This window comes from Halorubrum salipaludis (assembly GCF_002286985.1).
GTDB lineage: Archaea > Halobacteriota > Halobacteria > Halobacteriales > Haloferacaceae > Halorubrum > Halorubrum salipaludis.
On sequence record NZ_NSKC01000005.1, the window covers coordinates 56,418 to 167,361 of the forward strand.

Genomic DNA, 110,944 nt, shown 5'->3' on the forward strand with positions numbered 1-110,944 from the left:
CGCCGCTGGTCGCCCGGGACTCGACCGCTCATCGCCCGCCAACCCCCGGTTCGGGCGGTGTGCCGCCGGCCTCCGGTGTCGGTTCCCCTCCCGACTCACCGTCCGCGGCCGACGCCCGGAGCTCGTCCACGTCGACGGTCCGCCCCCCGGTCCGGTACCGCGCGCCGTCGCCGTCGGCGATCACCGCCACGTCGGCGTCGTCGACGGCGACATCGCCCGGACCGGTCACCGCGGCCAGTTCGAGGACGGCGCGCCGGCCCTGCGGCCCCGGTCGGACCGACACGCTCCCGGCCGGCAGCGTCAGGTCGACCGGGACCCCGTCGTCGAGGACGGCGAGCGCGAGGCTGGCGGCCGCGCTCGCGAGGGCGTCGGCCCCCTCGCGCTCGCGGGTCGTCTCGCCCGCGATCGACACCCGCCCGCGCCGCGTCTCCGCGGCGAACTCCTTGACCACGATCTCGTCGCGCTTCGCGGTCGTCGGCCAGTGCACGTCGCGGAGCGCGTCGCCGCGCGCGTACTCCCGCAGCCGGTCGAACTCCTCGCGCCGCCGGCTCACGCCGACCGCGTCGGCGGCGTACAGCTCCCGCCGGAACCGCGCCGGAATCGGGTGACAGACCGGATACGCGGTCACCGCGTCCGCGTCGTCGACGACCACCTCGCGGTCGAAGAGCCCGAACACGTCCGTCGCGGTCACCCTCGCCGGCCCCAGCCGGCGCCTTCCCCGCTTGCGGTACCGGACCCGGTACGTCACCGGTCCCTCCCCGATCGACGCGCGGATCGGGGTCTCGGGCCCTTCGAGCCCCTCGTCGGTGTCGTCGGCGACGGCCGCCAGATACGTTCCCGCCGCTCCCGCGGTCGACGGGCGAAGCTCGATCCGGACCTCGCCGCGCTCGCCGACGAACCCGTCCGGCGGCGGGACCCGCCGCACCTCGGGGTCTTCGACCCGCGCCAGTTGGACGTAGCCGGCGACGAGCGCGACGATCCCCGGGAGGACGACCGCGTCGAGCGCCCGCCCGCCCGCCGCCAGCGCCAGCAGGCCGCCGATCACGCAGGCGGCGGCGACGACGCGGCCGCGCCGGGTGAGGGTCGCCTTCGGCATCGGCTCACTCCACGGGGACCCGTTCGAGGGCGTCGGCGACGATCTCCGCGCCGTCGGCGCCGCCGGACTCGGACCGGATCCGATGGGCGAACACCGTCGGCGCCTCGGCCTGCACGTCGTCCGGGATCACGTAGCCGCGGCCGTCGAGCGCGGCCCGCGCCTGCGCGGCCCGCAACAGCGCGAGGCTCCCCCGCGGGCTGACGCCGAGGTGGGCGTGCCGCCGGGTGTGGACCGCCAGCCGCGCCACGTACTCCCGCAGCTCCTCCGTCGCCTCGATCGCGCCCACCGCCGCCCGCGCGCGACGAACGTCCTCGATCGTCGCCACCGGTTCGACCGCCTCGACCGGGTGGCCGGCGGCCATCCGCCCGATGATCTCGGCCTCCTCGTCGGTGTCCGGGTAGCCCAGCCGGATCTTCTTGGTGAACCGGTCGACCTCCGCGACCGGCAGGTCGTAGGTCTGTCCGGGCTCCACGTCGTTTTGCGTCGCGATCACGCAGAACGGGTCCGGGAGCTCGCGGGTCTCGCCGTCCGTCGTCACCTGTCGCTCCTCCATCGCCTCGAGGAGGGCCGACTGCGTCTTGGGGGGCGCGCGGTTGATCTCGTCGCCGAGCACGACGTTCGCGAACACCGGACCCGGCTGGAACTCGAACTCGTCTGTCGACTGGTCGAAGACGTTGACGCCCGTCACGTCGGAGGGAAGGAGGTCCGGCGTGAACTGGACGCGCTTGAAGGAGCCGTCGATCGAGCGCGCGACCGCCTTCGCGAGGGTCGTCTTCCCGACGCCGGGCACGTCCTCGACGAGGAGGTGGCCGCGGGCGAGCAGGGTGACGACGACGTGCTCGACCGCCTCCCGCTTCCCGACGATCACCTCCTCGACGTTGTCGGCGACGCGATCGGCGAGCTCGGCAACCGCCGCGGGCGCCATCGCGGGCCCCTCGGCGGCCGTGCCGTTTTTCTCGCCGTCGCCGTCCACCTCACCGTCGCCGTTTCTCTCGCCGAGGCCCGCACCCAGCGGCCCCGACTCCCCCGGGTCAGTCATGGCGTCGCTCGTCGTCACGGACCGCGGATCGCGGCCCGCCTGTGGCGACCCGGTCCGGTCGCGTACCGCTCCGGTCCGGGCGCGCGCCGACCCGCCGGAGGAAGACCGTGCGAGTGGTACCCATTGTCATCGATATGACTCGGGTTAGGATAGCAGCGGGATATGCGTTCCGCCGAGGCGTCTCCGGCGCACACCCCCGGACGCGACGCTATACGATCGACGGCGGGAGTACGTGAATCACTGCGATGAATCAGTTGTTTATAAGTCGGATTGTGGTGGTGCTGGCGGGTGTTTATAAGGGATCGACGATGCTCACTACCATCGATCTGCGAGACCCACTCCCGCTATCGATCGCCGTTGCGCCAAAACGCGGAGTGAGTCCGGGGAGGAACGCCCGGCCGCTAACCCCTCTCCGGACCCCGTAGCGCCCTAAAAGGGCGCGTCCGGTCCCTCGTCGGGGTCGGCGTCGCCGTCGGGGTCGCCGCCGTCGGCCGCGGTCGGAACGAGCGCTCCCGCGTCGCGCTCCCACGCCTCGATCCCGCCGCGGAGGCTCTCGACGCGCGCGCGATGCGTCCCGGCGTAGCTCCCGATGAGCTGGGCCGCCTGGCGGCTGGCGACCCCGTGGGGACAGACGGTGACGATCCGCGCGGCGCCCTCCAGCTCCGCGACGCGGCTCGTCAGCTCCGGGAAGGGGATACACTCGCTGCCGGGGACGTGTCCGCGGTCGAAGGCGCGCCGGTCGCGGATGTCGACGATCCGGAGGTCCTCTCCCCCGTCGTCACCCTCCCCGTCTCCGGAGTCGCTGTCGGCGTCGTCGAGCAGCGCGGCCAGCTCCTCGGGGTCGATCTCGCCGTCCATCAGGGGAGCGGGCAGAGGCTGGCGGTGATGACGGCGCGCTCGTCGGTGTCGTTCCGGGCGCCGTGGACGGTCCCGCGCTCGTTCAGCACGACCGCGGGCGCCGCGAGCGTCTCCTCCTCGTCCCCGCGAACGACGGTCGGCTCGCCCTCGAGGACGTGGAAGACGTTGGTGGCGTCGCCGTGCTCGTGCGGGTCGACGGTCGCGCCCGGGCCGAGCGCGAACGCCTTGACGAGCACGTCGTCGGTGACGGCCAGCTCCGCGGTCTCCACTGCTCCGTCGTCGGGCGCGAGCCCGTCGACCCCGTCCGCGTATCGATCGAGCGTCATACCGTGTCGTCGCCGGCGTCGGTACAAAAGGCGTTTGGCGGATCGGGGGCGCGGGGCCGGGGAACGCGACGCGGGCGGCCGCGGCCACCGAGCTACTCCCGCGCGCCCGGCGGCAGCGGGTCGGCGTGCTCGGCGATCGCCTCGGCGACCCGGTGGGGCTCCTCGTGGACGACCCAGTGGGTCGCCGCGTCGAGGGTGAGGAGCCGGCCGTCGGCGCAGCGCTCGACGCTCTGGCCGGCCAGCCGCGTGGCGAGGAAGCGGTCCTTCGCGCCCCAGATCACGAGCGTCGGGACCTCGACGGTCTCCGTCTCGGGGGTCGGGCGATCGCGGACGATCGCCCGGTACCAGTTCACCATCGCCTCGAACGCGCCGTCGCGGTTCCACGCGCGGCGGTAGCGCCTGAGGTCCTCGTCGGTGAACGTTCCCGGATCGCTCGACTCGCGGAGCCCCCGGGCGGCGAGGCGCCAGTTCCCGGCGCTGGCGACCGCCTCGGGGAGCTTCGGGAGCTGGAACGCGAGGACGTACCAGCTCTTGAGCCGCTGGTCCCACGAGCTCCGGAGGGCGCGCTCGAAGACGGTCGGGTGCGGCACGTTGACCGCGACGAACTCCGAGAGCCGGTTGGCGTGGTGCAGCGCGAGCCACCAGCCCACCGCGGCGCCCCAGTCGTGGCCGGCCACGGCGGCGGTCTCGCGGTCGTACGCGTCGATCAGGCCGACCACGTCGCGCGCCAGCGCGTCGATCCGGTAGTCGCTCACGGCGGGCGGCTTCTCCGAGAGGTTGTAGCCGCGCTGGTCGGGGACGACGACGCGGTAGCCCGCGTTGGCGAGCGGCGCGACCGTCTCGTGCCAGCCGTACCAGAACTCCGGGAAACCGTGGAGCAGGACCAGCAGCTTCCCGTCTTCGGGCCCGGCCTCGACGACGTGGAGCCGGACGTCGCCGACGTCGACCGCCCGCGACTCTCCCGGCACGTCCTCGGGAATTTCGTCCGACGGCACGGGCTCGTCGAGCGCTTCGAGCCCGAGGCGTCCGGCGCCGGTCGCCTCCCCCCCGTCGGTCGTTTCCCCCTCGCCGCTCGCCGCAGTCGACGCGTCGCTCATGCATCGGTCTCGGGTCGCGAGGGTGAAATAGCTACGTTCGGCGCGAACTCGCCTCCTCGGTCTCCGTCATCCCGGGAACCGAAATCCTCAAGCCGTTGGCAGACCGCTGTCGGGTATACTAGTGATTCTGACGGCCGGCCCGACGGGACGCGGGGTCAGCGACGGCCCCTCGGCTCGACGGACGAGCGCGTTCCGATCCCTCGGGGGGCGGGACCCGGCGCGCTCGGTCGGGCCGGCCCGCGGTTCGGCGGCGTCAGACCACACTCTCGCATAACATGGTATCGGACACGTCGACCTCGGACACAGCGGCATCGACCTCAGCGGCGTCGGATTCGGACGGATCGGATTCGACCGAATCGGACGCGAACGGCTCGGCCTCGACCGAATCGGGCGGAGCGGTATCCAACGTTCTCCTCGTCACGATCGACTCGCTCCGGGCGGACGCGATCGGCCCCTACGACGACGACCGACACTCGCCGGTGCTCTCGGAGCTGGCCGCCGACGGGACCGTCTTCGACCGCTCGTTCGCCACCGGCAACTGGACGCCCTTCTCGTTCCCCTCGATCCTCGCCTCCGAGCCCGTCTTCACCCGGAACGGCGACATCGGCGTGAAGGGGGCCCGAACGCTCGCGTCCGTGCTCTCCGAGGCCGGCATCGCGACCGGCGGCTTCAACGCCGCGAACGGCTTCCTCACCTCCCACTGGGGGTACCCCGAGGGGTTCGACGAGTTCGAACCGTTCGTCACCAGCGTCGGGTCGAGCCGCTACAGCCGGTACCTCGCGGCGCACCCGACGGTCGAGGCGTGGATCCAGCTCGCCACGTCGCCGTTCCGCCGGTTCGGCTCCAAGCTCCGCGGCGAGAGCGACGACCGGCCCTTCCTCGACGCGTCGCGGATGTTCGACGTGGAGGACGCCGCGACCGACTTCGTCGACGACGCCGATGACCCGTTCTTCCTGTGGGTCCACTACATGGACACGCACACGCCGTACGTCCCCGCGCCGCGGTACATCCGCGAGGTCTCGGACGGGCTGGTCGGCACCCACCGAATGCTCCACGCCCACACGCGGACGAGCCTCGGCTGGGAGGTCGGCGAACGCACGCTGCGCGAACTCCGGACCCTGTATCAGGCGACGGTGCGACAGGTCGACGCCAGCGTCGGGCGCCTGCTCGACGAGCTCGAAGCGGCCGGGATCGCCGACGAGACCGCGATCGTCGTCGCCGGCGACCACGGCGAGGAGTTCCAGGAGCACGGCCACCTCGCGCACTACCCGAAGCTGTACGACGAGCTGATTCAGGTGCCCCTCATCGTGAACGTCCCCGGTGAGGACGGCGGCCGGCGCGTCTCCGAGCACGTCGGGCTCGACGCGATCCCGCCGACGGTCGCCGACCTGCTCGGCGTCGAGGCGCCCCCGGAGTGGCGCGGCGAGTCGCTCGCGCCGGCGGTCACCGGCGACGAGTCGCCCGATCAGGACCCGGTCGTCTCCGTCACCGTCCGCGGTGAAGAGGTGACCGAACAGCCGATTCCGCGGTCGCTGTCCGACGGCGACCTGCTCGTGAGCGTCCGCGACCACGAGTGGACGTACATCGAGAACGCGGACACGGGGGAGACGGAGCTGTACCACCGGCCCTCGGACCCGACCCAGCAGGAGGATCTGTCGGCGGACCCGTCCGACGAGGCGCTCGCGGTCGTCGAGCGGTTCGCGCCCATCGCCGCCGAGCACGTCGCGGAGCTCCGCGACGTACAGGCGGACGCGGAGGAGGGCGGCGAGAACGGGAGCGACGAGGACGAGGCGGTCGACGAGGACCTCGAAGCCCGCCTCGAAGCGCTCGGTTACCGGTGATGCTCCGCGCCGTTCTCAGGGACCTCGCGTCCGGGCCGATCGCGGTCCAGATGCGCCGGTTCGTCGTCGTCGGGGCCACCACCGCCGCGATCCAGATGGGCCTGCTGTGGCTGTTCGTCGACACGGCCGGGCTGAACTACCTGATCGGCGCCACCATCGCGATCGAGATCACAATCGTCCTCTCGTACGTGCTCAACAACGCGTGGACCTTCCGCGCGAGACAGAACACAGGGACTTCAGCGTATCTCAGAGGGCTGCTCAAGACGAACCTCGTCCGCGGCACCGCCATCCCGATCCAGCTCGGGGTGCTGGCCGCGCTCGTCGAGTGGGCGGGGGTCATGTACCTCGTCGCCAACGCGGTCGCCATCTTCCTCAGCGGGCTCTACCGGTTCGTGCTCGACCACCAGTGGACGTGGGGGTGACCGGTCGGGGCCGCCGGCCGCCGCGGCCCGCGGCGCTTCGACGACCGTTCAGAACGGAAGCCGCGGCTCCACGCGGGCGACGAGGTCCCTGACCGCCTCCCGTTTGTAGTAGCCGACCGCGGACGCGACGACGACGACGAGGATGAGCGCGACCCCCGAGAGAACCCGCCCGCTCGCCAGCTCGCCGCCGGCGTAGACGGTGAACACGTACGCGGGCAGCCGACCGACGGCGATCACCGCGATGAAGGTCGGGAGCGACCACTTCGTGAGCCCGCTTAGAAAGCACACCGCGTCGTCGGGCAGCCCGGGGATGATCACGAACGCGAACAGCCCGGGGACCCCGACCGTCTCGACGAAGCCGTCGAACCGCGTTATCACGTCCTCGTGGAGCACGTCCTCGACGAACGAGCGACCGTACCGCTTCGCGAGCGAGAAGGCGACCGCGCTGCCGATGAGCACGCCCGTGAGGCTGTAGACGGTGCCCGCGACCGGCCCGAAGAGGTAGCCCGCGACGAGCGCGACGACCTGCCCGGGGATCGGTGCGACGACGACTTGGAGGGCCTGCACGGCGACGAACACAAGCGGGGCGAGGACGCCGAACTGCCGGAGCCACGCGCGCAGCGCCTCGGCGTCCGTGATGAAGCCCGCGTACTCACGAACGAAGAGGTAGAGGCCGACGAACGCGGCCGCAACGACGACGATCGCGAGAATTCCCCGCCGCCGGTCCGACGCCGAAGCGAAGAGTTGCATCCGTGTCACACGCGGCCAGCGTCGGACTTGAAAGTTGGCAACGTCGCAGTTCGGGTGGCGGTGGGTGAGGCGATCGACGAGCGAGTTCGTCTTCGTCGCTGTCTCCCGGAAGTTCGCGAAGCCGCCCGCCTCGTCGATGGCGACCGTAACGAAGTGCTCGATCAGGTCCGCCCCAGTCTCTGTGGGCTCCGGGATCCGGAACACCGGCAAGTAGTCGTCTCTGTGTACCCCCACTGGTCCGTTTCGTAGGCGTCCCCGTTAGTGAGCAGCTCGATGAAATCGATGCTATCTCCCTGATTGGATCTTCCACGTAATCGCCGCCCCTTGCGCCTGCACGGGATGCTGCAGGCCGTCGAACTCCGCAACCCCACACACGTCGACGTCGATATCAAACCAGTACTCGATATCGCGAGCCGTCTTGTCGGCGAGCCGCTCTGCCGTATACTGTCCAGGGAGACAATCGACCGTTTCCGGATCGTCGTCCGACCGCTCGTAGAACAGCCCGAGTAATCCCCCGTCGCGATCGAACTCCGACTCGCTCAGCTTCTGTGCGTCACTCAGCAGGGTGTGCTCGTGAAACGGGCTGAAAACGCGTTTCGGCATCGAGTCTTCCGGATCGCCGTTTGCGCGCCAGTATCGGAGCAGCTTGCACTCGACCGGAGTTCCGTCCGGGAGGACGAGATCGCAGCTCTCGGAGCCATCGGGATAGGGGACCTCCAGCTGCGTCTCTCGATACGTCGAACTGTGTCGTTGTAGCTCCTCGACGAGTAGTTCCACCTGCCGCGGCTCGTCTTCGGAGCCGATCCCGGCTCCGTACTGCCCCTCGGTGTCTCGGTCGACAGTCGGGATGACGGTCGCGATATCGTCCGCCAACCGTGCCAGCGCGTTCTCGCTACTCATGTGATCGAGTGGTTCACCGGGCTGTAGAACAGTTGCCATTGTCCGGTCGACAGTTCAAAACGGGAGCGAGCGCACACCGCACAGGTCGTTTACAAGCTGGACCGGCTGTATCCGGCCGACATCCGGGGTCGGCGCGCTTTTTCACGGCGACGTTCAGCTCCACTCGTTCAGGTTCACGACCGGCGGCAGATCGGTCGGTGTCGTCGGTGACGATCGCGATGAAGACGTTCGAGTCGACAAAAAACGTCATACGTCTTCGCGCGATTCGCGAACGGCATCGACGGGGTCGATCTCCGGCGAATCCTCGACGGCGAGTTCAGCGAGCGCTTCACCGAACTTCAGATCTTCAGAGGGCCGATTGTCGTCGTCGGGACGCCATTCCGAACGTGACATATCCTCTGATAGATGTGGCGACATTATAAATTTCCGCCGAGTACCAGAGTCGGTTACGGCCACCCGAAGGCCGTCGCTCGTCGATCAAAAGTGCGGGAGAAGTGGGCCGGCACGAATTTGAATCGTGGTTACGGCCACCCGAAGGCCGAAGGATACCAAGCTACCCCACCGGCCCGCACTCGACAGAAGGCCGTTCGTTCTTTTAACCTTTCCGAAAGCCGGGGCGATCGGGGAACGCTCCCGGCCGGAGCCGCCCGCCCCGCCCGCATCACGCCTCGAAGTATCGGTCCCGATGCGCCCGGCAGCCGGGGTTGAACGCGGCGTCACACCGGGGGCAGGCGTCGTCGTCGGGCGAAGCCCGACTGCCAGAGGCGCTCCGCGGCTCGCTGTCGTCGGACTGCGTCCGACTGCTAGAGGGACTCCGTCCCTCGCTGTCGCCGGACACAGTCCGGCTGCCAGAGGCGCGTTGCGCCTCACTGTCCCGGTCGAGATACTCACGGGCGGTGAGCGTCGCGCCGCAGGCCCCGCACAGCACCGCGGGCTCGTCGAACCGGTCGCGGGGCCACGGCTCGGCCTCGTGATCGGTCGCGGCGTCGTGGCAGGCGTCGCAGGGGTAGTACGTCTCACAGCAGCCGAACCGGAGCGCGACCACGTCGACGGCGCTGTCCCAGTGGGCGCAGCGCGTCTCGGGGTCGACGGCGACGCCCCGGAGCGGGACCGCGAACCGGTCGTCGGTCGCGGGCGCGGTCGTCGTGCGCCGGTCGTCAGTAGGAGGCGTACCCATCGGTGTCGAGCCAGTTGTGGACGACGGAGACGGTGTGGTCGGCGTGGAGCCGCTTCGGCCCGACGCGCACGCGGCGGTCCGCGCGGTCCGCGAGCAGGTCGCGCTCGGCGGCGGCGAAGTCGTTGTGGTCGGAGAGCACGAACACGGGGTCGGTCGGCGGCGCGGCCTCGACGAGGGGGTCGCCCTCCTCGTGGAGCTGGACGAGGGTCGGGTCGTCGCCGGCAGATCCGCCGGACCCGCCCGAAGCGCCGGACCCGTCGAGCAGCCGGTCGAGCGTCGCGTCGAGCCCCATCCGGCGGAGCTCGACACCGGGCGACACGTCGGCGGGCATGTGCCCGATGGCGTCGTCTTGCGCGTCGAGCGCGTCGCGGATCCGGGCGGCGACGTTGCGCTCGTCGGGGTGGAGGTGCCGGAGGCTGTCCGCGTCGAAGGTGACCGTGAACTCGTCGGCAGCGACGAGGTGGACCCGGACCGCCTCGCGGATCCCGTGCGAGAGGAAGACGCCGGCGCTCACACACCGACAGAGGAGGTCGAGCCGGCCCGCCCCGGGGATGTCCGACAGCGAGATCGCGTCCGGATCGGTGGGCACGTCGTGGCCGATGACGACGAACTGGCGCATACGCGGGGGTCGACCCCGAGGCTCATAAGCGACCCGACCGGAGGGGACCCCATGAGCGTCACCGGGATCTGCCAGGTGTGCGAGGCGGCGCCGGCGCGGCACGCGTGCCCGCGGTGCGGCCGCGCGGTCTGCGAGGACCACTGGAACGACGCCGCCGGGGCCTGTACGGCGTGCACCCAGGGACGCCAGCAGTGAGACGGCCCCGCGCCCGCGGTTCGACCAGCCGTCGACGCCCTACCGATGCCGGTTCAGCCGCTTTTTGAGGCGCTTGGCGGCGTCGCCCGCGGCGCCGAAGTAGGTCGCCTCGTCGCCTGGTCGGCTCGACTCCTCGCCGGCGAAGATGATCCCGCGCGAGGAGTTGACGAGCCCTACGTCGACGGCGGCGTCCGGGCGCTCCGCGAGCCCGTGCTCGACCGCGGCCTCCGCGTCGCCGCCCTGCGCGCCGACGCCGGGGACGAGGAAGGGGATCTCGGGGACGATCTCGCGGACCTCGGCCAGCTCCTCGGGCGCGGTCGCGCCCACGACGAGCCCGACGTTGTCGTTCCCGTTCCACACGTCCGCGAGCGCCGCGACCCGCTCGTAGAGCGGCTCGCCGGAGGCGAGTTCGAGGTCCTGCAGGTCGCTCCCGCCCGGGTTGGAGGTGCGACAGAGGACGAACACGCCACTCTCTTCGCGGTCGAGGAACGGCTGGAGGGAGTCGCGGCCGAGGTACGGGTTCACCGTGATCGCGTCGGCGCCGAGCCCGCCGTCGTCGAGCGCCCCGGCGTAGCGTCGGGTCGTGTTGCCGATGTCGGCGCGCTTGGCGTCCAAGAGGACCGGAACGCCCTTGCCGTGGGCGTATGCGATCGTCTCCTCGAGCGCGCGCCAGCCGTCGGCGTCCTCGTAGAACGCCGCGTTCGGCTTGTAGCAGGCGGCGTGCTCGTGGGTCGCGTCGATGATCCGGCGGTTGAACGCCCACCGCGGAAGGTCGGCGTCGGCGACGAACTCGGGGAGCCGGCTCGGATCCGGGTCGAGCCCGACCGAGACGAGGCTGTCGGTCGACTCGATCCGGGCCGCGAGCGTCTCGAAGAAGCTCATGTGAGGGGGTGCGTCCGGGGGCGCGCTAAACGTTGCTGTTTCGCCCCACCTCACCGCCCTCGCTCGTCCGCGCGTCCGCGGCCGGCGTACGTCGCGATCGTCCCGAACAGGTACCGCTCCTCCGTCAGCGTCGCCGCGTTCTCCGCGAGCGCCCGCCGCGCGGCCGCCGTCCGCCGGTCGAGTCGGTCGAGGGGATCGCCCGCGTCCGCGTCGAACAGCCGTCCGTTCAGGCGGACGAACGCCGAGAGGGCGGCGTTCGCGGGGCGGCTCCCCCGCGGCGCGAAGGCGGCGACGACGACGCTGTCGGCCAGGTCACACCAGCCGCTCACGACCGCGTGCGGGTCCGAGAACAGCGACGTGACGAACGTCGCGAGGACGGCGTCGACCGCTCCCCCGTGGATCGGCGGGTCGGTGGCGTCGCCCCGCACGAACGCGACGTTCTCCCACCCCCGCCGGTCGGCCAGTCGCCGCGCCCGGTCGACCATCGCGCCGGTGACGTCGACGCCGACGACGCGTCCGGTCGGGCCCACGGCCTCGCGCAGCGCCGGGACGTTGACCCCTGGCCCGCAGCCGAACTCGACGACGGTGTCGCCCGGAGCGAGGTCGAGCGCCCGCACGCAGCCCGCCCGAACCCCGCCGACCGAGGCGGTCGCCCGCGCGAACCAGTCGTAGACCCGCGCCCACGCGGCGTAGCCGCGCTGGATCCGGCGTATCGGGTGCGCGTCCTCGTCCTCGGCGGTCGACGACGGCGTGCGGCCCCCCGATCCCCCCGGCGTCGACCGCGGCCGGCTCCGGTCCCGAGTCACGAGAGCGCCCCGAGCTCCGCGGGGGCGGTCTTCGGCCACCACAGCTCCGGGCCGTCGCGCGCGACCGTCGAGTAGCACCGCTCGCCGCTGTCGCAGTCCCGCGGGCGCTGGTAGTCGATCCCCCGTTCCGCGAGGTACGTCACGTACCCGTCGTCGACGCGGTCGAGCTTCTCGTGGCAGACCCACTTCTCGCCGTAGATCCGCGCCCCCACGTTTCGGTACGGACAGGTGAACGTCGTTCGCTCCGCGCCGGCCTCGCTGTCCGTGTCGTCGATGTCGACGCCGACCGACCGGTACGCCAGCCGGAGCCGTCGGACGATTCGCTCGGGAGAGGACGCGCCGAGGAAGAGCCCGTGCGCGAGGACGTAGCCGAAGCCGTGGAGCAGGCGCTCGACGCGGGTCAGGTCCTCGGGGTCGTCGGCGAGCATCGACCGGAGCGTCGCGTACCAGCCGGCGATCTCGGTCACGTCGTTGGCCGCCTCGTCGGCCCTCGCGAGCGCCCGTCGCTTCTCCGGGAGCGGCGCCGCGCCGTCTGAGAGCCGGAACGACGGCACCGCCTCGACGTGTTCGAGCACGTCCTCGCGGAGGATCTCGCGGTCGCCGTACGCTTCTGTCAGCTCCGCGAGCTCCGGGTACCACTCGCGCGTCAGCCTGCCGTACGTCCCGTCGAGGAGGTCGTCGACGCGGTCGGCGTCGTCGTCAAGCGTCGCAGGGAACGCGTCGACGACCCGCCGGAGTTCGGCGGGGTCCGGTCCTGCCATGGGTCGACGTGGCAGGCCACGGGCTTGAATCCGGAGGTCCCCCGGCGACTTCCGCCTTCACGACGACCAGCGCTACCGCAGCCCGACCCGCTCTTTCAGCCGGCGCGCGCCGCGGCGCGCCCGCCGCCCGACCGAGAGCGCCGCGAACGCGCCGCGGACGAACCAGTCGGTCGGGAGTCGGTCCGGAAACCCGAGGGGCCCGACCCGCGAGACGCCGATCGTCCGCGACTCGACGTACCGCCGGATCCCCTCGGGGCCGTGACGGCGGCCCAGCCCGGAGTCGCCGAAGCCCCCCATCGGCGCGTCCGCGGCGCCCCACGTCGCGAGGAAGGCGTCGTTGACGTTGACGGTGCCGCAGTCGATCTCGCGGGCGAGGGCGGCGCCCCGGTCGCGGTCCCGCGTCCACACGCTCGCGTTGAGCCCGTACGGCGAGTCGTTCGCGGCCGCGACCGCGGCGTCGGCGTCGGGCACGGGCGCCACGGCGACCACCGGCCCGAACGTCTCCTCGCACGCGACGGTCGCGTCGGGGTCCACGCCGGTCAGAATCGTCGGCTCGTAGCAGTAGGGCCCCGCGTCGGGGCGGGCCCGGCCCCCCGTCAGCACGGTCGCGCCGCGCTCGCGGGCGTCGGCGACGTGACTCTCAACCCGATCGAGCTGGGCGGCGTCGACGAGCGAGCCCACCTCGGCGTCGTAGTCGTACCCGGTCCCGAGGGTGAGCCGTTCCGTCTCGCGGACGAACGCGTCGAGGAACGCGTCGTACGTCGGCTCCGCGACGTAGATCCGCTCCGCCGACAGGCAGAGCTGTCCCGCGTTCGAGAAGCAGGCCTGGACCGCGCCCCGCGCCGCCTCGTCGACGTCGGCGTCGTCGAGGACGACGAGCGGGTTGTTGCCGCCGAGCTCCAGCGAGCAGTCGACGAGGTTCCGCCCCGCGCGCTCGGCCACGGCGCGGCCGGTCTCGGTGCTCCCGGTGAACGCGACGTGGTCGACCGCGTCGATCAGGGCGGGACCGACCGTCGGCCCCTCGCCCGTGACGACCTGAAACAGCCCGTCGGGGAGCCCGGCGACCTCCAGCAGTTCGCCGAGCGCGAGCGCGCCGTACGGCGTCTTCTCGTCGGGCTTGAGGACCACCGCGTTGCCCGCGGCGAGCGCGGGGAGCGCGTCCGCCATCGACAGCGTCAGCGGGTAGTTCCACGGCGAGATTACGCCGACGACGCCGACCGGCTCGTAGGTGACGGTCGCCGTCGAGATCCCGGGCGCGACGGCGGCCCGCCGCTCGTCCGCGAGGGCGCCGGGCGCGCGCTCGGCGAGGTAGCCGCACCCCGTCGGCACGTCGAACAGCTCCTCGACCGCGGTCCGGCGCGACTTCCCGGTCTCGACTTGGAGGAGATCGAGCAGCTCCCCGCGGCGGTCGAGCACGAGGTCGCCGAACCGGTCGAGCACGGCCGCGCGCTCCGACGCGGGCGTCGCCGCCCACTCGTCCTGTGCCGCCCGGGCGCGCTCGACCGCGGCGTCGACGTCGTCCGCGTCGCAGGCCGGCACCGAGCCGATCCGCTCGGCGGTCGCCGGAGCGAACACCTCGAGGGCGCCGCCGTCGGCCGAGCCGGTCCGGTCACCGCCGCCGTCAGCGGGACTCGCGCATGCCACGCGACCGGCGAGGTCGTCGAGCCGTCGGGCCGCGAGGGTCGGGGCGTCGGCGAGCGCCGCGGGGGGATCGGGCGAAGACATCTGACACCGATCGAACGGTCGGGCGAGGGAAAGCTGTGCCGGCGGATCGGGCGGGTCGAACGAGTGAAAGCTGTGCCGGCGGATCGGGCGGGTCGAACGAGTGAAAGCCGTGCCGGCGGATCGGGCGGGTCGGGGAGCCAGCCGGGAAGGGTCAGTCACTCCTCCGCGTTCCCTGCGCCCCCGAGGGAGTCCGCCGGTGCGCCGCGCTCGGTGAGCATGTCGATCACCTCGAGCAGCAGCGACACGACGAGGGGGCCGACGATGAGCCCGACCGCGCCGAGCGTGAGGACGCCGCCGACGAACCCGACGAAGTAGAGCCCCGGAGAGATCCGGCCGGCCCAGTCGGCGAGCTGCGTCCGGATCACCGCGTCGGGAACGAAGGAGACGACGACGATCCCGAGCACGAACACGGCGATCGCCCGTCCGGTCTCCTGGGCCAAGAGGTCGCCCGCGGTCAGCGCGACGACGAGCACGCTCGGACCGACGACGGGTATGAACTGGAGGACCCCGGCGATGACCGCCAGCAGAGCCGGCGAGTCGTACCCGAGGAGCGCGAACAGCGCGAACGCGAGGCCGAACGTCCCCGCCGCCGTCGCCGCCTGCAGGACGTAGATCGAGTACAGCGTCTCCCGCGTCCGCTCGTGGAGCCGCGTCGGGATGTCTTGGTACTCGGCGGGCACCACGCCGAAGACGGCGGTTTCGACCGCCCTCGGTCGGTAGAGGATTCCGTACACGAGGAACGTGAAGACGACGAGCTCCAAGACGAGCCGCGGCGCCGCGGCCGCGACCCCGATCGCGACCTGGCGGATCCACACCTCGGCGGCCGCGACGTACGGCACCGTCTCGAGGGCGAATTCGAACTCGCCCACGCTGATCGGGACGACGTCGGGGATCTGTCCGAGTATCTCGATCAGCGCCGCTCGCCGCCGATACAGCACGTAAAACAGCGGAACCACGAGGAGCACGGCGGCGACGAAGGCGACGACGGTGGCGGCGACGCACGCGATCCGGCGGGACACCCCCCGTCCGACGAGCCGCTGACGAACCGGGTACAGGACGTACGCGACGGTGACCGCGAAGACGACGGTCCGCAACACCTCCGCCAGCACGACCGCCGCGAGCGCGGCCAGCGCGACGAGCAACGCGCCCAGCAGCCGTCCCCGGTTGAGGATCATGGTCGGGCCTCACGTCCGCCGGTAAAAGTCGTTGCGGGTGCGGTGGGCGCCTCCGGGTCTCCGTACGCCCCTACCCCCGCGAGGGCGCAGCGCCGGCGTCGGCCGCCGCTGGGGACCGTAGCACCTAACCTCGCGCCCGCCCGAGCAGGGGTATGCGCATCGACCCGTTCGGCCTCGAACGCTGGTTCGCGGAGTACGAGCACGAGGCCGACATCATGCTGGCCGAGAGCGGGATCCGGTCGCTGGGCGCGGACCGGTTCGACCTCGATCCGGGGAAGCTCGGCTACGTCATCCCGACGAACGGCGACCCCGAGTTCCGCGCGTCGGTCGGCGACCGGTACGGCCGGAGCGCCGACGAGGTGCTGTTCACCTGCGGGACGCAGGAGGCGAACTTCCTCGCGTTCCTCTCGCTTCTGGGCGACGAGGGCGCCGTTGACGGCGGATCGGAAGCCGGGGGCGACGGGGTCGACGGGGAGGACCCCGACGGCGAGGGAGTCGGCTCCGGCACCCACGCCGTCGTCGTCACGCCGACGTATCAGGCCCTGCACGCCGTCCCCGAGGCCTTCGGCGAGGTGACTCGCGTCGAGCTGGAACCCCCCGAGTGGGAGTTGGACCCGGACGCGGTCGCCGACGCCGCCCGCGACGACACCGCCGTGATCGTCGTGAACAACCCGAACAACCCCACCGGCCGGTACCACGACGAGGCGGCGATGCGGGCGGTCTACGACGTGGCGGTCGACCGCGACGCGTACCTCCTCGCGGACGAGGTGTACCGCCTGCTGGCCGAGGCGCCCCAGCCGCCGGTCGCCAGCTTCGGCTCGCACGGGATCTCGACGACGAGCCTCACCAAGGCGTACGGGCTCGCCGGGCTCCGGTTCGGCTGGATCGCCGGCCCCGAGGCGGTCGTCGAGCGCGCGTGGCGCTGGAAGGACTACACCACCATCTCGCCGAGCCTGTTCGGCCAGCACGTCGCGAAGCAGGCGCTCGGCCGGCGCGAGCCGAGGATCTTGGAGGAGAACCGCGAGCTCGCGGAGACGAACCGCGCGATCGTGGCCGACTGGCTCGACCGCCACGGCCTCGACTGGTACGACCCGGTCGGCGTCAACGGGTTCGTCACGGTCCCCGACGGGTTCGACGACGCCGAATCGTTCTGTCGGACCGTCGTCGAGGCGGAGAGCGTCGTGCTCGCGCCCGGCGGGCTGTTCGGCTTCCCGAACCGGTTCCGGATCGGGTTCGGGCTCCCGACCGAGGAGCTGGAGGAGGGACTCGACCGCGTGAGCCGCATCATCGAGGGCGAGCGTGCGGACGAGATCGGCGCGGAGGGGGGTGCCTGAGATGGGCTTTTTCAGCGAGATCAAAGAGGACGTGGTCGGGTTCGTCCGCGACCCGACCGACGAGCAGAAGGCGCTGTTCGTCGCGGTCGTCGTCATGGCGATCGCCGACCGCGCGCTCTGGTGGATCGACTTCCCGTTCGTCGTCCGGACCACCGCCGCGGTCGGGATCGGCTTCCTCGGCCTGTTCGTCGCCAGCTACCTCCTCACCGGTCAGTTCGTCCCGCCGGACGGCGACGCCGACGAGGAGGAGTACGTCGACGAGATGGACCCGTAGGGGGCCGCCGCCCGAGTCGGTCATCGTCCGCCCCGCACAACGCCGTTCCAAACCGTTTATACCCGCGCCGGGGAAAGTAGCGCCCATGCCGCGAGAGCAGAAGCAGGTTCGCGAACTGCAGGAGGGAAGCTACGTCATGATGGACGACACTCCCTGTAAGATCAACCACTACAGCACAGCGAAGCCGGGGAAACACGGGAGCGCGAAGGCGCGCGTCGAGGGCAAGGGCGTCTTCGACGACAGGAAGCGCTCGCTCTCGCAGCCGGTCGACGCCAAGGTCTGGGTCCCGATAATCGAGCGCAAGCAGGGACAGGTCGTCAACGTCAACGACGACGAGGTCCAGGTGATGGACCTGGACACCTACGACACGTTCACGATGCGCATCCCCGAGGGCGAGGACTTCACCTCGGACGACAACATCGAGTACCTCGATTACGAGGGTCAACGGAAGATCGTCGGGTAATCGGCGATGTTCCCCGGGGCGACGACCGACCGCGAAGCTGCTTCCTACGTGGTCGTCGGCGCCCCGCTCGATGCCACGACCACTTTTCGGCCGGGGACTCGGTTCGGACCGGACCGAGTCCGCCGGTTCGCCGAGACGTACGACGACTACGACCGCAGGACCGATAGCCGCTTCTCAGCGCTCGGCGTCGGCGACGCCGGGGACGTACGCCCGTGGGACGACGCGGAAGCGTACCTCGACCACCTCGCCGCCGAACTGCGGAGCGTCACCTACGACGACGCGGTCCCCCTGCTCCTCGGCGGCGAACACACGGTCACGTACGCGGGCGTCGACGCGGTCGACCCCGACCTCCTCGTCGTCTGCGACGCGCATCTCGACTTACGCGAGGCGTACGACGGGACCCCGTGGAACCACGCCTGCGTCACGCGCCGGTGTCTCGACGACCTCGGCGTCGACCGCGCCGTGATCGTCGGCGCGCGCACCGGCTCCGAGGCGGAGTGGGACCGGGCCGACGGCCCCGACGTGACGGTCGTCCCGCCGGCGGACGCCCGAGCGTGGATCGACGCGCTCGCCGACGACGGCGTCTCCGAGGAGTCCGTCTACTGCTCGGTCGATATCGACGCCCTCGATCCCGCGTACGCCCCCGGAACGGGCACGCCGGAGCCGTTCGGACTCGACCCCCGAGAGGTCCGAGACCTCGTCCGGGCCGTCGCGCCGAGCGCCGACGGGTTCGACGTCGTCGAGGTGAACGACCGCGACGACGGACAGGCGGCCGCGCTGGCCGGAAAGCTGCTGCGGGAGTTCGTCTTCGCCCACGGCGACGGGCGGTAGCCCGGCCGCCGAAATCGGCGCGGCGCGACCGCGGCGGACTCCGCCTCAGCGGTCGACCGACCGCGTCAGGGCGAACACGAACAGCGCCACGAGGAACGCGCCGAGGAAGCCCTGCACGGAGCTGAGCAGGCGGACGGCGAACGTCTCCGCGGGCGCCGGCCCGACGACGAACGTGATGAAGCTCTGGAAGCTGAACAGCAGCAGTTCGCTCGCAGAGTCCGCCGGGTCCCCGAGCGCGGCGTAGCCGCCAGCGAAGGCGACGACGACGGCGAGCGACGACAGCAGGGTCCAGCCCGGTCGCTCCCCGTATCCCGCCGTCGCGTCGAGAACGGCGTTCGCAATCCAGTCGTACGCGGCGACCGCCCGGTCGGTCCCGCGCGTCGACCGGAGGTCTGCGGCGTGGCCCGCACGGCGGTGGCGCATTTCGCGCCTGAAGAACTCCGCCGCCGCGGTCGCGTCCCCGACGGCGTTGGCGCCCGTCTTCGCCTGTTGGTACGTCGTCTCGAGCCGTCGGGGACCCGGGTCCGGCTCCGGGAGGTCGGCGGCCCCCTCGCAGTCGTGGAGGCGCCAGCCGGTCGCCTCGAGCGCCCCGTGGTAGGGGGCGAACCGGAAGCCGTCGAACTCGGTCCCGAGGAACCGGACCGCGGCGAGCGGACCGACCGGCCCGTCGTCCGCGTCGATCCGGATCCGACCGACTCGGGCGTCGGCGAGGTCGTACGTGACGGTCCCGTCGCCGGGATGGGCGATCGCCCCCTCGTCGATCGAGCCCCGGCGGAGGCTCACCGTCGGCCGGTCGTCCCCCGCCTCGGCGGGAGCGACGTCGCTCCGGAGACGACCGATCTCACTCTCGTCGAGTCGGATGTCGTCGCCGGCGCGAACGTCCTCGAAGCCGGCGAGGTGGTCGAAGCGAACCGACCTCGCGTCGAGGCCGCCGTCGAACCGCGCGCCGGTCGCGTCGACGGCGTCGCCGAACGTCGTCCGGCTCTCCGTCTCCGGGTCGTGGAATGCGACCGGTCCCCCGCAGGTCACCCACCGGAGGTCGACGCCCGACCGGCACTCCGCGCCGGCCAGCGACAGTCCCGCCCCGAACCGGGTGGCTTCGCCGCGCTCGCCGCCGTTACAGTCGACTTCGCCGGCGACGACCCCGCCGTCGAGCGCCACCGGCCCGTCGAACTCGCAGGCGACGATCGAGAGCGGGCCGCCGACCCGGACCCCGGTCGCGGAGAGGGGCGCGGTCGTCTCCGTCCGGTCGAGCGTCAGTCCCCGCGCCAGCTCGGCGCCGTCGAGACGCCCCCGACCAGACACCGTCGCGTCCGCGACGTACAGCCGCCCGTCGAAGACGGTCTCGCGGAAGTCGAACCCGGCCTCGAACGTCGCCCGCTCGAAGTCGACCGCGCCGTCGAACCGGGTCTCGGTGCTGTGCTGTTCGGGGTGGAACTGAACCGGCGCTCGGAACGTCGCGTACCGGAAGTCGGTCGGTCCCCTCACGGTGACCCCCTTGAACACGACCGGACCGTCGACGGTCATCCCGTGGTCGGCGCTCGCGTCGTTCCCGTTGAACCCGTCACCGAAGGCGCTCCCGGTGAACGCGAGCGCCCCGCCGACCGACGCGCCCATCGCCCGGACCTCGCCCGCGAACGTCGCGTCGGCCGCGAGGACGGAGCCGCCGACCGCCGCGCTGTTCAGCTCGGTCCGCTCGTCGACGCGAACCAGGTTCGCGCTCAGCGTGCCGTCGATCTCGGCGTCGCTGACCGCTAACCGACCGAGATCCGCCCGCGTGACGCTGAACGACCCGTCGATCGTCGCGAACGCGAAGTCGGCGACGCCGTCGACGGTCGCCTTCGCGAGGTCGACGCTCGCCGCGCGGAGGTCCTGACAGCGGAGGTCGCCGTAACACGTCAGTCCGCCCGCCTCGAAGCCGCCGTCGACGGTCGCACCGTCGAGCCGGAGATCGCTGCCGACGGTCGCGCCGCCGAGCGCGAGCTCCCCGACGCTCGCGTCCGCGAGATCGACGGCGTGAGACCGATCGGGAGCCAGAAGCGTCCCTTCGGGAAGCGCAAGCCGCTCGATCGTCGCCCCGTGGAAGCGTCGGCGGCGCGGGTCCGACTCCCCGGCCGCGACCGCCGCCTCGAACGCCGCGGCGACGCGCTCCGCGCTCGCGTCGCCCGCGGGCCGATGGAACACGCACCGCTCGCCGTCGTCGGTCGGGTGCGGACACTCCCAGCCGGCGGGGGCCGCGTCGGCGCTCTCGTGGACGTACGCGCACCGGCCCTCGGTCTCGCTCATGGCGATGGCAACGCGGAAGGGCCGAATAAGAATTCCCACCCGCGGCGGACGGGGCCGCCGTCAGCGAACGCGGTCGCCCGGGAGGCGACCGATCACGACACCTCGGAGAGCCGCCGCCGTACCGCGGTCACCGCCTCGACGGCGTCGATCCACTCCCGCGGATCCGTACACCAGATGCGGTCTCCCTCGACGCTGACGCAGAACACGGACTCGCTGGATGGCGCGAGGGTGACTCGGTCGACGTCTGAGCGGTCGCCGAGGTAGGAGTCGATCAGGCGTCGAGCGGTCTCCGCCTCCGACCGGAGGCGACTGCCGGCGGCGTACTCGATGGCGATCTCGGCCATACCTCCTCGTTAGATTCTACACGATTAATAACTACTGTATTCTGGCAGCGCTTGCGGGGTTTCAGACTGGAACTGCGCGCGTTCTCGGACCCCCTCACCGCCCGTCGTACACGACCTCGCCGTCGACGACCGTCATCGCGACGCCGATCTCGCGTATCGCCGACGGCTCCTCCCACGGCGAGGCGTCGAGGACGGCGAAGTCGGCGCGCTTGCCGGGTTCGACCGTGCCGAGCCGGTGCTCGTCGAAGCCCGCGTAGGCGGCGCCGCGGGTGTACGCGCGCAGGGCCTCGGTCACGGTGAGCCGCTGCGCCTCCACGGGGGCGTTGACGGCGTGGTGGACGCCGAGTACGGGGTCCATCGGCATCCCGTCGGAGCCGAACGCGAGGCGGACGCCCGCGTCGAGCATGTCGCGGTAGCGGTTCGTCGCGGCGGTGCGTTCGGCCCCGAGACGCGCCTCGTAGAGCCCGTCCTCGGCCGCCCACTTGAGGAAGTTTGGCTGGACGCTGGCGACGACGCCGGTCTCGGCGAGCCGCGCGATCGCCGCGTCGTCGGCGAGCTCGACGTGTTCGATCCGGTGGCGCGCCTCGCCGGGGTCGGTCTCGGCGGCCTCCTCGTAGGCGTCGAGGACGGCGTCGACCGCCTCGTCGCCGATGGCGTGGGCGGTGAACTGGTAGCCGGCCGCGGTCGCGTCCGCGACCGTCTCCGCCAGCTCGTCGGGGTCGACGACCCACTGGCCGGTCTCGTCGGGCGCGTCCGCGTACGGCTCGGAGAGCCGCGCGGTCCGCCCGCCGAGACTCCCGTCGGTGTACGACTTGATCGCGCCGGTCTCGACCCTGTCGCTCCCGGCGTTCGTCGGGAGGCCGACCTCCCGGAGCGCGTCGAGGTGGTCGCTCCAGTAGTTGATCCGGACGCGCGCGGTCAGCTCCCCGGCGGCGTCCAGATCGCGGTAGGCGCGCGGGGCGTGCGAGTTCCGGACCATGTCGTGAAAGCCCGTGATCCCCTTCGCGGCGCAGTCGTCGAGTGCGGCGGCGACCAGCTCCCGGGTCTCGACCGGACCGGGCTCGACCGCGTCGTAGATCGGGTCGATCGCGCTCTCTAAGAGGACGCCCGTGGGCTCGCCGGCGCCGTCGGTCGGCACCGTCTCGTCGGGGACGCTCGCCAGCTCGTCCGCGAACCGGTCGAGGACGACCCCGTTGACCGCGGCGACGTGCATGTCCTCGCGGAACGCCGCGACCGGGCGCTCCGTCGAGACGCGGTCGAGGTCCTCGCGGGTCAGGTAGCGGTCCTCGTCCCACGTCGACTCGTCGTAGCCGTAGCCGAGCACCCAGTCTGTCGGGGAGTCCGAACCGGTCGGGGAGCCCGAACCGGCTAGGGAGTCCAAATCGGGGGTGGAGCCTCCGACCTCGTCGGCCCGCCGCTCCAGCAGGTCGACCGCCTCGTCGGGCGAGCCGGCGGCGGAGAGGTCGACGTGGACGAGGGAACGCCCGACCGTCGTCAGGTGGGTGTGCGCGTCGACGAACCCGGGGAGGAGCACGCGCCCGTCGAGGTCGATAACCTCGGTGTCGACCCCTTCGAGGAACCGCACCTCGCGGCTCGGGCCGAGGCGGACGATCTCGCCGTCCCGCACGGCGACGGCCTCGTGGGTCTCGTCGGGGGTCGCGAGCGTGTGTATCTCCCCGTTCACGAACAGGCGATCCGCGGCGTCGGTCATGGGCGAGACCGGGTGTGGGAGCGTGGTAAGCGTTCGGGAAACGGCGACCGATTTATTCGGTGACGGGACGTATCCTCGGGTATGTACGACCGCATACTGCTCCCCACGGACGGTAGCGAGGGCGTCGACCGCGCGATCGACCACGCGATCGACGCCGCCGAGCGCTACGGCGCGACCCTCCACGTGCTGTTCGTCGTCGATACCGACGTGGTCAACGCCTACTCCGGCGACGAGTTCGTCGACGGCTCGGAGGGCGCCGAGGAGACCCTCGAAGAGCGCGGCCGCGAGGCGCTCGACGAGGTGGCCTCGCACGCGGCCGACGCCGGCGTCGACGCGGTGACCGAGCTGGTGTACGGCGTCCCCCACGAGGAGATCCTCGGCTACATCGACGACGCGGACATCGATCTCACGGTGATGGGATCGAAGACCCGGTCGGGCGACTACCGCCGGATGCTCGGGTCGGTCACCGAGCGCGTCTCGCGGCAGTCGACCGCGCCGGTGAGCATCGTGAAGACGACCGTCTCGGAGTGAGGTTCCGGGAAGTTCGGCGCGAACTGACAGTTCCGGCCGGATTCGCGTTCAATTCGGGAGACTCGAAGCACCCTTCAATCTCTCCGTATTTGTCTCATCACGACAATTTATAGTGGGATGACACTGTAGGGCGTCCATGCAAGGCTCTTCCGGGAGGCGGGACTGGCTCAGACTGAGCGCGCTCGGTATCGCCGGGCTCGGCGGCTGTCTAGGAGAGTTACGAGAGATCGGGGTGCCGTCGGACCCGTCGCCGACGACGGGCGAGGACGCGACCGACGAGTCGGAGGGGGACGCCGACGGGTCGAACGAGACCGCCGCGGAGGACGACGGCGCGGATCCGGAGACGCGGGAGATCTCCGGTCCGTCCTCGGTCGATCACGCCTTCGTCGATTCGCGGAACAGCATGGCGCAGCGGGAGGCGACCGCCCCCGAGTCGGCGCCGATCGTCGACTGGGACGCGGACGTCTCGGACCTGAACACGCGTATTTTCACGACGCCGGTCGCGGGCGAAGAGACGGTCGTCATCTCCCCGTTGACCGACGTGGTCGCGTACGCGCGAGAGACGGGCGAGGTTCGGTGGCGGCTCTCCGAATCGGCCGTTGACAGCTACCGGATCGTGGCGAGCGTCTTCCACCGCGACGGGAACGTGCTGTTCGCCGGCGTGAACGACCGGACGCGCGGTTGGGAGCTCGTCGCCGTCGACGCCGCGACGGGAACGGAATCGTGGACCGTCGAACTCCCGACCGAGGAGGCGGAAGACGTGAGGGCGATGATCGTCGCGGGGGATCGCGCGATCGCGGTGACGAGCAGCGACGACTCAGAGAGCCCGCGGACCGATCTCATCGCCGTCGATCTGTCGGGGCGATCGGTCAGCTGGACGGCGCAACTCGGTCGGTCCCGACTCAACCCCGAGGACCTCGCCGTCTCGGGCGAGACGCTCGTCGTGACGACCGACGAGGCCGCTGCGGACGTGGACAACGTCGTCGCGTTCGATCTCGCCGAGCGCGAGCGGCTGTGGTCGCGGCGGCTCCAGATCGGCGAGGCGATCCCCGTCGTCGGCGACGGCCGGCTGTATCTGCCGACCGACCGCCCGGCCGACGAGTCCGGGTTCGAAGGGATACGCTCGCTCTCGCTGGCCGACGGGTCCGAATCCTGGCGGTTCGAGTCCAGAACCCGCCGCGAACCGGCGTGACCGTCGACGGTGACCGGGTGTTCGCCGTCGGTGGGGGTTCGCTGTACGCGATCGACGCGTCGAGCGGGGAGGCGCTTTGGTCGTACGCTCCGGACGGGGATCCGCGGATCGCCGGTGGATCGAGCACCCTCCCGATCGCGACGCGGAACCACCTCCTGCTGGGGAGTAGATACGGTGACAACGGGCGTATCCGCGCCGTGGAGAAAGCGACGGGCGAACTGGCCTGGTCCGTGGAGCTGTCCGAGGAGACCGCGTACAGTCCGTTCGTCGTCGGCGACCACCTGTACGCGTTCGCGTTCGACCGGGCCGGCGACGACGGGACGCTGTACTCGCTCCACTGAGGGAACCGCTCAGATCGCGCCGAGCGACCGGACGAAGGGCACGCCGACCGCGTCGGTGACGCCCGCGAAGGGGAGCACCGCCAGCACCAGCACCGCCGACGCCCACGCGACGAACCCGATGATCGCCGCGTGGACCCACGAGGCCCCGTAGCGCGCCCGGATGACCCAGACCCACGCGAGGAGCGGGAGGAACTCGCCGATCAGCGGGACCCACGAGAGGAAGAACGCCGTGAGCCCCCAGACGATCGCGCCGACGAGCGCCGTGAACACGGCGTGGCCGTAGTCGCGCACGCCGGTGACGACCGCGGCGGCGATGAAGATCGCCAGCCCGCCCACGAGCAGGCTGACGACGAACGTGACCGCCGATCCGATGACACTCATGCTCGCCCGTTTCGCGGCGAGCCACTTGGTGGCGTCGCCGTCGCCGGCGTCGCGACGGCCTCCGGAGGGACCGCACCCGACGCTCAGAGCCGGTCCCGCACGTCGGTCGCGACCGCCGACAGCGCGGCCTCCGCGGCGCCGACGCGGTCGGCGAGGCTACAGAACCCGTGCGCCATCGCCGGGTAGTGGCGGTGTTCGACTGGGGTCCCCTCGCGCTCGAACCGCTCCGCGAGGGCGACCCCGTCGTCGCGGAGGGGGTCGAAGCCGGCGGTGACGACCGTCGCGGGCGGGAGGTCGCCCAGGTCGTCGGCCCGCAGCGGGACCGCGAACGGGTTGTACGCGTCGACCGGGCTCCGGAGGTAGCTGTCGAAGAACCACCGCATGTCCGCCCGGGTGAGGAGGGGGCCGTCGGCGTTCTCGCGGTACGAGTCGGTGCCGAAGTCGCGGCCCGCGATCGGGTACAGGAGGAACTGGCCGGCGATCTCCGGGGGTTCGGCCCCGGCGGGCTCGGCCCCCGACGGCCCGGCGCCGAACTCGCGGGCGTGCAGCGCCGCCGCGAGCGCGAGCGTCCCGCCGGCGCTGGTGCCGGAGACGCCCAGCCTGCCCGGGTCGCCGCCGAGCGCCGCCGCGTTGCGCGCGACCCACGCGACGGCCGCGGCCGCCTCGTCGACCGCCGCGGGGAAGGGGTGTTCGGGGGCGAGCCGGTAGTCGACGGAGACGACCACCGCGTCCGCGCGGGTCGCCAGTTCGCGACACGGGCCGTCGATCGAGTCGAGCGTGCCGAGGGTCCAGCCGCCGCCGTGGAAGTGGACGAGGGTGCGGGCGCCGGCGTCGGTTTCGGCGTCGATGTCGCCGGCGGTGTCGCCGTCGCCGGCGCGGTCGGTCGTTCCGCCGAGGGCCGCCTCCGGTCGATACACCCGCACCGGAACCTCGCCGTGCGGCCCGTCGAACGCGAGGTCCCGCACGTCGGCGACGGGCGGCTCGGGGTCGCCCGCGAAGACCTCGTCCTCGACGCGCCTCGCGGCGTCGACCGAGAGCGCGTGCCAGTCCGGGAGCCCGAGCGCCTCGATCTCGTCGACGACGGCGGCGATCTCGGGGTCGAGTTCGTCCGCGCGCATGGCGGACGGAGGCGGTGCCCCTTTGTAAGTCGGTCGGCAACGTCCGCCGATGGACGTCCGGCTGACCTACGAGGACGGGACGATCCGGGTCGCCGCCGGCGGAGGGACCCCCGCAGGGGACGCCCTCGAGTCGCTCCCGCCCCTCCCCGGCGTCGAGAGCGATCCGCGGTCGGGGACCGGACGAGCCCCCGCCTACCGCTACGCCGCGATCCGGCGGGCCCTGGAGGTCGCCGGGGTAAGCGTCGAGGACCGCGTGCTGGACGCGAGCGACCGCGCCGCCGAGGCGGTCGGGCTCGCCGACGGCCTCGCGACCGACTACGACCTCCGGGAGTACCAGCGCGAGGCGCTGGACGCGTGGCGCGACGCCGGCGACCGCGGCGTGCTCGAACTCCCGACCGGGGCCGGCAAGACCGTGATCGCGATCCGCGCGATGGTCGAGCTGGGCGTGCCGACGCTCGTCGTGGTCCCCACCGTCGACCTCCTCGAGCAGTGGCAGCGGGAGCTGGAGGCGGAGTTCGACGTCCCGATCGGTCGGTTCGGCGGGGGCGAGCAGCGCCGGGAAGCGATCACGGTGTCGACCTACGACTCGGCGTACCTGAAGGCGGAGGATGTCGGCGACGCCTTCGAGCTCGTCGTCTTCGACGAGGTCCACCACCTCGGCGGCGAGGGGTACCGCGACGTGGCGCGGCTGCTCGCGGCCCCCGCGCGGCTGGGCCTGACGGCGACCTTCGAGCGCCCAGACGGCGCCCACGAGACCGTCGCGGAGCTGATCGGCGACCGCGTGTACTCCCTCGACGCCGACGACCTGGCGGGCGACCACCTCGCGCCCTACGACATCCGGCGGATCGAGGTGGAGCTGACGCCCGACGAGCGGGAGCGCTACGACGAGAAGCAGGGCACCTTCGTCGAGTACGTCCGCGACGCGGGGATCACGTTCACCAGCGGGAGCGACTACCGGGAGCTCGTCAAGCGTTCCGGCAACGATCCGGCCGCCCGCGAGGCCCTCCTCGCGAAGCAGGACGCCCGCGAGATCATGATGAACGCGCGCCGGAAGATCGACCGGCTCGAATCGATCCTCGACCGCCACCGCGACGACCGGGTGATCGTGTTCACCGCCCACACCGACCTCGTCTACCGGCTCTCCGAGCGGTTCCTGCTCCCCGCGATCACCGCGGAGACGGGCGCGAGGGAGCGCCGCGAGATCCTGGAGCGCTTCCGCGAGGGGACGTACGGTCGGGTTGTCGCCGCCAACGTCCTCGACGAGGGCGTCGACGTGCCCGACGCGAACGTCGCGGTCGTGCTCTCGGGCTCGGGCAGCGAGCGCGAGTTCACTCAGCGGCTCGGCCGCGTGCTCCGTCCGAAGGAGGACGGCGGCCGAGCGATCCTCTACGAGGTCGTCAGCGCGGAGACCGCCGAGGAACGGGTGGCGAGCCGGCGGCGGTGAGCGCGATCAGCCGAGTTCGGACGTACACCCTCGGTGCGTCGAAACCCTTCAGAAGTGATAGTTCGTGATCTAGCGACGGTCGATGTGGGTCCCTCATGTGGTACCTGTTCAATTCATTCGGTTCGAAATTATCGAACCTACATCTCATCGGGTATTCATTTTCAGCCGTTGGGAATAATCGCGGTGTTTTGAACGGTACAACACGTACGCTCCACTGGAGGCAAACTATGTCCGTCTCAACCGTCGAGCGCGACATCTTCGGCGACTCGCTGGCGCCGATCGAACGACTCGTGTGCGGACTGATCGTTGCCGTCGGGGCGATCGGACACGCTGCGTTGGGGGCCGCGGCCGTGTTGCTCTTCTACGCAGTCGTCACGACCGCCCTGTGACGGCCGTGAACGGGCGACGAAACCTCAATGCGTCCGGTTTTACTTCCGGACGTATCACCGAGACGGGAAGAAACGGAGCCGCCGGCTGAGAAATGCGGCTCGGAGACGCGTCGGGTCCCGGCGGGTTCGTATCCAGGCGGGGCCGTGTCCGGACGGCTCAGTCGTCGCCGTCCATGTCGAGCGAGCGCTTCTCGCCGAGTTCCTCTTCGAGGCTCCCGCGCTCCCAGCTCCGGACCGCGTCGCCCTCGACCTCGGCGCGGAGCTTCTCTTCGAGGAGGTTCACGGCGACGCTGTTGGCCCCCTCCGGGATGATCACGTCGGCGTGTTTCTTCGAGGGCTCGATGAACTGCTCGTGCATCGGCTTCACGGTCGAGAGGTACTGATCGATGACGCCCTCCAGATCGCGGCCGCGGTCGATCACGTCCCGGCGGATCCGGCGCAGGATGCGCACGTCGGCGTCGGTCTCGACGAACAGCCGGAGGTCCATCATGTCGTTTATCTCCTCGTCGTACAGGGCCAGGATCCCTTCGAGCACGATCACATCCGTCGGTTCGACCTCGATGCGTTCCTCCTTCCGGTTGTGGATCTCGAAGTCGTACTGCGGCATCTGCACGGACTGCCCCTCTAACAGGGACTCGAGGTGCTCTCTGAGCAGCTCCCACTCGAACGCGGAGGGGTGGTCGTAGTTGACGGACTCGCGCTCCTCGAAGTCGAGGTGCGAGAGGTCCTCGTAGTAGTTGTCCAGCGGGATGCGGGTGACGCTGTCGCCGAGGTCGCGGGTGACGAGCCGGGAGACCGTCGTCTTCCCCGCGCCGGTCCCCCCCGCGATCCCGATCACGAACGAGGGAATGGTCATGCTCGCGACTCGGGCGCCGGAGGGTTTGAAGCCTCCTTTTCGTCGCCGTCGTCAGCGCGGATCGAGCGCTGATCGGTGGACTACGCGAGGAATACGTAAAACGATACCGGGGGCACCTTTTAGCCGTTCGCCGCGAAATCCCGTGCCATGCGAACAGACACCACGGTTCGCGACGTGATGCATCGCGAGTTCCTCGGCGTGAGCGAGTCGGACCCGCTGCGCGACGCGGCGGCGCTGTTGGTCGACGAGGGGACGAACTGCCTCGTCGTCCTCCGGGGCGGCGAGGCGGTCGGCCGGTTGGGGTGTCGCGACGCGCTCGGCGCGCTCCTCGACGCGGGGACCGAAGCCGGCGACGGCGGCGATCCCGGTCTCACGGTCGGCTCGGTCATGGGGCCGCCGCTCCCGACGGTATCGCCGGACGACGCGCTGGCGACCGTCGAGGAGCGGCTCGTCGCGGACGGGGTCGACCGCGTCGTCGCGGTCGAGGAGGGGGAGGCGGTCGGCGTCGTCACCGCGAGCGACGTGCTCGCCGCGGGCGCGCCCCGGACCGGTGAGGGCGCCCGCGACCCGCTCGCCGACGAGGGCGCGACGGGGAACCCGCGGCGCGGCGACGAGGCGATGATGGGATCGGACGGCGGCGTCGACCCCGCCGTGGAAGCGTCCTCGACGGACGCCTCCGGCTCTCCGACGCAGGGCGTCTGCGAGAGCTGCGGCGCGCTCGTGCCCGACCTCGTGAGCGCGAACGGACAGGCGGTGTGCCCGGAGTGCCGCGAGGTGTGACGCGATCCCGACCGATTTCTCGCCGGTAGGCTCAAACGCCCGGCGCGCTGAGGACCGAACGAATGGTCGACAGCGACAGCCCGCGCGTCACGCCCGCCACCGTCGACGACGTCGACCCGATAACCGACCTGTGGATCGCGCTCGCGGAGGGCCAGCGGGCGCACGGGTCGACGCTGCTCGCCGAGGGGAACCGAGCCGCGGTCCGCGAGTGGGTCGCGCGCTCGGTGGTCACCGGCGAGCTCTTCGTCGCGCGGGACGGCGGTGCCGACGGAGAACGCGGCGGGGCGGGCGACGACGACCCGATCGGCTTCGTCGGGTTCGCACTCGACCACGGCGGCTACGAGCGCGACCGGACCCGCGGAACGGTGAGCAACCTGTTCGTCGTCCCCGAGCGCCGCGGCGAGGGGATCGGGACCGACCTCTTGGACGCCGCCGAGCGGGCGCTCCGCGAGGCTGGCGCCGAGACCGTCGCGTTAGAGGCGCTCGCCGCGAACGACCGGGCCCGCGAGTTCTACGCGGACCGGGGGTACGAGACGCACCGCGTGGAGCTGACGAAGTCGCTCGCGGCTGGGGACGGGGCGGACGATGACGACGGCGACGACGCCAGCGACTGATCGCGACACGGCGCCGCCGCCGACACGGTCACCTTCGCGGAAAGCGACACGCACTCATAGGTGGGCCGAGTACGCCCGCCTGCGCCAGGGGAGCATGGGCGGTTCATGCACTCGACTTGTAATCGAGACTTCCGGGGTTCAAATCCCTGCCCTGGCTTCGGACGATACGTTCAATTTCCCCCCGTAAAGGGGTACTCGCACCTGATACTAGCAGTCTCAACCACCATAAAATGGGGTGTCGCGCGAGCCGTCTCCCGGCTGCGCGCGAGCAAGTTTACGGAGGTCGGTCGCTGTGACCGACTCGGACGACCTCTTCGGACAGCTCGACGAAGCCGAGGCGGTCACTGACGACCAGACCGACTCAATCCAATCGTCGGTCGAGCAAACGGAGACCGACGACCGTCGGGAGTGCGTCGACATCTCCACGGAGTCGACCGTATCCAAGGAGTCACGTCGACGAACCGGTATGTCCCGCTATGTAGCCCGGTGTCGCTTCTGTCGCTGTAAGTTCCAACAACATCGAATCGCGGCGAGACACGAAGGCAGGTGCGACGTAGAACCAGTCGCACAGTGTCGATATTGCGGCGAGACGCATACGCGGGCTGACGACCTGGAACTTCATCTCAAGACTTGTGAGGCTTACGAGCGCGCCGAGAAACGTCTTGACGAGGAGAGTGAGGCGGAAACGGGCGATGGTGACAGGACTACCGAGACAGCTAGCTTTGGCGACGATGATGACCACTTCTCACGGCGCTTCATCGACCCGCAGCCCCACGAGTTCCACGGGTACCTCAAATGGGACTGCGAGGATCTAGATAATCCCCTTCGGTCGTACTTCGGGCTCCGGTCCCTCCAGGGGGAACACGACTTTGAGCAGCACGGACGACTCCGTACGACGGCCGAGATCGACGGGAGCGAGTGGAATGTCGAGTTCGGGTTCAAGTCCTGCGGGCTCGCGCCGCGGGACGCTGCAAACTTCCAGCTCGAAGAGGTAAGAGAATATCTCGTCTACGTCTACCCGAAAGGCTACGAGTCGTGGGGAGACGCAAAATCAGAGGCGCGAAAACGGGCGTATTTCCGCATCTCTCCTCGATGGCCGGATATCGAGACCAAAGACGGTGTCCCGTCGATGTCCAACCCGTGCGACTTGGAGGGGTACGACGTGGAGGTCGAAGGGTCATACTGGGACTTCGAGCAGTATCCTTCGGTCTTACAGCAGTCGCTTAATGCCCTCAAAACGCGCCAGGGGTTCCGGTTCAACAGTCCGACACCCATCTATCCGGAGGACTTCACGACAGATCGGATCCACACTTCGTCGAACATCGTCGACGCAGAGCTATATGTTCGAGTGCTCCGCGGAGAGACCGGTGAGGCGATCGCTCACGACGGAACACTCCAACAGATCTCTATGCTACTCGCCGGTGACCGAGAGGGGTACGCGAAGTCGGTCCGTGACGATCGGGAGTGTCCGGGCCACTACCATACTGCCACCGTCGGCCCTCGCCGTGCTGGTGAGATGATCGGTAGTCACGAGCTGGCGAAAGAGTTCAAGCACTACCACATGCGGAACCCCGACGCCGTCGAGGGTACGCCACTCGAAAATCCAAAAATTGGCGTCTCTTTCCAGAACTCGATCCACGACGAGACGTTGTACTGGGACGACCTCGACACCCTTGTCACAGAACTCGATGAGGCGCTGTTAAACGTCCTCAACTGGTCGAACATTCCGACCCGGCCGGACGGGCAGATGTACGTCGAAGACGACTACTTTGAGGTATCGGGATCCCGTCGGTGGCGGAAGATTCTCCCTGACCGGCTACCTCGGATTGAGGTTAAGCAGGACGATCAGATATTCGCGACGGCGGCGCAGATGAACGATACGGACACGGAACTCGTTGAGACGCTGCTCACGGACGGTGGAGAGACGTCGCCGAAGGAGTTGGCTCATTCCATCGGCGTTCATTTGGACACTGTCTATCGCGCTCTCAAGCGCCTCTCGCCGCTCGTGGATCATACCTACGGCGAGGTTCAATTGGGGTCGAAGTACATCGCTCAGGAGCTCACGGGCTACATCGATTCGGTGTCGGACAGCATCAAGTCCGGACTGGAAAACGCCCTCGACGGGCTCACCCGAGCAGAAGCTCACGGCGGGGACGATGACCCCTGGAATCGCTGGCTCGACCGGTACGGTGGGGAGATCAGTCGAACAGAGGGCGCTGAGCCCGACGAACTCGACATCGGGTTCCAGCCCGCGAGCCTCGAAGAGGCCCGTCGGCTGCTTCGAAGCGGTGCGACCCAGTGGTCGAAGGTGACAGAGGAAGAGCTCCGACAGTTCGCGTTCGAGTTCGATCCGAAGATCACTCTCACCGACGGCCAAGTGTATGCGCCTCGCCGCTTTGCTGACGCGTTAGGAACTCCCGGCTAGCGCGGCGACTCGTGAGAGGCATCACTATCGATCGAAGCTTTTAGCGGCTGTTTTTGCTTGTTATTTGCCCCGATCTCCCGGACTTTCGAGTGTGTCGAGTATCGCAGGCACTAGATGGACTTAATCCGAAGTCGCAACTTCGAGGTGGGGTACCCAACTCTCAGTTACGTGTGTGGCTAAGGAGCCACACTGGGAAACCACTGCCTCGCTTCGCTCGGCAGATTCCAGCAGAAATACAGGGGGTCGGCGCGCCTGACTCGGCGCGCCTCGACGTTGACCCACCAACGGTGAATCGAGCTCCGATTAGGTGCCGGATACGAACTTGGCCGCATCGGTGATGGCCTCCTGCCTTCAGAACGTATGCTCTGAAGTGGCCAGATTAGAATTACCCTTCGGCTTGCTGGCTTTCTTGATAGACTTGGTGGCGAAGATGCTCTGTGATCACTTCCTGTACCTCGTCGTTGTCCATGAACTCAGCGAACAACTCTTCGTTCTGGTCCATTCGGTCGATGAACATCTCGGTGAGCACACTGTCGAATTCTAGAGCGAAATTCTCGCGACTATTCACCTTTGCAGACCTTCGTAGGTGATCATCTTCGAGTGCGTCCTCTTTCAGCTGTTCGAGGAACAACTGGTCAGCCTCGGTAAAGTCGGTCCCCAGCTTCTCGTTGATCTTCTCAACGATGGTCGAAAGTTCAACTTCGTCATCCTCGCTTCCCCCACCAGTCCCCGCGTTTGTTGGTCCTTGCACTTCCCCGTCGGTCTTGTCTAGTTTGATATCTCCTTCCTCCGATTTTTCGAGCCGGTAGTACTGGAGCGCGAGCTCGTCGTCGAATTCGACATCAGGCTGGCCCGAACCCTTCGGGAGATCCTTGTAGAGGAACCGACCGAACGTGTACAGCTTTTCCAGGTGCGTATCAGCGTAGCTGACGATCTGGGACTGGAACTTGTAGAGACGAAGGAACGATCGGAGCGTCGACCGGAACTCTTCCTGTGTTTCTTCGTTCGAGACCATGAATTCGTCACGGGCAGGCTGTACCAAGCTACTTAATTTTGCGTGTGAGCCCTCTGTCCCCGTATTTTCAGGGTCAAAAAAGACCTCCGCGAATCGGTCCACGTCACTCTGGTCGTAGATACGGAACGCTTTCAGTTCGCTCGCGAGCTGCTGGAGGTGTTGCGGGTCAGTCTCCTCGGTGACAGTGGTCTTCCCGTAGAACGGCTCGAACGCCTCTTTAATCTCCGACTGCTCGTTTTCGAAATCAAGGACGAACGTGTCCTCCTTTCCTGGGTGTGTCCGGTTCAGACGGGAAAGCGTCTGGACCGCCTGTATCCCGGAGAGCTTCTTGTCCACGTACATCGTGTGAAGAAGCGGCTGGTCGAAGCCAGTCTGGTACTTGTCGGCGACGACGAGGACTTGGTAGGCTTGGCTGTCGAAGACATTCGGAAGTTCAGACTCCTTGATCCCGTCGTTCATCCCCTGCTCGGTGTAGCTCCCGCCGTCGTCTTCGACAGTCCCTGAGAAGGCCACGAGCGCGCTCAGATTGTAGCCGTTCTCCTCGATGTACTCGTCGAGGGACTTCTTGTAGCGGACGGCGTGAGCACGCGAGGAGGTAACGATCATAGCCTTCGCCTTGCCGCCGATCTTGTGCTGCGTGTTGTTCCGGAAGTGCTCGACGATGATCTCGACCTTCTGTGAGACGTTGTGCGGGTGGAGCTTCAGGAACCGGGAGATGGCCTTCACGGCTTTCTTTTCGGGAACCTGCGGGTCCTCTTCGACGACCTTCGCGACGTTGTAGAACGTCTCGTAGGTCGTGTAGTTCCGGAGCACGTCGAGGATGAACCCCTCGTCGATGGCCTGCTGCATCGAGTAAAGGTGGAAGGGTTCGTACCCTCCCTCGCCGTCAGGCTCGCCGAACATCTGGAGCGTCTTCGCCTTCGGCGTCGCCGTGAATGCGAAGAAGCTGAGGTTCGGCTGCTTGCTCCGGGCTTCCGCGCTGGCAACGATAGCGTCTTCCGCGTCGTCGATATCGTCTTCGTCGACTCCGGAGAGGATATCCTTCATCTCCGCGGACATCTCCCCGGTCTGGCTGCTGTGTGCCTCGTCGACAACGACTGCGTAGTCCCGCTCCGGGAGCGACTGCGTGTGTTCGATAACGTACGGGAACGTCTGGAGCGTAGTGATGATTACCGGCTTCCCGGCTTCGAGCGCCTCCGCGAGCTCCTCCGACTTCGGCCCGTGCTCGCCGGTGATCCCGTGAACGACGCCCGTCTTGTGGTCCAGTTCGTAGATCGTGTTACGGAGCTGTTCGTCCAGTATTGTCCGGTCAGTGACGACGACGACGCCGTCGAAGACCGCCTCGTCGTCGACGTCATGAAGCGAAACGAGTCGGTGGACGAGCCACGCGATGGACTTGCTCTTCCCGCTTCCCGTGGAGTGTTGGACGAGGTAGTCCTCGCCCGATCCCTCGCGTTTCGCGCTGTCGACAAGCTGGCGGACGCATTCGAGCTGATGATACCGCGGGAAGATCAGCGTCTCCTCCTCCTCGACGGTGATGCCGTCCTTCTTGATCTCCTCGGTGTCGATGTGGATGAAGCGTTGGATGATGTCCATCCAGCTGTCCTTCTCCCAGACCTCCTTCCAGAGGTAGGCAGTCCGGTGGTCGTTCTCCCGCGGGGGGTTTCCGCCACCCTTCTCGTGGCCCTTGTTGAACGGGAGGAAGTTGGTATCCTCGCCGTCGAGTTCGGTCGTGTAGTAGACCTCGTTCTGGTCGATCGCAAAGTGGACGAGCGCGCCGCGCTTGAACCGGAGGACGGGGACGCTCGGGTCGCGGTCCTCGCGGTACTGCTCCCGGGCGTTACGAGCGGTCTGGTCGGTGAAGGTATTCTTGAGTTCGGCGGTCGCGACGGGGATCCCGTTGAGACTCAACGCGAGATCGATGCTCCGGTCTGGGTTCGTCGCGGAGTGGTGGAGCTGTTGGGTCACGCCGAGAACATTGGCGTCGTACTTCCGCTGTAACTCGGGGTTGATACCGGTGTTCGGCTGGAACGTCGCGAGGTCGATCTTCGTGCCGGTCGTTCGGAGCCCGTGTCGTAGGAGTTCGAGCGTCCCCTGGCGTTCGAGCGCGCTGGTGAGTTCTTGGAGGAAGCGCTGGCGGGTGTTGCCCTTGTGGGCGGTCTCCAGTTTCTCCCACGCCTCCGGCTGCGTCTCCTTCACGAACGAGACGATCTGCTGGGGAAAGATGCCACGTTCGGCGTCGAAGCGATCGCTCGGCACCTCGACGTAGCCGCGATCGAGGAGGGCGGACGCGATTTCGTTCTCGAAGGCCTTCTCGTCGTAGGGTTTGCTCATTAATCGTCGCCTTGAATGACACCTTTCTCTTCAGACACATCAATCTGACCCGTGACTGCGGCAGTGATGAGGGCTTGGCGCTTCTCTTCGAGGAGGTCGATCGTCTCGTCGACGCGATCGATCAGTTCCCAGAGTCGTTCCGTCTCGGTCTCAACATGCTCGACGATCTCGCGCTGCTCCTCAACCGGCGGGAGCGGAGTTTTGAACGACTTGATATCCGGCATATAAATCGTCTGGTGCGTGGAGCCTTGCATCAGGCGTTCGAACTCCTGCTCCATCGAGCGGAACACGTAAAGCAGATATTCCGGGATGATTTCGTCGCCACAGACCCAGTTCGCGAAGTCCTGAGACGTTGCCATCGGTTTCCCCATGATTCCCGAAAACCCCACAGAAGCAGTACGAGAGAGGAACACCGTTCCCTCGGGAAGCAGGTGCGCACCGGAATTCTCCATCCCGAGTTCGCTGATCTGGTTTTCCGTTTCGTGGAGGTATCTCTTTTTATTACCCCGAAATTTCTTGATGTCAGATGTTGTTAGCCAAGGGATATTTGTATTTTCCCAATACTCGTCTTTGGATCGGTCCGGTGTATGACCGGATTCCAATTGTGCAACAAATTTGGTGCTGATCACATCCCAGTCTGAATTGACTTGACCAATCCAGCCGACCCCGGAATCAGTCGTGTTTGAGTTGCCAAGACCGTGAGTGACAGCACCTGATACAATTGAATTCTTTTTTCTCTCTGCTGCTTCTCGGATTTTATCGAATTTATTCAATAGAGTCGAAATTATATCAAGTTGATTATTGAGAAATTTGACTATTTTTGATTGTTCTTCTACCGGTGGTAGTGGTATCTTAATTGACCTTACGTCCGGCATATATATTGATTTGTGAGTTGATCCTTCTGCTAGCCGGTCAAATTCTTCCCCCATAGATTCAAAAACATAATACAGAAACTCTGGTATTAGCTCATCCCCACAAACCCAGTTGACCATGCTTTGGTCAGTGGCGGCTTCTACCTTCAGAATACAAGTAAAACCAATCGTAGCTGTTCGACTGAGAATGACTGTTCCGGAAGGTACTAGACGGGTAGAGGCATTATTTAGGCCTTTTTTTGTGATATATTCATTTGTTTCTGAGACGTATCTGCTCCCGCTTTCTCTTACTCGTGACATGTCGGACAAAGAGAACCAGGGGATGTCTCCATCCCAGTATGATGATTCGTCTCTATCGGGAGTGTGTCCCGTCTCAAGACGGGCAACGAATCTAGCTCTAACGTCCTCCCAATGTGCTGGGATAGTCGCAATCCATGGAATGCTTGATTCTCGATAATCCCGATACGCGCTAAGGTCACTCATAGATTATTTCCTCCACTAAGTCCGATATTTCGCCATGAAGACGCTGTATCTCTGAATCTATCTTACTTGGGCTATCATGTGTTGTGTATTCGTAAAAATATCTATCAAAGTTAATTTCATACCCAACGACGCCAAGCTCTCCATCCTGATCGTCGTGATATTTTTTGCTCTCGTTGATCCACGCATTTTCTAAATAGGGGGTAACCTCTTCCTCGAAGTACTCCCGTGGGTCCGTCCCCAGCGGCACGCGTTCGCGCTCTCGCAGATCGCCGTCGTGATTGGGGTTCCCGTTTCCGTCGGTCACGATCTCCGCGTCGTCGTTCTGCTCTCCGAGGGCACGCTCGATCGCATCATAAACGCTGTCACGCACGTCGACGCCCTGCATGTTGAACGTCAACTCCACTTCATTTATAAACTCGTCTCGGTCCATCCACTGCTTGTCGCCGTCGAGCGTCCGCAGCGACTCCTTCACCGCTTCCTGCGTCTCCTCGTCGCGGTTCGTGAACGCGCGCTCGTCGTCGAGGCTCTCGATGCGGTCGTCCGTGGCCCTGAAACTCATCCGTAGCGGGCGGTCGATGACGATCCGGCGGTAGCCGAACTCCTCGGTGGGGACGACCTTCGAGCGACCGTTCGCCTCTAGGTCGCCGAAGATACGGGAGATTTCATCGATGTGCTCCTGTCGGAGTTCATGACGCTTCTCGCCGAGGCTCTCGTCCATCTCGGCATACTGGTTCTGCGCGTCGATCAACTGGACATTGTCCTCGCGCTTTGCGGGCTTGTCGTTCGAGAGCACCCAGATGTACGTGCGGATGCCCGTGTTGTAAAAGAGATTCTCCGGCAGACCGACGATCGCCTCCAGCCAGTCGTTTTCGAGGATCCACCGCCGGATCGCCGACTCCCCGCTGTTGGGGCCGCCGTTGAACAGCGGCGAGCCGTTGAACACGATCGCGATCCGAGAGCCGCCCTCCTCGGGCGGCTTCATCTTGCTGATCATGTGCTGGAGGAACAGGAACGCGCCGTCGTTGGTGCGCGGCGTTCCGGCGCCGAACCGACCGGCGTAGCCCTCTTCGTCGTGTTCGCGCTCGATCTCCTCTTTCACCTTCTTCCATGAGACACCGAACGGCGGGTTCGAGAGCATGTAGTCGAACTGCCGTCCCTTGAACCCGTCCTGCGTGAAGGAGTTCCCGTAGACGATGTTGTCAGGCTCTTGCCCCTTGATGAGCATGTCCGAGTTACAGACGGCGTAGGACTCGGGGTTCAGCTCCTGCCCGAAGACGTGGAGCCTCGCGTCGGTGTTGAGCTGCCGGACGTACTCCTCGGCGACGCTAAGCATCCCGCCGGTTCCACACGCCGGGTCGTAGACGGTTCGGACCGCCCCCTGCTCGGACAGCGCCTCGTCGTCCTCCTGAAAGATGAGGTTCACCATCAGCTCGATGACCTCGCGGGGCGTGAAATGCTCCCCGGCGGTCTCGTTGCTGAGCTCGTTGAACTTCCGGATGAGCTCCTCGTAGATGTACCCCATCTCTTCGTTCGCGACCTCGTCGGGGTGGAGGTCGATCTCGGCAAACTGCCGAACGACCTTGTAGAGGAGGTCGGCGTCGTCGAGGCGCTGAATCTGGTGATCGAAGTCGAACTTCTCGAAGATCTCCGTCGTTTCCTCGTCGTACTGGTTGATGTAGTACTGGAGGTTCTCCGCGATGTTGTCGGGATCGTTACACAGCGTTTCGAACGTGTACTCGCTCGTGTTGTACACCTCGGCGTCGGCCGCCTTCTTGAGCGACGGGGCGACGTTTTCGATGCCCTGCTCTTGGAGCTGCTCGTAGCGTTCGAGGACCTCGTCTTTGTTCCGCGCGGTCACGCAGTCGAGCCGGCGGAGAACCGTCAACGGGAGAACGACCTTCTGATACTCCGACTGCTTGTAATCTCCTCTGAGGAGGTCGGCAATGGACCAAATGAAGTCCGCCTTCTCGTTGAAGTTCTCGACCATTAACACGCTGAATGCGAGGCTGTCAGATAAACGCGACGGAGCGTCGACCTCAGCTCGAAACTCGTTTCTGACGTGTTAATACCGATCATCCTGTAACACCCCCGGTCCAACGAAGGTAGAGTCGGCCAACGTCTGTGAGCTCAATCTCTTTTCGTCGCCCATCGCGGTGAGTCTTGACGAGGCCCTTCTCCTCGAGTTTCCCGATGTGGTAGCTTACTCGTTGAGCGGATATATCCAGCTCGTCACCGATTTCACGGCCAATAACCCCCGTTCGTCCAACAACGTCCCATTCGCCAAGTTGTTCGAGAACCGCCCGCTGTGAGTCGCTAAGGTCGAATGTGAGGGGCTGCGTGGGCGCTGGGAGTGAGACTACCAGCTCCTCTACAGACTCATCGGCCTGTGGTTCAAGGACGTAGTACGGACTTGCGCCGATGAAAAACGCCGAGGAAGTCGCCGCACCGGCCATGAGATTCGTTCCACCAGTAATATTCACGTAGAGTTCTTCTTCTGGATGATCCTTCGCGATGGAAACGATGGTATCGACGACGCTCCGCATTTTGAACGCATCGACCTCCTGGATTCGCACGTCGAAGCCGAATTGCTCGAGTTCCTCCGCGAGATCGCGTCCAGTTTCGGCAAACTTCACACTCGGGAGGAGATAGACGCGGTCAACAGCATCGTATCCACGTAGGCCTCGCTTGACGTGCTCTGTAACCCGCCCATGAGGGATTATGTGTATGCTCATTCCAGACGTGTGATTTCGGTAACAGAGAGGGTACTGAATGGCTCTCCGTCGTCCTTTGTCTCTTGTTCTGCGTTAAACCGAACAATATCACCGACAGATGGGAAGAAGTCCGCCTCACCAGCAACAAATCGACTATTCTTCCCGCCCTCCCCGTTCTGGTAGTCGGTGATATAGCCCTCATCCGGACGGCCTGTTCGATGGTTGAAATTCTGGATGAATCCATACCGATAGGTCGCAAGCCCTCCATCAGGGCTAATATCACCTTTGAGTACCTGCTCACGTTCGTCACGCGCCTCAGAGTCCATGTCAAGTATTTTTCGCCATAAGCGAAGGATATCCTCTAAAACGTACCAAAGCGGGACGATCGAGCTAACGTACATCGCGTCAGGTCCAGAACCTGGCGCTTGAATGGTCTCAGGATGAGAAACCCGCATATCCCGGTGTTCCTTGAAGTGAGAAACAGCCCACTCGTAGGTGATGTCGGGTTGCGTTTCGAGAAGCACCCCAGCATAGAGTTTGAACCAATAGACACCACGGTCGATTCCATCAGAGACCTGTTGCTTACCGTACTTGCTCTCGTAATGCATGTGGTGCTCATAACCACACTCCTCACCGATGCTTCGGAGGAGCAACTTTAGTGCATCATACACCGCAGAGGCTTTGAAGCGGTCATCGAAGGCGTCGAGAGAGTTTCGCCGAACGCTATTGTACAGCCCATAGATATCCTCAAACGGGTCCTCCTCCCGAGGAACACCCGGGTCTTGGTGAGCATCCAGAATGCTTTCGATGACTTCGTCACATCCCTCCATTGGGTCCTGCAAAATCGTCCCATCGATAGCATCGACAGGCCGCTCGGCTTCACTCATCGTCATCACCCCCGCTTAGGAAGTCGCTGACCTCCCTGTCGAGAGACTCTTTTTCCTGTTCTAACTCCTTCTGCCTTTTCTCGAGTTCTTTAGTTCGCTGTCGGTGGCTTCGAATGTCATCGGCAGTAGATTGAATATTCTCAGTGGGAAAGTTCGGAACCAGCATCTCCCGAAGGTCGCTGATATTCACCCTCGAAATCCGAGAGCCCGATTTATACGAGTCAATTTGGCGCTGCCCAAGTTTAGACTCGAAGAACGCTTCGTAGACGAGCGCCTCCTCAGACGTCTCGAACTGAACAACAGCGAGGTCCTGTGCGGGCGCGACCGGGTCGGACGGAATGTGCGTATAGGTATAATCGCCAATCGTCGCGATCAATACACAGGTTTCGTCAGCAATGGTTTTGGTATTCTCGCGAGGGATGTAGCGGTCACCGTGACGGTCCCGCCCTTTTCCGATATTGCTAATCGAAAGATATCGGAGTGTATCCTCGTGTTCCTTCTCAAGGAGGTTCTCAGGTCGATTTCCCATTGAGACGTCTGCGAGATCTTCGAGGTGGGTCAGGTTAGCATACTCTGCTTCTAGATCCGCTCGAACCGACCGTTGGGCCACAACCTTTCGAATATCCCACGAGCTTTCAAGCTGATTTTGAGGAATCGACTTCGCGGTGCCCTCATCGATATTAGAAGCCGCGTGTCTGAGAGCCACCTCCGGGTCCTCTGGGGAATCGATAATCGCATACTGGACTTCGTGATCTGGTGCTGCAGATTGGTTCGAGAGGGTAACGATCGCGGTGTCGATAGACGTGTGTCGGTAGAGCGGTCCATCAACGAACTGAACGATCGACCGTAGTTCGAACGTCTCTAGCACCAGCTCTCTGAACCAAGTTCGCCGCTGATTATCCAAGAAACCGGACGGTACAGAGATTGTTACAGTCCCACCGTCCTCAAGCAGAGAAAGACCCTTTGCGATAAACGCTTCCTCGGAGATGAGAGTATCGCGTCCCTCTGTATACGGAATCTCGACGTCCTCAAGTCGCATATTGAACGGCGGGTCAACGATAACACGGTCGAATGGATCCTGAAAACGGTCCTTCTCAAAGAAGTTCCCGACCGTGAAGTGAACATCTCGGTCGAAGAGGTCGACATAGAATGTCGCAATGCGAAGCACTGCGGAATTAATTTCGACACCTTCTCCGTGAGCACCTTGACCAGCTGCCAGGGAAAGGACAGTTCCGCGCCCTGCTGCAGGATCCAAAACGAGGTCACCGGGTTCGGTGCCCGCAAGACGCACCATTTGCCTCGCAACCTCAAGCGGGGTCGAATAGGCCCCTCCGCGTTTCTCATTATGAGTCACCTCAAACAACGATTCCAGTACCGAGTCCTCAGTCCTCCCAAGGTCAAACCCGTTGAAAACCGCCGCAGTTGAAGAGACTAATCGCGAATCAAGTGCTTCACCAGACTCATACCACTCATGACGCTGTTCAATTTCGACGTAGACGTCATCAATCACGCTCGGATCGACCTCGCCGTCGGCAGGCAGCTCCTGTCTCCGGAGCTCGATTAGGAGGTGGAGCGATTCCAAGAATTCACCCGCGACTTCCTGGTCGTGTTCGTAACTAGAGTGCTTTCGACGAATCTCATCGTGTGCATTCATACATCGAGAGATGAGGAAGTCGAGCTCAGCTTCTGATTCAACAGGCCGTCGCTGTGTGGTGACTTCACCTTCGAGTGGAGGAAAATCGGCATACGACCGGAATGCTGGCGAAGAGCCGGAAAAGATGAATCGAACATTAGGACCGAGGAGAGCACCATATTCGGCATCCGTTGACGAGACCGCTTCAGAGACTTCACGAAGATCCTTTTCAGTACGATGGCCTGTGCGGAGGCTACTCCATTCAACGAGGAGAAACGGCACCGTTAGCTCCTCGTCTTCGAATACCGCAGCGTCAGGGTAGACCCCCTGGTCGGCATCAAGAGAAGGCTCCAGAACCACTCGTTCCGGACCGTACTTGCATTCAAGAAGAGACACGACCTCGTCCAGTGCGTCGGCTTCATCCATGACTGTACTGGCATGGATGAGGTACTTAATCGTTGTCTTGGATTATCAAAAACCGATTTTGAATATTCAACTCGAATACATAGCCGAATACGAGCAATTCGTCACGAGAGCCCTCTCCCGGCTTGGGTATACAGCCAACTAGATCGAAGGCGGTGGGTACACCGACGTGGAGATGCGCTCACCGGAACACATCGTCATCGAGGTAAAAGCTCGGAGTAATGGTCGGGTCAACTCTCTCGAAGTCACTAACGTTGAGGAGCATCGTCGCGAGCGCGGAGCCGACCACGCCATCGTCGTCTCCCATGGTTTGCCTCGCAAGTCATCGAAAACGCCGAGACGACTTACCTGACCACCATTGCCGTTGACGAACTTGTCCAGCTTCTCGACCGCCGTGACCAATCCGCCGTCGTCTCCGAGGAAATTATGGACCTTCTGAATCGCTCGGGGGCCTTCCAAGACGACCGGCTCGATAACCTGGACGAATCCATCCAAGGCCGAGTTGACGCCGGGGAAATCCTCTTGCGGTCATCCAGGCACTCGAACGCGCCGACGGTCCCGTCGAGACGGCGGAAGTTGTCCGGTGGATCGTCGTCGGGATGGAGGACTCCGACGAGATTCCGACTACCGAGGAGATCAGGTCAGCCCTCCAACTCCTCGCTCACCCGAGCATCGGGGTCGTTACGCAGAACGAAGACGGGTATCGGGTCACCTCCGACTACGAGAATGGGGTCCAGCTGGTGCGGTCCCTTGGGGACGTTGTACAATCTCCTGCCGAAGACGGGGAGAGCTAACAACCGGAGCGACCCATTTCGACGTTTCCGACCGAACAACACTGTCGAATTCGAATCTTATGAGTACTCCTTGTCCCCGAGCTCTGCGGGTTCAACTAATCCCCAGTCCTCGCCTGGGCGCTCCCCGGAGTGGCCCCGGGAATCTCGACCGATTCTCCGGGGGATTTCCCGGCCTCTCTTCCGAGAACCGGGTGCCGCCAACGCAGTCCACCAGAGACGCCGTATTTTTCCTCTAGCATGGTCGGTAGTAGCTGACCGTGATATCAGTTGATTCCGACATTTCAGCTCGCCAACACTGTCGAATTCGGATATTACGAGTGCTGCTCTATCTCCCGGTCTTGGAGACCCGAACAGATTCCCAGTCCTCCCGGGGCGCTCCCCCGGATCACTCCCGGGAACCCAAGCCAACTTACCGGGGATCACCGGGGGCTTTCCCCAGAGAACCGGCTGCCGCCGGCGTGGGGCCTGAGAAGCATCGTACTATCGCCCAGTACAACTGGTAGCGACTGAATAGGATATCAGCCGTTTTCGACGTTTCTGATCGAGGAATACTGTCGAATTCGGATATTTCGAGTGTGGGATTTTCGCCTGAGTTGAACTCTCACGGAGAAGGGGGACGTCGGGACGGTCCCCGGAGCCCCGACCAATTTTCGGTCTGTCGCCGGGGACCGTTTCCCCCGAAATTCCCCTATTGACGGTACATGCCCTCGAAGACGCCACACCGAACCCTGATCTTGCCGGCAGAAACTAACCCCGATAACGGTTGATTTTCCCGTTTCACTTCCACCAGAACTGCGAAATTCGGATAGTCAGAAGATACCCCGTTCGTGGCTTTGATGTGGGGAGCGAATCCCCTCGGCACCTGCTAGGGCTGTTCCGGGGATACAGGGGAAATTCCCGGCCAATTCTCCCGGAGCATCCCCCAAGCCTCCCAGCCAACTCTCCGCGGGGATCCTCCAAAGTTCCCGGCCAATCCCCTGGGCATCCTCCAAGCCTCCCGGCCAACTCTCCCGGGGCATCCTCCAGGTTCCCCGACCAGTTCTCCCTGAGCATCCTCCAAGGTTCCTGGACAACTCTCCCAGGGGATCGTCCGGGGCCCCCCGGCTAATTCCCTGGGACATCTCCAAGGTCCCCGGCCAATTCCCCCGGAGCATTACCCGTGAAGCCCGGCGGACTCGAAGGCGTCGTCGACGACGGAGGGGGTTGGGGCGTTGAGGTACGGCTCGATGGCCTGGAAGGAGTCCCACCCGCCAACTTGCATCACCACCCGGGGATTCATGTTTTCTTCCACCAGCAACCGTTGGGCGAATCGCCGGCGAAGGTCGTGGGAGCTCACGTGTCGATAGTCCGGATCCCCCGTCTCCTCAGCGGCGGCCTCGGCTGTGCGCTTGATCGCGGCCCGGACACCCCGGACAGAGAGGTCGACGAAGGGTTGGTCGGGGGCGATGTTCTCGGCGTTTTGGTACTGCCGAAGGGAACGCTCGACGTCCTTGGGGAGGTACGCGTTTCGGGGCTTCCCCCCCGAGCTGGTGGTGTCCTTCCCCCGGGGCACCCGGAGACGGTAGTGGTCGGCGTCGGTCTGCTGGACGTGGGTCGGCTTGACCTGAGGGATCTCGAAGGCCCGGAGCCCGACGAACCCGCCCAATTGAAGCATCACGTCGTCTCGATATGAGACGGCGGCTCGACGGAGTTGGTCGAGGTCGTCGTCGGTCATCCACACTTTGTACATGTCTTCCCCCTCAGTCGCCTCAAGTCGCATGTTGGTTACTATATCTTCCGTCGTGAAGTATCTTTTTTCTGATTAGAATCGACCGGGATTGGGCCGATATTCGTTGGGAGGAGCCTGTCTCAAGTCTATTCATTTCCGGGTTATCTGATAAAGCGGAAGGAGAGCTTTCGTGAAAGATAAACTATGGCACATATTTCTATCGACGATTTTCCTGTTCTCTGGCCAACTTTCCCAGCATCAGTGCCGACCCTACCCAGTCGCGGAGGGTTTTATAGAATTGTTCTCATACCCGGATCAAGAATCATTCAAGACAGAGTATACGCTGTTAGGACAGTGTAGCCTCTGACTCGTCCATTCTGGGGTGTCTAAATAGGGCCCACCTGATGTTATTGAAATATATTAGAGTTTGATCTATACCACATGACTATGACAAATTATAATTAATTGAACGATAATATGAGAATATGGATGGAACTCCGGATGATAATTTCTCTCTGTCATCAGTGTTTAGCCAATCATATTTTGTCATTCCAGATTATCAACGAGATTATGCTTGGGAAAAGAGTAATGTGAACGATCTTCTCGATGATATCAGATTTGTCTACCGCCAGAACGACAGAAAGAACAAAAAAGTGGACCATTATTTTGGTACGCTTGTACTTGAAGAGCGAGGATCCGTTGAACCTACTGATTTTGAGGATTACGACGTATACGGAATTGTTGACGGGCAACAAAGGTTAGCGACCGTCGCTATTGTCATATCTGCAATAGTCGATGAAATGAAAAGTATCCAGACAAGCGACGAAATCAGCGCTGATATATCTTCGACGATCAATGATAGGAAAGAAGATATTGAAAAGAAGTATATCCAATATGAGAGTATTGAGAGAATTAGATTAGGTGGACTCGCTGAAGATGCTTATGAAAATGTCATTTTGGATGGGCAATCCCCAGAGGATTACTTAGCACAAAATGATACCGTAGATGCAGAAAGGAAAATTGCGGTCGCAAAACAAGCAACGACTGAACGGCTACAAGGTTGGAAGGCAGAAAAGTATCAAAATGGCTCGACTGACCATGCGGGTTATTACAAATTCCTAAATAGTTTGGTCAAGATACTGACTCAGCGTTTTGAGGTCAATATCAAAGTTGTCAAAGATGTTGACGAAGCTGCGCGGATGTTCAAAGTAATAAATGACCGGGGAAGGGATCTCAGACTTCACGATAAAGTTCGTAGTCATCTTGTATACTGTGCATCTCAATCAGAACAGCTAGATTCTGAGGATATATACCACCGATTTAATCGAATAGTCCGGAATATTACTATTCATGATGGATTTTCTGATTCACAGGTTGATGATTTAATCAGAATCCATTGGGAAGTCTTCACAAGTGAAAGATCAGACTCCCGGGCAAAACGCTCTGGTCCATCAGAGATACATCGAAGACTTTCTGACCTGACCGACTTCGCAAGTGTACAAAGAGATGATTTTGAGTCTTTCATACTACCCTATCTCAATTCTCTTGAGAGATTCTCTGAGCGATATCCGTATCTAACTGACAGAGATAAATTCGCGCAAAAATACTTTGAGCCAGAGAGCGACCATGATTCTAATATAAACACAACCGTACGGAAAATTCAATTATTATTCTTGCACGCAGGCAGCCAATCTGCAACGACGCCTCTTCTTATAGCAACTGCTGAAAAGTTCGGCGTTCGTTCTGAAGAATTTGCAAATGTAGTGTCTGAACTAGAGAAGCTTATCTTCCGATTTAGTCTGGTGATGTCCCACGGCGCTCAGGGATATTCAGGTTCACTCTCTTCAACAGCTAATGATCTATATTGGTCGGATGTTCCAAAAGAAGAGATTGAGAAAATATTTAATTCCGATGCAAACAGGTATGTTGGATATCAGTCAAAAGAGCTTGGAATTAAAAAAGCTCTTGAAAGGCTATCTGAGAAGCAAGATAGAATCGCGCCAATTAATGAAGTGATTTCGGACTATTTGGCTGCACCCGATATATTAGATGGCTCATTTACATCTGGATGGGGTGGGGTAAGAAAGAGTGAAGTTATAAAATACATTATGTACGAATACGAAAGAAGCCTCCGAGGCCCATCTGGTCTACTCTCGTTGGCACCGTACCACGAGTTCCGGACAAATTTCCAAGTGGAACATCTTGTGCCGAAGAATGCTGAAGAAGGAAACAAATTGAACAACCATCTTCAGAACCGAAATAGGCTGGGCAACTTAGCAGTGTTAAGTACAGAGGAAAACCAATCAAAAGGGAACTCTTCGTTTGAGGACAAGTATTCGGATATTTACGAAAACTCCTCACTGAAAGTGCTCCGAGACCTTGATGGTCCAAGCTTCTCTGTAGACAAAATATCCGAACGTGAGAGGGAAGAATTAATCAAGTTTATCGAACAACGGTGGGGATAGTCAGATTGACTCTTATCCAACTCAGTGAAATAGCAATATCCGCGAATTAGTAGAACACTTCGTGATGAATACAGAATGTATGTCTTGTATGGTAATCATGGTAGTTGTGATATGAAGTATACTAATCTTTCTATGACTGGCTTGCTTGATCTAACTCAGTAACTCTCACTCACGCACTAGCTATGTTTGCCATCTTCGTGTTCTGATATTACGGTCTCGACTGATGGGTAGAATAATCGACGCTTGAATCGACTACCACAACTCCGGTCGGCAATCTCCTCATACATCTCGCTTCGACGTCGAAATTCATTCTCGCCGAGTTGGTTGAGTGCATACTGTTCCGCTCGGAGTTCCTCCTTGAATTTCACCCGACAGAACAACCATGAAAAAACGGTTAACATACACAGCGAGAGAACCAGTAATCCGGCTACTTGTGGAATTGGGTTCGTTGCCGCAAAGAAGCCAAACACAGCTACGAACATACTACTCAGCCCAGTAATCATCAAGGTCGACGTTGTCTGGAAGAGGAACCACGCTCGATCCACCCGACTCCGAGTTGCGTGGCCCCGCTCGTGGAGAAAAATGTACTCTACAACGTCTTGTGGGAACCGCTCAGTAAGCTTCTCATTCAATCTGATGGTGTTGAACACTGTGGCTTTCGCCGGAGCACGCATGATGTCAGCTGGTATCCAGTATACTTGTTCCGAGACACCTGCGGCTTCAATTTCCGATTCTCTACCGATGTATACAGAAGGTAGCACAGATATCTGGAGTAGACGCAATATATCTGTTCTCACTCTATTTAGATAGAACATTCGTAAGACATGAAAATCCTTTGTGAAATTTGAAGCAGCCGCTCAAGATACGTGCCCTGTATTTTGCACTACGCTCTGAACACCATCCGAAACTGGTAGGAACCTTAGCAGTCAAATCGCAGGTATCATCAACCGGCTATTTAAGGCGAAGATGTATCTGAGGGATAGGATCTCAACAGATCCTACTCCCTGAATATTCAAAATGGATCTACCTGATTCCATGCCGGAAATAGAATCTTAATGACCGGGCTTTTGAAAGATACGCTTGTTTATGTATATTATTCACTTTTTGTTTTAATATATAATGTGCCCCTGGAATAGAAATTATAAAAGAAACAATTCAGAACTCAAAAGCCAACATTTCTGCTAAGAACATAATTATTACATATACATTTATCAAAAATAAACAGGCTCAAAACAGAACTTATCTTTATGTTGTTACGGGGTCCTCCTACATTCACAGCAGTCGAAACACATGCGCATATCAGCACAACACTGCGATAGATTCGTTGTGTCAGCTGATCGGTGCGCTCACCACGGCTTGCTCGGCCAGTAATTGAGCACGCTCGACACACCATGTCAACCGAACTCAACAGTGTCAACTACAGCAATCGTATCGCCGTCAAGACAGAGCCCTTCGGAGCCACGGAGGAATCTAATGACTAGAGCCGGAGCTGATAGTATGTCAGAGTATACGCGACAGAACACCGACTTTATCTCACGCGTTCTCGCTCATGGCGACGAAGAAGCGCGGGCCTACGCACTCGCGCTGCTTGCCAATAGCGGTTCTGTCGAAGCTATAGACGAAGTTCAAGCACAATTAGACGAGATCCGTAGGGAAGTACAGTAGACCACGGTATTTCTGCAGCAATACGCCAGTAAAATGAGCTATCGACCCTATTCACTCTCTAATCGTAGACGTGTCAGTAGGTTGCTATTCCTCCGAGAGCGCCTCCGCGAACTCGCGAGCGTCTTCGACAAGCTCGGGATTGTCGTCAACGAGTTCAGAGAACGCCCGAGACTGTTCGAGATCATCGAGGAGGCCGTTATTGTCTTTGACGAAGCTAAAGACGGCTTCCCGAACCTCTCGCTCTTCCTCCTCGATCGCTCCGAGGGCACCGTATTCGAGCGGCTGGTTACACCAGACACACGTCGAATGCTCCCGGGGGGTCCGTTCGTGACACCGTGGACACTCGACCGGCCCGATGGGTTCGGTTTCCTCATCATCAACTTCCAGGCCGTGTATCCGCGCGTATTCGGAATCGGCCTCTCCGCCGAAGCGAGCGATGTAGTGGGCGGTTGCGTCGCTTCCTCGTTTACGCCCCTGTCGGTCCTCGATGCGCGCTTGACTCATCCCCTGCCGGGCAAGGTAGGTCGCGTTCGACTTTCGGAAGTTGGTCGGAGTGACTGGCTTCGTGACTCCCGCCCGCTCGGCGGGAGCCTTGAAGCAATTCTTGAACTGCCGATAGCTGATATCCTCGGGCTTCGAAAGCTTCGACCACAGAGGAGCGCCCGGGTCGTCAGGTGCGGGGTGGTCGTTCATCCACCGCTGGACGTACGGAACACTCGGTACGAGGGAGACCGACCGCTGTCCGGTCTTTCCGTCGACACGGATCATAAGCCCGTGCTCGTGGTCGCTCACATCCCCGACTCTGAGATCGTGGAGTTCGCCGCTCCGCGCTCCCGAGTCGAACGCCATCGCGATGAGAGCCGCGTCACGGGTATTCATCGTCTCCTCGATCATCGGAAGGACGTCTTCCTTCCAGTCGAGCATATTCGACGGGTCCGGAACGGGATTATAGCTGTTCGAGGTACCAGACGGAACCCATTCGATTCCTGGCGGATATCCGTCACCCTCGTAGACCCGCTTACCGAGGACACGGAGTGCGGTCCGGTAGTCGCTGTTCGTATTTTCGTTGTCGTAGGTTCGGTTGATCCAACGGACGATATCCTCCGCAGCGGATCGGTCCTCGAACGCGTCAGCGAGACCGCCGACCTCCTCCGCCATGATGGTACAGTGGCGCAGGAGTTTGTTGTGTCGGTGGTCAGTATATTCCGATTTCAGGAGGTCGATCCGGTCACTGAACGCGAGCAAGATCTCTTTATCTTCTTTTTTGATGTCACTAGACTTCTCGATTCTGTCTTGCAGATTTCTGATTTGCTTTCTGATATCTGGCATATTCGGGATGCCCTATCTTTAATAAGTTGGACTTTGAACCTTGCGATTGTGTCTCTGCCCTGGCTCTTCTGCCGGACCGACGCGAACCCGATGCGCCGCGGAGATCCGTTTATATTCGTCCCCCGCGGATCCGGGGTATGGATCGGATCGACGCCCTGCTTCTCGGCGTTTCCGGCGTCGTCGCCGCGCTCGTGTTCGCGGGCGCGCTGTCGGCCGGGGCGCTGTTCGGCTTCGACGAGTCCGCGGCCCGCCCGATCCGGCTGCTCGCCGCCGAGCCGCTGGCGTGGATCGTCGTCGCCGCGCTGCTCGTCGCCGTCGTCGGCCACGCGTACATCGAGTGACGGGTCTGCGCCGACCGGCAGCCGGATCGACTGCCGCTGCCTCACGCCTCGCTCGCTCCCTCGTCCGCGATCGCCCGGACGAGCGCGTCGAGCGCGGTCTCGACCGCCCCGCGCTTCACCGCGTCGCGGTCCCCGTCGAGGACGGCCCGCTCCGTCCGGACGAACGACTCCTGGGTCCCCCACGGCGCGGCGTGGGCCACGCCGACGTACACGAGCCCGACCGGCTTCTCGTCGGTGCCGCCGGTCGGCCCGGCGATGCCGGTCGTCGCGACCGCCCAGTCCGTGTTCGCCCGGTCGCGCGCGCCGGCGGCCATCTCGCGGACGACCGGGTCGCTGACCGCGCCGTGGGCGTCGAGCGACTCCCGGGACACCCCGAGCAGCTCGCGTTTGGCGTCGTAGGTGTACGTGACGAACCCCCGGTCGAAGTACGCGCTCGCGCCCGGCACGTCGGTCACGCGCGACCCCACGAGCCCGCCGGTCAGCGACTCCGCGGTCGCGAGCGTCTCCTCGCGGTCGGTCAGCAGGGCGTTGAGGCGCGCGGCGGCGTCGGTCGAATCGGCCATGGACCCCCTGCGGTCGACACGCCCCTGAGGTTTACGCCGCGGGGCGCCGAAGGACGACCGTGACCGACACCGACTGGGACGACCGGTTCGCGTCCGGGGAGTACCCGCGCGCCCCGGAGCCGTCACCCGTGCTGCGCTCGTACGAGCCCGCGATCCCCGACGGCCGCGCGCTCGACGTGGCCACGGGCACCGGCCGCAACGCGATCTACCTCGCGGACGCGGGGTACGCGGTCGACGCCCTCGACGCCTCCCGCGAGGGGCTCTCCATCGTCCGCGAGCGCGCCGCGGAGCGCGGCGTCGCGGACCGGGTCGAGACGATCCAGGCCGACGCCGGGACCTACGGCTTCCCGGCGGAGGCGTACGAGCTGATCGCGATGAGCTTCTTCCACGCGCTCGACCGGTTCGCGGACCTGACCGAGTCGCTCGCGCCCGGCGGCTACCTGTTCGTCGAGGGGCACCTGCGGTCGGCCGACGCGACGCCCTCGGGACCGAGCAGCGACCGCTACCGGTTCGCGGCCAACGATCTCCTGCGCGCCGGACTCGGGCTGACCGTGCTGTACTACGACGAGACGACCGAGGAACGCCCCGGCGACCGCCGCCGCGCGACCGCCCGGCTGCTCGCGCGGCGGTCGCACGGCGGGCGGCAGACGTATCCGCCCCGTCCTGACGAGAGGGACGATGACGGGTTCGCGGCGCGAACGGATGGCTGACGGCGACGCGCCCGGCGCGGCCCTCCGGAAACTGGTCGCGGAGGCGGTGGGCGTCGAGCGGATCGGCGTCGAGGAGGTCGGAGTCGAGGAATTCGACGCCGAGACGAGCGACGCCGAGACGAGCGATTCGGAAGCGATCGCCGCCGGCCTCGCCGAGCGCGGCGAGGACCCGGGGCCGGCGGCTCGACTCCCCGAACTCGTCGCCTCGGGCGACAGCGTCGTCGGGGTCGTGCCTCGCGCCGACACCGCCCTCGCGCGGCGGGTGTTGGGGAACGGCGACGGCGACGGCGAGGGGCGGGGCGTTGCCCGCGAGGAGGGCCGGACCGTCCGCCTCGTCTTCACCGGGCGGGCCGCCGACCGACTGGCCGGCCCCTCGGGAGCCGTGATCCGGTCGGTCCTCGCCGAGCACGGGGTCGACGCGCACCGCCACGACGGCGACTCCCCGATCGGCGTGCTCCTCGTCGGCGACCGGGCCGTCGTCGGGCTGTTCGACGACCGCGGGCTCGCCGCGCTGCTGTGGTCGGACGCGCCGGCGGTCCGGGAGTGGGCGGCCGCGACCTGCCGGCGCTACCTCGCCGCGGCCGAGCCGGCGTGAGCGCGCACCGCGAGGACGCGCCGCGCCGTGAGAGCGCGCCGCATCGTTTTTGCACCCGTCCCGCGAAGGGAGGGTATGAAGGCCCTGCTGCTGTTGGTCGCCGGAATCGGCGGACTGGTCCAAACGCTCGTCCCGCGGCGGGTCGTCCGCCTGTGGACGAAGGCGCTGTATCGAAACGCCGGAGAGGCCGAGCCCCGCGAGTGGGTCCACGTCGCCGCGCGCGCCGAGGGCGCCGTGCTCGTGCTCGCGGCGCTCGTCGGGCTGTACGGCGTCGCGACCGCCGAGGACGACGAGGGGGCTGCCGGCGACGCCGTCGAAGACACCGACGCCCTCGGGGAATAAGCGCGGAGAAGAGCCTTCTCGGACCGGCGTCTCGTGGAGGACCGTTTCGCGACCACCCGAACGTATTTGCACGGGGTCGTGGTATGGTATCGCAATGTCGGACCCGCCCCTTCGTCCGCACGGGGAGCACGACTCGGTCGTCCGGGTGTTACACGTCGACGACGAGCCGGCCTTCCTCGACCTCGTCGCCACCTACTTAGAGCGAATGGACGACGGGTTCGAGATCCGGTCGGAGACGGACGTTGACGCCGCGCTCGACGCGATCGAGTCCGGGGAGATCGACTGCGTAGTCAGCGACTACGAGATGCCCGGGACGGACGGATTGGCCTTCCTCGAACGCGTCCGCGAGCGCGATTCGGCGGTTCCGTTCGTCCTGTTCACCGGAAAGGGGAGCGAGGAGATCGCGAGCGAGGCGATCTCCGCCGGGGTCACGGACTACATCCAGAAGCGCTCGGGGACCGACCAGTACACGGTGCTGGCGAACCGGGTCCGGAACGCGGTCGATCAGTCCCGCTCGCGAGCGGCGCTGGCGGCGAGCCAGGAGCGACTCTCGCGGTTCATCGAGCAGTCGCCGCTTGGGACGATCGAGTACGACGAGGCGTTCCGTATCGTTCGGGTGAACCCGGCGGCCGAGGAGATCCTCGGCTACTCGGAGTCGGAGCTGATCGGCGGGACGTGGACGCGCTTCGTCCCCGAAGAGCTCCACCGCCACGTCGCGGCGGTCGAACGGGAGCTCCTCTCGGACAAGGGGGGGTACCGGAGCGTCAACGAGAACGTGCGCGCCGACGGCGAGCGGATCCGCTGCGCGTGGCACAACCAGGTGGTGACCGACCGGGACGGCGAGGTGATCCGCGTCTTCTCGCAGTTCGAGGACGTCACGGAGCAGGCGACCCGCAAGCGGGAGCTCGAGCGCACGAACGCCGTCCTGTCGACGGTGCTCGACACGCTCCCGGTCGGCGTGCTCGCCGAGGACGCCGACAGGCGGGTCATCCGCGTCAACCGCCGCCTGTACGACCTCCTCGGTCTCGACGGGGACCCGTCGGCGGCGACCGGTCGCGACTGCGCGCGGCTCGCCGTCGAGATGAGCGAGCTGTTCGACGACCCCGAGTCGTTCGTCGAGGGGATCGAGGCGATCGTCGACGCGCGCCGACCCGTCGACGACGAGCGGATCGCGCTCGCCGACGGCCGCGTCCTCCTGCGGACGTACCGCCCGATCGACCTGCCTGACGGGCGCGGCCACCTGTGGGCCTACCGCGACGCGACCGACCGGGGGTAGGAGCCGCTCACCGTCGCCCCATCAGTCGTCGGTCAGGTACGCCCGGTCCGCCTCGGAGCGCTCGCCGGTCCGCAGCACGTGGCAGTCGCGGCACCGCGCCTCGTAGGACTCCTCGGCGCCGACGAGGATCGTCGGGTCGTCGACGTGGGCGGGCTCGCCCTCGATGAGCCGCTGGTTCCGGGAGGCGGGCTCGCCGCACTGCGAGCAGATCGCCTGCAGCTTGTCGACGTACTCGGCGGTCGCCATCAGCTCCGGGAGGGGCTCGAACGGCTCGCCGCGGAACGTCTGGTCGGTGCCGGAAACGATCACGCGGGTCCCGTTGTCCGCGAGAGCGTTGCACACCTCCACGAGCGCGTCGGAGAAGAAGTTCGCCTCGTCGATCGCGACGACCTCGGGGTACGGGTCGTCGTCGAGGATGTCGAGGGGACCGTCCCCCTCGTTGTCGACGACCGTCGCGTCCCACTGCCGGCCGTTGTGGGTCCCGATCGTCGTCTCGCCGTAGCGGTCGTCGACGGCGGGCTTGTACACCGCGACGGACTGACCAGCGATCTCCGAGCGCCGGAGCCGGCGGAGCAGCTCCTCCGTCTTCCCCGAGAACATCGATCCCGAAATGACCTCGATCCAGCCGGATCGAGTGATCGCGTGCATGCCCTGACGGGCACGAGCCAGCGACTAAACCGTTTCTCTCCCGGCCGGGCGCGGGGTCTCAGGCCCCGACCGCGAGCGCGACGAGCAACGCGGCGGTGACCACGTAGACCGCGGCGCAGAGCGCCCAGTCGCGCCGAATCCGCGAGAGCCGCTGGCGGGCGAGCCCCCGTGCTCGGGGCAGCGGAACGAGCGCGAAGAAGCCGACCATCAACGCGAACATCGCGTGGCCCGCCACCGCCAGCGCGACGGCGGTGCCGACGCCGAGCGCGGTCTGAACCGCCGCGACGAGGCCGACGAACAGGAGCCCGGAGCCCACGCCGGCGACGTAGTGGACCCACGTCGCCAGCCGCTCCGGCGCCCGGTCGACCGGCGTGTCGGTGAGCACGCCCGCGGCGACCCGGGGCGCGGTCGTCCCCTCGGGGAGCCGAGGCATCACGCGGTCCATCGCGAGGGTCGCGAGCAGTCCGACGACCGGTCCGAGCGCGAGTCCGGACAGCAGCGAGAACGCGGTCATCGATCGAACGTACGGTCCCGAGCGGTTTCAGTCCCCCGCCGGGTCTCCTACCCGTCTACCGGGTCACCGCCGATCACGACCCGCGAAACGTCGGCGGCGCCCGCCCGCCTGACGATCGCGCGGACGAGGTCGTGCGCACCAGCGAGGTTGTCGGAGTCGCCGTCGAGGACCAGCAGGTCGGCGTCGGCGCCCTCCGCCACCACGCCGCGGTTCAGCCCCGCGATCGCCGCGCCGTTCACCGTCGCCATCCGCAGGATCTCGCGGGCCGGGAGGTCGGAGAGCTTCGCGGCGAACTCCATCTCGCGGAACATCGACGGCGAGTCGAGCATGACGTTGTCGGTGCCGAGCGCGACCGTCGTCCGCTCGGCGAGGTCGCGGATCGGCGGCACGCCGACGTTCGTCACGAGGTTCGAGCGCGGGCAGACCGCCACGGGCGTCCCGCGGTCCGCGAGCCGTTCGAGGTGGATCCCCTCGGCGTGGACCATGTGGACGAGGAAGTCGGGGTCGAGATCCATCGCGGCGTTGATGTCGTCCGCGTCGCGCTCGCCGGCGTGGATCCCGAACAGCTTGCCGGCCTCGCGGGTCTCCGAGCGCACCGCGTCGAAGTCGGCGTCGCGGGCGCCGGAGGCGCCGTACCCGTCCGCGACCGAGAGCACGTCCGGGTCGTCTCGGCCGAGGACGACGGGGTCGATCGCGCGCTCGCCGAAGTCGACGCCCTCGCCCGCGACCGCGTCGCGGAGCGCGGCGACCCCCTCGACACCGCCCTCGCGGAACTCGAGGAAGGTTCCGGTCCCGGTCGACTCCATGTACCGGAGGCTCCGCGCCATCGCGGCGACCTTCTCCTCGCGGCTGGCCTCGCGCAGGAGCCGGTGTTTGAGCCCGTCCGGCGGCGCGACCAGCTCGTCGAGCGAGAGCCCCTCGCCGGCCTCCTTGGCGATCGAGTCGCCGATGTGCGTGTGGGCGTTGACGAACGCCGGGAGGATCACGTCGTCGCTCTCGACGGACTCCTCTTCGATCCGAACGATCTCGCCGTCGGCGACCACGACCCGTCCCTCGATCGGTTCGAACTCCGGACCGACGAGAACGGTCCCTTCCAAGTGCATACCCGAGGGTCTCCGTCGCGGGAGTAAAAGGTCACGACAGGGGCACGAACGGTCAGGTCGCGCCTCCTCGTCCGTCGCCTCACTCCCCGATCACGCCCCGTCGCGGAACTCGTCGAGCGTCGTCGGCATCGCGCCGCGCACTTCCGCGACGAGTCCGTCGGGGTCGAGCCCGAGCACGTCGGCGGCGGCCCGCCCGACCCGATCGGTCGCGGGCCGGGGGGCGTACACGCCGAGGCGCCACTGGTTGCGCTGGGCGGTCCGGAGCGCCGAGACCAGCGGCGACTGCCGCTCCAGCCGGCGCACCTCGCCGTTGACGGTGACCCGCGCGGTCGACTCGCGCATCGACGGCTCCGGGGGCACGTCGAGGATCACGTGCTGGCGGGCGACGCCGGCCTCCGCCGCTATCTCGCGTTCCAGCGCGACCTCGGCGTCGCGGTCGGCCTCGTGGACGCGCTCGGGCGCGTCGTCGTACTCGGCCCACACCGCGAGCTTGTAGAGGTCGCGCTCGTCGTAGCGTCGGGAGATCTCGGCCGTCTCCGGGCAGCTCCGGATCGCGGCGAGGAAGTCGTGGTCGTCCATCCGGCGAAGCTCGGCCGCGGTCGTCGGGGTCGCGTCGAGCAGGTCGCTCGCGGCGCGGCGCAACATTGCCTTCGAGATGCGCGCGACGTGATGGGTGTACACGACCGGGTTCATCAGCGCGCGTGCCAACAGCAGGCTCTCGGCCGTCTGGACGTTCCCCTCGTCCAAGACCAGCTCCTCCTCGCCGGTGCCCACGTCGACGAACGTCAGCTCGCGGACGAACCGCTCGGTGTCGATGGTGCCGTACGGGACCCCGGTGTGGTAGGCGTCGCGCACGAGGTAGTCCATCCGGTCCACGTCGAGCTCGCCCGAGACGAGCCCGCCGTAGGGCCCCTCGCCCGCGACCAGCCCGGCGATCCGGTCGGGGTCGAGGTCGTGGTCGCGGAGCACCTCCCCGACCGCGCCGGTCGCGAGCAGCTCGTCCACGTCGTCGTGGTACTTCCCCGTGCGGCGGTGCGTGAGCGACTCGAGGTTGTGGCTGAAGGGGCCGTGCCCCACGTCGTGGAGCATGGCCGCGGCCTCGATCCGGTCCGCGCGCTTGCCCTCGATCCCGAGGTGATCGAGGGCGCGGCTGGCGAGGTGGTAGACGCCGAGCGAGTGCTCGAACCGGGTGTGGTTCGCGGAGGGGTAGACGAGCTGGACCGTCCCGAGCTGTTTGACGTGTCGCAGCCGCTGGACGGCGGGGGTGTCGAGGAGGTCGGCGGCGACACCGTCGATCTCGATGTGGTCGTGGACGGTGTCCTTGACCGTGATCATGCGTCGGGGTTCGGCGGCATCGGATAAAAACGGCGTGCGTCGGCGGGGGAGGCGGTCTGCATCCGAGACCGGAAACGGCCGGCACGATTTATAGGTCCGGTGTCCGAACGGTCGACCATGTACGACGTACTCGTCGGCATCGACAACGCGGAGGACAGCCGGGCGGTCGCGCAGGCGGAGGCGATCGCGGACATTCCGACGGAGGAGGGGGCGGTGACCGCGCACCTGTGTCACGTGTTCCAGGAGAACCCGGAAGGGGCCTCAGTCCACCAGATCTCGGCGGTGCGGCGCGCCCGCGAGGCGCTCGAAGACGCCGGGATCGACTGCGTCCACTACGAGGCGAGCGGCGAGCCCGCGGACGAGCTGCTCGCGGCCGCAGCCGATGTCGACGCGGACGCGATCTGCGTCTCCGGCCGGAAGCGACGCCCGACCGGCAAGGCCGTCTTCGGGAGCGTGACCCAAGACGTGATCTTGGGGACCGACCGGCCGGTGTTCGCGGTGCCGGCGCCGCGAAGCGACTGACGTCCCGGCCGCGCGCCGCCGAACGACTCGCGGCCGCGCGCCGGTCGAGCCGCTACGTCCGCGCGCCGATCCCGCGGAGCCCGAGCACGTCGCGCGCCGCCTCGCCGACCGCGTCGACGTGTTCGGCCGGGCAGTAGACCCCGAGCGTCCAGCGGCGGCGCTCGGCGCTGCGCAGGCCCGCCACCAGCTCGGAGGCGTCCTCCAGCCGCTGGGGGACGCCGTCGACGACGACGGTTGACCCGGACTCCTTTAAGCCGGGGCGAGAGGGCACGTCGACGACGACCTCCTCGCGGTCGAGCCCGACCGCCTCGGCGATCTCGCGTTCCGCCGCGCGCTCCTCCGCGTGTCCGGCGTCGACGGTGCCCGCCGGCACGTCCTCCAACCCGACCCACACCGCCCGCTTGTAGAGGTCGCGCCGCTCGATCCGCTTGCCGAGCGCGGGGACCTCGTCCCGAAGCGCGACGAGGAGGTCGTGGTCGGCCATCCGGCGGAAGTCGGCCGCGTCGGTGTCGGTCTCGTCGAGGTAGCGCTCGGAGGCGCGTTCGAGCATCGCGCCGGCGACCCGCGAGACGTGGTGGCGATAGACGACGGCGTTCATCAGCGACCGGGCGACGAGCAGGCTTTCGGCGGTGGGGACGTTGCCCTCCGCAAGCACCAGCTCGGCGTCCCCGGGATCCGAGGAGCCGACACCGCCCGATTCTCCGTCCCCGGCGAGCCGGAGCTCGTTGACGAGTCTGCCGGTGTCGACCGTGCCGTACGGAACCCCGGTGTGGTGGGCGTCGCGCACGAGGTAGTCCATCCGGTCCACGTCGAGCTCGCCCGAGACGAGCGCGCCCAGCCCCCCCTCGCCCGCGATCAGGGAGGCGACGCGCTCCGGGTCCAGTCCGTTGCGTTCGAGGACCTGACAGACCTCGCGGTCCGCGTCGGTCAGGAGCCACGCGATGTCGTCGTGGTCGCGCCCGGTCGCGCGCCGGATGATCCCCTCGGTCTGGTGGCCGTAGGGGCCGTGGCCAACGTCGTGGAGGAGCGCCGCCGCGCGGACGTGGGCGGCGGTGTCGTCGTCGAGCCCGAGCCCGTCGATCGCGCCGCGCGCGAGGTGGTAGACGCCGAGCGAGTGCTCGAACCGGGTGTGGTTCGCGGAGGGATACACCAGCCGGACGGTGGACAGCTGTTTGATGTGGCGCAGCCGCTGGAAGGCGGGCGTGTCGACCAGCTCGGTCGCGAGGTCGCCGAGCCGGACGTGGCCGTGGACGCTGTCCTTGATCGCCTTCATTACCCGGTGGTGGGCCGCCCGGGAATTGGTCGTTTCGGCTCGGGGTCCGGAGGGGTGCCTGGGCGGCGATACTCGCCGATCGGGCCGTCGTCCGCGCTACTCGTCGACGATCTCGACGCCGAGCCGCTCTTCGAGGGCGCGGACGACGGAGCCGCCGACGCCCGCGGTCGCGGCCCGGCCGTCCTCGACCGCGAACAGGTCGTCCTCGTCGACGTCGAGCTCCTCGGCGAGCTCCTCGACCGTGACCCCGGCGTCCTGCCGCGCCGCCGCCACGTCGTCGCCGTAGCCGGAGACGAGGTACGGGAGCCGGTCGGACTCGTAGTTGGTCCCGCCCTCCTCCCAGTGCTTCGAGTCGCCGGTCGCGGAGTCGTACATCTTCGCCTGCTTGCGGGCGAGCTCCTTCTTCCGGCTCTCGGAACCGCTCGACCCCGCGCTGGCGCCGCCGGAGCTCCCGCCACCGCCCGATCCGCCGCGGGAGCCGCCGCTCGGTGCGTTGCCAGCGTCGTCGTGGGGGCGGCAGTCGGAACAGACGAGGAGCTTCGCCCCGGCGACCGTCGCCCGCTTGAGGTCCGTGGTCTCGCGCCCGCAGAGCTCGCAGGCGTCGCCGTCGTCGCCGCCGCCGCCACCGCCCGTCGAATACTTCGCCATACCGCGAGTAGTGGACCCCGACCGTTAAAAGGTCGTGGAGGGGCGTCGGTCAATCCGGCGGGTCGGTCGGCGTCGTTCGCTCTCCGGCTCTCTGACCCGATGACGCGATTGACACCGGGAGTGGGTATCGCAAATTGGCTGTTCGGTTGTTTATAAGTTGGATTTGGGTGTTGCTGACAGGTGTTTATAAGTGATCGATGTGCCCGCGGTGAAGGCCTCCAAAGCCCCAGCCGCGAGGCCAGCTTACGCTCGCTGCGCTCCTCGGTCGCTCGTTTCACTCGCTCTCTGCGGTGCTTAGCGTCGCCTAAGCTGGCCTCGCGGCTGCCCCTTTGAGTCCCACCCACACCGCAACCGCAGCCTCACGCCTCCCCAGCCTCGTCGCTGGCGCCTTATAAGGCGCCAGCGACTCCCTCGCACGCGCTCCTCACGGCCACCGGTGGCGGCCGTTCGGAGGCGCGCGCCACCGCGTCGTCATTTATAAGCGATCGTCGTCGCTCTTGGCTGTTTAAATACCGTCTCGCCGCTACCGATCTGCAATACCCACTCCCGACATCAATCACCGCTGTTCCTGTACTGATCGCGATCGGACCGTCACAGATCGTCGGCCGGGGAGGTCACCGGTCTCGGGTTCCGACGCCCTCGGCCGCGAGTCAGATCCCGTAGGCGACCCGCTCTCCCACGTCGAGGCCGTTCGCGAGCGCGGCGTGGAGCCGCCCCTCGCCGGCGACCCAGTCGCCGAGGAGGTACAGTCCCTCCCGGCGGGCGGAGTCGATCGGCCCGTGAGCGACCCCTCCTTCTGGCTGCGCGTAGCGCCAGCCTTGGTGATCGGTCCACGCCGGGTCCGCGAGCCGGTCGTCGCCGACGATCTCGGCGGCGTGGTCCGCCAGCGCCGCGACGTTCGCGGCCGGGTCCGCGTCGTAGCGCTCGACCGACCACTCGTGGTTCGCCTGCACGACGAGCAGGCTCTCGCCCGCCGGGACGTGGCCGGGCTTGCACTCCTCCCGGGAGATCCACCCGACGGCGTGCTCCTTGTCGGCGTTGACGAGCCCGTAGTAGGGCACGTCCAGCGCGAATGGGTAGCGGAGCACCGCGGTCCAGACCGTGCGGAACGCCACGTCGCCGACCGCGTCGACGAGCGCCTCCCTGACGGGCGAGTCCCACTCCGCGTCCCGGAGGAGTTCGGCGGTCTGGGGCGCCGGGGGGTTCAACAGGAGGGCGTCGAACGGCCCCCGCGTCTCGCCGTCCGCGTCGTCGACCTCCCAGCGGTCGCCGACCCGGCGGACCGTCTCGATCCGCGTCCGGCGGTGGACCGTCGCGTCGGTCCGCCCGAACAGCCGCTTCGCGACCTGGGTGAGCCCCCGTCGGTAGCTCCACTTGTGCTCATCCGCGTCGCGCCCGGGCGAAACCGCGCCGTCGGCGTCGAAGACGTGGATCGGCTCGGTCACGTCGACGAGCCCCTCGTCGTCGAGCGTCTCCGTGATCAGCTCGACGACGCGCTCGTCGTCCGCCTTCAGGTAGTTCGCGCCGTAGTCGTACGTCAGCTCCTCGTGGCGGCGGGTCGCCGCGCGGCCGCACAGCCCGCCGGACTTCTCGAAGACCGTCACGTCCGCGTCCGGGACCGCGCCGTCGACGGTGAACGCCGCGGCCGCCGCACCCGCGCCCGCGCCGACGATACCGATGTGTGTCACGATCGCGAGAAGGGGTCGCAGTCACTTAATCCGTCGCTCGGCTCGGGGCGGGTCGTCGGTGCCGAGCGCCTCAGCCGTCGGCGGCGCCGACCCGGCTCAGTCGTCGTCGGGACCGACGACCAGCACGGGCGCCGAGGCGCCGCGCTGGACCCGGGTCGGGAGCCGCTCGGGGTGGACGAACCGGTCCAGCCCCGTGCGGCGCGCGGAGCCGACGACGATCAGGTCGGCGCCGTGCGCCGCGGCGAAGTCGAGCACCTCCTCGTGGGCGGTGCCGTAGCGGAACCACTTCTCGACGTCGACCCCGGCGTCCGCCCCGCGCTCCGCGGCGTCCTCGACCAGGCGCTCACCGGTCCGTTCGCGCCGCTCGACGACCACGTCCCACTCCTCGGCGACGTCGACGACGTACAGCGCGTCGACCGCCGCGCCGTGGGCCGCCGCGAGGTCGATCCCCGTCTCGACCGCGGCCCGCCCGGCGTCGTCGTCGCGAGTGACGACGAGGACGCGCTCGAAGCGGCCGGCGGCGGGTGACGCGTCAGCGTGCTGCTCGGAGGAGTGCGGCTCTGTGGCGTGCGGTTCGGTGGTCGTGTCGGCGGACATGGATGCGTGCTCCCGGCGACCCGGTACCGGATCGCCGCGTTCTCGATACCACGTTGTGCGGGCCGCCTCTTAACGATTTTCGACAGTATAGACGATTATCATTATTCATCCGCAAACAAGGGATCTCTGTCAAGGGAACATCGGTTTAGATCGACAAACGATTTCCGCGACGCCGATATCGTGATCTATCGTGATCGAAAATTCCGGCCGGCCGAGACCGGTTCGGCCCCGCGCGTGGAGGCAAGAACCTCCCCGACGGCGCGTTTTATTCCCGCGTGCCGACAGCGTCGGAACACGAACCGCCGGTCCGGCGGCCGGGCCGGTCCCCGAGGCTCACATGACCCACGACACGACCGGACCCGCGATCGACGGTGACGATGGCTGACGACGGCGACGGCCCGACGAGGGGCTCCGGCGAGGGCGAGGGCGAGGGATCGCCGGGGAGCTCCGATAGCGAGGACGGGGGCGTCGACTACGCTGGACGGGCCGCAGAGGTCCTCGGCTTCTCCCGCTGGTGGCAGATCGTCGCCGCGGCGGGGATGATGGCGGCGGTGAGCCCCTACCAGTACGTCTGGTCGTCGATCGAACAGCCGCTGGCCGAGAGCCTCGACATCGCCCTGCCGGCGCTCGGCGCGGTGTTCTCCTTCTACGTGGTCTTCCAGTCGCTCTCGCAGTTCCCCGCCGGGAAGTGGCGCGACAGCCGCGGGCCGGGCGCGCTCACGTTCCTCGCGGCCCTGCTCGCCGGGGGCGGGTACGTCGGGCTCGCGTACGCGACGGCGCTCTGGCAGCTGTACCTGCTGTACTCGCTCGGAGCGATCGGCGTGGGGATCGTGTACACGGTCGCGGTCAACACCGCCGTCAAGTGGTTCCCCGACCGGACCGGCCTCACCACCGGAATCGGGACGATGGCGTTCGCCGGCGGGAGCGCGCTCGTGGTCCCGTACGTCCGCGCGAACGCGACCGTCGCCGCCTACAGCGACGTGCTCCGGAACGTGGGGCTCGCCATCCTCGTCGTGACGCTCGTCGGAGCGTACCTCCTGCGGGACCCGCCGGACGACTGGCTCGGGCTGGAGGACCGAGAGGAGGAGGGAGCGAACGGAGGGGGAGACGACGACCTCGCGGCGTCGCTCCGCGGCCGCGCGTACACGACCCGCGAGATGCTCTCGACGTGGCAGTTCTGGCTGCTGTACGCGATGTTCATCGCGACGGCCGGCGCCGACCTCGTCGTCATCGCGAACGTGGTCCGGTTCGCGGAGCAGTTCGGGCTGGCGGCGGTCGTCGCGACCGCGTCGGCGACCTTGCTTCCGGTCGCCGCCGGCGTCTCGCGGATGGTCCTCGGCGAGGCCTCGGACCGGTTCGCTCGCAAGCGGGTGATGGCCGTCTCGTTCGTGCTCGCCGGAGCCTTCCGGCTGGCGCTCATCGGGGCCGGGTCCTCGGGCTCCGGGATCGCGTTCGTCGGGCTGGTGATGGCCGCGATGTTCTTCTCCTCGCCGCTGTACGTCTACTTCCCCGCGCTGCTGGCCGACTACTACGGCGCCGCCAACTCCTCCGGCAACTACGCGGTCCTCTACACCGCCAAGGTCGGCGGCGGCGTGTTCGCCGGCACCGTGACCGGCTACCTCGTCGCGACCGCCGGCTGGGTCCCGACGTTCGCGCTCGGCGGGGGGCTCGCGATCGCGGCGGGGCTGGCCGCGCTCCTGCTCCGACCGCCGAGCGGCTCCGGGCTGGAGACGGAAGGGGCGACCGCGGCGGAGTAGGCGGCGGACCGCCGGCTCGGGCGGCCTCTTACGCCTCAGCCATCGCGCGTTCGACCCGGCGCTTCAGGTCGTCGAGCCGGTCGCCGACGGCGCCGACCGTCGCCAGCACGGGATACGTCGCGGAGAGGTCCTGATAGAGGTACGTCGGGACGTCGAGGTCGTCCCCGATCGCGAGCTCGCGATCGCGGGAGGCGAGCTCCCGCTGCCGGCGCGCGGCGATCCGGTCGCAGTCGTCGAGGAGGGCCTCGGTCCGTGCCCGGTAGGCGTCGAGGGTCCCGAACCCGTCCCGAGAGAAGTCCGTCCGCGCGGTCGACGCGACCTCGCTCCGGATCGGGGCGAGCCGGGAGGCGGCCCGCTCGACCGACTCCGCCTCCGCCTCGACGGTGTCGCCGAACCGCTCGCGCTCCTCGACCGCGGTCTCGGCCGCGTCGATCAGGGACCGCTTGCACTCGGCGTGGAACCGCGACCCGCGGGTGAGCGCGTATGCGATCTCCGGGCCGAACTCCTCGGCGACGCTGCGCTCGTAGGTGTCGTCGTACTCGGCCTCGTAGTGCGGGACGGACATCACCGTCTCACGGTAGGCGTCCCTGACCGCGACGAGCCCCGATCCCGCGGGCGGCCCCGAGCCGCGGGACCCGGCGGCCGCGGCGGCTCCGACCGCCCCGAACTCACCGGCGATCCCGGCTCGGCCGGCGTCGGCGACCGGTCCCGCCCCGCCGTCGGTCCGGATCGGCTCCGACGGGACGGACGCGACGCGCCCCCGAAAGGCGCGGAACGCCTCGCGCTCGTCGGCGATGCGCCGGCGCTCGACCCGGAGCGCCTCCCGCGCGTCGTCCAGTAGCCCGCCGTCCCGGTCCGCCGGCTCGGTCGTCGTTCCCATACCGTATCGGTCGCGGGTGGCGCTCGTAAACGCTTATAATAGGGGTACCGGACGCGTGGGACCGGTATAGTGGGATCAATAGGGCTCCGGAGACGCCGCCGACTGGGGCTAGGCGACCCCTCTCGCGAGCGACCCGAGCAGCGGGAGCCCGAGGGCGCCCGCGGCGGTGACGTAGACGGCGGGGCGCATCCCGGCGACGAGCGGGGCCGCGGACCCAAGCGCGACGGTGAAGGTGACGAGCGCGAGGGCGCTCGCCGCGAGCGCGTACGCGACGCCGCGGCGGAACGACGGGGCCACGAGCGCCGCCGCCGCGCCGGCCGCGACGAGCCCGAGCCAGTGGACCGACGCGAGGGCGACGCCGCCGATCAGCGCGACCGCGAGGGCGACGGCGTGGGGCCGGGATTCCGTCCGGATCCGGGCGAGCGCGGCGCCGGGCTCGCTCACGACGAGTCACCCCTGAACGCGACCGTCTCGCCGGTCCCGTCGCCCCCGTCGCCGGCGGTCCTGTCGCCACCCTCGCCGGCGCTCGGCCCCTCGCCGAGAGACATCGGCTTCTGGTCGTTCTCCAGCCACGCCCGGAGCTGGTCGTCGTAGTGCTCGGAGAAGTAGTCGCCGGAGTTTCCGCCGGGGATCACCGCCGTGGCGTCGGTCCCCGGGCGGACGACCATCCGCCAGCTCGACCCCACCGCGGAGTCGACTCGGTAGTTCATCACCGTGGCTCGGGAGCCGTCGGCCGGGAGCGCCTCGTAGTTTAAGAAGGGCGCCTCGCCGCCCAGCGGGTGAGTCACCGACCGCGTCGTGTTCCAGTCGCCGTACGTCTCCCAGCCGGCCTCGCGGATCTCGGCGGCCGCCTCCTCCAGCGCCGCGACCATGGTCTCCGCCCGCGAGCGCTCGGCGAACACCGGATCGTCGCCGGAGAGCGTCGCGAGCACCCAGTCGTTCGGGTGGTACGTCTCGTCGAGGTCGACCCCGTCGAACGCCGGCCCGAAGGCGAGCCGGCGGAACCGGTCGAGCCACCGGGCGAACACGAGCGCGGCGCGGGACTCTCGGTCCATCCGGTACTCCCAGCCGTCGAGGGCCTCGGCCGCCGAGACGGCCGGGCCCGACACGCCGCCGTCGGCGTCTGATTCCGCCTCGCCGCCTCCCGCCGCCTCGACCGCCGCGAGCAGGTCGGGGACGAGCTGGGCCGCGCGCCCGTCGCGAACGTCCCGCTGGAGGTCGCGGTGGAAGGCCGGGTCGGTCGGCCCCTCGGACTCGACCGCGTCGCCGAGGCGGTCGGCGATCCGCACGCCGCGGTAGGGGGTCGCGTACGCGACGCCGACGTAGTGGCGCGGGTCGTCGGTCACGCGCTGGTTCGCGGTCGAGAGCACGTCCGGATCGATCGCGTGCGGCTTCTCCTCGAAGGGGACGAACCCGTCCCACGAGGACCGGCCGAACGGCTCGAACCCCGACCACTCCCCCTCGCCGGCGGAGCCGTCGAAGATCCGGTCGCCGGCGACCGCCTCCCCGTCGATCTCGCGGATCGGGAGCTTCCCGGTCGCGTAGTACATCGTCCGCCCGTCGGCGTCGGCGTACACCAGGTTCTGGGTCGGCAGGTCGAACGAGCGGGCGGCCGCGAGCGCGTCGTCGAACCCCTCGCTGCGCCCCAGCTCGTCGATGGCGACCGTGGTCCGGGTCGCGGTGTGGCCGGTCCAGGCGACGCCGACCTGCCGCCCCTCGCGCTCGATCAGCGGGCCGTGGACGGTCCGTTTGACCTCGATCTCGCGGTCCTCGCCCCCGGAGACGGGGATCGCCCGGGTCTCGGTCTCGAACTCGCGCCACTCGCCGTCGTAGCGGTAGCGCTCGCCCGCCTCGTCGATGTCGTAGCGGTAGCAGTCGAGCACGTCGGCGCCGACGTTGGTGAACGACCACGTCCCGCGGTCGTTGGCGCCCGCGATGACGAACGGGACGCCCGGGAACGTCGCCCCGCGGACGGACCGCTCCGGGGTCTCGACGTGCTGTTCGTACCACAGCGGCGGGGCCGAAAGCGACAGGTGCGGATCGTACGCGAGGATCGGTGTCCCGCTCGCGGTGTGGTCGCCCGAGACGACCCAGCTGTTCGAGCCGACCCCGGTCGGGGACTCGAAGCCGGAGAGCCACGTCGTTAGGTCGGCGTCGACGGGGTCGGCAGCGACCTGCTCCTGACGGGGAGCGGCGTCCCGCTCCGCGTCGTCGTCGCCGAGCTGCCGCTCGTCGCCGTCGAGGATCGTCGCGTCGTGGTCGAGGCGCCGCGGGAACAGGTCGGCCGCGCGGCCCTCGCCGAGCCGGTCGGCGACGATCGCCCGGCGAAGTTCGGAGAAGTCCCCGGTGAGCGTCCACGAGATCTGCTTTTCCATCAGCATCGAGTCGACCGGGGTCCACGGCCGCGGCTCGTGGCCGACCAGCGCGAACTCGACGGGGAGCGGTTCGGCCTCGATCGCGGCGTTGACGCCGTCGGCGAACGCTTCGATCGGCGGCCCGGCGGGGGTCTCGCTCACGAGGTCCCACGTGGCCTCGGCGGCCTCGGCGAACCCCATGGCGAGGTGGAACTCGTCGCTCTCGACGGTCGACGCGCCGACCGCCTCCGAGAGCCGCCCGCGCATGACCCGCCGCTGGAGGTCCATCGCGAAGAGCCGGTCGAACGCCTGCAGGTAGCCGACGGCGAAGTACGCCGCGCGCTCGTCGTCGGCCGCGACGTGCGGGACGCCGTACCCGTCCACCCGCACGTCCGCGTCGCCGTGCGGGCTCTCGACGGTCTCGGGGAGGGATCGGTCGGCCGCCGCCCACGCGTCGCCCGAGAGCGGCGCGAACGAGTCGAGCAGGTCGGACGCGGCGGAGACCGCGATCCCCCCGGTGCCGGCGGCCAGCGCGGCGGCGAGGACGGCCCGGCGCGTGGTGTCGTTCGTCACCTCGTGACCGAGTCGTCGATTCCTAATCATTATTCCGGTGGATTCCGCGGCCGACGGGAAACGCACATCCGTGCGCCGCCCCTGCGATCCGGTAATGGAGGTCGCGCTGATCACGGTCGGCGACGAACTGCTCGCGGGCGACACGGTGAACACGAACGCCAACTGGCTCGCCGCCGAGCTGAGCGACCGCGGCGTCGCCGTGACGCGGATTCTCTCCGTGCCCGACGACCGCGCCGTCGTCGCGGAGCACGTCGGAGCGTACGCCGACGCGTTCGACGCCGTGATCGTCACGGGCGGGATCGGCGGGACGCCCGACGACGTGACGATGGAGGCGGTCGCCGACGCGTTCGACCGCGATCTGGCCCCGACCGACCTGACCCGCGAGGCGGTCGAGCGGCGGCTGGCCGAGATCCGCGAGCGGATCCCCGACAGCGACGTCGACGTTGACGTCGAGGCGGAGGCCGCGATCCCGACCGGGAGCCGCCCGCTGCTGAACGACCCCGGGCTCGCGCCGGGCTGCGTGATCGAGGGCGTGTACGTCATGCCGGGGATCCCCGAGGAGCTGCGGGCGATGTTCGAGTCCGTCGCCGACGAGTTCGCGGGCGACCGGCGGTCGCGGTTCCTCTACACCGTCGAGCCCGAGTCGGACATCGTCCCCGCGCTGGAGGCGGCGGGCGAGCGCTTCGACGTCGCCGTCGGCTGTTACCCCGACCGCGAGGCGGAGCACAACCGCCTGAAGGTGACCGCGACCGACGAGCGCGCGCTCGACGAGGCGACGGCGTGGCTGCTGGCGAACGTCGACGCCAGCGAGACGCCGGTCCATCGCGACTGGGGCGACGAGTGACGGTGCGGGGTTTATCACTGCTGGCGACGCTACGGTAACGCGAACCGTTCGCAGGACCACCATGCCAACCATTACCACTACAGGAGCGGGCGACGCGACGGAGGGCGCGCAGACGGAGGCGACGGCGGCGTCGCCGGAGCGAGGTATCTCCTCGAACGCCGCCCGATGACGGACTCGTTGCGCGGCTTCTTCGACGATATCGACGCCCCGAGCCGGTCGCTCGTGGTCGTCAACCGGACCGAGCCCGACCCGGTTCGGAACCTCCTCGACTCCCTGCTCGACGGCCAGTCGGTCGCGATCAGCGAGCGCGACATCCCGGACACCGACGAAGACCTCGTCCTCCTCGTCGAGGACGGCGAGGTGATCGCTCGCTCCACGCTCGACGAGCTGCTCGACTCGGTCCTGTTGATCAACTCCGACCTGTACAAGACCGGCGCGATCGACCTCGACGAGGTCGAGCTCCCGGACGTGCTCGCCGGGCTCGACGAGGTCCCCTTCCGGCTCCGCGGCTACCCCCACTCGAACAAGGAGAAGCTCCTGTTGATCGTCGTCTCCCGCGTCATCGAGCGCATCGCGGCCAAGGCGGGCGGGGGGACGCTCCGGGCGTCGTTCCAGCGCCTCTCCCGGCTGCAGGACGAGCGCGGAACCCACGAGGTGTACCGGGTCGTCGGTAGTCGCGGCGTCGACGTCCACGTTTACGGGATCGGGGACGCGGACCCGGCGGCGACGCTCCCGGTGACCGTCCACCGTGGCCGGTCCTACCCGTACCGGCGGTCGTGGTTCGTCGTCTACGATCCGCCGCCGGAGGCGGAGACGGACCGCCACGCCGCGCTCGTCGCCCTCGAGGACGAGCCGAACGTGTGGGACGGGTTCTGGACGTTCCGTCCGGCGCTGGTCGACCGGATCGAGCAACACATCGCGACCGCGCTCTGAGCGCCGACAGAGCTACCCCGCTCGCGCGCCACCGTCCGACCCGTGCCCCCCACCGACCTCACCGACCGCGTGGTTGTCCTCACCGGCGCGACCAGCGGGATCGGTCGCCGCGCGGCCGCGACGCTGGCCGAGCGCGGCGCCACCGTCGCCGCCGTCGGGCGGGACCGCGAGCGCGGCGCGACGCTCGCCGCCGAGAGCGAGGCGGCGGCCGGGACGGTCCGGTTCCACCGCGCGGATCTGGCGACGCAATCCGCCGTGCGCGACCTCGCCGCCGACCTCCGTGACTCGTACGACCGGCTCGACGTGCTCGCGCACAACGCCGGACTCTCCGCGGGAGCGCGGACGGAGACCGCCGACGGGATCGAACTCACGCTCGCCGTGAACCACCTCGCGCCGTACCTCCTCACCCGCGAGCTGTTCGACCGGCTCGCGGCATCGGCGCCCGCCCGCGTCGTCGTCACCGCCTCGGACCTCCACCGGCGCGCGACCCTCGACTTCGACGACCTCGAGATGGCCGCCGACTACGACCCTCTGGAGGCGTACGCCCGGTCGAAGCTCGCGAACGTCGCGTTCACGCTCGAGCTCGCCGACCGGATCGGAGCCGACGCGGGGGTCACGGCGAACTGCCTCCATCCGGGGTTCGTCCCCTCGACGAACCTGTTCCGCGACGCCGCGCTCCGGACCCGCCTCGCGGTCCGAGTCGCCGGCCTCCTCCCCGGCGTCGGGACGACGCGCCGGGCGGCCGCGGAACGCCTCGTGCGACTGATCGCGGCGTCCGAGTACGGCGAGCAGACCGGGCGCTACGTCGGCGAGGAAGAGTTGACCCCCGCGGACGAAGCGAGGGACCCCGAGACCCGAAAGCAGCTCTGGGCCGTCAGCGCCGACCGCGTCGGGGTCGACCCCGACTGGCCGTGAGTCGGCGACCGACTCACCGGTCGGCGGGTAGCTACCACTCCACGTACGCGAGGTACGCCGCGCCCTCGTACTCCAGCAGCCACGTCCCGTCGAAGTCGTCCTCCCGGATTGCATCGTGGTCTCTGATCCGGTCGACCACCGAGCGGAAGGCGTCGTCGTCCTCGAAGTACGCCCCGTCGATCGACTCCTCGACGACCTCGCGCTCGGCGTCCGAGAGCCCCGCGAGCACGAACAGGTACCGGTCTCGGACCCGGTCCGCGAACGTCTCCACGTCGGGGGCCACCTCGCTCGCCTCGTACCGATACTCGGCCTCCGGGGCGGTCCGCGACTCGACCGCGACCCGGTACCGCTCCCCCTCGTAGACGAGCACGTCGTACTCCCGATCCGGCACGAACACCGAGTCGTTCCCGACCTCCTCGGCGCTCCCGTAGTCGACGCCGATGTCGTAACCGTCCCCGAGCGGCGGGTCGGCCTCGGTGACGATCCGTTCGAGCCGCTTCCTGTCCGTCTCCGGGAGGTCGTCGAACGCGATCTCGCCCAGCTCCGGCGTCGTGTCCTCCGGATCGAGGTCGAGGAGCACCTCGTACACCGTCACCTCGCTGCTCGCGACCCGCGTCTCCGTGACCTCGTAGAACGCGCCGTCGACCCGGACGGTGTCGGTGCGGTCGAACAGCTCGTACCGTCCGCGACGCGTGGCCGTCCCGTTCTCGATCGCCGACGCGACGACGTCGTACTCCTCCGAGTCGGGATCGGCGTTCATCGACACCTCGTCGGCGACGTCGTCGTCGGTCGCCTCGTTCAGATCGAGGACGACAGAGGGGTGGCCGCAGCCGGCGAGGACCGTCGCCGCGCCGGTCGCGAGGGCCGCGAGGAGGGACCGTCGGTTCATGGGGGGGAATGACGGGCCCCGATAATAAACGACCCCGTAGGACAAACGATCGCCGTCGCCTCGCTCCCCGCCCCCTCGCTATCCGTCCGCCCGAACCGCGCCCGCGAGGTCGTCGGCCACGTCCGCGACGGCCTCGGTCGCACGGTCCACCTCGCGGAGCGTCATGAACCCGTGCACCTGGTCCGCGTAGTTCTCGTAGCGCGTCGGGACGCCGTCCCGGACCAGCTGTTCGGCGTACGCCCGCCCGCCGTCGCGGAGGGGATCGAAGCCGGCGGTGACGACGGTGGCGGGGGCGACGCCGGACACGTCGCCCGCGTTCGTCGGGTCGGCGTAGGGGTTGCGCTCGTGGATCTCGTGGTCGTAGTAGCACTCCCGAAACCACTCCAAGTCGGCCTCGTCGAGGACGATGCCGGCGTGCTCCTCGACTGACGGCTGGCCGCGCTCGACGCCGACGGCGGGGTACAACAGCGCCTGATACGCGATCTCGGGGCCGCCGCGCTCGGCCGCCATGAGCGCGGCGGCGGCCGCGAGCGCGCCCCCGGCGGAGTCGCCGGCGACCGCGACCCGACCGGTCCCCGCGACCGCGTCCGGGTTGGCGGCCGCCCACTCGACCGCCGCGTACGCGTCCGCGACCGCCGCGGGGAAGGGGTTCTCGGGCGCGAGCCGGTAGTCGACGGAGAGGACCGCGCAGCCGCTCTCCCGCGTGAGGTGGCGACAGAGCCAGTCGTGGGTGTCGACGCTCCCCAGCACGAACCCGCCGCCGTGGAAGAACACCACCGTGGGGAACGGGCCGTCGGCGTCGGGCAGGTACAGTCGGGCGTCGAGGTCGCCGGCCGGGCCGGGGACCGTCCCGTCCACGGTCTCACCGACCGGGGGCGGGTTCCGGTTTTGAAGCCGCGTCACCGGCCCCGTGAGCAGCCGCGCGAGCTTCAGCCCCCAGCGGCTGTGGGGCAGCGGGAACCGCTCCTGGCGCTCGATCGCCGCCTTCGCCTGCGGATCGATCTCGTCGGCGTGCATGGTCGACCCTGTGGCGAGCCGGGAGTAAACGTTGGGGACGGTGCGGGTACGGGTGCACACTGAGGAGCGATCGTGGGTACCTATTTGTCGCCGCGGGCGAACGCACAGACACGAGCAGTCAGCCGCCTCTCAGTCCCCCGATGAGCGAGACAAAATCGACCCCAGACCCGGAGGAGACCAGCCCGCTGGAGACGTTCCGACAGTTCTTCGCGTTGGAACGGGACGTGCTCGCGGTGTCGCTGGCGATGTTCGCGTTCAGCCTCGGCTTCCAGATGACGAACCGGTTCCTCCCGGAGTACATGGTTGCGCTGGGGGCGTCCGGGTTCGTCGTCGGCCTGTTCGGGACCTTCGGCAACGTCATCTCCGCGCTGTACCCGTACCCGGGCGGCGCGATCTCCGACCGGATCGGGTCGCGGTACGCGCTGACGGCCTTCGGGCTGATCTCGACCGTCGGCTTCGCCGTCTGGCTGGTCGCGCCGAACGTCGGGGCGATCACGGTCGCCGGCGTGACGATCGAACCGTGGATCTGGGTCTTCGTCGGGCTCGTGCTCGCGCAGGCGTGGAAGTCGTTCGGCCTCGGCGCGACCTTCGCCGTGGTCAAGCAGGCGACGGACCCCTCGCGGCTGGCGGCCGGGTTCGCGAGCACGGAGACGTTCCGCCGCACCGCGTTCCTGATCGGTCCGGTGCTCGCGGCGGTCCTCATCGACCTCCACCCGGCGTTCACCGTGAGCTTCCGGTACGTGCTCGCGGTGGCGGTCGTCTTCGGGGTCGTCGGAACGCTCGTGCAACACGTCCTCTACGACGCCAGCGATGACACCGTCGGCGGCGGGCGGTTCGAGGGCGTCGCCCAGATCCGACGCGACCTCCGCGACATGCCCGATCCCCTCCGCCCGCTGTTGATCGGCGACACCCTCGTCCGCTTCGCGAACGGGATGGTGTACGTCTTCTTCGTGCTCGTCGTCACGCAGATCTTCTCGGTCGGGCTGGAAACGACGGTCGCGGTCGGCGGGTTCTCCTACCCCCTCGACCTCTCCCCGCAGGCCTTCTTCGGCTACCTGCTGGGCGTCGAGATGGTCGTCGCGCTGCTCACGATGGCCCCCGCGGCGAAGCTGGCCGAGCGGGTCGGGCTCAAGCCGGTCGTCGCGCTCGGCTTCTTCGTGTACGGGGCGTTCCCCGTCGTCCTCGTCTACGGGCCCGAGCTCCTCTCGCCGACCGTCCCGATCCAGTGGGCGCTCGTCCTCGTGTTCGCGTTCTCCGGGCTCCGGTTCGCCGGGCTGCCCTCGCACAAGGCGCTCATCGTCGGGCCCGCGGAGCAGGGCGCCGGCGGCCGGGTCACCGGGACCTACTACCTGCTGCGAAACACGATCGTCATCCCGAGCGCCGCGATCGGCGGCTACCTGTGGGACTTCGTCAGCCCGGAGGTCGCCTTCACCGTCGCCGCCGTCATCGGCGTCGTCGGAACCGGCTACTTCCTCGTCTTCGGCGAGGAGTTCGAGGCGTACGCTTGAGATCGGGGGCGTTTCGATCGACGGCGGGAGTACGTGAATCGTTTCGATGGGTTGGTTGTTTATAAGTCGGATTGTGGTGTTGCTGGCGGGTGTTTATAAGTGATCGACGGCTCCGGAGTGACGGCCTCCAAAGCCCCAGTCGCTGCGGGCGGCGCACGCTCGTTGCGCGCCTCACTCGGTCGCTCACGTTGTTCGCTCCCTCGTTCCGGTGCTTCCGTCGCCTGCGCCGCTCGCAGCAACTGCCCCTTTGAGTCCCACCCAACCGCACAGCACCTCATACCTCCCCAGCCTCGTCGGCCGGCGCTTATAAGCGCCGGCCGACTCCCTCGCGCGTGCTCCTCGCGGCCGCCTCCGGCGGCCACTCGGAGGCACGCAGGGCGAGAGCACAGCTCTCGCTTGCAGCCGGCGGCGAAGCCGCCGGCGACGCCACCACACGGTTCTTTATAAGTACTCGTCGCCGTCGCTCACGGAGTGTTCGCGACAGCAATGAGGGAGAAAGGGATTCGAACCACGGTCGGACGTGCTCGCTTCGCTGCGCGCGACCTCCCTGCTTCGAATCCCTTCTAAGCCGATTCCAGCTGCTCGCGGGTTGCTCGCAGCAGGAATGCGGGGGAAGGGATTCGAACCCTCGAACCTCTACAGGAGCGGATCTTAAGTCCGCCGCTTTTGGCCAGGCTCAGCCACCCCCGCGCGAATTCGGATTCCGGCGGCGGGGTCAAACCCCTTTCGGATGCCGCGGCGGTGCTCTGGATAGCGGGCTCCCACGCAATCCGCCCGACTCCCCCTACCAGTCCACCGACAGGGTCCCGTCCCCGTGCGGATCCGGCGCGATCTCCTCGTCGGTGCGGCGGTCGACGACGTGGATGACGCCCTGGTCCTTCTTCGCGGGACACACCTCGGCGGCCCGGACGTTCTCCGCCAGCTCGTCCTCGCCGATGTAGTACGACCGCGGCTTCGCCATCCCGCTCTGGACGTCCATCACCCAGTTGTCGCCGACCTCGGCGCACTTGCCCGCCCCGAAGCACTTGTTCGCCTCGAAGACGATCTTGTAGGGCTTCTCCTCGATCGGGGGGCCCTCGCCGCCGATGTCGCTCGCGCGCAGCACCTCGCTCTCGGCGTCCGCCTCGTCGCTCATACCCGTGATCGGCGCCCGCCGGACTTTCGTCTGTCGGTCGTTTTCACTCGGCGGGCGGTTCCACCCGGTGATCGGTTTCGTCACCGCGCTCCGCGCCGAGCCCGGTCACCGAGCCCGCTCACCGATGCGCGTCGAGTCCGTCCTCCGGCGCGTCGACGATCTCGTAGCTCCCCTCCGTCCAGCCGTCCTCGACGAAGACGAACACGCGGCCGCCGGCGATCTCGGGGTCGGCGATCACCTCGTTGCGCTGCCCCTCCCGCGCGACGATGACGCCGGGGAACACCTCGTCGCGCTCGCCGTCCTCGACCATGACGCGGCCGACCCCCGAGTCCTCGAGGATCTCGTCGTCGGTGTTGTAGTCGTTGACGTACGTCATCACGCCCTCCGTCTCCGTCGGATCGGTGACGAGCACGTGCGTCTCCTTGCCGGGGCCGGCGGTCACCGACCCCTCGACGGCGTCCGGGACGCCGCGGTAGAGGGTGGTCCGCCCGTCGAGGTACTCGACGACCACGCCCTCCTCGCGGAGGTCGATCCCGATCGACGTGGGGGGAACGTCGCTGCGTGAGGGTGCTGACATACGCGCCGTTCGGTGCGCGCGCCTCAAAAGGGGCGCGCTCGGCGGTCGCGGCTCGGCCATTCAGAAGCGAGAATCGGGGATGCCACATTTAAGGTCCCTCCGCCGGGAGGGTATGTCATGCAACGGACGCGACGGGGCCTGTTGGGCGTCGGCGCCGCCGCGGTCGCCGGGCTCTCCGGGTGTCTCGGCGTCGAGGGCGTCGAGTACCCCGACGCGGCCTCCGAGGACCCGCCGAACGCGGACGGCGGGGACGGCGACGGCGGAGACGACGGGGACGGGAACGCGGACGAGCAGGTCGACGGCGACGACGCCGGGCCGGTCGCGAACGAGGCGCTCGCGGCGGCGACGCGAAACGTCGTCGACGACGCGGTGTGGTTCGCGACCGAGTACCCGTCGGCGGTCGAGACGTATCGCGCGGCGATCCGCGAGGTCGTCGCCGAGATCGACGACGTTCGGGACGAAGCCGACGCGAACGACGCGGTGACCGTCGAGATGGCCGACCGCCTCGACGAGGCCGGGCGCGCGGCCGCCGACACGGCCGCTGACGCGCTGGAACCGCACTTTCACCCCCGCTCTCGGATCGTCTCGCGGACCGAGCGCCACGTCGAGGAGCTTCGGACGTTCGCCCCCCGCGGCGACGTCGATCGGTTCCTAGAGGAGCTCTCGCGGATGCACAGCAACTTCGCCGCCGTCGGGACCGCCACCTACGTCGACGAGGCGTTCTCGCGCGAGCCGATCCACAACCGCCTCCTGGACCGCCTCCTGTATCCCCTCCCGGACGACCCCGAGGAGCGCCGGCGGGTCCGTGGCGAGGCGTTCGTGGAGCTCGGGCTCGCGAGCCGCGGCTTCTCGGCGTTCGCACACGAGCCGTACGACGACGAGGAGCACGACCGGGACCGGATCCCGAGGATCTACGGGAACGCGTTCGAGGCCGCCCGCCGCGAGGAGCTGCGCGCGCGGCTCGGACCGATACCTCGTTCCGAGGACCGGACCGAGGAGCTGTTCGTCGCGTTCGCGGCGCGCCCCGAGGCCGGCAACCGTCCGAGCGAGACGTTCGAGGGGTGGGCCCACGAACTGGACGGCGTCCCCCTGTACGTCCAGCGGTACCCGGACGCGGCGACCGCGAGTGACCGCCTCGACGAGGCGATCGCCGCCGTGTCGACCGAGGGCCGCGCGCCGATCGACCCCGACGCCACCGCGGCCGGCTCCGACTTCTCCGGGAACGCGACGGCGGGGGAGGGCGGAGGGAGCGACGAGACCGACGGGGAGGCGGCGACGGACGAGGGCCCCACCCGCTGGCACCGCCTCTACCACCACGAGGCCGAGGGCGAGCGGTACGGGTACGACGAGCACGCCGGCGTCCAGTACGGCTATGTCGTGCAGGCCGGCGAGTTCGTGCTCGCGACCGGGTTCTCGGGCGACGCGTGGGAGGAGCGCACCGGCTGGCAGGGACGGCTGGCGGACGGGTGGGCGGTGGTCTGATGGACGGGAACGGAGTCGGGCTCACGGCGGCGGTGTTCGCGGTCGTCGGCGCGGGCGTCGGCCTCGTCGCCGCCGCGACCACCGGGTGGGCGGAGGCCGCGCTCGCCACGGCGGCCACCGGCGAGACCGCGCGGTTCGGCCCGGTGTTCGTCGCGCAGTCGTACCTCGCCGTCACAGCCGCCGCGCTGGCCTTCGCGCCGCTGCTCGCCGGCGTGCTCGGCGTCCTCGTCGGGTCGCGGGCGTACGACGCGCGGGAGGCGACCGTGACCTGCGGGCTCGGCGGCGGACTCGGCGCGCTGACGTACGGGCTGGTCGTCGTCGTCCTCGTCGTCGCGTCGCAGGGCGAGGCGGCGACGCAGGCCCACGGGATCGCGGACGCGTTCGGATCGATTCTCACGACCGCGGTCGTCGCCGCCGTCGTCGGCGCGGTGACCGGCGCCCTCGGGTCGGTGACGGGATAACGATGCGGCCGCGCTCGACTCCCGAATGCCGTTGCGACCGAGGGGCGCACGTCGATCGGCTCCGACGACCACCTTTAGGGCGCTCGCCGACGTGGGTGGACGCATGACGCCCTCGCTCCGCCGTCGACGCCTGCTGGCCGCCGCGGTCCCCGGCCTGCTCGCCGGCTGTCTCGTGGAGTCGAGCGGGGAGGCCGGCGGCGCCGACGACGGGACAGGCGACACCGACCGCGAATCGCTCTCCGAGGGAGAGGAGTCCGGGGCTGAGCAGACGGACGGCGAGGAGTCGGACGGGGCGGACGACGACGACGAGGCGGACGGCGCCGAAACCCCCGAGGAGGTCGGCCCCGACGGCTCCGGCCTCGTGGTCACGAACGTCGACGTGCTCGACGTGACCGACGGCGGCTACGAGACGACGGTCGAGGCGCGGCTCACCGTCGAGAACGCCGGGCGGTTCACGTACGGGACCGTCTACTTCCGCGTCGACGCGTACGCGACCCGCCCGAACTCGATCGAGCGCGAGGCGGTCGGATACGCGTCCCAGCGCGTGGAGTACTCTGCGGACGACCGGTTCGACGGGGGAGACGACCCGCGGCGGTTCACCGTCGAGATCGACTTCCGGAGCCGGGACACCCGCGCTCGGCCCGACCCGGACTGGTACGAGGTCGACGCCGCGGTCCGGCGCGCCGAGCCGGTCTGAGGGCGCGGGCGCTTCGGCGGGCCGCGCCGCTCCCTCCCCCGACCGCCCCGAGAGACTCGCCGTGATCGCTACCTCTTTGTCCGCGCTCGCGAGCCGTGAGTGCATGGAGGGACGGGCAGCGGCGCTCGGCGCCGGCACCGTGTTGAACGCGCTCGCGACGGGCACCGGCGCGGCCTTCGGCATCGACGTCGAGACGCGCGCGACGGTGACGCTCGACCCCGGCGCCGACGACGTGCGCGGGGAGATCGCCGAGGCCCCCGACGCGGACACCGCCCTGATCGAGCGCTGCGTCGCGCTCGCGACCGAGCGCTGGGGTGACGGCGAGGGCGGCGCCGTCCGGACCGACAGCGACGTGCCCCTCGCGGCCGGCCTCAAGAGCTCCAGCGCGGCCGCCAACGCGACCGTGCTCGCGACCTGCGACGCGCTCGGGCTCGCGGTCGGGGACGACGCGGACGACCCCGCGGTCGACGTGACCCGCCTCGACGCCTGCCGGCTCGGCGTCCGCGCGGCCCGCGAGGCGGGCGTCACGGTCACGGGCGCGTTCGACGACGCGACCGCCTCGATGCTCGGCGGCGTCACCGTCACCGACAACGGCGCCGACGAGCTGCGGTCGCGCGAGGCCGTCGACTGGGACGTGCTCGTGTGGACCCCGCCCGAGCGCGCCTACAGCGCGGACGCGGACGTGGCGCGCTGCGAGGCCGTCGCGCCGATGGCCGACCTCGTCGCCGACCTCGCGCTGGACGGGCGGTACGCCGAGGCGATGACCGTCAACGGGCTCGCCTTCTCCGCCGCGCTCGGCTTCGACGCCGACCCCGCGGTCGAGGCGATGCCCCACGCCACCGGGGTGTCGCTGTCGGGGACCGGGCCGAGCGTCGTCGCCGTCGCGAACCCAGACGACCCCGAGACCGACCTCGATCGGGTCGCCGACGCGTGGGGCGACCGCCCCGGCACGCTGCGACGAACGACCACCAGGAACGACGGCGCGGCCGTCGAGTGAGCGTCCGCGAGACACCACACAACAGACACACCCACAATGAGTGACACACCGAACTCCGAGGACCGAAGCCTCGACGAACTGCGACACGAGATCGAGGACATCGACCGCGAGATCGTGGAACTGATCGCCCGCCGGACCTACGTCGCCGACACGGTCGCGGCCGTGAAAGACGAGCGCGACCTCCCGACGACCGACGAGGGACAGGAGGAGCGCGTGATGGAACGGGCCGGCGAGAACGCCGAGCGGTTCGACGTCGACGCCAACCTCGTGAAAGCGATCTTCCGGCTGCTGATCGAGTTGAACAAGGTCGAGCAGCGGGAGAGTCGATAGTCGTCTCAGGATAGTTTTAGACGCTTCATCACCTGATTAGTGATTCGAAAACCGGTCTAGGGAGTTCGCCGTGTTCGGTCGGGGTAGTCGGAAGATGGGCTGACTCAATCTAGCCCGAGACTCAGTTTCAGTGCTTCGTCGACCTCGGCCATGATCGGCTCGCTCAGACTTCCGACAACCGAGTGAATCCGCTTTTCGATAGAGACGACGCGAATCTGGTCGAGACGAACTGATGAGTCCTTCTCGAACGGTGAGCCATCCGCTTCGACCAGCACCTCGAAGGGGTATCCCCGATGCGTGCCTGTCGCGGGAGCAACGATGGTTGTACTGGAGTTTCGATTTCCGATATCGTTTTGCACAATCACCGCAGGCCGGGTCTTCTTCATCTCACGGCCCTCGGCAGGGTCGAGACGGACGATTACGACATCGCCACGCCGAACCTCGGTATCATCGGTCATTCATCGAGTCCGCTCCACGCCTCGTCGGATGCTCCCTTCCACTCCTCCGCGAGATGGTCGGCGCTCTCGGAAGCCTCGCGGTACGCGGCGGCTAATTCGTCCTCGTCAGGTCCGGCAGACTCGACTTCGACGACGGCGACGGTCACGCGTTTGTTCGCGTATTCTGTTCCGAGATAGATACGACCTCGGTCGTCAGTCTCGTTGGTTCGCAGGTCGCGGGCATCCACCTTCGTCATGTTACCCACTACAATCCACTCCTGGATAAGTATTACCCACTATTACCCACGGAGATGCTTTTCCGTCAATGTTCCATAGATTTCGGCGACCTGAGCAAGGGCGGCGGAAGAGTCGGGAGGACGCTACACTCTCGCCCCCGCCCGGCGTTGCTGAGGCGCCTCGCGCCGAGCGCACGCCGTTCGTCTGACTGACTTTTATCTTCCTGACTGTGCTATTATTTACCACGGACAATGGCCTCCGACCCTCCAGCCGAGAGCGCGACGGAGCGACCGGCGTTGCGGTGGTCCGACAGCGGCGGCTCCGCGGCGGCAGGCGCCGAGGCCCGCGGCGACGACCGCACCGAGGGCCCCCGCGACGCGGAGCGAGCGGTCGCCGACGACGACCGCGACGTCGAACGGCTCGAAGCCGAGCTTGAACGCAAAGAGGAACAGCTCCGGTACGTCACCGAACAGTACGAGGAACTGCTGGCGGAGAAGAACGAGCGGCTCGCGGACGACGGCGACGACGACCGGGGGCGGACCACGCTCCGATCGCGGCTCGCCGGATACCTCCCCGACCTTCGGTGACGTATCGATCTCGTTTCTCTGGCCGCGAACCCGCCGTCGACGCCGGGGTTTTTGTCCGCCCGCCCCGGATCGAGACGCGATGTCACGTGACAGGATCTCACACCGCGACGGCCACGTCTACGAGTTCGCGCCGGCGATGGACCCCGTCTACGAGGCGGCCGACGGCGAGTCGCTCACGATCGAGACGGTCGACAGCCTGAACGGCGCGATCCAGACGGACGACGATCTTCTCGACGCGATCCCGGAGGAGGTGAACGCCGCCACCGGGCCGATCGCGGTCGCGGGGGCCAGCCCGGGCGACGTGCTCGCGGTCGAGATCGAGGACGTGCGCGTCACTGAGGACGTCGGGCGCGTCCTCACCGCCCCCGGATTCGGACTCCTGCAGGACGACCCCGACATCGACCACCCGGCGACGCGGATCACGGAGGTGGACGCCGAGAGCGACGGATCGAGCGGTGGGATCGACTTCGAGGGGATCGACGTGCCGATCGAGCCGGTGATCGGCACGATCGGGGTCGCGACCGCCGAGGAGACCGTGTCGACGCTCACGCCGGACGACCACGGCGGCAACCTCGACACGACCGACATGACGGCGGGGACGACGGCGTACTTCCCGGTGTTTCAGGAGGGCGCGATGCTCGCGATGGGCGACTCGAAGGCCGCGATGGCCGACGGCGAGATGTGCGGAACCGGCGCCGAGATCGGCACCGAGATCGACGTGACGCTCTCGGTGATCGAAGCCCCCGAAATCCCGCTCCGTCGCCCCCTCGTCGACACCGGCGACGCGGTCAAGACGATCGCGAGCGCGCCGACGATGGAGGAGGCCGCCGAGCTCGCGAACCGCGACGCGGTGCGGCTGCTGGCGCACGAACACGGGTTCTCTCGGACCGAGGCGTACCTGTTCTCCAGCCTCGTCGGCGGCCTCGAGATCAGTCAGGTGGTCGACCCGCAAGTCACCGTGCGCAATGCGGTCCCGAGCGAGCACCTCTCGGTTCCGTTCTGACCGGCGGCCGGGACCGCCCGGTCACGTCCGCATCGACCGATCTCGCGTCCGAATCGACCGATCTCGCGTCCGAATCGACCGATCTCGCGTCCGCATCGACCGGTCACTCCTCGGCGGTGCGCCCGCGATCGGCGAGCCGCCGGGCGGCGTCGCTCAGGCCGCCGGCGTCGTCCCCGGTCTCCTCGGTGTCCGCCTCTTCCCGGTCCTCGCTGTCCTCGTGTTCCGCCTCGTCTCCGTCTGTCGGAGTGTCCGCATCGCCGAGCTCGATCCCCGCCGAGCCGCCGCCGGCGACGTCTTCCGGGTCGGCGTCCGGGGGATAGCTCCGCTCGGCCGGGGGGACGAAGGCGGTCTCGACCGCGCGGACGACCTCGCGGACGCTCTCCTCGTCGAGCCGGTCGGCGTACGCCTCGCGGATCAGGTCGGGGACGGCGTAGGCGTAGTGCCCCCGGCCCGCGTGGCGGATGAGCCCCGCACGCCGGATCGGTCGGTGTCGGCTGTACGCGTGCCCGGAGTCGCCGTCGCCGCCGGCGTCGATGTGGGCGGCGACGGGGTCGCTGACGCCCTCTCGGCGGTAGTGTCGCAGCATCCCCTGCGAGAGATCCGGGAGCGTCTCGATCCGGCTCCGGAGCTCCTCGATGACCGCCTCGCGGGTGCCGAGCTCGACCGCGTCGTCGAACCGGAGCGCGCTCTCGGCCACGTCGGCGCGCGTGACCGGGTCGACGTCGTCGACGTCGGCGGCGGGAGCGTCGCCGGTTCCGGAATCGACGTCCGACGTGTCGGCGCGGGTGTCCTCGGCGGTGCCGGTCGCAGCGTCGCTCTCCGCGTCGGCGACGTCGAGGTCGGCTGCCGGGTTCCCGTCGGCCGCCGGGTTCCCGCCGTCCGCGGCCTCGCCGTCCGCGGTCCCGCCGTCGCCCTCGGTCGCGGCGACCGCCTCGTCGTACGACTTGAGGACGGACTGGCCGCCGTCCTCGTCCTCGTCGCTTCCGGGATAGCCGCCGCCGGGCGCGGTCCCCCCGCCGCCGCGGTACGGCGCCTCGGCCTTCCCGAGGAGCGCCTGCGCGAACTGGTCGGCCATGTTGCTCAGGTCGCGCGCCTCCTCTAACTCGCGTTCGAGCTCCTGGATGCGCCGGTCCTTCTTGTCGAGCTCCTGGCGGAGGTCGGCGATCTCGGACTCGCGGCGCTCCTTCTCGTCGGAGATCGACTGAAGCTCCCCCACGAGGTCGCTGGAGACCGACTTCAGCTCGGGGCGCTCGAAGTCGTCGAGCCCGGGGGTCGCCCCCGCGTCGAACGTCTCCTTGCGGTGGAACTGGATCCGGCGGATCGACTCGTCCCAGTCGGTCATCAGGAAGGCCTCACCGTCGCCCAGATCCTCCACCGCGCTCGCGTACTTCGAGCCGAGGATCCGGCCCACGACCTTCGTGTCGTTGTCCCAGGTGAGCCGGTGCCAGCAGAGCCAGTCGCACTGGGTGATGAAGTCCTTCTTCACGTCGGCCGGGCGCTGGCTGATCCCGACGATGCCGAGGCCGTGTTTCCGGCCGCGCTTTCCGACCTTGATCAGCATCTTGCCCGTCTCGTCCATCCCGCCGCCCTCGGGGATGTACTCGTGGCACTCCTCGACGACGAGCAGGAAGGGCTTCTTGAGGCGCTTCTCCTTGGCGAACAGCTGTTTGACGACCTCTAAGAGGAGCTCGTTGGCCGTCTCTTCTTCGAGGTAGCCCGAGACGTCGAGGATGATCGGGACGTTCTGCTCCAAGGCGAGGGTCGCGATCTTCTCAGCGTGTTCCGGCGAGACGACGATGTCGCACTCGTCGTCGGCGCCGGCGTGGAGAATCTCGTACTCTTCTTTTAAGCCGTAATACTCTCCGTCCGTGTCGACGATGAGCACCGGAAACCCGTTATCGAGGAGATTCTCGATCACGACGCTCGCGGTGTTGCTCTTCCCGGACCCGCTTTTTCCCGTTATGAAGGATCGGCCGGTGAGCACGTCGACGACCGGAAGCTCCACCGGCGAGCCCGGTTCCGCCGTCGCGTCGCCGCCGATCCCCTCGCTGACGTCCGCGACGTGGATCGTCTCCTCCTCGCTCATACTCGTGAGAGGTGGCGCCCACCCCATAAACCATCGGCTCGGTCGACGGTCCGAGTCGGAACGGGTGAAGCGAACCGACGGGTACCTCTCCGAGAAGTAGACGAACCGCTACCGACGACTGGACCAAGAACACCGACGACGCCCTCCCCAACGCAGTTATCGGCGCGCTCACAGCGGTTCACTTATAAACTGCTGACTGACACGCACCACTCCGAATCCCCAGCAGCGAGAATCGAAGATTCTCTGGAAGCCGGCGCTATGCGCCGGCGACTGGCCCTTCGAGTTCCGCCCCGCACGGCACCGCACCTCACACCTCCCCAGCCTCGTCGGTCGCCTCCGCTTCGCTCCGGCGACCGACTCCCTCGTACGGGCGGTTCGCGCCCCGCCGGGCGCTCACCGGCGCACGCCACCGCACGGCCACTTATAAATAGTCCACCGCAATCGACGATCCCGTTTAGTGCTCGCCGCCGGTCCCGCGCCGGTCGGAGTCCAAGTCGATGTCGAGCTCGTCGAGCAGTTCCTCGGCCTCCTCGCGCTTCTCCTGGTGGTCTTCGAGGAACTCGCGCATCAGCTCGGCCGCCTGCTCCTTGCAGCCGCCACAGAGGCGCTCGCCGTTGACGCACTCGGAGTAGACGGTCTTCGTCAGCTCGTCGTCGTCGCCCGCGAGCAGGTAGGCGTACAGCTCGTAGACGGGACACTCGTCGGCCTCGCCGCCCAGTTCGCGCTGCTTTTCGGCGGTGTCGCGGCCGCCGGTCGTCGCCGCCCGGACCTTGTCGTAGCCGTCCTCGGGGTCGTCGAGCAGGGAGATGTGGCTCGCCGGGACCGACGAGGACATCTTCCCGCCGGTGAGCCCGGTCATGAAGCGGTGGTAGATCGAGGAGGGCTGGCGGAAGCCGAACCCGTCGTGGTCGATCTCGACCTCGCGGGCGACCGACTCGGCCTCGCCGCGGGTGAGGTCGAAGGCGTCGACGTGGCCCTCGAATACGCGCTTCTCGCCGTCGACCGCCTCGATCAGCGCCTCGAACGCCTCGTCGGTTGCGTTGCGGTCGAAGAAGCGCACGCGGGGCCGGAGCGGTTCCTTCCCGCCGGCCTCGAGCTTGTCGAGGGCGCCGGACTTGGCCTCGGCGACCGCCTCGGGCGGCTCGTAGTCGGCGAGCCAGTCGGCGGCGTCCTCGCAGCGCACGTCGGTCTCGGCGTCGTCGACCGCGCCGTCGCCGTCGGGGTCCGCGAGCGCGTCGTAGGCGGCCCGCACGAGCTGCCGCTCGTCGTCGTCGAGCTCGAAGGAGGCGAACGCCTCGGTCACCTTGAAGTAGCGCACGCGGGTCGCCAGGTCGCGGGTGAGCCGGACGTGGGGGTCCTGGTCCGGCCCGACGGGAATGACGGTGGGCTTCGGCTCGTCGACCAGCTGCGGGTAGAGGATGTCCGCGGTCTGAGTGATCACGCTCTGCATGTGCGAGATGTTGGTCTCGCCGTCGAAGCCGTAGATCGCCTCAAACTCCGAGAAGTTCGCCTTCGAGCCGAGCTCGAAGCCGAGGTCCTGTACCTCGCGGTTGTCGGACTGGCGGTAGATCTCCCCCTCCTCGGCGTCGAAGCCGAGCGCGAGGAGCGAGAGGAGGTAGTTGCGGGCGTGCTCGTCGATTTCGTCCCACGACATCCCGCGCGCGGAGTGGGCCTCCAGGTCGGCGATCAGCCCGAAGGCGTCGCCGCCCTGCTGTTGATGCCAGATGATCTCGTCGAACACGAGCTTGTGGCCGATGTGGGGGTCGCCGGTGGGCATGAACCCGGAGAGCGCGGCGAACGGCTCGTCGTTGGCCATCGCCTCGGCGACGGCGTCGTACTCGCGGTGCCCGAAGATGACGCCGCGGCGCATCAGGTAGTGGGGGTCGACCACGTCGTCGGCGACCTCGTCGAACGCCTCGATGCCGAACTCCTCGAAGAGGTCCGCGTAGTCGCCGACCGACGCCGACCCCCAGGGGTCGAGCGCGACGTCCTCGGTCGGTTCCGCGCGCTCGGTCCCGCCGTCGGCCCGGGGGTCGCCCGCCGTCGGCGCCTCCCCGTCGGGGGTGTCCTCGTCCATACGTCCCTTCCAGTCGGTCGACGCAAAAACCGTTCGCTTGCGCGGGAGCGGTTGGCACGCCCTCGGACGGGGGACGGCGGGGGAGCCCGTCCCCCCGCGTTCCTCCGCGTTCCCAGCGGGCGACCGAGCGGGCGTACCGTTATTTGCCGCCGGATCGAACGGGGACCTATGTACGACGACCTGCTGGTGCCGACCGACGGGAGCGAGGCGGTCGACCGCGCGCTCGATCACGCGGTCCGGCTGGCGACCGACCACGACGCGACGATCCACGCGCTGTACGTCGTCGACCGGCGCATCGCCACCGCGAGCTCGGGCGAACTGCACGACGAGGTCGTCGCCGACCTCGAGTCGCAGGGCGAGGCGGCGGTCGCCGCGGTCGCCGACCGCGCCGAGGAGGCCGGCGTCGACGTCGAGACCCGCGTCGTGTCGGGGACGCCGGACACGGAGATCGTCGACTACGCCGACGAGCACGGGATCGACGTGATCGTGATGAGCCCGGAGGGGAAGTCGCCGCGCGAGCGGATCCGGTCGCTCGGCAGCGTCTCCGACCGCGTGGCCGACGACGCGAACGTCCCGGTGTTCCTGATCAAGTAGCGGGGCCCGCGCCGGCGCCCTCGCCCGATCTACTCCGCGAGATCCGCCGCGGAGTCGGCGATCTCGTCGACGCGCTCGCGCTGCCGGTCGGTCGCGGCGGCGATCTCGCTCGCGCTCTCGGCGACCGTCTCCGCCGAGTCCGCCGACTCGTCGACCATGGCGGCCACCTCCTCGACGGAGGTCGCCTGCGAGTCCATCGCGTCGGACACCTCCGCGACCCCGTCTGAGGCGTCCGCCACCGCGCTCTCGATCGCCGCCAACCGCTCGACGGCCTCGTCGACCTGTCCCGTGCCCGCCGTGACGCGGTCGGCGACCCGCTCGAGCTCGTCGAGCGTCGACTCCCCGCTGTCGGCCACCTCCTCGACCGTGTCCTCGATGTCTGCGGCGTGGTCGCTGGCGTCCTGGGCGAGCGACTTCACCTCGTCGGCGACGACCGCGAAGCCGGAGCCGGCCTCCCCGGCGCGGGCGGCCTCGATAGAGGCGTTCAACGCGAGTAGGTTCGTCTGTTCGGCCACGTCGCCGATCACGTCGGCGACGCCCCTGATCTCGTCGACGCGCTCCTGGAGGTCGGCCATCTCCTCGCGGACGGCCTCGGTGGCCTCTCGGATCTCCGCCATCGTCTCCGCGGCGTCGTCCGCGACCTCGACGCCCCCGGCCGCCAGATCCGCGGCGTCGTCGCTCGTCGCGGCCACCTCGTCGGCGGTGGCGGCGACCTCCTCGACGGTCGCGGTCATCTCGTTGGCCTCCCGGGAGAGGTCGTCCATCCGCTCGGACTGCCGCCCGGCGAGGTCGTCGATCCGGTCGCTCTCCTCGGCGACCGCCGCCGTGGTCTCGCGGAGGGCCGCCGCCGGATCGCCGATCCGCTCGGCGACTCGACGCGAGAGCTCCCGCTGGCGGCGGGCCTCGCGTTCCGCCTCCGCGGCGTACGAGTCGACGTAGGTGTCGATCGCGAGCTGTTGGTCGAGGAGGAACGCCTTGAGCACCGACAGCGCCTCGGCGCGGAACTGCTCGACCGCCTCCGCAGCGTCGGCGGTCGCGGAGCGCTCGGCGGTCGCAGCGCCCCCGTCGATCGGTCCGCCCGCTGCCGGCGATCCGAACCCGTCTCCGTCACCGTTCTGGTCGAGCGCCCGTTCCGCCAACACGTCGAAAATTCCCTCGTAGTACACCGCGTACTGCCCGAGGTACGCGTCGGGGCCGAGGCCGAGCAGGTCGTGGAGCCGGCCAACGCGCGCCCGGTCGGCGAAGTACTCCCGGCCGTAGTCGCCGCCGACCAGGTCGGTGAGATACCGCTGCTGGCCGGCGACGAGCGCCGGCATCGGGAGGGAGGACCGGTCGAGCACCGCCCGGACCTCCGGATCGGAGTCGATGTGATCGTAGAAGTCGTCGACGATGTCGTCCGTGACCGGGTCGACGTCGTCCGCGATCGCGGAGAGCCGCGCGGCGTCCCGTTCGTCGAACCGGGTGTACCGTTTCCGGCGTTCGATCTCGGCGTCGTCGATCCCGAGGTTGTCCAACAGCTCGTCGCCGTCGACCGTCGCTCGGATGTCGTCGTCGACGCCGCGCTCGCGGTCTCGATGAGTCCCTTGGCTGCTCATATCAGAGGTATCCGGATCCGGTTTATGAGTCCTCTCTCCCGATTATCAGGTCGAACATTTTTCCGGTACTGCGCCGCCCCGGCCCCGATCAGGACGCGCCACCGACAGCTCGGGCACGGACGAACGGGGCCTAGGTCCGACCGAGTTAGGTGACTGGGAGCACGGACACACGAGCATGGAACTCACCGTCCTCGGGTCCGGCAGCGCCATGCCGGTCCCGGACCGCGCGCAGGCCGGCTACCTCCTCGACGACGGCGACCGCTCCCTCCTCGTCGACTGCGGCAGCGGCGTCCTCCAGCGACTCGCGGGCACCGACACCGGCTACGAGGGGGTCTCGACCGTCCTCTTAACCCACCACCACCTCGATCACGTCGCGGCGCTGCTCCCGCTGATAAAGGCCCGGTGGCTCGCCGGCGAGGAGCACTTGGAAGTCGTCGGCCCCGCGGGGACCAAGTCGCTCCTCGACGGACTCCTCGACGTCCACGAGTACCTCGACGGACGGATCGACCTGGCGGTCCGCGAGGTGTCGGCGTCGCGCCCCTTCGCGGCGGCCGGGTTCGACGTGACCGCCCGCGAGACGCGCCACTCGATGGCGGGGTTCGCCTATCGGTTCTCGCCGCCGAGCGCCGACGTCGACCCGGCGGACGGACCGCTCACGCTCTCGGGGGACACGGAGGCGTTCGCGGGCATGGCGTCGTTCGCGGACGGGAGCGATCTGTTGGTCCACGACTGCTCGTTCCCGGACGGGACCGACGTGTCGAACCACCCGAACCCCACGGAGCTCGGCGAGTCGCTCGCCGGCGTCGACGTCGACACGCTACTGCTCTCGCACCTGTATCCGCACACGGGAGGTCGCGAGCACGAGATGGCGCGAAGCGTCCGGGACGCCGGCTTCGACGGGGACGTCGAGGTCGCCAGCGACGGGCTCCGGATCGCGATCGCCGAACGGTCCGAGCCCACGGGCGAGAGATCGACCGCCGATACGGACCACGCGAACGCGAGAGACGAAACGTAACCGTACCACGTTACACTGACCCACGATCCACCCGGTTATTTAAGCGAACGCGGCGGTTCCGTTCGGACATGACCGGCCCACTCGCGGACGACTTCGGACGGGAGGTGACGGGGGTTCGGATCTCGCTCACCGACCGGTGTAACTTCGACTGCGTCTACTGTCACAACGAGGGGTTAGGCGACACGCGGGGGCCGATGGAGCCGAGCGACGACGAGATGACCGCCGACGACGTGGTCCGCTTCCTGGAGGTCGTCGAGGGGTACGGCGTCGACTCGGTGAAGTTCACGGGCGGCGAGCCGATGCTCCGGCAGGACCTCGAGGAGATCGTCGAGCGCACGCCCGACTCGATGGAGGTGTCGCTGACGACCAACGGCACCTTCCTCCCCGGCCGCGCCGCGGACCTGAAGGCGGCCGGCCTCGACCGCGTGAACGTCTCGCAGGACGCGCTCGACCCTGACGACTTCGCGGAGGTCACCAAGTCGGGCGCCTACGAGAAGGTGTTAGAGGGCGTCAAAGCCGCCGTCGACGCCGGGCTCGACCCCGTCAAGCTCAACATGGTCGTGTTCACGCACACCGCGGGCTACGTCGAGGAGATGGTCGAGCACGTCGCCGACAACGAGGGGCTCCAGCTCCAGCTCATCCAGTACATGCCAGAGCTCACCGGGAAGCCGGAGTGGAACATCGACATCCAGCGCGTCCACGACTGGCTCGCGGAGCAGGCCGACCGCGTCGAGCGCCGCGAGATGCACGACCGCAAGCGCTACTTCGTCGGCGAGGACAGCGACGACGACACCGGCGGCATGGTCGAGATCGTCGACCCCGTCGAGAACGAGGACTTCTGTGCGAACTGCGGGCGCGTCCGCGTCACCCACGAGGGGTACTTAAAAGGGTGTCTCAACCGCAACGACGACCTCCGGTCGATGGGCGAGATGACCCGTGACGAAATCGCGGAGACGTTCGAGGAAGTGGTCGCCAATCGGGTCCCGTACTACGGCGAGTACCTGGTCGAGAACGACGACGGCGAGTACGAGATCAACGAGGAGTACCTCGGGACGCCGAGCGTGGCGGACTGAGGCGGGCCTATAAACCGATCTCGGAGCGCCTTCTCAACCGGACCCGGTTACGAGCGTCTCCCTGAACGACTCTGCGGACGCCTCGCTTTCGAACGTCATCCGGAACGCCCCGTCCCACTCGCCGTCGACGATGGAGCGCGCCAGCGGCTGTGCGACGCCGAACCGGTTCAGTTTCTCGCCGTCGGCGATCACCGCGATCTCGGCGTCCTCGTACCGCTCGCCGAGGTCGGCCGCGACCGCCGTCTCGGTGGCCGCCTCGACCCCCTCGTCGGTCAGTCGAAGGGCGAGGTAGGGCATCCCGTTTTGACCCGTCTCCACCGGCCCGACCGTCTCGACGTGCCGGCTCTCGAAGAGCGTCCGCGTCTCGTCGACCGTGAGCGTGACCCGAAGGGAAGCGTCGTCCGCCACCGGGTCGCCGGCCGGTTCCGAGCCGGACTCGGACTCCGTCGGTCCCGACTCGCCGGCGCCACCGTCGACGGCGTCACCCGAGACGAGATCGTCGGGGAGGGCGCCGGTACAGCCGGCGACCGCGACCGCGCCGGCGACGCCGCAAAGGCCGAGATAGCCGCGTCTGGAGGGCTGCATACGGCGAGCCAGTCGCGGAACGATGAAATGCTTTGTGACGAACACCGCCGACCGCACGACGAACGAACGGGCACGGTGGGATTCGAACCAAAATCAGACGTGCTCGCTCGCTTCGCTCACTGCGCGCGACTGATAGGGTTCGAATCTCTGTACCGCTACTGCTCGCTTTGCTCGCAGATAACGGGCACAGTGGGATTCGAACCCACGACCGTCGGATTAGAAGTCCGACGCTCTATCCGGGCTGAGCTATGTGCCCTCATTTGCTTCTACTCTGCCGGGTCTAAAAAACGCCCGCGGTTCGCGTCGGGGAGTCGTCCCGAGTCGACCGCGTTCAGTAGCTGTGCTCGATCACGAGGGTGCCGTCCGGGTCCTCGACGTACACCGTGTCGCCGCCGTTGTTCCAGATCGCCGACCCGGTCCGACCCCAGTACACCGTGTCGTCGGTGTCGGTACCTGTGCCGGTGTACAGTGTGATCGTCGCGCCGGGATCGACGCTGACCGCGCCGAAGGTGTAGCTGTTGTCGACCTCGTCGTACACGACGTATCCGTCGAGGTCGACCGTCTCGGCGCCCTGGTTCACGAACGAGACGTACTCGTCTTGGACCGGGTCGCCCGCGGGGGCTTCGACCAGCTCGTCGATCGCGAGGTAGACATCTCCGCCGCCGCCCCCGTCGTCGCCGTCGCCGTAGGCGTCGAACAGGTCGAAGTCGGCGTCGAAGTTCGTCGTCGTCGGGTTCGCGGGGCCGCCGAGGTTGTTCTGGTCGTCGGTCACCGCGTCGCCGGTCCGCAGGTCGGACCCGAGGTCGGCGGCGAGCGCGTCGAGGTTGTCGCGCGCGTCGCTCGCGTCGTCGCCGGCCGCGCTCGCGAGGATCACGGCGCCGCCGTCGTCGCGGAAGTCCTCGATCGCGGCGACCTCGTCGCTCCCGAATCCGTCGTCGGGGGCGGTGACGAGGACCGCCCGGGCCTCCGCGAGGTCCCGGCCGAGGTCGTCGTCGAAGTCGTTCTTCCCGTCGAACTCGATCGCGAACCCCTCCAGGTAGCGCTGGAAGTAGGCGGCGTCCTCGGCGGAGAGCGCGTAGTCCGCGGCGAACTGCCCGTGTCCGCCGTCGATGACGACGCTCCCCTCGCGCCCGTCCGCGGAGACGGCGTCGATCAGGTTCGCGAGGAAGACGTAGTTGCCGTACGGATCGGTTCCAGGTCCGTCCTCGCCCCCTTCGAAGTTCTCGTCCGGAAGCGGTCCGCCGAGGAACGCGACGTTGCTGTCGGCGTCGACGCCGACGAGCGGGTCCCCGCCCTCGGACTCGACGGGGACGCGGTCGTCTGCGATGTCGCCGTCGGCGGTCGCGACCGCGGTGGCCGACGGGACGAACAGCTCGTCGACGGGGGCGTCGCCGACGACGGGGGTTGCGGTGACGTCGCTGTCGGCCCAGAGCCCGCGACCGTTCTCGCGCGCGTCGGCCTCCGCCTCCCAGAACTGATCGTGGAGCCCGAGCCCGGAGTCGTACACGCGAGCGTAGCCGTCGGCGATGAGGTTCTCGTTGAACAGTCCGTCGTCCGTCTCGATCAGACCGAGCAGTCGACCGAAGTTCCCGCGAAGCCCCTCGTTCTCGTCGAAGGAGAGCGTCACCGTCTCACCGACCGGAACCGCGTCCTGCGCGTAGTCGGTCGCTTCGTCGCCCCAGAAGCCGAGCGTGTCCACGTCGTCGATCCCCTCCCACTCCTCGGGACGCTCGTTAGCCGCCTGTGTTTCCGGCGCATCGTGTCCGAGAGTGCGAACGGTTTCGACCTGTCCGCCTTCGAACTGGACGTCGACGGTGTCGCCGTCGGTGACGCTGACGACCTCGACCTCGTACTCCTCGCTTGGGTCGAGTTCGAGCCCGAGCCCGTCGCGGTCGGCGAACAGCTCGGGATAGCTCTCCGTGTCGAGATCGGTCGACGTGGGTGCGAAGTTCGCGCCGTCGTTGTTCTCGTCGTCTATCACCTGATTGTCGTTGAACCGGATCTGCGAGTCGAGACCGTTCGCTAGGGCGTTGAGGTTGTCCGTCTCGTCGTAGTCGCTGTAGTCGGACTGGTCCATCAACACGATCAGCCCGCCCGCGTCGGCGAACATTGAGAGCGCATCGATCTCGCTCCCGGAGAACGACTCGGAGGGCGACGTGATCACGATCGCCCCGGCCGAACCGGACAGGTCCGTTCCGAGTTCCGTCGTCGCCTCCAGTGTGTATCCGTTCTCCTCGGCGTAGGATTCGAAGTTATTGTGGCCGTCTCCTTCACCCTGACCCAGGGTGTAAAACTGGCCGTGCCCCTCATCCCAGAGGACCGTGTCCGACGCGGCGTACTTGTCGAGAACGTTCAGTAGCACTTCCTCGTTGCCGTAGCTTCCGAACTGAATGTCGTCCTTGGCGAACGGGAAGCCGAACGCGACCACCGGAAGCTCCTGGTCGACCGCCATCAGCGGCAGCGGCGCGTCGTCCGGGTAGCTCGTGTCGTCGCCGTTGCCGTCCTCGTCGACCGACTCCGCCGTCGGCTCGGCGGCGACCGCGACGGCGTCCTCGGGGAGGTAGCCGTCCGCCGCCAACAGGCTCGCGGTCGAGTCGAAGACGAGCTCGTCGACGAACTCGGTCGGCCCCTCGCCCGGCTCGTCACCGGGGTCTTCGATCGGTCCGTCGCCGATGCCGAGCGTGATCGCCACCTCGCCGTCGGTCGGGTCCTCGCCGGAGTCGATCTCGACGCCGACCGCGACTGCCTCGCCGACGCCGAGCTCGACGGTCGGGTCAGGACCGAGCGTCTCGCCGTCGACGGTCAGTTCGAAGCTCGCGTCGCCGAGGCTCCCGTCCTCGACCTCCGCGAAGAGGCCGAGGTCCTCGGTCCCCTGGTTGCTGACCTGGAACACCTCGCCGATCTCGTAGACGGTGTTCGAGCCGAAGCCGGTGCCGCCGCCCTCGACCTCGTCGAAGACCAAGGCGAGCTCGCCGTCGTCGTCGACGAACGCGTACTCGTCGTCCAGCGGCGTCAAAGAGAGGAGCGAGCTGGCGTCGTCCGCGAGCGCGACGGTCGCGGTCCGCTCCGCCGTCGCCGTGTCGAACGCCCCCGTGGCGATCGCCCCGCCGCCGGCCGCGGTCGCGCCGATGCCGATGAGGACGCTGCGGCGCTTCATAGTTCACCCTCCGCGAGGAAGAAGTCGGGAAACTCGTCGTCGTTGAAGTTGCTCGTCCGCGGGATGTAGAAATCGCCCCCGTTGTTGTCGTTGTCGACCACCTGATCGAAGTTGAACCGGAACGCGGCGTCGAGGTCGGCGAGCACCGCGTTCAGCGCGTCGTTCGAGGTGCCGTCGAACGACGCGGTCCCGTGGAGGAACACCGCACCGCCGTCGTCGACGAAGTCGGCGAGTTCGGACCGCTCCGTGTCGGAGAATCCGCCCACGCTCGCCACGTCGCCGTCGGATGTCGCGATCATCACCGCGTCCGCACCGTCGAGCGAGCCGACGAAGTCGCTGTCGATCGACTCGACGTCGAACCCCCGACCCTCTGCTACCGATTGGAGCTGCGAGAAGGCGTCGAGCGTCAGTTCCTGTCCGTGGGTCTCGTCGTACAGCACGGTTCCGGTCCCGTCGAGGACCGTCTGCCAGGCGTTCGCGATGAGCGTCCGATTGTCGTCTTCACTGCTCGCGTCCGGGCCGAGATCTGCTCCGAACCCGACTACGTTCCCGTCCGCCGCTGCCAACGGGATTCCGGTGTCGTCGGGATACGAGACGAACCCGTCGTCGTCCTCCGAGTTTTCGTTGTCGGCCGTCGCTTCCGCCCACACCGCGACGACGGAGTCGTCGTCGAGCACCTCGCCGTTCGCGTCGACGAGGCTCGACGTGGAGAAGAACTCCGTCTCGTCGATCGTCTCGGGCGGCTCCGGTTCCGGCTCGTCCGGCTCGTCGCCGCCCTCCTCGAAGGCCGCCTCGATGGTGATCTCGATGTCGAGCTCGTTCGTCACGTCGACGTCGCCCGTCTCGACGTGGGTGCCGACCGACTGCTCCTCGCCGGTCTCCAAGACGATCGCGTTGTCCTCGTCGTCGAGGGTGCCGTCTCGGTCGCCGGTCGGGTACAGCCGGAACTCGCCGTCGAACGCGTCGGTGTCGCTGCTCGCGGTGATAGAGACCGTCTCGGTCCCCTGGTTCGCGATCGCGAACACCTCGTCGAAGAAGAACTGCGAGTTGCGGCCGATCCCGTCGCCGTCGCCGGAGACGTCGCCGAACGCGAGCGCGAGCTCGCCGTCGCCGTCCGTCGTCGCGTACGCGCTCTTCGAGACCAGCCCCAGATAGGCGTCCTCGTCGTCCGCGAAGTTCACCGTCGCGGTCCGCTCCGCGCTCGCCGTGTCGAACGCGCCCGTTCCGATGAGTGCTATACCGCCGATACCGCTGGCCGCCGCTCCCGTGATGAGTGTTCGTCGTCGCATGGATCGTCCGCGGCCGCCGTGCGTCGCCGCGGGTGTCCACCGTCAGAGAACCGAGCGCCGGCGGAGGAGAGCGGGCGAATGCAAGGGACTTGCTGGCACACGTCAGCCACGTTAAACGAATCCGAGAGATAGTTTATATATTTTTATACTACTTCTATTGTGTTTTGTATTCGGGTTCCCAGATATATAGCGCTCCACGGAGGAAACGGTCGGTCGGCGAGGCTCGCGGCCCCAACAGCAGACCTAAGTCCGGCACGGGACTACTCGCCGCCAATGAACGTCATCGGAACCGTCGGCCTCCCCGGCAGCGGGAAGGGGGAGGCGGCGAACGTGGCCGAGGAGGCGGGGATCCCGGTCGTCGTCATGGGCGACGTGATCCGGGCGGAGTGCCGCCGACGCGGGCTCGACCCGGCCGAACACCACGGTCGGATCGCCGGCGCGCTCCGCGAGGAGGAGGGCGACGACGCGATCGCCGCCCGGACGCTCCCGCTGATTCGCGAGGCGGCGGCCGAGAGCGACCGCGAGGCCGTCCTCGTCGACGGGCTCCGCTCGACCGTCGAACTGGAGCGCTTCCGCGACGCCTTCGGCGACGACTTCACGCTGGTGGCCGTCCGCGCGCCCTTCGAGCTCCGCGCCGAGCGGCTCGACGAGCGCGGCCGTGACGACTCCGACTCCGACCTGGAGGCCCTCCGCGAGCGCGACGCCCGCGAGCTCGAGCTCGGCCTCGGCGAGACCCTCGACCGGGCCGACGTCGAGATCGACAACACCGGGACGCTGGCGGCGTTCCGGCGGCGGGTCCGAGAGGTACTCGGCGTCGCGGACGGCGAGGCGAGCGAGGAGAGCGCCGACGGCGGCGCGGCGGGCGACGCCGATCCGGATCCGGAGTCCGACACCGACCCCGCGGCCCCGAACGCCGGAGGTGACGGCTCGTGATCTACAGCGTCGACGTGCGGATCGAGGCCCCAGTCAACGACACCGAAGTCACCGATCGGGTCGCCGACGCGGTCGAGAACGTGTTCCCGGACGCGGAGCCGGTCCACGAGGACGGGATGCTGGTCGCCGAGGCGCACGCCCTCGACGCCTTCTCCGACGTGCTCCACGAACAGGAGATCCTCGACACGGCCCGCCGGGTGTTCCTTCAGAACAGCACCGACGAGGGGTTCGACTTCTCCTTGAAGAAGCAGGCGGCGTTCGAGGGCGTCGTCAACTTCGCGGTCGGCGAGCCGGACGAGCTCGGCGAGATCGACGTCGAGGTCCGCGTCCGGGAGCCCGACGTCGAGGCGTTCATCGACTACGTCGCGCCCGAGACGGACGAGGGGCGCCCCGTCGATCCCGCCCGGGAGTACGGCGACCGGATCGACCCCGAGGACGCGGAGTACTGACAGCTCTGGCGGTTTTGGCGGTACCGGCGCTACGAGCGGTTCTGGCGGTTTTGGGTACGCCGCCGAAAAGTCGAGTCGCCGCTTCTCGGAGTCAGTCGCTCAGCAGCGACGAGGCGGCGCCGCCGATCGCGCCGAAGACCGCGGGGTAGACGGCGCCGGCGAGCAGCACCGCGGTGACGAGGTCGGGTGCCACCGTCCCGTCACCGACGGAGTACCGGAACAGGAAGGCCCCGATCACCGCGAGGGGGAGGTAGCCGGCGAGGACGAACGCGCCGGCCTGCGCCCCGTCGGCCGGATCGGACGCGCCGGCGGTCCGGCCCGCGACGAGGCCGGCGACGATAAGGAGGAGCGGGGGGAGGACGAACAGCAGCGACAGCGACCCCCCGTCGGCCTGCGTGATCAGGTTCCCCGACTGCGCGCCGCCGATCAGCGAGGGGGCGTTGACGTCGACGAAGTGGGCGTTGTAGAACATCCACCCCGCGGCCTGCCAGGTGGAGATCGGGTCGCCGCCGAACAGGTCGGCGAAGAAGTTGATCCCCGAGAGGCCCTCCTCGATCCGGTCGCCCTGCGTCACGTACACGACGAGATAGCCGAGGACGTACGCGACGGCGCCAGCCGCCGCGCCGCCGACGATTCCCTGCGTTCGGTTCGATCGGTCGGGGACAGACATGTGCTCGGTGTCGTTTCGGCGGTCATAAGTGTCTGTTGGGTCGGTGTGCTCGGCGCCGCCCGTGTTCCGCTACTCCGTCGCCTCGCGCCACTCGCCCTGCGAGATCGAGTACCGGACCTCGTCGTGGACGCTGCCGTCCGTGAACGTGATGTGGTTCCGCAACAGCCCCTCGCGGCGGCCGCCGAGCCGGTCGACGTACTTCTCGATCGCCCGCCGCGACTTGTCGTTCTCGGGGAGGTGGCTCACGGCGACGAGGTCGAGATCGAGGTCGTCGAAGGCGACCTCGGCGAGGGCGGCGGCGCGCTCGCCGGAGTAGCCGCGGCCCCAGAACCGCTTGCGGAGCCAGGTGCCGAGGACCGCGGTCCGTTTCTCCCAGTCGACGGTGAAGCCGCCGAAGCCGGCGATCTCGCCCGCGCCGTCCTCGCCCTCGCGGGGGCGGATGACGTAGCTCGCCGCCTCGTCGTCCTCCCAGCGCTCGCAGCCGCGCTCGAGGAACTCCAGCGTCTCCTTCTTCGTCTCGTGGGGATCCCACGTGACGTGTTCGGTCACCTCGTCGATCCCGGGGTCCGACGAGCAGATCCGGTAGCAGTCGTCGAGGTCGACGTTCTCGGGCCACCGCGGCTCCAGTCGCAGCCGGTCGGTCTCGATCGTCTCGGGGAACATACCCGCCCGTCTCGCGGGTGCGTATAAAAACCACCTCGGGAGTGGGGGATGGTACCGTCCGTCAGTACCTCGTCACTCGACCACGCCGTACTCGCGGAGGGCGTCCCTGAACGCCGCCCGCTTCACGAGGAGGAAGCCGAGGCAGATGATCAGGAAGCCCGCGACGGTGTTGAGGGTGATCGCCTCCCGCAGGAACAGCCACCCGGAGACCGCGGCGAACACCGGCGCGACGTACGAGACGAGGTTGATCTCGATCGGGCCGAGCCGGTCGAGGAGATCGAAGTAGATGAGGAAGCCGAGCCCGCTGGCGACGACCGAGAGGTAGCCGAGCGCGAGGAGCGCCTCGGCGGTCCACGCCACGTCGGCGGCCGACTCGCCGAGCCCGAGCGACAGCAGGTGCATCAGCGCCGCGCCGAGGAGCATCGACCACGCCTCCATCGTCTCGATCGGGAGGTCGGCGTCGGACGCCCGCGTCAACACCGACCCGAGCGCGAACGACGCGGCCGCCAGCAACACGAGCAGCTTCGGGACCGTGCCGCCGCCGGCGAGGTTGCTCGGGTCCGGCGCGGCCAGCACGACCGCCCCCACGAGACCGACGAGGAGACCGATCACGCCGACGACCGTCAGCCGCTCGGAGGGGAGGAAGGCGCGCGCGAAGACGGTCGTCAAGACGGGCGAGAGGCTGACGATCACGGCCGCGACCGCGCTCGTCACGGCCGGATCGGTCTCGCCGACGAAGAGGAACGCGTGGTAGGCGGCGATGATCAGCGTCGCGCCGACGGCGACGACGGCCCACTCGTCGCGCCCCCGCGGGATCGGGTCGTCGACGACGTACGCCGCGTACGCGAGCATGACGACGCCCGCGACGTCGTACCTGAACGCGGCGAACAGCACGGGCGGAAAGTACGCCAGCCCGGCCTTGATCGCCATGAACGCCGACCCCCACACCGCGGCGAGGACGAGGAACAACGCGAGATTCCGTGCTCTGCTCACGCGTCGACCTCTCCCGGGCGCGCGCCAAAAGGTTCCGGAAGCGGCCGACTGTGCGGGGACCGGTGCGCCTCGGCGGCGACTCTCGACCGCTGGCCCCGCGCCCTACCGGATCCGGTAGCGGTCCACGTCGGCGGAGCCGTCGCGGGCGACGACCCCCACGTCCGCGAGCCGCCGGAGGGCGTCGGCGACCGTCTCCTCGCGGGCGCCGACCTCGTCGGCGACCGCCGCCGGGGTGCCGTCGGTCTCCACCAGCGCGGCGAGGACCGCCGCGAAGAAGCGGCTGTCGGACTCGGTGCCGAGCCGCTCGTCGATCTCGGCCAGCGTGTCCTCGACGCGGCCCTGCACCCACCGCTGGGCCAGCGAGAGCTCCCGATCGAGGTTCTGGAGCCGACCGAACTCGTCGGCGAGGTCGGCCAGGTCGCTCGACGACCCGGACCCGTCGGGGACCTCTATCGAGAGGTGTTGGCACCGGGCCGCCATGTCGAAGCTGTTCTTCGCGGGGTACGCGCTCTTCGCCCCGAAGCCGTACGGGGAGACGCTCACCTCCAGTCGGAGGCTCCGGGCGATACGGAAGTACTTGCGGCGCTGGTCGTCGGTGGTCGACTCGATGAGGCCGGCCTCCTCCAGCTTCCGCAGGTGGTCGATGACCGCCTTGGGGCTCACGTCGAGGTACTCCGAGATCTCCGTGACGTAACAGGGCTTGGTGGCGAGCAGCCGGAGGATGCGCCGCCGGTTCTCGTTGCCGAGGAGATCGAGCAGTACCGCGGAGTCCATTAACGTATGGTTAGCGTCGGAGAGGGAAAAGGGTGACTTCCCCGGCGCCCGTCGAGCGTCACTCCGCGTCGTCGGGCGTCACTCCGCGTCGCCGTCCTCGTACGCGTCGAGCCAGCCGGAGACGGTCTTCTGGAGCGCTCCGGTGGTGCTACCGAGATTCAGGATCTGGTATCCCTCCGTCGCCTTCTCGTCCGCGTCGTCGACGCCGAAGGCGAGCCCGCCGACCGGCACGCCGGCCGCGATCGCCTTCGATCGGACGGTCTCGACCGCCTCCCGCACCTCCGGGTGGTCGATCTCTCCGGGATGGCCGAGCGAGACGGACAGGTCGAACGGCCCGAGGAAGACGAAGCCGAGCTCCGGGACGTCAAGGATCGCGTCGATGTTCTCGACGGCGGCCGCGGTCTCGATCGTGGTACCGACCATCGTCTCGGCGTCCTCGGTCTCCACGTAGTCGTCCGCCAGGCCCCATCGGCGCGCCCGCGGCGCGGCGAGCCCGCGGTCGCCGGGCTCGTCGTCGTACTCGAACCGGGCGGACGCGACGGCCTCGCGGACCTCGGCCGCGCCCTCGACCCGCGGCAGGAAGACGTTCCTGACGCCCAGGTCGAGCGCCTTCCGCACGAGCGCCGGGTCCGAGTCGGGCAGCCGGACGAGCAGCTCGACGCCGGTCCGCTCAGCGGCCCGGAGGAGGTTCTCGATCAGGCCCGCGTCCCACGGGTCTGGCCCGCCGTGTTCCAAGTCCAGCCAGACGAAGTCGACCCCGACCTCACCGTACAGTTCGACGAGATTCGGGCTGTACGCGTTGTCGAGCAGTCCGAGCGCGACCTCGCCGTCCGCCACCGTCGCCGCGAGTTCGTTCGTGCGCGAGTGAGTTCCCATCGTCCGTCACGTCGGTCGCCGCGGACAAACCGTTGTGGGGTCGACGGGCGCCCGGATCCCGGGACCGCCGGGGCGACGCGAGGCGAAGAGTAGTTACCTCGCCCACGGAAACGAGGGGTATGGAAACGGCGCTCATCATTCTCGACGGCTGGGGGCTCGGCGGCGGCGCAGGAGACGGCGAGCGCGGGGAGACGGTCGATCCCTCGGGACGTCCCGCGGGCCGCGACGCGGTCGCGGCGGCCGACACGCCCGCCTTCGACGCTGCCACCGAGCGCGGCGCGGACGGCCGCCTCGTCGTCCACGGGCGGCGCGTGGGGCTCCCGGAGGGGCAGATGGGCAACTCCGAGGTCGGCCACCTGAACATCGGCGCGGGGCGGGTCGTCAAGCAGGCGTACACCCGCATCACGGACGCGCTCGCCGAGGGGTCGCTCTCGGACAACGACGCCGTCGCGGCCGCGCTCGACCACGCTGACTCGACCGGTGGACGGGTCCACTTCATGGGGCTCGTCTCTGACGGCGGGGTCCACTCGGACGTGGAACACCTGCTCGCGCTGATCGACGCGGCGGCCGACGCCGGGGTGCCGGCGACGAGCCACGCGTTCACCGACGGCCGCGACACCGCCCCGGAGATCGCCGACGAGTTCCTCGCGGACGTGACGGCGAAGGCCGACGAGCGCGGAACCGGTCACGTCGCGACCGTGACGGGACGCTACCACGCGATGGACCGCGACGAGAACTGGGAGCGCACGCGGAAGGCGTACGACGCGATCGTCTCCCGCGACGCCCCGCACGAGGCCGAGAGCGCGGTCGCGGCGGCCCGCGAGGCCCACGCTCGGGGGGAGACCGACGAGTTTGTCGAGCCGACGCTCGTGGCCGACGAGCCGGCGCTCGATGACGGAGACGCCGTGGTCTTCTTCAACTTCCGGGCGGATCGCGCCCGCCAGCTGGTCCGGATGCTCACCGACACGCAGCCCGCGTGGGAGTTCGATCTCGACCAGCCCGATATCCGCATGACCACGATGACCGAGTACGACGAGACGTTCGAGTTCCCGGTCGCGTTCCCGCCGCAGATCCCGGCGAACACGATCGGCGAGGTGGTCTCAGACGTCGACGGCACCCAGCTCCGGATCGCGGAGTCGGAAAAGTACCCGCACGTCACCTACTTCCTTAACGGCGGGAGGGAGGTGGAGTTCCCCGGCGAGAATCGGACCATCGTCGAGAGCCCGGACGTGTCCACCTACGACCAGCAGCCGGAGATGTCCGCCCCGGAAGTGACCGACGAGGCGGTCGAGACGATCGCCGAAGACGACCCCGACCTGCTGGTGTTGAACTACGCGAACCCCGACATGGTGGGCCACACCGGCGACTTCGACGCCGCGGTCGAGGCGGTCGAGGCGGTGGACGCCCAGCTCGACCGGCTCCTCGACGCGGTCGCCGACGCGGGCGGCCACGCGGTCGTGACGGCCGACCACGGCAACGCCGACGACATGGGGACCCCCGAAGACCCCCACACCGCCCACACGTTCAACCCGGTCCCCTTCGTGTACCTGACGCCCGACGGCGACGACGGGGGACGAGCGGTCCGCGAGGGCGGCTCGCTCTGTGACATCGCCCCGACGCTGCTCGATCTGATGGGGCTCGACCGTCCGGAGGAGATGACCGGCGAGGGCCTCTTGACGGAGTAATTCGGGGGACGATCGCTCCCGGGTCGACGCGTGATAAACGATAAACCCCGGTCAGATTCACTCGGGTTCCACGCCGTTTTAAGTCCCTGACGCGCCAGCGATCGATCATGACAGACGGGACCACGCCGGTTATCGCCGCCGCCTACCGAACGCCGCAGGGACGCGACGGGGGCGTCTACGCCGACGTCCGCAGCGAGGACCTCTCGACGCGGCTCATCGACCACACGCTCGCGGAGACGGGGCTGACGAGCGACCACGTCGACGACCTGATGTGGGGCGTCGCCCAGCAGCGGACGGAACAGGACAACAACGTCGCGCGCGTCATCGCGCTGCTCTCCGATCTGGGCGAGTCGGTGCCGGCGACCTCGATCAACCGCTGGTGCGCCTCCTCGATGCAGGCGATCATCTCGGCGTCGGACGCGATCGCGGCCGGGAACCGCGACTGCATCATCGCCGGCGGCGTCGAGAACATGAGCCGCGTCCCGATGGACGGCGACTCCTACCAACACCTCCATTCCGAGCTCTCGGAGCAGTACAACGTCTTCCAGCTCCAGATGGGGATGACCGCCGAGAAGGTCGCCGAGGAGTACGACGTGAGCCGCGAGGCGCAGGACGAGTACGCGGCCCGCAGTCATCAGCGCGCCGCCGAGGCCACCGAGTCGGGCCGCTTCGACGACGAGATCGTCCCCGTGGAGACCGACGAGGGGCTCGTGGAGGAAGACGAGGGGATCCGCCCGGACACGACGCCCGAGAAGCTCGCCGGCCTCTCGCCCGCGTTCACGGGGGACGGCACGGTGACCGCCGGGAACTCCTCGCAGATCTCCGACGGCGCGTCGCTGACGCTCGTCACGAGCAAGGCGTTCGCGGAGGACCACGGCCTCGACGTGCTCGCGGAGGTCGGCACGAACAACGTCGCCGGCGTCGACCCCACCGTGATGGGGATCGGCCCGGTGCCCGCGACCCGCGGCCTGCTCGACCGCGCCGGCCGGAGCATCGACGACTACGACCTCGTGGAGCTCAACGAGGCGTTCGCCTCCCAGTGCGAGTACTCGCGGCGCGAGCTCGGGATCGACGAGGAGCAGTACAACGTCAACGGCGGCGCCATCGCCATCGGTCACCCCCTCGGCGCGTCCGGCGCGCGGCTCCCCGTCACTCTGATCCACGAGATGGAAAAGCGGGACGCCGACCGCGGGCTCGCGACGCTCTGCGTCGGCTTCGGGCAGGGCGCGGCGATAGAGTTCAGCAGATAGCGCTCGGCGCCGTCGCTCGGGAGATTAAAAACACCTTCCGGTGACACCGCGCCGCGGAGTTACTGGATATGGCCTTCGCGCCGGAGCTGGTCCGCGTCGTCGTCGTCGTACCGCCACTCGACGTTCGCCTTCTCGTCCTGCCAGTCCCACGGCTCCGCGAGGACCACGTCGCCCTCGCTGATCCACGTCCGGTACTTCATGCGGCCGGGGATCCGGCCCATCCGCGTCTCGCCGTCCACGCAGCGCAGTCGCACGTGGTTCCCGCCGAGGTGTTCCGTCACCACGGCGAACACTTCGTCGTCGTTGGGCATTCGGAGGTTCCGACGCCCGGATTCTTCGCTCATACACTACATATGACGGTGGGCCGTATAAGTGATGGGAGATACGTGTGCGCGTTTCTCGTGCGAACCTGTGTCGTGCAAACTGGTGGCACGACACGGGGAGTCCGGTCACCGCGACGCCGATCGCCGCCCGCGCTCACTTCCCGTCGCCCGGTTTCGCGTCGAACGCGGCGTCGACCTGCGCGAACGTCTCCGCCTGATCGCCGGAGTTGTCGACGACGACGTGGTCGGTCTCGATCCGGTCGAACAGCTCCTTGAAGTGGAGGTGGACCTCGAAGTCGGCGTCGCTGATCCCGTCGCGGCGCTCGATCCGGCGCTCGACGACCGGCTCGTCGCACTCGACCTCGACGAGGGCGAACCCGCCCGCGACGCTCTCGCCCACCTCGCGGGCGTCGGCGCGGAACCGGGCGTCCGCGAACGTCGCGTCGAGGACGACGGCGGACCCGGCGGCGACGCGGTCGCGGGCGCGGTCGATGAGCTCCGCGTACACCGCCTCCGTCTCCGCGTCGGTGTACGCCGGCTCCTCGAACAGCTCCTTCCGAATCACGTCGGTCCGGAGGATCTCGCCGTCGACGTGGGCGGCGACCCGCTCCGCCACCGTCGTCTTGCCGACGCCCGGCAGCCCGCAGACGACGACCAGCGCGCCGCCCCCGGACGCGGCGGCGGTCGTCGATCCGGCCGCCGGGTCGACGGCGGCCCCTCCCTCGGAGGGCGGGTCGGGCGGATCGGCGATCGCCCCTCGAGGTCCCCCGTCGTCGGCCGCGTCACCGTTCGACATCGGCGCCCCCTCGGTTCCGGCCGTCGGCCGTCCTCCGTCACTCATCCATCCGCACGGTCCGTCGAGAGGTAAATGAAGCTTCCCTTCAGGGGCGGCCGAGCGAAGCGTTCAAACCCCGTCGCCACGACGGGTCTCGCATGGAAGACATGGAGTCGCTCGTGCTCGATCAGGACGAAGAGGCCCTCTCTCCCGCCGTCGTGGTGGCGACGATCGCCCTCCTCGCGGTCTTCGTCGTCGGATTCCTCGTGCAGATCGTCGGCCTGCTCGTCTGATCGCCTGATCGCCTCCGAACCGATCTCGGTCGCCTACTCCCCGATTCTCGCGGCGTCCGTCCCTTATTCTCGCCACGTCCGTCCCCCTTTTCAGACTCGGGAGCGAGTCGACGGGTATGGGACGCGATCTCCTCACCGATCTCCTCGCGCGCAACGACGAGCACGTCGCGTCGCTCGGGGCGGACGCCTTCGCGAATCAGCGCGACGGTCAGCGTCCCTCGGTCGTCTCCGTCTGCTGTTCGGACTCCCGCGTGTCGCAGGAGGGCATGTGGGAGGTCGATCGGCCGGGGTTTCTCTTTTCCGCCGGCAACATCGGGAACCGCGCCACCGACCGCGTCGACGGCGAGCGCGTGCTCGCGGGCAGCGTCGCGTACCCGCTCGCGTACACCGGCACGGAAGCGCTCGCGATCGTCGGACACACCGGGTGCGGCGCGGTCGGCGCGGCCCTCTCTGCGGTTCGGACGGGTGAAATCCCCGGAGAACCCGGCGTCAGGGCCGACGTGGAGGAGCTCGTCCCGATCGTCGAGGCGGGGATCGACGCGCTTGAGAGCGACGCCGGCGAGGGGACCGGCGACAACGAGGCGGCCGACGGAGGGGGGGCCGGCGAAGACGCCCCCGGCCTCCGCAACCGCCTCGTCGAGTACAACGTCCACGAACAGGTCGCGATGGCTCGCGAGACCGAAACCGGCGCCGACGCCGACGTGTACGGCTTCGTCTACGACTTCCACGGCGCCTACGGCGGCCGCGACGGAGCGGTCTACCTCGTGAACGCCGACGGCGAGCGCGACCCCGAGGTCCTCCGCGATCTGGTCGGGCCGTCGCACGCGGACCACGTCGCTACGCTGCTGTAGGCCTCCTCGTCGCCCGCCGCATCCGACAGGGGTATCACGCCGACGACCGAACCCCAGGTAATGGACCGCCGCGTTCTGTTCGCGAGCCTGATCTTGTTCGCCGGCGGCGCGACCGGCGTCGGGGTCGCCCTCTTCGCGTTCGTCGGCCTCGACGACGCTACGGCGGACGCCGAGGTCGTCTGGGAGTCGGAGCCCGTCGCCGGCGACGACGGCACCGGCGCGGTCGTCGCCACGATGGACGGCGACCCGCTCGTCCTCCAGCCGACGGTCGAGGACGGCGCCCCGACGATACGCGCCACCGCGGTGGGCGGCGACGTGGAGTGGCGAACGGGGGTCGGCGGGGCGGACGGCGACACCGGCGACACTGGCGACGGGAACGGCACGGATCCCCCGGCGACGAGCGGGCTGGCCGCCGGCGAACTCGGCGGCGACGAGGTCGTCGCGTTCACGACCGAAGCCGGCTCCCTCGTCGTGATCGATCCGACCGACGGCACCGAGCGATTCGCGGTCGACCTCGGCGGATCGGGCGGACTCCGACCGGCGATCGGCGACCTCGACGGCGACGGCGACGGCGAGGTCGCCGCGGTCACGACCGACGGACGGGTTCGCGCGGTCGACGCGGGCGGAGAGACCGTGTTCGAGACCGACCTCGACGCCTCGGTGAAGCGTCGGCCGCTGGCGGTCGACTTCGGCGGTGCCGGGGGCGACGCCGTCCGCGGGCTCGCGGTCGCGACCGCGGTCGACGGCGAGCGTTCGATCAGCCTGCTCGACGCGAGCGGCGAGGTGCGATGGACGACGACTCCGTCGGTCACCCCCCTGAGTTGGAGCGCGGCCGACACCCGGAGCGGTCCGGTGCTCGCGCTCGGCGGCGCGAACGGGAACCTTGAGACGCTCGATGTCGCCGACGGCGGGAGCCGCTACGAGGTCGGACTGCAGGACGAGCCCGTCACCGTCGGCGACGCGGACCCCGGTCGCGTCTACGTCGGTGGGAGCGGAAGCGTCTGGGCGGTCGACCTGCTCGACGGCGAAGTCGTCTGGAAGCAGCAGTACGGCGGCGACACCCGGGTGAACGCGCCCGGCGTCGCCGACGTCGACGGCGACGGCTCTCCCGGCCCAGTGGCGGTGAATCAGAACGGCGGCGTGCTCGCGCTGAACCAGAACGGCGAGGCGATCGCGCGCGGCGATATCGGTGGACCCAGCGGCGCCGTCGTGTACGCGGGCCCGCTGTTCGCGGACGCGACCGGCGACGGGACCGCGGAGGTACTCGTGGTCGCCGAGGACGGTCGGATCGTCGCGCTGTCCGACTGAAGACTGAGCGGCCGGGTCGCGGAGCTCGTCGGGACGTGTTTATCAGTCGGTTCGTGTCCAGTTCGCGTCGCAGTCGCCGAATTTCAGATGTGATTTCACCGGAAACGAGGTGTGTCGAAATAGCTACCGCTCGCGGGAACGCGGAGGTCGACGAAAACGGAACGCGGCGTCGCCGTTCAGTGCTGCTCGTCCTCGTACACCCACGCGGCGGTGTCGAGGCCGTAGTCGACGAGCTCGTCCTCGTCGAAGAACAGGTCGATCTCGCGTTCGTTCGCGCCCTCGTCCTCGTGGTCCGACGCGTGGATCACGTTGTGGCCGAGGTCTAAGCCGAAGTCGCCGCGGATCGTGCCCGGGGCGGACTCGGCGGGGTCGGTCTCGCCGACCATCGCGCGGACCTGTCGGGTCGCGTCAGCGCCCTCCCACACCATCGCGAAGACGGGGCCGGAGGTGATGAACTCGACGAGGCCGTCGAAGAACGGCTTCCCCTCGTGCTCGCCGTAGTGCTCGTGGGCGAGCTCCTCGTCGATCTGCATGAACTTGCCGCCGACGAGCTTCAGGCCGCGCTCCTCGAAGCGAGAGACGATCTCGCCGATGAGGCCGCGCTGGACGCCGTCCGGCTTCACCATCACGAAGGTGCGCTCGTCGTGGTGGCTCATCTACTCGCCACCCTGGTTGCGCCCTTCCTCGGTCCACTCGAGGTCGCGCGCCTCGCGGCCGAGGAAGTAGTTCTTCTCCGCCTTCGAGTCGACGAAGTGGAGGATCTGTCCGTCCTTCTTGACGTACATCGTGCCCGTGCCGGGCTCGATCTCCTCGCCGGTGTAGTCGCAGGTTCGTGTCTCGACCATTGGTTATCGCCCTCCGATGGAGTCGGCGTCGCGCTGGGTCTCCCGGAGCTGGAGCACGTCGCCCATGCGGACGGGACCCAGGACGTTCCGGGTGATGATCCGGCCCTGGTTCGATCCTTCCTGGATGCGGCACTTGACCTGCATGGCCTCGCCGTGCATCCCGGTCTTGCCGACGACCTCGATGACCTCCGCGGTCGTCGAGTCGCCGGTGCCCTCTTCTGCGCTCATGGGTGGTTATCGGAGCTCCGCGACCTTCTCGCCGATGTCCTCGACGTCGTCGTCGGCGTCGCCGGCGTCAACGACGGCGGCGGCGGCCGAGCCGACTTCGAGGCCGGCGGCGTGGCCGACTTCGTCCTGCGTGTCGACGAAGACGACCGGGATGCCCTTCTCCTCGGCGAGTTCGGGGAGGTGCATCACGATCTCCTCGGGGGAGACGTCCTCGGCGACGATGACGAGGTCCGCGTTGCCGCGCTCGACGGCCTTCGTGGTCTCGTTGGTTCCTTTCTTCACGGTACCGGTGTCTCGGGCGACCTCGAGCGCCTCGAGCGATCGCTCGGCGAGGTCGGCTGGGGTTTCGTAGTCTACGTAAACGGGCATATGTTGTTCACCTATCCTCCGCGCGGGCTCGCGTGCTCGCACCGTGGTCGGTCCCTAACGGCACGGCACATCATCAACCCCGCAGAGGCTGTGAAGCGACGTAGTCCGGACATCCATAAAAGCGCTTTCAATGTCCTGCGCGTGTGCGAGCGGGGCTCACGGGGCTCGGACCCGCCGCACCCGCGGCGTTGCGACGATAACTCGGGGCCGTCTCGCCGCGCCCACGCCGCGCCTCGACGGCGATCCGCCGCCGAACTCCGCGCTTTTTAAGCGTCGCTCGCCCCTCCCTCCGCACATCGAATGGTCCGTCTCGTTCACTACTCCGACATCGAGAACGTCTTCGACGCCCCGGAGCGGGCGGCCCGCCTCGCCGGCCGGATCCGAGAGCTCTCGGGCCCGGACGCCGCCGTCGTCGCCACCGGTGACACGACCGCGCCGGGCGTCCTCTCGCTGGTCGCGACCGGCCGGCAGGTCCTCGACTTCTACGCCGCGACGGACACCCGCCTCGACACGTTCGGCAACCACGAGTTCGACTACGGGCCGGACGCCCTGCGCGGGCTGGTGGGCGACGCCACCGCGACGTTCGTCTCCGCGAACGTCCGCGACGAGAACGGGGACCCCTTCGGCCGCGACGAGGGGGTCGTCCCGTGGACGACGCGACGGATCGACGGCGCGACCGTCGGCTTCGTCGGCGTCACCGACCCCGCGACCGACTCGCTGAACCCGATGGCCGCCGACCTCACCTTCGACGACCCGGTCGCCGCCGCGCGGGACGCGCTCGCCGAGATGCGGGACGAGGTCGCCGAGAACGGCGACGGACTCGATCACGTCGTCGTCCTCTCGCACCTCGGCGCGGGCGACGACGACCTCGCCCGCGAGCTCGACGTGGACGCGATCCTCGGGGGGCACGTCCACAGCCCGCGCAACGAGCGCGTTGGCGACACCCTGCTCGTCCGTCCCGGCGTCAACGGCGAGGCCGTCGTCGAGGTCGAGTTCGGCGGCTCGGTGGCGGCCGACGGCGCCGGCGCGGTCGACGGTGCGGAAGGCGCCGACGACCCCGCCCCCACCGCGACCCTCCACGAGCCGGACGGCGCCGAACCGCTCGCCGCGCTCCAGGC

111 protein-coding genes, 4 tRNA genes and 1 pseudogene (2 of these 116 only partly in view) are annotated in these 110,944 nt (G+C 67.8%); 46 read left to right on the forward strand and 70 right to left on the reverse strand.

Annotated features, from left to right (window positions below; translation table 11 throughout):
* The 6 genes from CK500_RS10100 to CK500_RS10125 all read right to left on the reverse strand — a co-directional run.
* Positions 1-32: the 5' end (the start) of a transglutaminase TgpA family protein gene (locus tag CK500_RS10100; RefSeq protein WP_095637116.1), read on the reverse strand. Its footprint begins 2,314 nt before the window's first position; 32 of the gene's 2,346 nt are visible here — the first part of the coding sequence; its start codon is at positions 30-32; the stop codon falls past the left edge of the window.
* Complete coding sequence (locus CK500_RS10105) at positions 29-1,096, reverse strand: DUF58 domain-containing protein (RefSeq protein WP_095637117.1); 1,068 nt, start codon at positions 1,094-1,096, stop codon at positions 29-31. The genes CK500_RS10100 and CK500_RS10105 overlap by 4 nt, the downstream gene beginning before the upstream one ends.
* 4 nt (positions 1,097-1,100) lie before the next feature.
* Positions 1,101-2,135: an AAA family ATPase gene (locus CK500_RS10110; protein WP_095637369.1), complete on the reverse strand. Its 1,035-nt coding sequence runs from the start codon at positions 2,133-2,135 to the stop codon at positions 1,101-1,103.
* Positions 2,136-2,564: 429 nt separating this feature from the next.
* Positions 2,565-2,993, reverse strand: a complete 429-nt coding sequence (locus tag CK500_RS10115) for a rhodanese-like domain-containing protein (RefSeq protein ID WP_095637118.1) — start codon at positions 2,991-2,993, stop codon at positions 2,565-2,567.
* Positions 2,993-3,319 (reverse strand): cupin domain-containing protein, encoded by a 327-nt coding sequence (locus CK500_RS10120; RefSeq protein WP_095637119.1) that lies wholly within the window; start codon positions 3,317-3,319, stop codon positions 2,993-2,995. Before CK500_RS10120 ends, CK500_RS10115 begins: the two co-directional genes overlap by 1 nt.
* Positions 3,320-3,411: 92 nt before the next feature.
* Positions 3,412-4,416 (reverse strand): alpha/beta fold hydrolase, encoded by a 1,005-nt coding sequence (locus CK500_RS10125; protein WP_095637120.1) that lies wholly within the window; start codon positions 4,414-4,416, stop codon positions 3,412-3,414.
* A 275-nt stretch (positions 4,417-4,691) separates the two neighbouring features.
* On the opposite strand from CK500_RS10125, the gene CK500_RS10130 reads away from it, so the two are divergent.
* Positions 4,692-6,257 carry a sulfatase gene (locus CK500_RS10130; protein WP_095637121.1) on the forward strand — a complete coding sequence of 522 codons (1,566 nt, stop codon included), beginning with the start codon at positions 4,692-4,694 and terminating at the stop codon, positions 6,255-6,257.
* On the forward strand, positions 6,257-6,679 hold the full coding sequence (locus CK500_RS10135; protein WP_095637122.1) for a GtrA family protein: 423 nt from the start codon (positions 6,257-6,259) through the stop codon (positions 6,677-6,679). Before CK500_RS10130 ends, CK500_RS10135 begins: the two co-directional genes overlap by 1 nt.
* A 48-nt stretch (positions 6,680-6,727) precedes the next feature.
* On the opposite strand, the gene CK500_RS10140 is transcribed toward CK500_RS10135, so the two are convergent.
* From CK500_RS10140 to CK500_RS10185, 12 genes and pseudogenes are all read right to left on the reverse strand, one after another.
* Entirely contained in the window at positions 6,728-7,429 is a 702-nt protein-coding gene (locus CK500_RS10140) for a TVP38/TMEM64 family protein (RefSeq protein WP_095637370.1), read from the reverse strand.
* Positions 7,430-7,495: 66 nt separating this feature from the next.
* Positions 7,496-7,683: pseudogene (locus CK500_RS17810) on the reverse strand (restriction endonuclease); the annotation flags it as partial.
* Between the two features lie 31 nt (positions 7,684-7,714).
* Positions 7,715-8,329, reverse strand: coding sequence for a hypothetical protein (locus CK500_RS10145; RefSeq protein ID WP_095637123.1), 615 nt, complete (start codon positions 8,327-8,329; stop codon positions 7,715-7,717).
* Between the two features lie 246 nt (positions 8,330-8,575).
* Complete coding sequence (locus tag CK500_RS17215) at positions 8,576-8,722, reverse strand: hypothetical protein (protein ID WP_158224040.1); 147 nt, start codon at positions 8,720-8,722, stop codon at positions 8,576-8,578.
* A gap of 102 nt (positions 8,723-8,824) precedes the next feature.
* Positions 8,825-8,897 (reverse strand) — tRNA-Pro (locus CK500_RS10150).
* Positions 8,898-8,990: 93 nt separating this feature from the next.
* A complete protein-coding gene (locus CK500_RS10155) occupies positions 8,991-9,506 on the reverse strand; it encodes a CHY zinc finger protein (protein WP_095637124.1) in 516 nt (171 codons plus the stop codon).
* A complete protein-coding gene (gene trmY / locus CK500_RS10160) occupies positions 9,487-10,125 on the reverse strand; it encodes a tRNA (pseudouridine(54)-N(1))-methyltransferase TrmY (RefSeq protein ID WP_095637125.1) in 639 nt (212 codons plus the stop codon). Before trmY ends, CK500_RS10155 begins: the two co-directional genes overlap by 20 nt.
* 234 nt (positions 10,126-10,359) lie before the next feature.
* Positions 10,360-11,202: an orotidine-5'-phosphate decarboxylase gene (gene pyrF / locus CK500_RS10165; protein ID WP_095637126.1), complete on the reverse strand. Its 843-nt coding sequence runs from the start codon at positions 11,200-11,202 to the stop codon at positions 10,360-10,362.
* 50 nt (positions 11,203-11,252) lie between these two features.
* Complete coding sequence (locus tag CK500_RS10170; protein WP_198951545.1) at positions 11,253-12,047, reverse strand: class I SAM-dependent methyltransferase; 795 nt, start codon at positions 12,045-12,047, stop codon at positions 11,253-11,255.
* Positions 12,005-12,769: a hypothetical protein gene (locus CK500_RS10175; protein ID WP_095637128.1), complete on the reverse strand. Its 765-nt coding sequence runs from the start codon at positions 12,767-12,769 to the stop codon at positions 12,005-12,007. The genes CK500_RS10170 and CK500_RS10175 overlap by 43 nt, the downstream gene beginning before the upstream one ends.
* A gap of 72 nt (positions 12,770-12,841) precedes the next feature.
* Positions 12,842-14,494, reverse strand: a complete 1,653-nt coding sequence (locus tag CK500_RS10180; RefSeq protein WP_095637129.1) for a succinic semialdehyde dehydrogenase — start codon at positions 14,492-14,494, stop codon at positions 12,842-12,844.
* Positions 14,495-14,649: 155 nt separating this feature from the next.
* Complete coding sequence (locus CK500_RS10185) at positions 14,650-15,669, reverse strand: AI-2E family transporter (RefSeq protein WP_095637130.1); 1,020 nt, start codon at positions 15,667-15,669, stop codon at positions 14,650-14,652.
* 152 nt (positions 15,670-15,821) lie between these two features.
* Between CK500_RS10185 and CK500_RS10190 the strand changes: the two genes are divergently transcribed.
* The 4 genes from CK500_RS10190 to speB all read left to right on the forward strand — a co-directional run bounded on the left by CK500_RS10190 (position 15,822) and on the right by speB (position 18,571).
* Positions 15,822-17,003: an aminotransferase class I/II-fold pyridoxal phosphate-dependent enzyme gene (locus tag CK500_RS10190; protein WP_095637131.1), complete on the forward strand. Its 1,182-nt coding sequence runs from the start codon at positions 15,822-15,824 to the stop codon at positions 17,001-17,003.
* A gap of 1 nt (position 17,004) precedes the next feature.
* Positions 17,005-17,277 (forward strand): hypothetical protein, encoded by a 273-nt coding sequence (locus CK500_RS10195; RefSeq protein WP_095637132.1) that lies wholly within the window; start codon positions 17,005-17,007, stop codon positions 17,275-17,277.
* Positions 17,278-17,362: 85 nt separating this feature from the next.
* Positions 17,363-17,740 carry a translation initiation factor IF-5A gene (locus CK500_RS10200; protein WP_095637133.1) on the forward strand — a complete coding sequence of 126 codons (378 nt, stop codon included), beginning with the start codon at positions 17,363-17,365 and terminating at the stop codon, positions 17,738-17,740.
* A gap of 6 nt (positions 17,741-17,746) precedes the next feature.
* Positions 17,747-18,571: an agmatinase gene (gene speB / locus CK500_RS10205; RefSeq protein ID WP_095637134.1), complete on the forward strand. Its 825-nt coding sequence runs from the start codon at positions 17,747-17,749 to the stop codon at positions 18,569-18,571.
* Positions 18,572-18,616: 45 nt separating this feature from the next.
* On the opposite strand, the gene CK500_RS10210 is transcribed toward speB, so the two are convergent.
* The 3 genes from CK500_RS10210 to CK500_RS10220 all read right to left on the reverse strand — a co-directional run bounded on the left by CK500_RS10210 (position 18,617) and on the right by CK500_RS10220 (position 22,912).
* Positions 18,617-20,857, reverse strand: coding sequence for a pentapeptide repeat-containing protein (locus tag CK500_RS10210; protein WP_095637135.1), 2,241 nt, complete (start codon positions 20,855-20,857; stop codon positions 18,617-18,619).
* A gap of 92 nt (positions 20,858-20,949) precedes the next feature.
* Entirely contained in the window at positions 20,950-21,201 is a 252-nt protein-coding gene (locus CK500_RS10215) for a SelT/SelW/SelH family protein (RefSeq protein ID WP_095637136.1), read from the reverse strand.
* 94 nt (positions 21,202-21,295) lie between these two features.
* Positions 21,296-22,912, reverse strand: a complete 1,617-nt coding sequence (locus CK500_RS10220) for an amidohydrolase (protein WP_095637137.1) — start codon at positions 22,910-22,912, stop codon at positions 21,296-21,298.
* A gap of 81 nt (positions 22,913-22,993) precedes the next feature.
* Between CK500_RS10220 and CK500_RS10225 the strand changes: the two genes are divergently transcribed.
* From CK500_RS10225 to CK500_RS17225, 3 genes are all read left to right on the forward strand, one after another.
* The gene (locus CK500_RS10225; protein WP_095637138.1) at positions 22,994-23,443 is read left to right on the forward strand and encodes a universal stress protein; all 450 of its coding nucleotides are present in this window, start codon (positions 22,994-22,996) and stop codon (positions 23,441-23,443) included.
* Positions 23,444-23,579: 136 nt separating this feature from the next.
* Entirely contained in the window at positions 23,580-24,635 is a 1,056-nt protein-coding gene (locus CK500_RS17220) for an outer membrane protein assembly factor BamB family protein (RefSeq protein ID WP_158224041.1), read from the forward strand.
* Positions 24,632-24,976, forward strand: coding sequence for an outer membrane protein assembly factor BamB family protein (locus tag CK500_RS17225; protein WP_158224042.1), 345 nt, complete (start codon positions 24,632-24,634; stop codon positions 24,974-24,976). The genes CK500_RS17220 and CK500_RS17225 overlap by 4 nt, the downstream gene beginning before the upstream one ends.
* 9 nt (positions 24,977-24,985) lie before the next feature.
* Here CK500_RS17225 and CK500_RS10235 read toward each other — a convergent pair whose 3' ends face one another.
* Together CK500_RS10235 and CK500_RS10240 are read right to left on the reverse strand one after the other, a co-directional pair.
* Positions 24,986-25,357: a hypothetical protein gene (locus CK500_RS10235; RefSeq protein WP_095637139.1), complete on the reverse strand. Its 372-nt coding sequence runs from the start codon at positions 25,355-25,357 to the stop codon at positions 24,986-24,988.
* 83 nt (positions 25,358-25,440) lie between these two features.
* On the reverse strand, positions 25,441-26,475 hold the full coding sequence (locus CK500_RS10240) for an alpha/beta hydrolase (protein WP_095637140.1): 1,035 nt from the start codon (positions 26,473-26,475) through the stop codon (positions 25,441-25,443).
* A 49-nt stretch (positions 26,476-26,524) separates the two neighbouring features.
* Here CK500_RS10240 and CK500_RS10245 point away from each other — a divergent pair, with 49 nt between their 5' ends.
* Positions 26,525-27,919 carry a DEAD/DEAH box helicase family protein gene (locus tag CK500_RS10245; RefSeq protein WP_095637141.1) on the forward strand — a complete coding sequence of 465 codons (1,395 nt, stop codon included), beginning with the start codon at positions 26,525-26,527 and terminating at the stop codon, positions 27,917-27,919.
* Positions 27,920-28,146: 227 nt separating this feature from the next.
* On the forward strand, positions 28,147-28,308 hold the full coding sequence (locus tag CK500_RS17395) for a hypothetical protein (RefSeq protein ID WP_198951546.1): 162 nt from the start codon (positions 28,147-28,149) through the stop codon (positions 28,306-28,308).
* A 157-nt stretch (positions 28,309-28,465) separates the two neighbouring features.
* Here CK500_RS17395 and udk read toward each other — a convergent pair whose 3' ends face one another.
* Positions 28,466-29,164, reverse strand: coding sequence for a uridine kinase (udk, locus tag CK500_RS10250; protein WP_095637142.1), 699 nt, complete (start codon positions 29,162-29,164; stop codon positions 28,466-28,468).
* 147 nt (positions 29,165-29,311) lie between these two features.
* On the opposite strand from udk, the gene CK500_RS10255 reads away from it, so the two are divergent.
* The 4 genes from CK500_RS10255 to CK500_RS10270 all read left to right on the forward strand — a co-directional run bounded on the left by CK500_RS10255 (position 29,312) and on the right by CK500_RS10270 (position 32,983).
* A complete protein-coding gene (locus CK500_RS10255; RefSeq protein WP_095637143.1) occupies positions 29,312-29,944 on the forward strand; it encodes a CBS domain-containing protein in 633 nt (210 codons plus the stop codon).
* Between the two features lie 62 nt (positions 29,945-30,006).
* On the forward strand, positions 30,007-30,558 hold the full coding sequence (locus tag CK500_RS10260) for a GNAT family N-acetyltransferase (protein WP_095637144.1): 552 nt from the start codon (positions 30,007-30,009) through the stop codon (positions 30,556-30,558).
* A gap of 83 nt (positions 30,559-30,641) precedes the next feature.
* Positions 30,642-30,715, forward strand: a tRNA-Thr gene (locus CK500_RS10265).
* Positions 30,716-30,850: 135 nt separating this feature from the next.
* Positions 30,851-32,983 carry a DUF7845 domain-containing protein gene (locus CK500_RS10270; protein WP_095637145.1) on the forward strand — a complete coding sequence of 711 codons (2,133 nt, stop codon included), beginning with the start codon at positions 30,851-30,853 and terminating at the stop codon, positions 32,981-32,983.
* 385 nt (positions 32,984-33,368) lie between these two features.
* On the opposite strand, the gene CK500_RS10275 is transcribed toward CK500_RS10270, so the two are convergent.
* The 7 genes from CK500_RS10275 to CK500_RS17735 all read right to left on the reverse strand — a co-directional run bounded on the left by CK500_RS10275 (position 33,369) and on the right by CK500_RS17735 (position 43,648).
* Positions 33,369-36,332 carry a type I restriction endonuclease subunit R gene (locus tag CK500_RS10275; RefSeq protein ID WP_095637146.1) on the reverse strand — a complete coding sequence of 988 codons (2,964 nt, stop codon included), beginning with the start codon at positions 36,330-36,332 and terminating at the stop codon, positions 33,369-33,371.
* Complete coding sequence (locus tag CK500_RS10280; RefSeq protein ID WP_095637147.1) at positions 36,332-37,687, reverse strand: restriction endonuclease subunit S; 1,356 nt, start codon at positions 37,685-37,687, stop codon at positions 36,332-36,334. The genes CK500_RS10275 and CK500_RS10280 overlap by 1 nt, the downstream gene beginning before the upstream one ends.
* A complete protein-coding gene (locus CK500_RS10285) occupies positions 37,680-39,674 on the reverse strand; it encodes a type I restriction-modification system subunit M (RefSeq protein WP_095637148.1) in 1,995 nt (664 codons plus the stop codon). Before CK500_RS10285 ends, CK500_RS10280 begins: the two co-directional genes overlap by 8 nt.
* Positions 39,675-39,759: 85 nt before the next feature.
* Entirely contained in the window at positions 39,760-40,419 is a 660-nt protein-coding gene (locus CK500_RS10290; protein WP_095637149.1) for an HFX_2341 family transcriptional regulator domain-containing protein, read from the reverse strand.
* The gene (locus CK500_RS10295) at positions 40,416-41,285 is read right to left on the reverse strand and encodes an immunoglobulin domain-containing family protein (protein WP_144049549.1); all 870 of its coding nucleotides are present in this window, start codon (positions 41,283-41,285) and stop codon (positions 40,416-40,418) included. The genes CK500_RS10290 and CK500_RS10295 overlap by 4 nt, the downstream gene beginning before the upstream one ends.
* Positions 41,278-43,344: an N-6 DNA methylase gene (locus tag CK500_RS10300; RefSeq protein WP_095637151.1), complete on the reverse strand. Its 2,067-nt coding sequence runs from the start codon at positions 43,342-43,344 to the stop codon at positions 41,278-41,280. Before CK500_RS10300 ends, CK500_RS10295 begins: the two co-directional genes overlap by 8 nt.
* 178 nt (positions 43,345-43,522) lie before the next feature.
* Positions 43,523-43,648, reverse strand: coding sequence for a hypothetical protein (locus CK500_RS17735; protein WP_269843954.1), 126 nt, complete (start codon positions 43,646-43,648; stop codon positions 43,523-43,525).
* 292 nt (positions 43,649-43,940) lie between these two features.
* Between CK500_RS17735 and CK500_RS17605 the strand changes: the two genes are divergently transcribed.
* Positions 43,941-44,135: a hypothetical protein gene (locus tag CK500_RS17605; RefSeq protein ID WP_233139113.1), complete on the forward strand. Its 195-nt coding sequence runs from the start codon at positions 43,941-43,943 to the stop codon at positions 44,133-44,135.
* A gap of 1,153 nt (positions 44,136-45,288) precedes the next feature.
* Here the strand turns inward: CK500_RS17605 and CK500_RS10310 are convergent.
* Positions 45,289-45,894 (reverse strand): site-specific integrase, encoded by a 606-nt coding sequence (locus tag CK500_RS10310; RefSeq protein ID WP_095637152.1) that lies wholly within the window; start codon positions 45,892-45,894, stop codon positions 45,289-45,291.
* A gap of 434 nt (positions 45,895-46,328) precedes the next feature.
* Between CK500_RS10310 and CK500_RS10315 the strand changes: the two genes are divergently transcribed.
* Positions 46,329-48,308 carry a DUF262 domain-containing protein gene (locus CK500_RS10315; RefSeq protein ID WP_095637153.1) on the forward strand — a complete coding sequence of 660 codons (1,980 nt, stop codon included), beginning with the start codon at positions 46,329-46,331 and terminating at the stop codon, positions 48,306-48,308.
* Between the two features lie 1,749 nt (positions 48,309-50,057).
* Here CK500_RS10315 and CK500_RS10325 read toward each other — a convergent pair.
* Positions 50,058-51,302: a tyrosine-type recombinase/integrase gene (locus tag CK500_RS10325; RefSeq protein WP_095637155.1), complete on the reverse strand. Its 1,245-nt coding sequence runs from the start codon at positions 51,300-51,302 to the stop codon at positions 50,058-50,060.
* A 137-nt stretch (positions 51,303-51,439) separates the two neighbouring features.
* Between CK500_RS10325 and CK500_RS10330 the strand changes: the two genes are divergently transcribed.
* Positions 51,440-51,643, forward strand: a complete 204-nt coding sequence (locus tag CK500_RS10330) for a hypothetical protein (protein WP_095637156.1) — start codon at positions 51,440-51,442, stop codon at positions 51,641-51,643.
* A 41-nt stretch (positions 51,644-51,684) separates the two neighbouring features.
* On the opposite strand, the gene CK500_RS10335 is transcribed toward CK500_RS10330, so the two are convergent.
* A complete protein-coding gene (locus tag CK500_RS10335; RefSeq protein ID WP_095637157.1) occupies positions 51,685-52,206 on the reverse strand; it encodes a CinA family protein in 522 nt (173 codons plus the stop codon).
* A gap of 59 nt (positions 52,207-52,265) precedes the next feature.
* Between CK500_RS10335 and CK500_RS10340 the strand changes: the two genes are divergently transcribed.
* From CK500_RS10340 to CK500_RS10355, 4 genes are all read left to right on the forward strand, one after another.
* The gene (locus tag CK500_RS10340) at positions 52,266-52,916 is read left to right on the forward strand and encodes a class I SAM-dependent methyltransferase (protein WP_095637158.1); all 651 of its coding nucleotides are present in this window, start codon (positions 52,266-52,268) and stop codon (positions 52,914-52,916) included.
* Positions 52,885-53,511: a transcriptional regulator FilR1 domain-containing protein gene (locus CK500_RS10345; protein WP_394338255.1), complete on the forward strand. Its 627-nt coding sequence runs from the start codon at positions 52,885-52,887 to the stop codon at positions 53,509-53,511. The genes CK500_RS10340 and CK500_RS10345 overlap by 32 nt, the downstream gene beginning before the upstream one ends.
* Before the next feature lie 75 nt (positions 53,512-53,586).
* A complete protein-coding gene (locus CK500_RS10350; RefSeq protein ID WP_095637159.1) occupies positions 53,587-53,853 on the forward strand; it encodes a hypothetical protein in 267 nt (88 codons plus the stop codon).
* 94 nt (positions 53,854-53,947) lie between these two features.
* A complete protein-coding gene (locus CK500_RS10355) occupies positions 53,948-55,129 on the forward strand; it encodes a PAS domain-containing response regulator (RefSeq protein ID WP_095637160.1) in 1,182 nt (393 codons plus the stop codon).
* A 21-nt stretch (positions 55,130-55,150) separates the two neighbouring features.
* Here the strand turns inward: CK500_RS10355 and CK500_RS10360 are convergent, their stop codons facing one another.
* The 4 genes from CK500_RS10360 to CK500_RS10375 form a co-directional block, all read right to left on the reverse strand.
* On the reverse strand, positions 55,151-55,777 hold the full coding sequence (locus CK500_RS10360; RefSeq protein ID WP_095637161.1) for a thymidine kinase: 627 nt from the start codon (positions 55,775-55,777) through the stop codon (positions 55,151-55,153).
* 58 nt (positions 55,778-55,835) lie between these two features.
* Entirely contained in the window at positions 55,836-56,291 is a 456-nt protein-coding gene (locus CK500_RS10365) for a hypothetical protein (RefSeq protein WP_095637162.1), read from the reverse strand.
* Between the two features lie 47 nt (positions 56,292-56,338).
* Positions 56,339-57,394 carry an amidohydrolase family protein gene (locus CK500_RS10370; RefSeq protein ID WP_095637163.1) on the reverse strand — a complete coding sequence of 352 codons (1,056 nt, stop codon included), beginning with the start codon at positions 57,392-57,394 and terminating at the stop codon, positions 56,339-56,341.
* Between the two features lie 90 nt (positions 57,395-57,484).
* The gene (locus tag CK500_RS10375; protein ID WP_095637164.1) at positions 57,485-58,729 is read right to left on the reverse strand and encodes an HD domain-containing protein; all 1,245 of its coding nucleotides are present in this window, start codon (positions 58,727-58,729) and stop codon (positions 57,485-57,487) included.
* 117 nt (positions 58,730-58,846) lie between these two features.
* Between CK500_RS10375 and CK500_RS10380 the strand changes: the two genes are divergently transcribed.
* Positions 58,847-59,251 carry a universal stress protein gene (locus CK500_RS10380; protein ID WP_095637165.1) on the forward strand — a complete coding sequence of 135 codons (405 nt, stop codon included), beginning with the start codon at positions 58,847-58,849 and terminating at the stop codon, positions 59,249-59,251.
* A gap of 52 nt (positions 59,252-59,303) precedes the next feature.
* On the opposite strand, the gene CK500_RS10385 is transcribed toward CK500_RS10380, so the two are convergent.
* From CK500_RS10385 to CK500_RS10400, 4 genes are all read right to left on the reverse strand, one after another.
* On the reverse strand, positions 59,304-60,524 hold the full coding sequence (locus CK500_RS10385) for an HD domain-containing protein (RefSeq protein WP_095637166.1): 1,221 nt from the start codon (positions 60,522-60,524) through the stop codon (positions 59,304-59,306).
* Positions 60,525-60,620: 96 nt separating this feature from the next.
* Entirely contained in the window at positions 60,621-61,172 is a 552-nt protein-coding gene (locus CK500_RS10390) for a helix-turn-helix domain-containing protein (protein ID WP_095637167.1), read from the reverse strand.
* Positions 61,173-61,822: 650 nt separating this feature from the next.
* On the reverse strand, positions 61,823-62,860 hold the full coding sequence (locus CK500_RS10395; RefSeq protein WP_095637168.1) for an NAD(P)/FAD-dependent oxidoreductase: 1,038 nt from the start codon (positions 62,858-62,860) through the stop codon (positions 61,823-61,825).
* 96 nt (positions 62,861-62,956) lie between these two features.
* Positions 62,957-63,457 (reverse strand): universal stress protein, encoded by a 501-nt coding sequence (locus CK500_RS10400; RefSeq protein WP_095637169.1) that lies wholly within the window; start codon positions 63,455-63,457, stop codon positions 62,957-62,959.
* A gap of 377 nt (positions 63,458-63,834) precedes the next feature.
* On the opposite strand from CK500_RS10400, the gene CK500_RS10405 reads away from it, so the two are divergent.
* Positions 63,835-65,214, forward strand: coding sequence for an MFS transporter (locus tag CK500_RS10405; protein ID WP_095637170.1), 1,380 nt, complete (start codon positions 63,835-63,837; stop codon positions 65,212-65,214).
* A 28-nt stretch (positions 65,215-65,242) separates the two neighbouring features.
* On the opposite strand, the gene CK500_RS10410 is transcribed toward CK500_RS10405, so the two are convergent.
* The 3 genes from CK500_RS10410 to CK500_RS10420 form a co-directional block, all read right to left on the reverse strand.
* Positions 65,243-66,094 carry a DUF7260 family protein gene (locus CK500_RS10410; protein WP_095637171.1) on the reverse strand — a complete coding sequence of 284 codons (852 nt, stop codon included), beginning with the start codon at positions 66,092-66,094 and terminating at the stop codon, positions 65,243-65,245.
* A gap of 108 nt (positions 66,095-66,202) precedes the next feature.
* Positions 66,203-66,538: a hypothetical protein gene (locus tag CK500_RS10415; RefSeq protein WP_095637172.1), complete on the reverse strand. Its 336-nt coding sequence runs from the start codon at positions 66,536-66,538 to the stop codon at positions 66,203-66,205.
* Positions 66,535-69,021 (reverse strand): penicillin acylase family protein, encoded by a 2,487-nt coding sequence (locus CK500_RS10420; protein WP_095637173.1) that lies wholly within the window; start codon positions 69,019-69,021, stop codon positions 66,535-66,537. Before CK500_RS10420 ends, CK500_RS10415 begins: the two co-directional genes overlap by 4 nt.
* A gap of 94 nt (positions 69,022-69,115) precedes the next feature.
* On the opposite strand from CK500_RS10420, the gene CK500_RS10425 reads away from it, so the two are divergent.
* The 3 genes from CK500_RS10425 to CK500_RS10435 all read left to right on the forward strand — a co-directional run bounded on the left by CK500_RS10425 (position 69,116) and on the right by CK500_RS10435 (position 71,713).
* Positions 69,116-69,865 (forward strand): competence/damage-inducible protein A, encoded by a 750-nt coding sequence (locus CK500_RS10425; protein WP_095637174.1) that lies wholly within the window; start codon positions 69,116-69,118, stop codon positions 69,863-69,865.
* 165 nt (positions 69,866-70,030) lie between these two features.
* Complete coding sequence (locus CK500_RS10430) at positions 70,031-70,798, forward strand: DICT sensory domain-containing protein (protein WP_095637175.1); 768 nt, start codon at positions 70,031-70,033, stop codon at positions 70,796-70,798.
* Between the two features lie 42 nt (positions 70,799-70,840).
* A complete protein-coding gene (locus tag CK500_RS10435; RefSeq protein WP_095637176.1) occupies positions 70,841-71,713 on the forward strand; it encodes an SDR family NAD(P)-dependent oxidoreductase in 873 nt (290 codons plus the stop codon).
* Positions 71,714-71,744: 31 nt separating this feature from the next.
* Here the strand turns inward: CK500_RS10435 and CK500_RS10440 are convergent, their stop codons facing one another.
* Both CK500_RS10440 and CK500_RS10445 read right to left on the reverse strand, forming a co-directional pair.
* A complete protein-coding gene (locus CK500_RS10440) occupies positions 71,745-72,602 on the reverse strand; it encodes a hypothetical protein (RefSeq protein ID WP_095637177.1) in 858 nt (285 codons plus the stop codon).
* A 78-nt stretch (positions 72,603-72,680) separates the two neighbouring features.
* Complete coding sequence (locus tag CK500_RS10445) at positions 72,681-73,619, reverse strand: alpha/beta hydrolase (RefSeq protein WP_095637178.1); 939 nt, start codon at positions 73,617-73,619, stop codon at positions 72,681-72,683.
* Between the two features lie 140 nt (positions 73,620-73,759).
* On the opposite strand from CK500_RS10445, the gene CK500_RS10450 reads away from it, so the two are divergent.
* On the forward strand, positions 73,760-75,127 hold the full coding sequence (locus CK500_RS10450) for an MFS transporter (protein ID WP_095637179.1): 1,368 nt from the start codon (positions 73,760-73,762) through the stop codon (positions 75,125-75,127).
* 605 nt (positions 75,128-75,732) lie between these two features.
* Here CK500_RS10450 and CK500_RS10455 read toward each other — a convergent pair.
* From CK500_RS10455 to CK500_RS10465, 3 genes are all read right to left on the reverse strand, one after another.
* Positions 75,733-75,817 (reverse strand) — tRNA-Leu (locus CK500_RS10455).
* Between the two features lie 94 nt (positions 75,818-75,911).
* Positions 75,912-76,262, reverse strand: a complete 351-nt coding sequence (locus CK500_RS10460; protein WP_095637180.1) for a ferredoxin — start codon at positions 76,260-76,262, stop codon at positions 75,912-75,914.
* Between the two features lie 118 nt (positions 76,263-76,380).
* A complete protein-coding gene (locus CK500_RS10465; RefSeq protein WP_095637181.1) occupies positions 76,381-76,839 on the reverse strand; it encodes a DUF5796 family protein in 459 nt (152 codons plus the stop codon).
* A 117-nt stretch (positions 76,840-76,956) separates the two neighbouring features.
* Between CK500_RS10465 and CK500_RS10470 the strand changes: the two genes are divergently transcribed.
* The 5 genes from CK500_RS10470 (at position 76,957) to CK500_RS10490 (ending at position 80,806) form a co-directional block, all read left to right on the forward strand.
* The gene (locus CK500_RS10470; protein ID WP_095637182.1) at positions 76,957-78,321 is read left to right on the forward strand and encodes a hypothetical protein; all 1,365 of its coding nucleotides are present in this window, start codon (positions 76,957-76,959) and stop codon (positions 78,319-78,321) included.
* The gene (locus tag CK500_RS10475) at positions 78,321-78,782 is read left to right on the forward strand and encodes a hypothetical protein (protein ID WP_095637183.1); all 462 of its coding nucleotides are present in this window, start codon (positions 78,321-78,323) and stop codon (positions 78,780-78,782) included. Before CK500_RS10470 ends, CK500_RS10475 begins: the two co-directional genes overlap by 1 nt.
* Before the next feature lie 103 nt (positions 78,783-78,885).
* Positions 78,886-79,479: a hypothetical protein gene (locus CK500_RS10480; RefSeq protein WP_095637184.1), complete on the forward strand. Its 594-nt coding sequence runs from the start codon at positions 78,886-78,888 to the stop codon at positions 79,477-79,479.
* Between the two features lie 103 nt (positions 79,480-79,582).
* Complete coding sequence (locus CK500_RS10485) at positions 79,583-80,476, forward strand: shikimate kinase (protein ID WP_095637185.1); 894 nt, start codon at positions 79,583-79,585, stop codon at positions 80,474-80,476.
* Between the two features lie 36 nt (positions 80,477-80,512).
* Positions 80,513-80,806, forward strand: coding sequence for a chorismate mutase (locus CK500_RS10490; protein ID WP_095637186.1), 294 nt, complete (start codon positions 80,513-80,515; stop codon positions 80,804-80,806).
* A gap of 104 nt (positions 80,807-80,910) precedes the next feature.
* Here CK500_RS10490 and CK500_RS10495 read toward each other — a convergent pair whose 3' ends face one another.
* Together CK500_RS10495 and CK500_RS10500 are read right to left on the reverse strand one after the other, a co-directional pair.
* Positions 80,911-81,264: a type II toxin-antitoxin system PemK/MazF family toxin gene (locus CK500_RS10495; RefSeq protein ID WP_095637187.1), complete on the reverse strand. Its 354-nt coding sequence runs from the start codon at positions 81,262-81,264 to the stop codon at positions 80,911-80,913.
* Positions 81,261-81,500 carry a hypothetical protein gene (locus tag CK500_RS10500; protein WP_095637188.1) on the reverse strand — a complete coding sequence of 80 codons (240 nt, stop codon included), beginning with the start codon at positions 81,498-81,500 and terminating at the stop codon, positions 81,261-81,263. Before CK500_RS10500 ends, CK500_RS10495 begins: the two co-directional genes overlap by 4 nt.
* Before the next feature lie 231 nt (positions 81,501-81,731).
* Between CK500_RS10500 and CK500_RS10505 the strand changes: the two genes are divergently transcribed.
* Both CK500_RS10505 and CK500_RS10510 read left to right on the forward strand, forming a co-directional pair.
* The gene (locus CK500_RS10505; protein ID WP_095637189.1) at positions 81,732-82,067 is read left to right on the forward strand and encodes a hypothetical protein; all 336 of its coding nucleotides are present in this window, start codon (positions 81,732-81,734) and stop codon (positions 82,065-82,067) included.
* Between the two features lie 79 nt (positions 82,068-82,146).
* Positions 82,147-83,070 (forward strand): acetamidase/formamidase family protein, encoded by a 924-nt coding sequence (locus CK500_RS10510; RefSeq protein ID WP_095637190.1) that lies wholly within the window; start codon positions 82,147-82,149, stop codon positions 83,068-83,070.
* Positions 83,071-83,173: 103 nt separating this feature from the next.
* Here the strand turns inward: CK500_RS10510 and CK500_RS10515 are convergent, their stop codons facing one another.
* Together CK500_RS10515 and CK500_RS10520 are read right to left on the reverse strand one after the other, a co-directional pair.
* Complete coding sequence (locus CK500_RS10515; RefSeq protein WP_095637191.1) at positions 83,174-85,156, reverse strand: ATP-binding protein; 1,983 nt, start codon at positions 85,154-85,156, stop codon at positions 83,174-83,176.
* Between the two features lie 454 nt (positions 85,157-85,610).
* Entirely contained in the window at positions 85,611-87,233 is a 1,623-nt protein-coding gene (locus CK500_RS10520; RefSeq protein ID WP_095637192.1) for a tryptophan--tRNA ligase, read from the reverse strand.
* 168 nt (positions 87,234-87,401) lie between these two features.
* On the opposite strand from CK500_RS10520, the gene CK500_RS10525 reads away from it, so the two are divergent.
* Complete coding sequence (locus CK500_RS10525; RefSeq protein ID WP_095637193.1) at positions 87,402-87,827, forward strand: universal stress protein; 426 nt, start codon at positions 87,402-87,404, stop codon at positions 87,825-87,827.
* A 29-nt stretch (positions 87,828-87,856) separates the two neighbouring features.
* On the opposite strand, the gene CK500_RS10530 is transcribed toward CK500_RS10525, so the two are convergent.
* Complete coding sequence (locus tag CK500_RS10530) at positions 87,857-89,422, reverse strand: globin-coupled sensor protein (RefSeq protein WP_095637194.1); 1,566 nt, start codon at positions 89,420-89,422, stop codon at positions 87,857-87,859.
* A gap of 175 nt (positions 89,423-89,597) precedes the next feature.
* On the opposite strand from CK500_RS10530, the gene CK500_RS10535 reads away from it, so the two are divergent.
* Positions 89,598-90,437 carry an MBL fold metallo-hydrolase gene (locus CK500_RS10535; RefSeq protein WP_233139119.1) on the forward strand — a complete coding sequence of 280 codons (840 nt, stop codon included), beginning with the start codon at positions 89,598-89,600 and terminating at the stop codon, positions 90,435-90,437.
* A gap of 68 nt (positions 90,438-90,505) precedes the next feature.
* Positions 90,506-91,510, forward strand: a complete 1,005-nt coding sequence (gene moaA, locus CK500_RS10540) for a GTP 3',8-cyclase MoaA (RefSeq protein WP_095637195.1) — start codon at positions 90,506-90,508, stop codon at positions 91,508-91,510.
* A 33-nt stretch (positions 91,511-91,543) separates the two neighbouring features.
* Here the strand turns inward: moaA and CK500_RS10545 are convergent, their stop codons facing one another.
* From CK500_RS10545 to CK500_RS10560, 4 genes are all read right to left on the reverse strand, one after another.
* The gene (locus CK500_RS10545) at positions 91,544-92,095 is read right to left on the reverse strand and encodes a hypothetical protein (protein ID WP_095637196.1); all 552 of its coding nucleotides are present in this window, start codon (positions 92,093-92,095) and stop codon (positions 91,544-91,546) included.
* 181 nt (positions 92,096-92,276) lie between these two features.
* Positions 92,277-92,351, reverse strand: a tRNA-Arg gene (locus CK500_RS10550).
* 75 nt (positions 92,352-92,426) lie between these two features.
* The gene (locus CK500_RS10555; RefSeq protein WP_198951547.1) at positions 92,427-95,252 is read right to left on the reverse strand and encodes a DUF4350 domain-containing protein; all 2,826 of its coding nucleotides are present in this window, start codon (positions 95,250-95,252) and stop codon (positions 92,427-92,429) included.
* A complete protein-coding gene (locus tag CK500_RS10560) occupies positions 95,249-96,541 on the reverse strand; it encodes a DUF1102 domain-containing protein (protein WP_095637197.1) in 1,293 nt (430 codons plus the stop codon). Before CK500_RS10560 ends, CK500_RS10555 begins: the two co-directional genes overlap by 4 nt.
* Positions 96,542-96,814: 273 nt before the next feature.
* Between CK500_RS10560 and CK500_RS10565 the strand changes: the two genes are divergently transcribed.
* Positions 96,815-97,474 carry an AAA family ATPase gene (locus tag CK500_RS10565; RefSeq protein WP_095637198.1) on the forward strand — a complete coding sequence of 220 codons (660 nt, stop codon included), beginning with the start codon at positions 96,815-96,817 and terminating at the stop codon, positions 97,472-97,474.
* Complete coding sequence (locus CK500_RS10570; protein WP_095637199.1) at positions 97,471-97,923, forward strand: RNA-binding domain-containing protein; 453 nt, start codon at positions 97,471-97,473, stop codon at positions 97,921-97,923. Before CK500_RS10565 ends, CK500_RS10570 begins: the two co-directional genes overlap by 4 nt.
* 91 nt (positions 97,924-98,014) lie before the next feature.
* Here CK500_RS10570 and CK500_RS10575 read toward each other — a convergent pair whose 3' ends face one another.
* From CK500_RS10575 to CK500_RS10595, 5 genes are all read right to left on the reverse strand, one after another.
* On the reverse strand, positions 98,015-98,593 hold the full coding sequence (locus CK500_RS10575) for a transporter (protein WP_144049550.1): 579 nt from the start codon (positions 98,591-98,593) through the stop codon (positions 98,015-98,017).
* Between the two features lie 69 nt (positions 98,594-98,662).
* Positions 98,663-99,256 carry a GNAT family N-acetyltransferase gene (locus CK500_RS10580; RefSeq protein WP_095637200.1) on the reverse strand — a complete coding sequence of 198 codons (594 nt, stop codon included), beginning with the start codon at positions 99,254-99,256 and terminating at the stop codon, positions 98,663-98,665.
* A gap of 72 nt (positions 99,257-99,328) precedes the next feature.
* Positions 99,329-100,249: a DMT family transporter gene (locus CK500_RS10585; RefSeq protein WP_095637201.1), complete on the reverse strand. Its 921-nt coding sequence runs from the start codon at positions 100,247-100,249 to the stop codon at positions 99,329-99,331.
* A 102-nt stretch (positions 100,250-100,351) separates the two neighbouring features.
* Positions 100,352-101,023, reverse strand: a complete 672-nt coding sequence (locus CK500_RS10590) for an ArsR/SmtB family transcription factor (protein WP_095637202.1) — start codon at positions 101,021-101,023, stop codon at positions 100,352-100,354.
* Between the two features lie 78 nt (positions 101,024-101,101).
* Positions 101,102-101,899 carry an HpcH/HpaI aldolase family protein gene (locus CK500_RS10595; RefSeq protein ID WP_095637203.1) on the reverse strand — a complete coding sequence of 266 codons (798 nt, stop codon included), beginning with the start codon at positions 101,897-101,899 and terminating at the stop codon, positions 101,102-101,104.
* 119 nt (positions 101,900-102,018) lie between these two features.
* On the opposite strand from CK500_RS10595, the gene gpmI reads away from it, so the two are divergent.
* Positions 102,019-103,584 carry a 2,3-bisphosphoglycerate-independent phosphoglycerate mutase gene (gene gpmI, locus CK500_RS10600; RefSeq protein WP_095637204.1) on the forward strand — a complete coding sequence of 522 codons (1,566 nt, stop codon included), beginning with the start codon at positions 102,019-102,021 and terminating at the stop codon, positions 103,582-103,584.
* Positions 103,585-103,691: 107 nt separating this feature from the next.
* Positions 103,692-104,834, forward strand: coding sequence for a thiolase family protein (locus tag CK500_RS10605; RefSeq protein WP_095637205.1), 1,143 nt, complete (start codon positions 103,692-103,694; stop codon positions 104,832-104,834).
* A 59-nt stretch (positions 104,835-104,893) separates the two neighbouring features.
* Here CK500_RS10605 and eif1A read toward each other — a convergent pair whose 3' ends face one another.
* Together eif1A and CK500_RS10615 are read right to left on the reverse strand one after the other, a co-directional pair.
* A complete protein-coding gene (gene eif1A / locus CK500_RS10610) occupies positions 104,894-105,178 on the reverse strand; it encodes a translation initiation factor eIF-1A (RefSeq protein WP_004046489.1) in 285 nt (94 codons plus the stop codon).
* Positions 105,179-105,311: 133 nt separating this feature from the next.
* Positions 105,312-105,998: an AAA family ATPase gene (locus CK500_RS10615; RefSeq protein ID WP_233139121.1), complete on the reverse strand. Its 687-nt coding sequence runs from the start codon at positions 105,996-105,998 to the stop codon at positions 105,312-105,314.
* Between the two features lie 92 nt (positions 105,999-106,090).
* Here CK500_RS10615 and CK500_RS17740 point away from each other — a divergent pair, with 92 nt between their 5' ends.
* The 3 genes from CK500_RS17740 (at position 106,091) to CK500_RS10625 (ending at position 108,384) form a co-directional block, all read left to right on the forward strand.
* Positions 106,091-106,225: a hypothetical protein gene (locus CK500_RS17740; RefSeq protein ID WP_269843956.1), complete on the forward strand. Its 135-nt coding sequence runs from the start codon at positions 106,091-106,093 to the stop codon at positions 106,223-106,225.
* Between the two features lie 116 nt (positions 106,226-106,341).
* On the forward strand, positions 106,342-107,076 hold the full coding sequence (locus CK500_RS10620) for a carbonic anhydrase (protein ID WP_095637206.1): 735 nt from the start codon (positions 106,342-106,344) through the stop codon (positions 107,074-107,076).
* A gap of 60 nt (positions 107,077-107,136) precedes the next feature.
* A complete protein-coding gene (locus tag CK500_RS10625) occupies positions 107,137-108,384 on the forward strand; it encodes a PQQ-binding-like beta-propeller repeat protein (protein ID WP_095637207.1) in 1,248 nt (415 codons plus the stop codon).
* A 176-nt stretch (positions 108,385-108,560) separates the two neighbouring features.
* Here CK500_RS10625 and ndk read toward each other — a convergent pair whose 3' ends face one another.
* Genes ndk through rpl7ae form a run of 4 tightly spaced genes read right to left on the reverse strand, consistent with a single transcriptional unit; the run spans position 108,561 to position 109,826 of the window.
* Complete coding sequence (ndk, locus tag CK500_RS10630; RefSeq protein ID WP_095637208.1) at positions 108,561-109,040, reverse strand: nucleoside-diphosphate kinase; 480 nt, start codon at positions 109,038-109,040, stop codon at positions 108,561-108,563.
* Positions 109,041-109,229: a 50S ribosomal protein L24e gene (locus tag CK500_RS10635; RefSeq protein WP_004046480.1), complete on the reverse strand. Its 189-nt coding sequence runs from the start codon at positions 109,227-109,229 to the stop codon at positions 109,041-109,043. It abuts the gene before it with no gap.
* 3 nt (positions 109,230-109,232) lie between these two features.
* Positions 109,233-109,457, reverse strand: coding sequence for a 30S ribosomal protein S28e (locus CK500_RS10640; RefSeq protein ID WP_004046478.1), 225 nt, complete (start codon positions 109,455-109,457; stop codon positions 109,233-109,235).
* A 6-nt stretch (positions 109,458-109,463) separates the two neighbouring features.
* On the reverse strand, positions 109,464-109,826 hold the full coding sequence (rpl7ae, locus tag CK500_RS10645) for a 50S ribosomal protein L7Ae (protein WP_095637209.1): 363 nt from the start codon (positions 109,824-109,826) through the stop codon (positions 109,464-109,466).
* Between the two features lie 300 nt (positions 109,827-110,126).
* On the opposite strand from rpl7ae, the gene CK500_RS10650 reads away from it, so the two are divergent.
* Positions 110,127-110,944, forward strand: the 5' portion of a protein-coding gene (locus CK500_RS10650; RefSeq protein WP_095637210.1) for a bifunctional metallophosphatase/5'-nucleotidase. 643 nt of this gene lie beyond the right edge of the window; 818 of the gene's 1,461 nt are visible here — the first part of the coding sequence; the start codon lies at positions 110,127-110,129; its stop codon lies off the right edge, out of view.

Bases quoted from the DNA above. Each gene is read 5' to 3' on its own strand.
- CK500_RS17735 (WP_269843954.1), bottom strand. From the start codon at position 43,648: ATGGGAGACGACGATGGCGTGGTCGGCTCCGCGCTCGCGACGATGCTC.
- CK500_RS10310 (WP_095637152.1), bottom strand. From the start codon at position 45,894: ATGCGACTTGAGGCGACTGAGGGGGAAGACATGTACAAAGTGTGGATG.
- CK500_RS10245 (WP_095637141.1), top strand. From the start codon at position 26,525: ATGGACGTCCGGCTGACCTACGAGGACGGGACGATCCGGGTCGCCGCC.
- CK500_RS10325 (WP_095637155.1), bottom strand. From the start codon at position 51,302: ATGCCAGATATCAGAAAGCAAATCAGAAATCTGCAAGACAGAATCGAG.
- CK500_RS10145 (WP_095637123.1), bottom strand. From the start codon at position 8,329: ATGAGTAGCGAGAACGCGCTGGCACGGTTGGCGGACGATATCGCGACC.
- CK500_RS10300 (WP_095637151.1), bottom strand. From the start codon at position 43,344: ATGGATGAAGCCGACGCACTGGACGAGGTCGTGTCTCTTCTTGAATGC.
- CK500_RS10200 (WP_095637133.1), top strand. From the start codon at position 17,363: ATGCCGCGAGAGCAGAAGCAGGTTCGCGAACTGCAGGAGGGAAGCTAC.
- CK500_RS10400 (WP_095637169.1), bottom strand. From the start codon at position 63,457: ATGTCCGCCGACACGACCACCGAACCGCACGCCACAGAGCCGCACTCC.
- CK500_RS10125 (WP_095637120.1), bottom strand. From the start codon at position 4,416: ATGAGCGACGCGTCGACTGCGGCGAGCGGCGAGGGGGAAACGACCGAC.
- CK500_RS17740 (WP_269843956.1), top strand. From the start codon at position 106,091: ATGGAAGACATGGAGTCGCTCGTGCTCGATCAGGACGAAGAGGCCCTC.
- CK500_RS10360 (WP_095637161.1), bottom strand. From the start codon at position 55,777: ATGCACGCGATCACTCGATCCGGCTGGATCGAGGTCATTTCGGGATCG.
- CK500_RS17215 (WP_158224040.1), bottom strand. From the start codon at position 8,722: ATGTCACGTTCGGAATGGCGTCCCGACGACGACAATCGGCCCTCTGAA.
- CK500_RS10365 (WP_095637162.1), bottom strand. From the start codon at position 56,291: ATGACCGCGTTCTCGCTGCTGTCCGGACTCGCGCTCGGACCGGTCGTC.
- moaA (WP_095637195.1), top strand. From the start codon at position 90,506: ATGACCGGCCCACTCGCGGACGACTTCGGACGGGAGGTGACGGGGGTT.
- CK500_RS10480 (WP_095637184.1), top strand. From the start codon at position 78,886: ATGACGCCCTCGCTCCGCCGTCGACGCCTGCTGGCCGCCGCGGTCCCC.
- CK500_RS10495 (WP_095637187.1), bottom strand. From the start codon at position 81,264: ATGACCGATGATACCGAGGTTCGGCGTGGCGATGTCGTAATCGTCCGT.
- CK500_RS10620 (WP_095637206.1), top strand. From the start codon at position 106,342: ATGGGACGCGATCTCCTCACCGATCTCCTCGCGCGCAACGACGAGCAC.
- CK500_RS10130 (WP_095637121.1), top strand. From the start codon at position 4,692: ATGGTATCGGACACGTCGACCTCGGACACAGCGGCATCGACCTCAGCG.
- CK500_RS10445 (WP_095637178.1), bottom strand. From the start codon at position 73,619: ATGCACGCCGACGAGATCGATCCGCAGGCGAAGGCGGCGATCGAGCGC.
- CK500_RS10380 (WP_095637165.1), top strand. From the start codon at position 58,847: ATGTACGACGTACTCGTCGGCATCGACAACGCGGAGGACAGCCGGGCG.
- CK500_RS10560 (WP_095637197.1), bottom strand. From the start codon at position 96,541: ATGCGACGACGAACACTCATCACGGGAGCGGCGGCCAGCGGTATCGGC.
- CK500_RS10505 (WP_095637189.1), top strand. From the start codon at position 81,732: ATGGCCTCCGACCCTCCAGCCGAGAGCGCGACGGAGCGACCGGCGTTG.
- CK500_RS10295 (WP_144049549.1), bottom strand. From the start codon at position 41,285: ATGAGTGAAGCCGAGCGGCCTGTCGATGCTATCGATGGGACGATTTTG.
- ndk (WP_095637208.1), bottom strand. From the start codon at position 109,040: ATGAGCCACCACGACGAGCGCACCTTCGTGATGGTGAAGCCGGACGGC.
- CK500_RS10255 (WP_095637143.1), top strand. From the start codon at position 29,312: ATGCGAACAGACACCACGGTTCGCGACGTGATGCATCGCGAGTTCCTC.
- CK500_RS10210 (WP_095637135.1), bottom strand. From the start codon at position 20,857: ATGAGCGAGACCGAGGGCCGGTGCGCGTACGTCCACGAGAGCGCCGAC.
- CK500_RS10190 (WP_095637131.1), top strand. From the start codon at position 15,822: ATGCGCATCGACCCGTTCGGCCTCGAACGCTGGTTCGCGGAGTACGAG.
- CK500_RS10335 (WP_095637157.1), bottom strand. From the start codon at position 52,206: ATGGCCGATTCGACCGACGCCGCCGCGCGCCTCAACGCCCTGCTGACC.
- CK500_RS10510 (WP_095637190.1), top strand. From the start codon at position 82,147: ATGTCACGTGACAGGATCTCACACCGCGACGGCCACGTCTACGAGTTC.
- CK500_RS10490 (WP_095637186.1), top strand. From the start codon at position 80,513: ATGAGTGACACACCGAACTCCGAGGACCGAAGCCTCGACGAACTGCGA.
- CK500_RS10535 (WP_233139119.1), top strand. From the start codon at position 89,598: ATGGAACTCACCGTCCTCGGGTCCGGCAGCGCCATGCCGGTCCCGGAC.
- CK500_RS10625 (WP_095637207.1), top strand. From the start codon at position 107,137: ATGGACCGCCGCGTTCTGTTCGCGAGCCTGATCTTGTTCGCCGGCGGC.
- CK500_RS10530 (WP_095637194.1), bottom strand. From the start codon at position 89,422: ATGAGCAGCCAAGGGACTCATCGAGACCGCGAGCGCGGCGTCGACGAC.
- CK500_RS10240 (WP_095637140.1), bottom strand. From the start codon at position 26,475: ATGCGCGCGGACGAACTCGACCCCGAGATCGCCGCCGTCGTCGACGAG.
- CK500_RS10430 (WP_095637175.1), top strand. From the start codon at position 70,031: ATGACGGACTCGTTGCGCGGCTTCTTCGACGATATCGACGCCCCGAGC.
- CK500_RS10195 (WP_095637132.1), top strand. From the start codon at position 17,005: ATGGGCTTTTTCAGCGAGATCAAAGAGGACGTGGTCGGGTTCGTCCGC.
- CK500_RS10525 (WP_095637193.1), top strand. From the start codon at position 87,402: ATGTACGACGACCTGCTGGTGCCGACCGACGGGAGCGAGGCGGTCGAC.
- CK500_RS10375 (WP_095637164.1), bottom strand. From the start codon at position 58,729: ATGATCACGGTCAAGGACACCGTCCACGACCACATCGAGATCGACGGT.
- CK500_RS10635 (WP_004046480.1), bottom strand. From the start codon at position 109,229: ATGGTCGAGACACGAACCTGCGACTACACCGGCGAGGAGATCGAGCCC.
- CK500_RS10440 (WP_095637177.1), bottom strand. From the start codon at position 72,602: ATGAACCGACGGTCCCTCCTCGCGGCCCTCGCGACCGGCGCGGCGACG.
- CK500_RS10110 (WP_095637369.1), bottom strand. From the start codon at position 2,135: ATGACTGACCCGGGGGAGTCGGGGCCGCTGGGTGCGGGCCTCGGCGAG.
- CK500_RS17395 (WP_198951546.1), top strand. From the start codon at position 28,147: ATGTCCGTCTCAACCGTCGAGCGCGACATCTTCGGCGACTCGCTGGCG.
- CK500_RS10615 (WP_233139121.1), bottom strand. From the start codon at position 105,998: ATGAGTGACGGAGGACGGCCGACGGCCGGAACCGAGGGGGCGCCGATG.
- CK500_RS10565 (WP_095637198.1), top strand. From the start codon at position 96,815: ATGAACGTCATCGGAACCGTCGGCCTCCCCGGCAGCGGGAAGGGGGAG.
- CK500_RS10425 (WP_095637174.1), top strand. From the start codon at position 69,116: ATGGAGGTCGCGCTGATCACGGTCGGCGACGAACTGCTCGCGGGCGAC.
- CK500_RS10275 (WP_095637146.1), bottom strand. From the start codon at position 36,332: ATGAGCAAACCCTACGACGAGAAGGCCTTCGAGAACGAAATCGCGTCC.
- CK500_RS10390 (WP_095637167.1), bottom strand. From the start codon at position 61,172: ATGGCGAAGTATTCGACGGGCGGTGGCGGCGGCGGCGACGACGGCGAC.
- CK500_RS10470 (WP_095637182.1), top strand. From the start codon at position 76,957: ATGCAACGGACGCGACGGGGCCTGTTGGGCGTCGGCGCCGCCGCGGTC.
- CK500_RS17605 (WP_233139113.1), top strand. From the start codon at position 43,941: ATGGAGGACTCCGACGAGATTCCGACTACCGAGGAGATCAGGTCAGCC.
- CK500_RS10580 (WP_095637200.1), bottom strand. From the start codon at position 99,256: ATGTTCCCCGAGACGATCGAGACCGACCGGCTGCGACTGGAGCCGCGG.
- CK500_RS10220 (WP_095637137.1), bottom strand. From the start codon at position 22,912: ATGACCGACGCCGCGGATCGCCTGTTCGTGAACGGGGAGATACACACG.
- CK500_RS10180 (WP_095637129.1), bottom strand. From the start codon at position 14,494: ATGTCTTCGCCCGATCCCCCCGCGGCGCTCGCCGACGCCCCGACCCTC.
- CK500_RS10385 (WP_095637166.1), bottom strand. From the start codon at position 60,524: ATGAAGGCGATCAAGGACAGCGTCCACGGCCACGTCCGGCTCGGCGAC.
- CK500_RS10465 (WP_095637181.1), bottom strand. From the start codon at position 76,839: ATGTCAGCACCCTCACGCAGCGACGTTCCCCCCACGTCGATCGGGATC.
- CK500_RS10290 (WP_095637149.1), bottom strand. From the start codon at position 40,419: ATGAGCATACACATAATCCCTCATGGGCGGGTTACAGAGCACGTCAAG.
- CK500_RS10370 (WP_095637163.1), bottom strand. From the start codon at position 57,394: ATGCACTTGGAAGGGACCGTTCTCGTCGGTCCGGAGTTCGAACCGATC.
- CK500_RS10120 (WP_095637119.1), bottom strand. From the start codon at position 3,319: ATGACGCTCGATCGATACGCGGACGGGGTCGACGGGCTCGCGCCCGAC.
- CK500_RS10485 (WP_095637185.1), top strand. From the start codon at position 79,583: ATGGAGGGACGGGCAGCGGCGCTCGGCGCCGGCACCGTGTTGAACGCG.
- eif1A (WP_004046489.1), bottom strand. From the start codon at position 105,178: ATGAGCGAAGAATCCGGGCGTCGGAACCTCCGAATGCCCAACGACGAC.
- CK500_RS10285 (WP_095637148.1), bottom strand. From the start codon at position 39,674: ATGGTCGAGAACTTCAACGAGAAGGCGGACTTCATTTGGTCCATTGCC.
- CK500_RS10460 (WP_095637180.1), bottom strand. From the start codon at position 76,262: ATGAGCGACGAGGCGGACGCCGAGAGCGAGGTGCTGCGCGCGAGCGAC.
- CK500_RS10315 (WP_095637153.1), top strand. From the start codon at position 46,329: ATGGATGGAACTCCGGATGATAATTTCTCTCTGTCATCAGTGTTTAGC.
- speB (WP_095637134.1), top strand. From the start codon at position 17,747: ATGTTCCCCGGGGCGACGACCGACCGCGAAGCTGCTTCCTACGTGGTC.
- CK500_RS10500 (WP_095637188.1), bottom strand. From the start codon at position 81,500: ATGACGAAGGTGGATGCCCGCGACCTGCGAACCAACGAGACTGACGAC.
- pyrF (WP_095637126.1), bottom strand. From the start codon at position 11,202: ATGAGCTTCTTCGAGACGCTCGCGGCCCGGATCGAGTCGACCGACAGC.
- rpl7ae (WP_095637209.1), bottom strand. From the start codon at position 109,826: ATGCCCGTTTACGTAGACTACGAAACCCCAGCCGACCTCGCCGAGCGA.
- CK500_RS10345 (WP_394338255.1), top strand. From the start codon at position 52,885: ATGACGGGTTCGCGGCGCGAACGGATGGCTGACGGCGACGCGCCCGGC.
- trmY (WP_095637125.1), bottom strand. From the start codon at position 10,125: ATGCGCCAGTTCGTCGTCATCGGCCACGACGTGCCCACCGATCCGGAC.
- CK500_RS10575 (WP_144049550.1), bottom strand. From the start codon at position 98,593: ATGTCTGTCCCCGACCGATCGAACCGAACGCAGGGAATCGTCGGCGGC.
- CK500_RS10175 (WP_095637128.1), bottom strand. From the start codon at position 12,769: ATGGCAGGACCGGACCCCGCCGAACTCCGGCGGGTCGTCGACGCGTTC.
- CK500_RS10355 (WP_095637160.1), top strand. From the start codon at position 53,948: ATGTCGGACCCGCCCCTTCGTCCGCACGGGGAGCACGACTCGGTCGTC.
- udk (WP_095637142.1), bottom strand. From the start codon at position 29,164: ATGACCATTCCCTCGTTCGTGATCGGGATCGCGGGGGGGACCGGCGCG.
- CK500_RS10280 (WP_095637147.1), bottom strand. From the start codon at position 37,687: ATGAGTGACCTTAGCGCGTATCGGGATTATCGAGAATCAAGCATTCCA.
- CK500_RS10545 (WP_095637196.1), bottom strand. From the start codon at position 92,095: ATGCAGCCCTCCAGACGCGGCTATCTCGGCCTTTGCGGCGTCGCCGGC.
- CK500_RS10330 (WP_095637156.1), top strand. From the start codon at position 51,440: ATGGATCGGATCGACGCCCTGCTTCTCGGCGTTTCCGGCGTCGTCGCC.
- CK500_RS10215 (WP_095637136.1), bottom strand. From the start codon at position 21,201: ATGGCCGAGATCGCCATCGAGTACGCCGCCGGCAGTCGCCTCCGGTCG.
- CK500_RS10410 (WP_095637171.1), bottom strand. From the start codon at position 66,094: ATGGGAACGACGACCGAGCCGGCGGACCGGGACGGCGGGCTACTGGAC.
- CK500_RS10475 (WP_095637183.1), top strand. From the start codon at position 78,321: ATGGACGGGAACGGAGTCGGGCTCACGGCGGCGGTGTTCGCGGTCGTC.
- CK500_RS10640 (WP_004046478.1), bottom strand. From the start codon at position 109,457: ATGAGCGCAGAAGAGGGCACCGGCGACTCGACGACCGCGGAGGTCATC.
- CK500_RS10185 (WP_095637130.1), bottom strand. From the start codon at position 15,669: ATGATCCTCAACCGGGGACGGCTGCTGGGCGCGTTGCTCGTCGCGCTG.
- CK500_RS10105 (WP_095637117.1), bottom strand. From the start codon at position 1,096: ATGCCGAAGGCGACCCTCACCCGGCGCGGCCGCGTCGTCGCCGCCGCC.
- CK500_RS10590 (WP_095637202.1), bottom strand. From the start codon at position 101,023: ATGGACTCCGCGGTACTGCTCGATCTCCTCGGCAACGAGAACCGGCGG.
- CK500_RS10115 (WP_095637118.1), bottom strand. From the start codon at position 2,993: ATGGACGGCGAGATCGACCCCGAGGAGCTGGCCGCGCTGCTCGACGAC.
- CK500_RS10135 (WP_095637122.1), top strand. From the start codon at position 6,257: ATGCTCCGCGCCGTTCTCAGGGACCTCGCGTCCGGGCCGATCGCGGTC.
- CK500_RS10225 (WP_095637138.1), top strand. From the start codon at position 22,994: ATGTACGACCGCATACTGCTCCCCACGGACGGTAGCGAGGGCGTCGAC.
- CK500_RS10350 (WP_095637159.1), top strand. From the start codon at position 53,587: ATGAAGGCCCTGCTGCTGTTGGTCGCCGGAATCGGCGGACTGGTCCAA.
- CK500_RS10235 (WP_095637139.1), bottom strand. From the start codon at position 25,357: ATGAGTGTCATCGGATCGGCGGTCACGTTCGTCGTCAGCCTGCTCGTG.
- CK500_RS10140 (WP_095637370.1), bottom strand. From the start codon at position 7,429: ATGCAACTCTTCGCTTCGGCGTCGGACCGGCGGCGGGGAATTCTCGCG.
- CK500_RS10515 (WP_095637191.1), bottom strand. From the start codon at position 85,156: ATGAGCGAGGAGGAGACGATCCACGTCGCGGACGTCAGCGAGGGGATC.
- gpmI (WP_095637204.1), top strand. From the start codon at position 102,019: ATGGAAACGGCGCTCATCATTCTCGACGGCTGGGGGCTCGGCGGCGGC.
- CK500_RS10450 (WP_095637179.1), top strand. From the start codon at position 73,760: ATGAGCGAGACAAAATCGACCCCAGACCCGGAGGAGACCAGCCCGCTG.
- CK500_RS10555 (WP_198951547.1), bottom strand. From the start codon at position 95,252: ATGAAGCGCCGCAGCGTCCTCATCGGCATCGGCGCGACCGCGGCCGGC.
- CK500_RS10605 (WP_095637205.1), top strand. From the start codon at position 103,692: ATGACAGACGGGACCACGCCGGTTATCGCCGCCGCCTACCGAACGCCG.
- CK500_RS17220 (WP_158224041.1), top strand. From the start codon at position 23,580: ATGCAAGGCTCTTCCGGGAGGCGGGACTGGCTCAGACTGAGCGCGCTC.
- CK500_RS10595 (WP_095637203.1), bottom strand. From the start codon at position 101,899: ATGGGAACTCACTCGCGCACGAACGAACTCGCGGCGACGGTGGCGGAC.
- CK500_RS10260 (WP_095637144.1), top strand. From the start codon at position 30,007: ATGGTCGACAGCGACAGCCCGCGCGTCACGCCCGCCACCGTCGACGAC.
- CK500_RS10155 (WP_095637124.1), bottom strand. From the start codon at position 9,506: ATGGGTACGCCTCCTACTGACGACCGGCGCACGACGACCGCGCCCGCG.
- CK500_RS10405 (WP_095637170.1), top strand. From the start codon at position 63,835: ATGGCTGACGACGGCGACGGCCCGACGAGGGGCTCCGGCGAGGGCGAG.
- CK500_RS10520 (WP_095637192.1), bottom strand. From the start codon at position 87,233: ATGGACGAGGACACCCCCGACGGGGAGGCGCCGACGGCGGGCGACCCC.